We start from the raw sequence: 112,195 nt of genomic DNA on the forward strand, positions 1-112,195 counted from the left end.
CTCTTGTCGGAGCTGTACTCGTCCTCGTCCTTGGAGTCCCAGCTCTTGTCGGAGCTGTACTCGTCCTCGTCCTTGGAGTCCCAGCTCTTGTCGGAGCTGTACTCGTCCTCGTCCTTGGAGTCCCAGCTCTTGTCGGAGCCGTGCTCGTCCTTGGACTCCCAGTCCTTGTCGGAGCTGTGCTCGTCCTTGGAGTCGTAGCTCTTGTCGGAGCCGTGCTCGTCCTTGGACTCCCAGTCCTTCTTGTCTTCGTCCTTGGAGCTCCAGTCCTTCTCCTCGCGGCTGTCGTCCGCGTCCTGGCCGTGCTCCTCGCCCTTCCAGTCCTTGCTGCCCTCGTCCTCGTAGGCGTCGGCGGCAGCGCCGCCACCCTGGCCGCCGGGCTGCGACTTGTCCTTGTCGTCCTTGCCCTTGTCGTCCTTGCCGTTCTCGTCCTTGCCCTCGTGGTCCTTGCCGTTCTCGTCCTTGCCGTTCTCGTCCTTGCCCTCGTGGTCCTTGCCGTTCTCGTCCTTGCCGTTCTCGTCCTTGCCCTTGTCGTCCTTGCCGTTCTCGTCCTTGCCCTCGTCGTCCTTGCCGTTCTCGTGGTCGTAGGAGTCCTCCTCCTCGCCCCACTCGCGGTCCTCGCCCCGGTCTTCCTTGGCCGGCTCGAGCTTGACCTTGCCGGTGACCTTGGACCACACGAACGCGTGCTCCTGCCGATCCGGGCAGATCTCGAGGAGCTTGATCTCTTCGCCGGCCTTGACGACGTGCGGCTTGGCGTAGACCTTGCCGTCCTGGTCCCTGCCGTCGTCGTGGCCGTTGGCGTAGGCGATCCCCGGTGCGAACACCAGGAGCGACGCGCCGCCGAGCGCGGCGCCCGCAACGACCTTCCCGAGCATCTTCTTAGCCATGACCTGCGTCACTCCATCCCTGTTGTCCTGAGCCCGGCGACAACCGAGCTAAGACCGACGTTAGACCGTTTCATGACTTATGAAGTGAAAGATTCGCGTTTTGACCTTTGGTCCGGCAAGGGGTGAAGGGGTGCTACGCGGCTTTCGGGATGCGTCGCGTCATCTCCGGCACCGCGCCGCCTTGCGGGCGGTCCACGGCGTTCGGTATCCGTCGTGCCGGACCCAATCCGGCCATCCAGTAGCGCCGGCGGCGTCTCGGACGTGCCGCTCGGGCGAACTCGGGGGTATCGTCCGAAACGGCTCCGCAGGCGAGCCCCGCCGGCCCGCGACGCATCGAGCCATTGCCATGGAAGCGCTCCCATGCAAGAATCGGCACACGCGGTTCGGGGAGCCACGCCGCGCAGGCAGGCAGTCGAGGGCACCCGGTTCGCCGGGGCGACATCCCGCCGCCAATCGACCGGCCACCGTGCCGGTCATGCACCACCACCACCACCATCGCCCGTCCGGGTCGGGCGTCCCCGAAAAATCCCGTTGGCGCCGGCGGCCGTCCGTGCAGGACGCCCACCGGGCCGTCCCGCCGGGCCGTACGTGGGCCCGGTCTCGCCCAAGGAGATCAGTGGCATGAATATGTGGAGAAGGCTGTCCGGCCAACGCCGGGCGCTCGCGCTCGCCGGCGCGGGTGCCCTGGTCGCCGGTGGGTTGGTAACGATTCCGGTTACGGCGGCGCAGGCCGCGACGCAGTGCGAGATCGGCTACACGACGAACGACTGGTCCGGCGGCTTCACCGCGAGCATCACCATCAAGAACCTCGGTGACCCGGTCAACGGCTGGACGCTGGGTTGGACCTTCCCCAACTCCAGCCAGCGGGTGCAGCAGGGTTGGTCGGCCACGTTCAGTCAGTCCGGCAGCCAGGTGACCGCCCGGAGCATGTCCTACAACGGCACCCTGGCCGCCGGCGCTTCGGCGAACATCGGCTTCAACGGCGCCTGGAGCGGCAGCAACCCGAAGCCGACCTCGTTCACCCTCAACGGCGTGGTCTGCAACGGCGGTGTCACCCCGACCTCCGCGCCGCCGACCAGCGTGCCGCCGACGTCCACGCCGCCGACCAGCGCACCGCCCACCAGCGCACCGCCCACCAGCGCGCCGCCGACCAGCGCGCCCCCGACCAGCACGCCGCCGGGGCAGAAGGTGGACAACCCGTACGTCGGGGTGCCGGGTTACGTGAACCCGGAGTGGAAGGCCAAGGCGGACGCCGAGCCGGGCGGAAGCCGGGTCTCCAACAACCCCACCGCCGTCTGGCTGGACCGGATCGCCGCGATCAACGGCACCCCGGACAGCAGCTCCAACGGTGCCTTCGGCGTGCGTGACCACCTGGACGAGGCGCTGCGCCAGGGCGCTGGCTACATCCAGTTCGTCATCTACAACCTGCCCGGCCGGGACTGCTCCGCGCTCTCCTCCAACGGTGAGCTGGGCCCGGAGGAGCTGCCCAAGTACAAGGCCGAGTACATCGACCCGATCGCCGCGATCCAGGGTGAGTCGAAGTACCGCAACCTGCGGATCATCAACATCATCGAGATCGACTCGCTGCCGAACATCGTGACGAACACTTCCGGTCAGCCCGGCGGCACGGTCATGTGCGACACGGTCAAGGCCAATGGCGCGTACGTCAACGGTGTCGGCTACGCGCTGGCCAAGCTGGGTTCCCTCGGCAACGTCTACAACTACATCGACGCCGGCCACCACGGCTGGCTCGGCTGGGACTCCAACTTTGTCCCGACCTCCAACATCCTGAAGACCGCCGCGGTCGCCTCGGGCAGCACTGTCAACAACGTGCACGGGTTCATCACCAACACCGCGAACTACTCGGCGCTGCAGGAGCCGAACTTCAAGGTCACCGACAACGTCAACGGTCAGACGGTGCGGCAGTCCAAGTGGGTCGACTGGAACTTCTACGTCGACGAGCTGTCGTTCGCCCAGGCGTTCCGCAACCAGCTGGTCTCGGTCGGCTTCAACTCGAACATCGGCATGCTGATCGACACGTCCCGCAACGGTTGGGGCGGCTCCGCGCGGCCCACCGGGCCGGGCCCGATGACCAGCGTGGACGCCTACGTCAACGGTGGTCGCATCGACCGCCGGGCCCACCTCGGCAACTGGTGCAACCAGGCTGGCGCCGGTCTCGGTGAGCGGCCCCGGGCGAACCCGGCGGCGGGCATCGACGCGTACGTCTGGGTGAAGCCGCCGGGTGAGTCGGACGGCTCCAGCAAGGAGATCCCGAACAACGAGGGCAAGGGCTTCGACCGGATGTGCGACCCGACGTACGGCGGTAACGCCCGCAACGGCAACAACCCGTCCGGGGCACTGGGCGACGCACCGATCTCCGGTGCGTGGTTCTCCGCGCAGTTCCAGGAGCTCATGCGCAACGCGTACCCGGCGCTCTGACCGGATCGCGACCGAAACCACCCGCCGCCGGCAGTAGGTGAGGCACTGCCGGCGGCAGGTCCCCCGGGTCCCCGGCCCGACCGTCAAGGTCGGGTCGGGGACCCCCCTTCGTGTCCGATCAGGGCACGGTGCGCTCGATGGCCGCCCTACCCTGCTCAGCCAGATCGCGTCGGGCCTTGTCCAGGTTCTCCGGGGTGAGGTCCTGCCCGCGGGCCATCACCAGGTCCTCCGGCTCCCAGGGCTGCTCCGCGCCGGTGCGGATGTTGTCGCCGCCAGCCCCGGTGCCCGTCCCGGTCGCCCCGGTGCCGGCGCCGTACGGGTCGCCGATCAGCTCGTCGGTGTCCGGTGCGAGGTCGTCCGGCCGGCTGCGAGGCTCGGCGAACCCGGGAGTGTCCCGGTCGGGGCCGCCGCCGGTCCGAAACTGCGGGACGGTGGCGTCGTCGTCCACCGCCGAGGCGACCTCCGGGCTGTCCTCCAACGGCGGTTGCCGATCGCGATCGGTCATGGTGGTGCCTCCTGTGTCCGACACGTTGCCTGCTGCCCCTGGCGTACCCCCTCGTGCCGGGCTCATGCCGAAGGGTCGGGCTCAGGCCAACGGGTCGGGCTCAGGCCAACGGGTCGGGCTCAGGCCAACGGGTCGGGCTCAGGCCGACGGGTCGGGCTCAGCCCGACGGGTCTCGCTCGGGCCGACGGAGCAGCCGTCAGGTGCTGGGCTGCTTCTCGTTGGCGGCCGGCGGCTCCGCCGGGCGCCGCCACTGCCAGAGCAACATGAGCAGGCCGAAGACGAGCATCACCAACCCGGCCCACAGGTTGATCCGGACACCCTGGGCCTTGTCGATCTCGGCGGCGCTGTCGAAGATGCCGATCAACGTCACGATCACCCCGTACGCCACGAAGAGGCCACCGATCACCCGACGGATGTCGAACAGGCGGGCGGCGGCGGAGCGGCGCTGCTCCTCCTGCGACTCGTCGATCAGCGGGTCCTGTGCCGGCTGGCCGTCGTTGCTCATCTGCCGACTCCCCTTTCCTAGAAGACCGGGATGTAGAAGAGGGCGGCCAGCGCGACCGCGACCAGACCGAGCAGCACCGGCGAGCGGTACCAGACGGCGTCCCCGGCGAGCACGTCACCCTTGAGGTCGACGCCGCCCATGCCGTAGACCAGGCCGCGCAGCTCCTCGTCGCGCTTCGGCGCGGTGAGCGGGGTGATGATCGCGGCGACCACCACCGCCGTGACGAATGCGAGACCGGCGCCCCAGAAGCTCTCTTCCAGGTCGGAGTTGAAGTCGATCACGCCGCCCTTGTAGAGCAGGTAGAGGCTCAGCGACACCAGGGTGCCCAGCAGCAGCGACCAGAAGCCGGCGAGGGCGGTCATCCGCTTCCAGAACATGCCGATGATGAAGGTGGCGAACAGTGGCGCGTTGAAGACGGAGAAGAGCGCCTGGATGTAGTTCATGATGTTGCTGAACCCGGCCGCGATGAACGCCGTGCCGATGCCGACAACCACGGCGGCGACCGTCGCCCACCGACCGACCCGTACGTAGTAGTCGTCCGGCCGGTCCCGACGGATGTACGCCTGCCAGATGTCGTAGGTGAAGACGGTGTTGAAACCGCTCACGTTGGCCGCCATACCGGCCATGAACGAGGCCAGCAGGCCGGTGACCGCGACGCCGAGCACGCCGTTGGGGAGCAGGTCGCGCATCAGCAGCGGGATCGCGTTGTTGTACTGCAGGTCGCCGCTCTCCGCGCCCAGGCCCTTCACCGTCACCAGGGCCACCAGGCCGGGGATGATCGTGACCAGGGGGATGAACAGCTTCGGGTACGCGGCGATGATCGGCGTACGCCGGGCGGCGCTCATGTTCTTCGCGGACAGCGCCCGCTGCACCTCGGCGAAGTTCGTCGTCCAGTAGCCGAAGGACAACACGAAACCCAGGCCGAAGACGATGCCGATCCACTGCGCGCCCAGCGGGTTGGCGGTGCTGCCCGTGTCCTGCCAGGCGTGCAGGCCCGCCTCGCCGAGCTTGGAGTCGCGTACCGCGTCCATCAGGCCGTTCACCCCGCCGACCTTGACCAGGCCGATCACGGTGACCGGGATGAGGCCCGCCAGGATGACGAAGAACTGAAGCACCTCGTTGTAGATCGCGCCGGTCAGACCACCGATGGTGATGTACGCCAGGACGATCGCCGCGCCGACCACGATCGCGGTCCAGAGCGGCCAGCCGAGCAGTGCCTGCATCACCAGGGCCAGCGCGTAGAGGTTCACGCCGGCGATGAGCACCTGGGCCACGGCGAAGCTGAGCGCGTTGAGCAGGTGAGTGGGGCGGTTGAACCGCAGCCGCAGGTACTCGGGCACGCTGCGGACCTTGGAGCCGTAGTAGAAGGGCATCATCACGATGCCGAGGAAGACCATCGCCGGCACCGCGCCGATCCAGTAGTAGTGGACCGTCATGACGCCGTACTGGGCGCCGTTCGCGGCCATACCGATGATCTCCAGCGCGCCCAGGTTCGCCGAGACGAAGGCGAGCCCGGTCACCCAGGCCGGCAGGGACCGGCCGGAGAGGAAGAAGTCGACGCTGGTCCGGATCGCCCGGCGCGCGGCGATGCCGACCCCGAGGACGGTGACGAAGTACAGCGCCAGAATCAGGTAGTCCAGGCCGTTCATGTTGAGCCGAAGACCGTCGCCGTCCATCCCGTCACCCCTCGTCCCGACGTCTGCGCTGGTTGGTGCGCGCGCCCTATTACCCCGTCCGGACGTTTTCACGCCTCGACGCAGGTTGGGTGAGGTTCGGGCGGATTGGGGATGTCGCGCGCCTGCCGACCGGCTCGTCGACGGCGAGGCGTACCCATCGCACAGGGCGAGGGACGCCCCGGCCGACCGGCCGGAGCGCCCCTCGGTGGTGCGTCGTTCAGCGACCCAGTACGCGGTCCAGGAAGTCCCGGTAGTTGCGCACCGCCATCCGCAGTTGCTCGGTGTCGGCCGAGCCGGCGTCCTGCCACCCGCCCAACGTGTTCTTCTGAGCGGCCAGCGCCGACGAGAGAGCCTGGATGGCCTCTTCCACCAGCGACTGCGCCTCGCCGGCGGCCGCGTGCGGATCATCGACGAAACGCAGCTGCACGTCCCGCCAGCGGTCCCGGAAGCCCTGGGCGGTGTCGGTGTCCAGGAGGGTCGCCGGCTCGGCCGCGACGGTCGACCCGGCGGGCCGTGACGTCCCGGCGGCCCCCAACGACGTGCCGTCGCCCTCGGTGTCGACGGGCTCGCCGTCCGCGTCCGGATCGACCATCTCCGGCGCGGCGCTGCCGTAGCCGACGGCCACCGCGTCCGGGTCGGTGCCCGGGGCGGCGTCCCGGCGGTGCAACTCGGCCGTGGGGTCGGCCCGCAGGCCCTCACGCTCGCCGTCCTCGGCGCCGTCGCCCGGCTGGGCCGTCCGCTCGGCCCGGGCGTCCGGCTGATCCTGCGGGTTGGGGCTCGCGAGTGCCGAGGCCGCCACCGCGTCGGCCACCGTGGTGGCGCCGAACGCTGTGGGCAGTGGCCCCGGCTCGTGGAAACCGCCCTCGTCGGTGGAGCGGTCGTCCCGCCGGTGGCGCGGGTCGGTGTCGTCGGCGTGCTCGTCGGGAGCGGTCCACTCGTTCGAGGCGTCCCGCTCGTTCGGGGTGGTCTGGTCGTCAAAGGTGCCCCGGTCGTCCAGGGCGTCCTCGGGGACGTCCGAGCGGCCGGCCCGGTCGCCGCTGGGCGGTACCGGGACGGGCGCGGACCGGACGGCCTCCGGGTGGTCGTTGCTCACCTGCTGCTCTTCCTGGCGCATCGGTAGCCTCCTCAGCGGCTCGTGGAGTCGTGGTCCGGGTGGTTGCGCTGTTCGGGCGTACGGTGGCCGACCGGCTCCTCACCGAGCAGATCGGCGAAGAGTGACCGGTAGTGCACGACCGCCTGCCGCAGCTCCTCGGTGCTGGCCTCGCCCCGGGAGTTGCGCAGGTGGATGTCGTGCGCGTCGCGATAGTTGGTGAGTGTGCGAGCGTGCTCGACGGAGAGATGGGCGATCTGGTCGGAGAAGTCCCCGGTCGGGTAACCCTGCTCCTCGATGAGCCGGGTGACCAGAGTGTCGGCGTCGCCAACCGTTTCGCCGGGTGAGTCGATGAAGCGCACCTGGAGTTCCTCCCAGGCGGCGCTGTAGCGGGCCCGGGACTCCGGGCTGAGCGGGGTGAGCGTGAGCTCGGCGTGCCGGCGTTCCCGGTCGCGCAGTTCGCGCTCGGCGGCGGATCGGCTGTCCTGCTCCTCCACCACCCGGTCGTACTCCGGCCCGAACCGGTCGCGTAGCGCGCGACGGCGTCCGAGCGACCGGACGGCCACGGCCAGCACCGCGACGACCACGAGCACGACGAGCACGATGACGATTACCTGCGTGGGCGACATGGGCTCCTCCTTCGTCACCTGGTATTCCCTCCGCGCACTGTTCGCCAATCCCGATCCGGGGTACTTTCTGGCCGGCTTGGGTCCGGCAGCGGGGAAAGTGCTGTCCAGCGCCGCGGCCCGTCGACCTGTCCAGACCTGACCAGGTCCAGAAAACACGCCTGCCCAGGTCGACCGGGTGCGGATCCGCGGTGGCCCCACCAGACATCTCGGGGCGTCGATGTCGGCGCGACGGGCAGTAGTGCAACGGCCCCCGATTACGTATCCTGCCCAAGGCGCCCGCGCCGGGGTCCGGCGTCACGCCGGGCGCGCAGCCGGCCGACGCGTTGCCCGGCGGTGCCGGCACCCCTCCTGCCACCCCTGTACGGGCGAGGTCTGATGAGAACCCGCGACTGGCCGATCCGCTCGAAGCTGACCGCGTTGGTCGTCGTGCCGGTGACCGCGCTCCTGGCGCTGTGGATCTTCGCGACCACGCTGACCTTCGGTCCCGCCCTGGACCTGCTCTCCGCCCGCACCCTGCTGTACGACCTGGGTCGCCCCGGCGAGGTCGTGGTCACCGAGCTGCAACGGGAGCGCCGACTTTCGGTGGTGCAACTCGCGGGCACCACCCGGCTGCCCGTCCTGGCCGAGCAGCGGGCCCGCACCGACCGGGCCATCGCCGAGCTGCGCCGCCGCGTCGACGGGGAAGCCCTGCGCGACGCCGCGGACGATCCGCTGGAGGCCCGGATCGACCACCTGGTCACCGCCCTGGCGGCGCTGCCGGCCGGCCGGCAGTTCATCGACGACCGCGGTCTGGACCGCAGCGGTGCGATCGGCCTGTACAGCGGCATGGTCTCCGCGGCTTTCCAGGCGTTCTCCGCGATGGCGACCCTCAACGACCCGGACCTCAACCGGCAGGCACTGGCGCTCACCGCGTTGGGCCGCTCCCGGGAGTTGCTCGGCCAGAGCGACGCACTCCTGACCGGCGCGCTGAGCGCCGGACGGTTCGCCGAGGGGGAGCACACCCAACTCGTGCAGGCCATCGGCAACCAACGGTGGCTCACCGAGAGCGCTGTGGCCGACCTACCCGAGGCCGGGCGGGTCGCGTACCAACGATTGACCGAGGGCGAGGCGTTCACCCGGCTGCGCACGATGCAGGACGCGCTGCTCGCGGCCAACCGGTCCGGCCGACCGCCGGTCGACGCGGCGGCCTGGCAGACCAGCCATGACGCGGTGCAGCAGCAGTTGCGCGACTTCGAGCTGGCCGAGGCCGACGGTCTCACCGACCGCTCCGTGCCGATGGCGGTACGCATCCTGGCGCGGCTCGCCGCCGCCGGTGTGCTCGGGCTCGTCGCCGTGGTGGTCTCGGTGCTGGTGGCGCTGCGGCTCGGCCGCACGCTGGTGCATCGCCTCAGCGGCGTCCGCACCGCCGCGCTGGAGTTGGCCGAGCACCGCCTCCCGGACGTGGTGGCCCGGTTGCGCCGAGGCGAGCAGGTCGACGTCGCCCGGGAGGCACCGCCACTGGAGTACGGCCACGACGAGATCGGCGAGGTCGGCCGCGCCTTCACCGAGGTGCAGCGCACCGCCGTCCAGGCGGCCGTGGACGAGGTAGCCCTGCGTCGTGGACTCAACGAGGTCTTCCTCAACATCGCCCGCCGGAGTCAGAGCCTGGTGCACCGTCAGTTGCACCTGCTGGACCGGATGGAGCGCCGCGCCGAGGATCCGGACGAGCTGGCCGAGCTCTTCCAGGTCGACCACCTGGCGACCCGGCTCCGGCGGCACGCCGAGGACCTGGTCATTCTTGCCGGCTCCGCGCCCGGCCGGGGTTGGCGAAACCCGGTCGCGATGGTCGACCTGATCCGCGGCGCGATCTCCGAGGTCGAGGCGTACCACCGGGTGGACATCACCGCCGCGCAGCCCGTCGGCGTGCTGGGCCGGGCGGTCGGCGACGTCATCCACCTGCTCGCCGAGCTGGTCGAGAACGCCACCGCCTTCTCCCCGCCGGACACCCGGGTCACCGTCACCGGGGAACAGGTGGCCAACGGGTACGCCCTGGAGATCACCGACCAGGGGCTGGGCATGTCCGCCGCGGCCCTGGGGACCGCCAACACCCGGCTGGCCAGCTCCCCCGAGTTCGACCCGGCGCAGAGCGCTCGGCTCGGCCTGTTCGTCGTGGCCCGGCTGGCGGCCCGGCACGGCGTACAGGTGCGGTTGCGTCCCTCCGAGCAGGGCGGGGTGAGCGCGGTGGTGCTGATCCCCGCCGACCTGGTCACCGCCGAGCCGCCGGCCGGCCCCGACCCCGCCACGCTTCCCGCCGCGTCGGCCGACCCGGCCCGGCGGCTGGCCCGTACGGCTCGTCGGGGTGCCGTGCCCCGCACCCGCCCACCCACCGCGCCGCGCGCCGACGCCGCACCGTCCGCCCCACCCACCGGCGCACCGACTGCGGCCGGCGGGCCGGGCGACGCGGGGTCGGCGGCGGACGACGAGCTGGACGGTCTGCCCCGCCGGGTGCGACGTCGTACCCCCGCCGCCGGCCAACCCCGGTCGACAGTCACCGAAACCCCGGCGCCCCGGTCTCCCGAGGAGGTGCGCCGGGTGATGGCGGCCCTGCAGGCCGGCACGGCGCGTGGACGCGCCACCGTCACCACCCCGGCAGCGCCAACCGGTCCGGCCACCCCGACCGGCCCGGTGACACCCCCCGAACCCCCGACCGCGACTGAGAGGGACGCCTAGTGCGGCATTCGACGAAGCAGAGCGCCGGCCTGGACTGGTTGCTCGACGAGTTGGTGCAACGGGTGCCGGCGGCCCGGGAGGCGGTGGTGCTGTCCGCCGACGGTCTCCTGCTCGGCTGCTCGGCCGAGTTGGAGCGCTCCGACGCGGAGCATCTGTGTGCGCTCGCCGCGGGCTTCTCCAGCCTGGCGCGGGGCGCCAGCCGGCACGTGGACGGCGGCCCGGTCCGGCAGACGGTGGTGGAGATGGAGTCGGCGTACCTCTTCGTCACCGCCGCCGGGCAGGGCGCGTGCCTGGCGGTGGTGAGCGACGCCGCCGCGGACATCGGTTTGGTCGCGTACGAGATGGCGATGCTTGTCATCCGGGTGGGGGAGAGCCTCGCCGCACCGGCCCGATCGTCGGCGGGAGACGGTGATGCGGGCTGAGCCGCCCGGGCCGCAACACGAGTGGCTGGACGGCGAGGCCGGCCCGGTGGTGCGCCCGTACACCCTCACCAAAGGCCGGGTCCGCTCCGCCGGCGACGGCTTCGACCTGGTCGCGATCGTGCTTGCGGAGTCGGACGTCGACGACGCCGGCCATCCACACCTGCTCCCGGAGCATCGACGGCTGATCGCGTTGGCCCTCCGGCCGGTGTCGGTGGCCGAGTTGGCAGCCGAACTGGACCTCGCGGTCGGTGTGGTCCGGGTACTACTCGGTGATCTCCTGGCCGAGGGCCTGGTCGCGGTGCAGGAGCCGCCGGCCGCCGGAAAACTTCCCGACGACGACATCCTCAAGGCGGTGGTCAGTGGACTCCGTGCGCTATGACCATACGGGCACCAGCGCCACCATCCCGCTGGCACTGAAGATCCTCATCGCGGGCGGCTTCGGAGCTGGCAAGACGACACTGGTCAGTGCCCTGAGCGAGGTGCGCCCGTTGCAGACCGAGGAGGTGTTGACCGGCGCCGGGATCGGCACCGACGACGTCTCCGGAGTGGAGGGCAAGTCGACCACCACGGTGGCGATGGACTTCGGCCGGATCACCATCAACGACGACCTGCAGGTCTACCTGTTCGGCACCCCGGGCCAGGATCGGTTCTGGTTCCTGTGGGACGAGTTGGCCTTCGGCGCGCTCGGCGCGGTCGTGCTCGCCGACACCCGTCGGCTGGCCGACTGTTTCCCGTCCATCGACTACTTCGAGCAGCGTGGCATCCCGTTCGTGGTCGGCGTGAACTGCTTCGACGACTCCCGCAAATTCAACCTGGAGACCGTACGTCGGGCACTCGACCTGGACCCGGACGTGCCGATGGTGCTCTGCGACGCCCGCGACCGGCAGTCCGGAAAGATGGTGTTGATCTCTCTGGTCGAACATGTCGCCCGGCAGCGAGGGGAGCCGGTGCCGACGGCCTGAGATCCGGCCGGCAAAGCCGGTTAACCGGCGGTCGATGCGGGCAGCCTCTGGTTGGATCAGCGGAGGTCGCCGGCGGAGGAGTGGAACGTGAGTGCTCAGGGTGAGGTCGTCCACATCGGGGGTTACACCGCGCAGAGCGGTGGGCGGGGCAGCGGGATCATCGCCGCGCGCCGTGACCCGACGACCGGGGCGCTGACCCCGCTCGGCACGGTGGCGGTCACCCCGTCCCCCTCCTTCCTGGCGCGACACCCCACCGAGCCGGTGCTCTACGCGGTGAACGAGCTGGCGGCCGGGGAGATCAGCGCCTGGCGGGTCGGGCCGGACGGCGCGCTGGATCCGCTGGGCAGCCGGTCGACAGGCGGGGCCGAGCCCTGCCACCTGGCGGTGGTGCCCGACGGCGGCCACCTGGTGGCGGCCAACTACGGCAGCGGCAGCGTGGCGGTCATCGCGCTCGACCCGCAGGGGGTGCCCGGCGAGCGGACCGACCTGGTGGTGCACGAGGGGCACGGCCCCGACCCGGAGCGGCAGGACCACGCGCACGCCCACATGGTCTCGCCGGGGCCGGGCCAGGGGCCACTGCTCGCGGTGGATCTCGGCACTGACTCGGTCTACCGGTACGACCTGGACGCGGCGAGCGGTCGACTGGTGCCCCGTGCGCCCCGCACCCGCACGACGCCGGGCACCGGACCCCGGCACCTGGCCCGCCACCCGGACGGACGGCGTTGCTACGTCGTCGGTGAGCTGGACGCCTCCGTCACCGCGTACGAGCTGACCGACGACGGCGCGTTGCACAAGCGGGGTCGGGTCGAGGTGAGCGAGCGGCCCGGTCACGTGCAGCCCTCGGAGGTCGCGGTCAGCCCGGACGGACGGTTTCTCTACGTCGCCAACCGGGGGGTGGGGACCCTGTCGGCGTTCGCCCTGGCTGGGGAATTGCCGGAATTGGTGGCCGAAGTGGACACCGGTGGTGAGTGGCCCCGGCACTTCGCGCTGATCGGTGAGCACCTCTACGTCGCCGACGAACGGGCCGACATGGTGCGGGTCTTCCGGCGCGACGTCGAGACCGGCGTTCCGGAGGCGATCGGAGAGCCGGTGCCGGTGCCGAGCCCGACGTGTGTGCTGCCGTGAGGGCCGCCACAGGGACGTGCAGCCGGCGCTGATTCGACAACACCTCGGGGCCACTACGTCACGCTCTGTTGCTAAATGGTGATCAACTGTTTCTCCTCCGTAACTTTAGGCCGAACGGATGTGGCAGAGACGGCACCTTGTACGCAAGATGGTCACCGTGTCAGCAGGCCGCCATCGCATGCGTTCGAAACTCCACCTAGCAGCCGCCGCCGCGATGGCGGCGGTACTCGTCGTCACGACCGGCGCGTGGTTCGGCTATCGGGAGTTGATCCAGTCCAACTGCTCGGGAGAGATCCGACTCGCGGTGGCGGTCGCCTCCGAGCTCGCACCCGCGGTGGACGCCGCCGCGTCCCAGTGGGTCCAGGACGGCGCCGCGGTGGGTCCCACCTGCATCAAGGTCGACGTCTCCGCGTCCGACCCGGTCGACGTGGCGGCCGTGGTGGCGGCCAAACACGGTGCGGTCCTCGCCGGTGTGGGGCAGGCCAGCGGCACCGCCGTCAGCCCGGACGTCTGGGTGCCGGACTCCTCGACCTGGCTGTTGCGGTTGAAGAAGGACGCGACCGCGTTCGCGCCGACCAACGGCGCGTCCATCGCGCGCAGCCCCATCGTCGTCGCGATGCCCGAGCCGATCGCCCTCCGGCTGGGCTGGCCGGACAAGAAGTTCAACTGGACCGATCTGCTCAAGCAGATGAACAACACCAGCACACCGCTGCACACCGGGATCGTTGAGCCGACCCGCGACGCGGCCGGCCTGTCCGGCCTGCTCTCGCTGACCGCCGCCGCCAACGGCGCGGGCGAGGACGCCCAGCGCAGCACCGTCGGCGCGCTTCGCGCACTGGCCACCGGTCGATCCTCGCTGCGCAACGACCTGCTGGCCCGGTTCCCGACCTCGAACGACGCGACGACCATCGCGAGCGGTCTCGGCGCGGCGGCGTTGTCCGAAGAGGACGTGATCGCCTTCAACAGCAAGAAGCCACCGGTGCCGCTCGCCGCGCTCTACATGGAGCCGGCGCCGATGCCGCTGGACTACCCGTACGCGGTGCTGCCCGGCATCGAGCCGAGCAAGGCCTCGGCGGCCCGGGTGCTGTTCGAGCTGCTCACCAGCCCCTCCTTCCGTAACCGGCTCGCGGCCCAGTCGCTGCGCTCGCCGGACGGCAACTGGGGTGACGGCTTCACGGCCCCGCAGGGTGCCCCGAGCCCGTCCGGCGGCGCGCCGACCGCGCCGGCGAACGGCGGCACCGCCGCGGGTGGTCTGGACCCGGCCGCGATCCAGCGGGTCGTCTCGAGTTGGTCGATCGCCACCCAGCCCGGCCGGATGCTTGCCGTCATCGACGTCTCCGGCTCGATGAAGGACCCGGTGCCGTCCGCCAACAACCGGAGCCGGGAGGAGGTCACCGTCGACGCGGCCCTTCGCGGACTCGGCCTCTTCGACGACTCCTGGTCGATCGGCCTGTGGACCTTCTCCACCAAGCTGGTCGGCAACCGGGACTACCGGGAGTTGGTCGGCATCGGCCCGCTCTCTGGCCAACGTGCCCAGTTGGAGGGCGCGCTCGGCGGCATCAAACCCTCCGACGGCGACACCGGCCTCTACGACACCATGTTGGCCGCGTACCAGGCGGTGCAGGAAAACTGGCAACCCGGCCGGGTCAACTCGATCGTGCTGTTCACCGACGGCAAGAACGACGACGACAACGGCCTCAACCAGCAGCAGTTGCTCGCCAAGCTCAAGCAGGTCGCCGATCCGGACCGGCCGGTCCAGGTCATCATGATCGGCATCGGCGAGGGCGTCAGCAAGGCCGAGCTCGAGTCGATCACCAAGGTGACCGGTGGCGACGTCTTCGTCACCAAGGATCCGAGTGAGATCGGCAGCATCTTCCTCAGCGCCATCGCGCGTCGCCCGCCGGCACCGCGCTGAGCTGACGCACCGAGGTCGAGGGCCTGCCTACCGGATCCCCGGTAGGCAGGCCCTTTTTGGCCGCCAGGTTGAAGAAAAGTGACGGCAATACGTCCGAAGCAATCGGTAGTCATAGTTATCGAGGCAGGATGTCGACTGTTCCGGCATGGTCGGTCCGCCTCCGGTCCGACCCATTGGCCGGGGCCATCCTGAGCAGAGTGGGAGGGCCGGTGACCGCGGCGACACTGTTGACCCCCGCCACGTCGGCGGAGCCGAACGACAATCGCGCCGGGCTGGTGGCGCGCGCCGACGAGCGGTCCTACGTCCGGGTCATGGTGGTCCTGGACACCACCGTGCTCATCGTCGCGCTGTTCATCGGTTACGTCACCCGATTCGGTGACGGCGAGCCGACCGGCTCCGAGGTCCCGTACGTGCTGGTGACCCCCGGGTTGGTGCTGGCCTGGCTGATCTCGCTCAAGGCGCTCGGCTGCTACGACGACCGGGTGATCGGCTACGGGGCGGACGAGTACCGGCGGGTCAGCTCCGCGAGCCTGCGCCTGGCCGGCGCGATAGCCATCATCGGCTACATCACCGATCTCGGCGTGTCGCGGGGCTTCCTCGGCATCTCCTTCGCGGTGGGCACCGTCGGGCTGGAGGTGGCGCGGTTCGCCGCCCGTAAGCGCCTGCACCGCGCACGCTCGATGGGTGCCGGCTGGTCCCGTCGGGTGCTGGTGGTCGGCGACACCGCCCACGTGTTGGAGTTGGTGCACACGCTGCGCCGCGAGCCGTACGCCGGCTACCAGGTGGTCGGCGCGTGCATTCCGGACGCGCTGCTCGCGCCGGTGGCGCAGCGACTGGGCGACGTACCCGTGGTGGGGTCGTTCCGAGGCATCCCGGAGGCGGCCACCGCGATCGGCGCGGACACGGTCGCGGTCACCGCCTCCGGTGAGCTGACCGCGACCCGGCTGCGCCGCCTCGGCTGGCAGTTGGAGGGCACTGGCATCGACCTGGTCGTGGCACCCGCGCTGACCGACGTCGCCGGCCCGCGGATCCACACCCGCCCGGTTGCCGGCCTGCCGCTGATCCACGTCGAGGCACCGGAGTTCCGGGGTGCGCGCAAGCTGGTGAAGGGCCTCGTCGACCGCTCGGCCTCGTCGCTCGCGTTGGCGCTGTTGATGCCGCTGATCGCGGGCATCGCCCTGGCCATCAAACTGGACAGCCGGGGCCCGGTGCTCTTCCGGCAGGTCCGCGTCGGGCGGGGCGGGCAGGAGTTCGGCGTGTTCAAGTTCCGCACCATGGTGGTGAACGCCGACACGCTGCTCGCCGAGCTGACCGCGCGCAACGAGACCGACGGCCTGATGTTCAAGATGCGCCAGGACCCCCGGGTCACCCGTGTCGGCCGGTTGCTGCGCAAGTGGTCGCTGGACGAACTGCCGCAACTGGTGAACGTGTTGTTGGGTCAGATGAGCATGGTCGGCCCCCGGCCGCCGCTGCCCTCGGAGGTGGCCCGCTACGACGGCGACGTGGCCCGGCGGCTGCTGGTCAAGCCCGGCATGACCGGGCTGTGGCAGGTCAGCGGTCGCTCCGACCTGAGCTGGGAGGACGGCATCCGGCTCGATCTCTACTACGTGGAGAACTGGTCCCTCGCCGCCGACCTCACCATCCTCTGGAAGACCTTCGGTGCGGTCCTGAACGGCCGCGGAGCGTACTGACGACCGCCGGTCACGGTTGCGGGCCGGTCCAGTCCAGGCAGACGACCACCGCGTCGTCGACCAGGTCACCGGCCACGAAGGCGCGCAGGTCACCGATCAGGGACCGGACGGCGTCCAGTGGCTCCATCGGCCCGGTCCGCCGCAGGAACCGGTCCAGTGCCGTCTCGCCGTAGCGCACGTGCTGCCCGGTGGCCTCCACCACCCCGTCGCTGACCACGAAGACCCGGTCGCCGCGCTCCAGCGGGAACTTCTGCTCGTGGTAGTCGGTCTCCTCGAACATGCCGAGTGGGAACTGCGCCTCCAGGGGCTGCTCGGTGACCTCCCCGTCGCGCAGCAGGACCAGCCGGGGTGATCCGGCGTCGACCACCGTCATCATCCCGGACCGCAGGTCCAGCTCCATCAGCAACGCGGAGAGGTGCTGCTCGCCCCCGTACAGGTCGTAGAGGGCCCGGTCGGCGAGGGCGGCCTGGTCGGCCAGGCTCAGCCCGGCGCGACGCGCGTTGCGCAGCGCGTGGGTGGCCAACGAGGTGAGCAGGGAGGCGGCGACACCCTCACCGGTGCCGTTGATCGTGGACAACCAGAGTCGTTGCCCGTCGTCGGACCAGTCGAAGCTGTCGCCACGCACCGCGTACGCCGGCTCCAACTGCCCGGCCAGGCTGAACGAGGGACGGATCCGGCTGCGGCCGGGAAGCAGGTCCCACTGCATCTCGGCGGCCAGGGTGAGGCGCTGGGTCCGCCGCGCCGCCTGGTAGACGTCGGTGCCGGCGGAGACCGCCGCCACCTCGTGGGCGAGCGCGGTGGCGATGTCGGCCAGCTCGGCGAGGACCAACCGGTCGTCCGGGACGGGCGCGAGGCACAGCACCCCTCGACGCTCGCCACGCATGGTCACCGGGAACCAGGCGGTGCCGTCGGTCAGTATCGGCGACTGGTGGTCGAAGGTACGCCAGGCGGGATGCCCGGGATCCGTGATCGGGTCACCCTCGGTGAGCGGCAGTAGCTCCGCGAGTCGGTAGTCGACCTGGTACAGCTCGACGTCGGTGATTCCGTACGACCGGGTGAGCACCTCTCCGACACCGCCGACGAGCCGGTCCGCCGGTGTCTCATTCAGGGCACGCCGTGCCTGACTGACCGGTTCGCTCATCGTTGCTCCCTCGCGCAAAGCTCGATCACCAGTGGGTTCGGAGTAGTCTCGGGCCACCATGGCTGAACTGCACCGTCGGACGGACCCCGAGACGAGTATGGCTGCCGCGCTGGACGTGGCGGCCGCAGCCCTGCTCGGCATCTGGGAATCCGCCCGGGAGGGGACCACCGGCCGGGTGTCCGGCGCCCAGCTACGGGCGGTGATGGTGGTGGAGCAGCACGACGGGATCAACCTTCGCCGGTTGGCCACCCGGCTCGACATGCTGCTCAGCTCCGCCAGCCGCCTCTGCGACCGGCTGGTCGCCGCCGGCATGCTGGAGCGTGAGCCGGGCCGCTTCGACCGGCGGGAGATCTCGCTGCACCTCACTCCGGAGGGCCGTCGGCTCCTCGCCGAGCTTCGGGCCGACCGTCGGGCGCAGCTCGCCGCCGTACTGGCCGGGATGAGCCCCGCCGGCCGCGACGCGCTGCTCGACGGGATGCGGGAGTTCGACAAGGTCGCTCGCCAGCAGCAGCCGCAGATCACCGATCCGTCGGGTGACCCGACGGATCCGGGGTACTTGCCGCACGACCCGGACCGGCCCGCTGGGCACTCGGGAGACGTGTCGATCGACCAGGACCGGCAGACCCGCGCGGCCTGGGCGGACCCGTCGGGTGACCCGGAACGGTCGATCGGCGGCAACCGGGACCGGCCGGCCGGCGGACCGCCGGTGGCGCGGACCGCCTGATCACCCGCGAGCAGCAGGTCACCCGGGTCTCGGCGAGCCCGTCGAGCAGCGTTCAGCCGGAACGGCTCAGCCAGCCGGCGGGCTGGGCGACGATCCGGCGGGCCACCGAGCCGGCGGCGCCCACGGCGGCGGCCTCCGCGCCGAGCCGCGACGGCCGGACCGTGACCGGCGACCAGGCGGCGGTGAGCACCCGACTGGCGATCTCGGCGAGCACCGGCGGGCACAGCCAGGGTGCCAGCGCCGCGTACCCGCCACCGAGCACCACGGTGTCCAGGTCGAGCAGGTTGACGACACCGGCCACCGCGACACCGAGCGCCGTCCCGGCGTCGTGCAGCGCCCGTAGCGCGTCCGGGTCACCGGCCTCGGCCAGCTCGGCCAGCCGCGCTGTCGCGGTGTCGGCGGGGAGTTCCGTCCGGGCCAGCCCGGCGGCGGTCACGATCGCCTCCTGGCCGGCGTACTGCTCCAGGCAGCCCTGTCCGCCGCAGCGGCACGGACGGCCCTCGGGGTGCACCGGGAGATGCCCGATCTCACCGCTCCAGCCGCGAACGCCGCGGAACAGGGCGCCGTCGAGCACGATTCCGGCACCGATGCCCACCTCCCCGGAGATGTGCAGGAAGCTGGCCGGGCCGGGTGGCCGGGAGTGCAGCTCGCCGAGGGCCGCGAGGTTGGCCTCGTTGTCGACCACCAGCGCCGGGACGCCGGGCACCTGCTCGACGAGCGGAGGGTGCGCGGCGAGCAGCGCGGGCACCGGCACGTCGCGCCAGCCCAGGTTCGGCGCGAGCCGGACCAGCCCGTCGTCGTCCACCAGGCCGGGCACCGCGAGCGCGGCCCCGACCAGGGTGAGGCCCTCGCTGGCGGCGACGTCGCGGGCTGTCCCGGCTATCTCGACAAGCTGGGCGAGGGCGTCCGCCGGGGCCACCGGGCGCAGGTCGGCCCGGTGCACGGTGCGGTGCCGGACCTGTCCGGCGAGGTCCACCACGCAGACCGCCAGGTAGTCGACGTTGACCTCCAGGCCGAGCCCCGCCGGCCCCTGGTCGGCCAGCACGAGACCGCGGGCCGGGCGGCCGGCGCCGGCGCGGGGGGCCGGCTCCGACTCGCTGACCAACTGCCCGGCGAGCAGGTCCTCGACCACCGCGGACACCGTGGCTCGGGTCAGGCCGGTCGCGGTCGCCAGGTCGGCCCGGGACGGTGGTCGGTCGGCCGCGGCGATCCGGCCCAGGACCAGGGCGAGGTTGAGCTCGCGCAGACTGCCCTGACGGACTGCGCCGGCCGGGGCGTGGGTGAGGCTCACCCCTTGACAGTGCCATAGGCTGAGCAAATAATTCAATCGCTGAACAAATAGCGGACAACACCACCCCGGAGGATGCTCATGGCACCCCGTCCCACCCCCGCCGACAAGTTCTCCTTCGGGCTCTGGACCGTGGGCTGGCAGGCCCGCGACCCGTTCGGTGACGCGACCCGTCCCGAGCTCGACGCGGTCGAGGCGGTGCACCGGCTCGCCGAGCTGGGCGCGTACGGCATCACCTTCCACGACGACGACCTGATCCCGTTCGGCGTCGACGCCGCGACCCGGGACCAGCACATCGCCCGGTTCCGCAAGGCCCTCGACGAGACCGGCCTCGTGGTGCCCATGGTCACCACCAACCTCTTCACCCACCCGATCTTCAAGGACGGCGGCTTCACCAGCAACGACCGCGACGTCCGCCGGTACGCGCTGCGCAAGGTGCTGCGTCAGGTCGACCTGGCCGCCGAGCTGGGTGCCGGCACGTTCGTCATGTGGGGTGGCCGCGAGGGCTCCGAGTACGACCTCGCCAAGGACGTCCGCGCCGCCCTGGACCGCTACCGCGAGGCGGTGGACCTGCTCACCCAGTACTCCATCGACAAGGGCTACAACCTGCGGTTCGCCTTGGAGCCCAAGCCCAACGAGCCGCGCGGCGACATCCTGCTGCCGACCATCGGGCACGCGCTCGGCTTCATCTCCCAGCTGGCCCACCCGGAGCTGGTCGGCCTCAACCCCGAGGTCGGCCACGAGCAGATGGCCGGGCTCAACTACGCCCACGGCATCGCCCAGGCGCTCTGGCAGGGCAAGCTGTTCCACCTGGACCTCAACGGCCAGCGTGGCATCAAGTACGACCAGGACCTGGTCTTCGGCCACGGTGACCTGATGAACGCGTTCGCCCTGGTGGACCTCCTGGAGAACGGCGGCCCCAACGGCGGGCCGGCCTACGACGGGCCGCGCCACTTCGACTACAAGCCCTCCCGCACCGAGGACATGGACGGTGTCTGGGCCTCAGCGGCGGCCAACATGAGCACGTACCTGCTGCTCAAGGAGCGGGCCGCGGCGTTCCGCGCCGACCCCGAGGTGGTCGAGGCGCTCGCCGCCAGCAAGGTCGGCGACCTGAACACGCCGACCCTCAACGACGGCGAGGGCTACGAGGAGTTCCTGGCCGACCGGTCCGCGTTCGAGGACGTCGACGTCGACGCGGTGGCCGAGCGGGGCTTCGCCTTCGTCCGGCTCAACCAGCTCGCCGTCGAGCACCTGCTCGGCGCCCGCTGAGGCCCCGCCATGCCGTTGGTCGCAGGCGTCGACTCGTCCACCCAGTCCTGCAAGGTGGTCATCCGGGACGCGGAGACCGGGGCTCTGCTCCGGCAGGGCCGCGCACCGCACCCGGACGGCACCGAGGTCGACCCGGAAGCCTGGTGGCAGGCGCTGCGTAGCGCCGTCGACCAGGCCGGCGGGTTGGCCGACGTGGCGGCGATCTCCGTCGCCGGCCAGCAGCACGGCATGGTGTGTCTCGACGAGGACGGCCGGGTGGTCCGCCCGGCACTGTTGTGGAACGACACCCGATCCGCCGACGCCGCCGCCGACCTCGTCGAGGAGGCCGGCGGCGGCGCGGCCGGGCGTCGGTTCTGGGCCGAAGCCGCCGGCAGTGTCCCGGTGGCCAGCTTCACCATCACCAAACTGCGGTGGCTGGCCACCCACGAGCCGGAGGCGGCGGCCCGCGTGGCGGCCGTCTGCCTGCCGCACGACTGGCTGACGTGGCGGCTGGCCGGCGCCCCGGGGTTGGGTGCGCTGCGCACCGACCGCGGTGACGCCAGCGGCACCGGCTACTGGTCGCCGGCGACCGGCGACTACCGACCGGACCTGTTGGAACGGGGCTTCGGCCGGCAGTTGGTGCTGCCCGAGGTGCTCGGTCCGGCAGAGTCGGCCGGCAAGCTGGCCAACGAAATGGGTGGGTCGGGCGGCGCGCTGCTCGGCGCGGGCACCGGGGACAACGCCGCCGCCGCGTTCGGCGTCGGTGCCGGCCCCGGTGACGTGATCGTCTCGATCGGCACCTCCGGCACCGTGTTCAGCGTCGCCGACGTGCCGGCCGCCGACGAGAGCGGTGCCGTCGCCGGCTTCGCCGACGCGTCCGGTCGGTTCCTGCCGCTGGTCTGCACGCTCAACGCGGCCCGGGTGCTGGACGCCGCCGCCGCGATGCTCGGCGTCAGCCTGGACGAGCTGGCCGATCTGGCACTCTCCGCGCCAGCCGGCGCGGACGGGCTGGTCATGGTGCCCTACCTGGAGGGCGAGCGGACGCCGAACCGACCGCTCGCCACCGGTGCCGTGCACGGGCTGACCCTGCGCACGTCGACCCCCGCGCACCTGGCGCGGGCCGCCGTGGAGGGCATGCTCTGCGCGCTCGCCGACGGCCTGGACGCGTTGACCGCGCAGGGTGCCACCGTCCGCCGGGTCATCCTGGTCGGCGGCGGAGCCCGGTCGGCGGCGGTGCGTCGGATCGCCCCGCAGGTCTTCGGCTGCCCGGTCGTCGTCCCGCCGGCCGGGGAGTACGTCGCCGACGGCGCCGCCCGCCAGGCCGCCTGGGTCGCCCTGGGCGGCCCGACGCCACCGGTGTGGGCGGTCGAGGGCACCGAGGAGTACGCGGCCGAGCCGGTCCCCGCCGTGCGGGACCAGTACGCGGCGGCTCGCGGACTGGTCCTCGACCGGCGCTGACCGTCCGGATCGACGGGGTGGGTGCCGGGGCAGTCGACCGGCACCCACCCGCGTGACGGCCCCCTCCGCCGAGTCTGGTTGGCTGCCGGCATGACGGTGACCAGTGGCGGACCCGGCCGGGGGCGGGCACAGCCCGGCTCACGCCCGCCCGCTCGGGCCGGCGGCCCGGCCCACCGGTTGTACAGCGTCGTGGTGTTCGTGCTGCTCGCCTCCCTGGACAACGTCGCGATCGGGCTGGTACCGCCGCTCTACGGCCCGATCTCCGACGCGTTCGGCGTGTCGGGGCGGCTACTGGGTCTGGTCACCGCGGTCAGCTTCCTGGTCAGCGCGGTGGCCGCGGTCGGCTGGGCGTACGTCGGTGACCGGGCCAACCGCAAGCGGTTGCTCATGGTGGGCACGCTGCTCTGGGCGGCCGGCACCGGCGGCAGCGCGCTCGCCGGTGGGTACCTGACCTTCCTGGCCGCGCAGCTGGTCGCGGCCGTCGGCCTCGGCGCGGTCGGCTCGGTCGGCTTCTCCGTGGTCACCGATCTGATCTCACCGTCCCGGCGAGGGTTGGTGATGAGCTTCTGGGGCCTCTCCCAGGGGATCGGCACCCTCGCGGGCACGCTCGTCGGCGGCCTGCTCGGGGCAACCGACTGGCGACGACCCTTCCTGATCCTGACCGGCGTCGGCCTGGTCGCCACCCTGGCCTACCTCTTCACGTACGACGTCCGGCGCGGCCAGAGCGAGCCGGAGCTGGCCGACCGGCTGGACGCCGGCGTCGAGTACGACTACCGGATCAGTCGCGCCGACCTGCCGCGCATCCTGGCCCGACGGACCAATCGGTGGCTGATCCTCCAGGGGCTGACGGCGCAGGCCGCGTTCGGCTCGCTGGTCTGGCTGCCGGTGCTCTTCGCCGAACGGGCCGAGGCCCAGGGCTACTCGACGTCGACAGCCGTGGTGGTGGGCAGCGTCTTCGCCACGCTGTTCCAGCTCGGCGGGGTGTTCTCCATCGTGGGCGGCCTGATCGGCGACGCGGTGCAGCGGCGTACCCCTCGGGGTCGGGCGTTGGTCGCCGCGGTCGGCATCCTCGCCGCGCTGCCGTTCTACCTGGTGCTGTTCTTCGTCCCGGTGACCATCGACGTGCCGGACGGCGCCAGCGGCGGCGCGGTCGTGGGCGCGGTGCTGACCAGTGTGTTCACCGAGCCGTCGGTCGGGCTGAGCCTGCTCACCGCGATCGTGGCGCTCGCGTTGACCTCGGCCAACTCACCGAACTGGTTCGCGTTGATCGCCGACGTCAACCCGCCGGAGCACCGGGGCACGGTCTACAGCCTGGGCAACCTGGTCAACGGGGTCGGTCGCGCGGCCGGCAACGGGTTGGTCGGGGTGGCCTTCCAGGGGCTGCGGGTGGCCTTCCCTCCGCCGTTGAACTTCGCCGTCGGGCTGGCCGCGTTCCAGCTCTTCTTCATCCCCACCGGCGTCATGTACTGGCTCGCCTCGCGGACGTCGCCAGCGGACATCGACAACGTCCACAACCTCCTGCACACCCGAGCCAACCGCCTCTAACCCCACCCCACCCCGCCCCACCCCACCCCGCCCCACCCCACCCCACCCCACCCCACCCCGCCTCGCCTCGCCTCGCGATCTTGCACTTACTGTCCCGACATAAGCCGCGTTTCCACGCGTTTAGGCGACAGGAACTGCAAGATCGGCGTCGGGGTGTGGGGGTGTGGGGTGCGGGGGTGGGGTGTGGGGGTGGGGGGGTGGGGGCTCGCGGGGCGGTCCGACCGGCCCGCCCGCGAGCACCGCTCGGTGGGACGGACCGGTCGTCGCGAGATCAGCCGCGCAGCCAGACGGTCACGTCCGTGGGGACCGCGCCGTTGTCGTCCAGGGGTGCGCTGGCGGCGAGCACCTCGGCACCGGCCGGCACCGGCAACGACGCCGCACCGAAGTTGGTCAGCACGGTCAGCTCACCGTTGCGGAAGGTCAGCGCCTCGTCGCCGGAGGACACCCACTCCAGGGTGCCGCGACCCAGCCCGTGCTCGCGGCGCAGCCGCAGCGCCGTGCGGTACAGCTCGTACGTCGAGCCGGGAACGTCGCGCTGGCGGTCCAGCGCGTACTCCGCCCAGAGCGGCGGCTGCGGCAGCCAGCTCGCGTCGGTGGGGCCGAAGCCGTACGACGGGGCGTCGGCCTCCCACGGGATCGGCACCCGGCAACCGTCCCGGCCGCGCTGGGTGTGCCCACTGCGCGCCCAGGTCGGGTCCTGCCGGGCCTCGTCGGGCAGCGTGGTGTGCTCGGGCAGCCCCAGTTCCTCGCCCTGGTACAGGTACGCCGAGCCGGGCAGGGCGAGCATCAGCAGGGTGGCCGCCCGGGCCCGGCGCAGGCCGAGCGCGGCGTCCGGCTGCGGGTCGCCGATGCCGATGCCGTTGGGCCGTACGGTGCCGATCGGCAGGCCGAGCCGGGAGGCGTGCCGCACCACGTCGTGGTTGGACAGCACCCAGGTGGTCGGCGCGCCGACCGAGTCGGTCGCCTCCAGTGAGCGGGTGATCACCGCGTACTGGGCGGGTGCGGTCCACGCGGCGAGCAGATACTCGAAGTTGAACGCCTGGTGCATCTCGTCCGGGCGGACGTAGCGGGCCAGCCGCTCGGCCGGCTCCACCCACGCCTCCGCGACCAGCACCCGCTCACCGGGGTAGCTGTCCAGAACCTGGCGCCACTGCCGGTAGATCTCGTGCACGCCCTCCTGGTCCCACATCGGCGGGCGCGGCTTGTCGATCTCGTTGCCGGAGAGGATTTCCTGGGGCTCCTGCCAGTCGGCCAGGTCGGCCTGCTTGATCAGGCCGTGCGCCACGTCCACCCGGAAGCCGTCCACGCCGCGGTCCAGCCAGAACCGCAGCACGTCCAGGAACTCCGTGTGCACCTCCGGGTTGTCCCAGTTGAGGTCCGGCTGGCCCGTGTCGAACAGGTGCAGGTACCACTGGCCGGGCTGTCCGTCGGCGTCCACCGTCCGGGTCCAGGCGGGGCCACCGAAGACGCTCTGCCAGTCGTTCGGCGGCTGGTCGCCGGCCGGTCCGCGGCCGTCCCGGAAGATGTACCGGGACCGTTGCGGGCTGCCGGGCGCGGCGGGCAGCGCCGCCTGGAACCAGCGGTGCGCGGACGAGGTGTGGTTGGGGACCAGGTCGACGATCACCCGCAGGCTGCGGGACCGGGCCTCGGCGATCAGCGTGTCCGCGTCGGCGAGGGTGCCGAACAGCGGGTCGATGTCGCGGTAGTCGGCCACGTCGTAGCCGGCGTCGGCCTGCGGCGACGGGTAGAAGGGGGAGAGCCACACCGCGTCCACGCCCAGCTCGACCAGGTGGTCGAGGCGGGCGGTGATGCCGGGCAGGTCGCCGATCCCGTCGCCGTCCGAGTCGGCGAACGAGCGGGGGTAGATCTGGTAGATGGTCGCCTCGGTCCACCAGCCGGTGACCGGGTGACCGGAGGAGTTCTGCTGCGTCGGATCGGTGTTCAGGGTCTTCTCCCGTGTCGCGGTGTGTGGATTTCAGTGTGCCCGGGGTGGTGCGGTCGAGTCCCGGACGACCAACCGAGTGGGCAGGATCACCGGCGTGTCGCGGCCGGCGTTCCGTTGACTCACGATGGCGCCCGGAGGGCGCGCCCCGAGCGGGTCGAGCAGCATTTTGGCGGCGAGCCGTCCCTGTTCGGCGGCGGGCTGGGCGATGGTGCTGAGTCCCAGCACACCGGCCAGGTCGTGATCGTCGATGCCGATCACGCTGACGTCCTGCGGCACCCGCAGACCGGCGTCGCGCACCGCGGTCATCGCGCCCATCGCCATCTCGTCGCAGGCCGCGACGATCGCGGTCGGCGGTTCGCCACTGGCCAGCAACTCGGCGGTGGCCCGGTTGCCGCCGTCGATGGTGAAGGTGGACTCGACGTCCAGGCTCGGGTCGGGCCGCAGGCCGGCGGAGCGCAGCGCCGCCCGGTAGCCACGGCGTCGGTCGAGGTGGGTGGTGAAGGCCAACTCGTCGTCCGGGTCGCCGGAGATGTGCGCGATCCGGTGATGGCCGAGGTCGATCAGGTGCCGGGTCGCGGCCCGCGCGGCCGCGACGTCGTCGATCCGTACGCAGGGCCAGTTGGGCACCCGGCTGCCCGAACTGATGGTGACCCCGGGCAGTTCCAGAGTGGCCAGCGCGGTCAGGTCGGCCGGCCGCAGTGGCGTGGCGACGAGCATGATGGCGTCCACCCGCTTGTGCAGGTTGGCCGTGCGCAGGACCCGCTGGCGGACCTGCTCCCGCCCGCCCAGGTTGTAGAGCAGCAGGTCGTAGCCGGACTGGTGGAGGTACTCCTCGACCGCCTCGACGACGGTGCTGAAGAACCAGCGGGTGATTCGGGGGACCACCACCGCGACCGTGCCGGTCCGGCCACCGGCGAGCCGGGACGCGCTCGGTGAGACCGCGTAGTCGAGTTGCTCGGCGGCGGCGAGCACCCGGTGGCGGGTGGCGGCGGAGACCGTCGGTAGCCCGCGCAGGGCCCGCGAGACGGTGGCCGTGGACACACCGGCCAGCCGGGCCACATCATCGATCCTCGTCACGGTTCCCCCGCTCGGTGCCCGATGCGCCCGCCGCCGCCCGAGGGGTCAGGCGGCGGCGGGCAAGCGGGTCAGCCCTTGACGCTGCCGGCGAGCAGACCTCGCACGAAGAAGCGCTGCAGGGACAGGAAGACAATGAGCGGTACGACGATGGAGACGAACGCGCCGGCGGTGAGCCGCTGCCACTCGTTGCCCCGGGTCCCGGCCATCTCGGCGAGGCGGACGGTGAGCGGGGCGGTCTCGTTGCCGCCACCGGCGAAGATCAGCGCGACCAGTAGGTCGTTCCAGACCCAGAGGAACTGGAAGATGCCGAACGCCGCCAGCGCCGGGGTGATCAACGGCAGCACGATGCTGCGGAAGATCTTCGGGTGGGTGGCCCCGTCGACCCGGGCCGCCTCCATCAGGTCTCCGGGCAGCTGCGAGATGAAGTTGTGCAGCAGGAAGACGGCGAACGGGAGCGCGAAGCAGGTGTGGGCGAACCACACCTGGGCGAACTTCTGTTCGTCGACCAGGTCCCAGGCCGGCATCAGGGTGACGCCACCGAGGGTGACGCCGGTGGAGAAGAACTTCAGCAGTGGCACCAGGGCCATCTGCAACGGCACGATCTGCAACGCGAAGATCGCGATGTAGACCCAGTCCCGGCCGCGGAAGTTGATCCAGGCCAGCGCGTACGCGGCCAGGCACGCGAAGGCGAGGGGGAAGAGCACCGACGGGATGGTGATCGCCAGCGAGTTGATGAAGGAACCGGCGAGCTGTCCGGAGGACGACGACCGCCCGAACAGGACCTGCTGATAGTTCTCGAACGTGAACTGCGGGTTGGTGAAGGCCGTCCACCAGCCGGTGGTCTTGATCTCGTCCTCCGGTCGGAGGGAGGAGACGAGCAGGCCGAAGGTCGGGATGGTCCAGACCACCGCGATGATGACCGAGACGAGGGTCGCGGTGCGGCTGTTCAACCGCTTGCGGACCCGTCCGGCGGCGGTGGTCGGGGTGCCGTCGGTCTTCTGGGCGCCGGCGGCGACGGTGGGCGTTGCGGTGGTCATCTCAGCCCTCCCGCTGCTGACGGAGGTTGCGGATCTGGTAGATCACGACCGGGATGACCAGGATGAAGAGGAAGACGGCGAGCGCCGAGCCCTGCCCGTTCTGGCCGTACCGGAACGCCTGGTTGTACATCTCGCTGGCGATCACGCTGGTGTCGTAGTTGCCGTTTGTCGAGGTCCGGACGATGTCGAAGACCTTGAGCGTGGCGATCGTGAGCGTGACGACCACGACGATCAGCGCCGGCCGGATGCTCGGCATGGTGATCTGCCAGAACATCTGCCACGGGCTGACGCCGTCGAGCCGGGCGGCTTCCACGATGTCGCCGGGGATGGCCTTGATCGCGGCGGAGAGCACCACCATGGCGAAACCGGCCTGGATCCAGACCATGATGACGATCAGCAACAGCGTGTTCAGTGGTGATTCCAGCAACCACTGCTTCGGCTCACCGCCGAGGCTGACCACGATCTGGTTGAGCAGACCGATCTGGTCACCGTCACCCCGGTAGGCGTAGACGAACTTCCAGATGATGCTGGCGCCCACGAAGGAGATGGCCATCGGCAGGAAGATCAGTGACTTGGCCACCGCCTCGAACCGGGCCTTGTCCACGAGTACGGCGTAGAGCAGGCCGAACCCGGTCGCCACCAACGGGACCAGGAGCACCCAGACCAGGGTGTTGATCAGGACTCGGACGATCGAGTCGTCGGAGAACATCCAGCCGTAGTTGCGCAGACCCACCCAGTTGGTGCTGCCTCCGTCCATCAGGGAGAGCAGCGTGGTGCGAATGGCCGGCACGACCAGGCCGATGACGAGCAGCAGCAGCGTCGGCAGCAGGAAGAAGAACGCGAAGAGCCCCTCCCGCTGCTTGCGTCGGCGAGGCAGCGGACCCCCGCCCACGGAGGCGGCGACGAGCTGGGCCTCCCGCCGACGGGCGAACCAGGCCGGCACCACGTCGAGCAGCAGGAGCAGACCACCAACGACCACCACGAAGGCGACCAGCCCGTACATCAGCATGAGGAACTTCGGCTGCTGATCGGCGAAGTCGAACTTCATCAACCCTCCCTTCCGGGTCCACCTGGGCCGGTGGCCCGGCCCGCGAGCGCGGACCGGGCCACCGCCGGGATCACTTAGGCCAGCTGCTCTCGATGCCCTGGAGCACCGGGGCGGTCGGCTTGCCGTTCAGCCACTCGACCATGCCCTTCCAGAACGTCCCCGCGCCGACGGCGGCCGGCATCAGGTCGGATCCGTCGAAGCGGAAGGTGCCCGTCTTGTCCTGGAGGATCTGGACGGAGAGCTTGTCGATCGGGCTGGCCACGTTGGCGATGTCCAGCTTGTTGTTCGCCGTGACCCAGTTGCCGAGCTTCGCGCGGCTGTTCACGTACTCGGCGGAGACCAGGTAGGTCTGCACCGCCTGGACCTCGGGACGGTCGGCGTAGCCGACGACGAACTCGCCCGCGCCCAGCACCGGCTTGCCCTTGGCCGGGTCGATGGCCGGGAGGTAGAAGGCGAACGCGTCGCCGTCCTCGGCCACCTTGGTGCCCTCGGGGAACTGGTTGGCGTAGAACGACGCCTGTCGGTGCATCGCGCACTTGCCGGTGGTCACCGGCAGGCCCGCCTCCTGGAAGGCGGTGGTGGTGATGCTCTTGACGCCGCCGAAGCCGCCGTTCATGTACTTGTCGTTCTTGAGGATGCTGCCGGCGCGGTCAACCGCGTCGACGACCTTCGGGTCGTTGAACGGGATGGCGTGGGTGGTCCACTGGTCGTAGACCTCGGGGCCGCCCGTCCGCAGCAGCACGTCCTCGATCCAGTCGGTGGCCGGCCAGCCGGTGGCGTCACCGGACTCGACGCCTGCGCACCACGGCTTCATGCCGCTGGCGGCGATCTTGTCGCTCAGGGTGATGAGCTGGTCCCAGGTGGTCGGGACCTCCCAGCCTTTGTCCTTGAACGTCTTCGGCGAGTACCAGACGAAGGACTTCACGTTGGCGCCGAGCGGCACGCCGTAGAGCGTCCCGTTGACGGTGCCGTACTTCAGCCAGTCGGCCGGCATGTTCTGCTCGGCGAGGGCCTTGGTGTCGGCGCTCAGGTTCTTCAGCTTGCCGGCGTCCGCGAAGCGCTTCACCAGGCCCGGCTGGGGCACGAAGGCGATGTCGGGGGCGTTGCCGCCGTCGACCCGGACGGGGAGCTGCGCCTCGAACTCGCCGCTGCCCTCGTAGTCGATCTCAATGCCGGTGCACTTGGTGAAGTCCGACCACGAGCGCTCCAGCAGGTCGGCCTCGGCGTCACGGATGGACGCGTAGATCGAGACCTTCTTGCCGTCGTGGCCCTCGTACTTGTCGTATGCGGCGCACTCCGCGGAGCCCGCGTTGTTGCTCTTCTTGTCGTCGCCGGTACCGCAGGCGGTGGCGCTGAGCGCCAGCCCGAGTACGCCGGCGATCACGAAGGCCTGGCGTGGTCTGGTAAAGACCGCCATGCCGTCCTCCTTCCTAGCCGGCGCGGTCGTGCTGGTGACCCGTCGCCGGTCCGATTGGGCGTGCACACATGTAAGCGCTTGCATTCGCTCCGGTCCACCCCCTGTCAGACACGAGCGAGTAACAATCCGGAAACCTGCGGGCTGCCTGGTGGGCGCGCTGCCATCCCGAATCCTGGACTCTTTCGAAGATTGACGATATCTGTCAGGCTGGGCGCACTGGATCGAAGGTTTTCGACATAGGAGGAGCTGCATGCGCAAGCGGTGGATGAGCCTGCTGGTGACGGGTCTGCTCGTCGGGGGAGCACTGGTGCCGGCGAGCCCGGCGCTGGCCGCGCCAACCTTCAAGGTGCCTTTCCCGTGCGGTCAGTCCTGGTCCGGCCAGACCAGGTCGGATCACAGTCCGGCGTACGCCGTCGACTTCAACCGCACCAACGACAGTGGCGACCCGGTGGTGGCCAGCGCCCCGGGCACCGTCGACCGGGTGACCGACCTCGGCGGCACCAGCTACGGCAAATATGTCCGGATCAACCACGGTGGCGGTTACAGCACCTACTACGCCCACCTCACCGGCTTCAACGTCTCCGTCGGGCAGACCGTCGCCTACGGCAAGGTGCTCGGTTGGGTCGGCAGCACCGGCGGCTCGACCGGCCCCCACCTGCACTACGAGCAGCGCCTCAACGGCAGCGACATCCAGGTCCGCTTCAACGGCGGCCTCGGCCTCTACTGGGGCACCAAGACCTACACCAGCGACAACGGGTGCTCCTCGGGCAGTGGCAACGGCACGGTCGACACCAGCGGCACCCCGCTGACCGTCCGCTCCGGCCCTGGCACCGGGTACGCCTCGGTGGGCACCGTCGCCGACGGCGCCCGGGTGACCATCGCCTGCCAGACCAGCGGCACGACGGTCACCGGCACGTACGGCACCAGCTCGATCTGGGACCGCATCGGCTCCGGTAGGTACATCGCCGACGCGTACGTCTACACCGGCTCGGACGGTTACATCCCCGGCGTGCCCCGCTGCTGACCCGGGAACGGCCACGGTCCCCGGCGGGAGCCGCCGGGGACCGGTGGGGTCAGTTGTTGAGCTGCCAGATCGACAGGTTCAACGCGGCGGCGAAGGTGACCCAGGCCCAGTAGGGCAGCAGCAGCGCGGCCGCCAGCCGGGACACCCGGGCGAACAGCACCACGGTGAGCCCGATCGCCAGCCACATCACCACGATCTCGGCGAACGCCAGCCCGTACTGTCCCGCGCCGAAGAACAGCGGGGTCCAGATGGCGTTGAGCACCAGTTGCGCGGTCCACGCCCAGAGGGCGGTGGAGAAGCCAACCCGGCGCCACACCAGCCAGCCGGCCACGGCGATCAGCGCGTAGAGCAGCGACCAGACCGGGCCGAACAGCCAGGAGGGCGGCGCCCAGTCGGGCTGCCGCAGGCTCGCGTACTCGTCGGTGGTGCCCTGCACCCCCAGCCCGCCGATCGCGGCCGCGACGAACACGGCCGCGACGAACCCCACCAGGGCCCACCACGGTCGCCGTCCGGAGGTCCTCGATGCGCTCTGGGTTATCTCCATGGTCGAGATAATTTCCCAGCGGCGTCCGCTCAAACCGCCGACGGCGGCACGATCGCCCACAAAAAAGCGCCGGGATCGCCCCGGCCGGTGCTCCTGTCGGGAGGACGGAGCTCCGGTCGCGGCGACCCCGACGGGTCCCGGTTATGACGGCGTGCGAACGCTAATTGAAGATGCTGACACCACCCGGGCCGACCAACAGCCCGACAACGATGAGGACGATGCCCCACAGGATCTGCCGGCGGAACAGCGCGAGGATGCCGGCGACCACGAGTACGACTGCGAGAATCCAAAGAATCAGCTCCATGACCTCTGAATACCCGACTGACTGATCGTGGAAACCTGGTCGGTGTCAAGTTGATCGCCCACGTGGAACACGCTGTACGCCTGCTTGATCACCGGATGCGCGACGTTGCGTACGCGTACCCCACCGGGGGTCGTGCCGCGCTCGGTGCCGGCGTGCGCGTGCCCGTGCAGGGCCAGCGCCGTAGGTGCCGAGTCGATCGCCTGACCCAGCTGGTACGACCCGAGGAACGGGTAGATCTCCAGCGGTTCGCCGACGAGCGTGTCCGGCACCGGTGCGTAGTGGGTGAGCGCGACGAGCATGTCGCAGTCCAGCGAGCGCAGCGCGGCGCCGAGGCGGTCCGCGCTGTCGGTGGTGGTCCGCACGAAGGACTTCATCTCCGGCTCGCCGAAGTCACTCGCGCACCGCCCGGCGAACCCGCCGCCGAAGCCCTTGACCCCGGCGATGCCGAGCCGTCCGCCGGCGCAGTCCAACACCACGCCGTTGCCCTCCAGCACGGTGATGCCCGCGTCCTCGAGCACCTTGACCACCTGGGGTACCTGGTCACACTGGTGGTCGTGGTTGCCCAGCACGGTCACCACCGGCACGGCCAACCCACCGAACTCCTCCGCCACGCAGCGCGCCTCGGCCTCGGTGCCGTGCCGGGTCAGGTCCCCGGCCAGCAGCAGCACGTCGGCGCACTCCGGCAGCTCTTCCAACGCCGGTCGGAACCGTCCGACCACGTCCTCGTCCAGATGCACGTCACCCACCGCGGCGATCCGGATCACCATGGAACCCTCCCTCAGGGCAGTTGCTCGATCTCCGTGGGCGCCTGGGCGCGGATCACCCCGATGTCGCTGGCGATCGGTACGTCAGGAAAGCGTTCGGACACCCGGCGCAGGATCTCCGCCCGCCGGTGCGGACTCTCCACCTCGCCGTAGAGGACGAGGGCGCGTTCCCGTCGGACCACGGTGATCCCCTGTTCGGCGACGGCGGGGTCCTCGGCGAGTAGCCGCTGGATCTCCGCCTCGACGTACTCGTCGGGTGGTGGCCCGGCGCCGATGTCGCGATGATGGGTCACGATGTCCCCTCTCCTGGCTGGGTGCCGACCGCCGGCACCACCTCCAGCCGGTCCAGCAGCACCAGGAACGCCTCCGCGTACGGCGAGTGCTGCGTCTCCTTGCGTACCCGATCCCAGTCGATCTGCTCCCGCAATGACCGGGCCAGTGGCAGGCCGCGGGCGAAGTCGCAGTAGTGCTGGGAGAAGCTGAGCAGTTTGTGCACCATCAGCTGGGTGGCGGACAGCACCGGCATCTGGATCGCGTCCACCGGCCGGATGACCGTGTCGGCGAACGTCTCCTCGGTCACCGGCGTCTCGATCGGCCGGTGGATGAGGTCCACCATCCGGCCGTCGTCGAAGACCTTGACCAGCCAGTCCTCCGGTGGTCGCTGAGCGACGAAGCCGGTGGCCACCAGGGCCTCCAGGGCCTGTTCCACGTCGGCCTCCCGGATCAGGAAGTCGACGTCGTGCTCACTGGAGTGGCCCCCGTGGGCGTAGACGGCGAAGCTGCCGCCCAGGGCGAACGGGATCTCGGACTGCTTGAGCACGGCGGCGACCTTCTTGAGGGTGTGCACCAGACTCTCGTCTCCGCGCTCAGCCATCTGGATCTCCCGTCGTCTTGGTGTACCGGCGGTTTGGGTTTCAGACTCCCGTACCCGGCATTCCGGTCGGCCACACCTCCATGAGACGCGGTCGGGCGGCAACAGGGATGAAACATCACAAACCTCGCGGAGTCGATGCGCGGGTCGGATAATCTGTGGAGGGTGGCCAGATCATCGGGGATGCGACGCGGCGGGGCCCGGTTGCGCACCGTCGCCCTGATCGGCATCGACGGCTCGGGCAAGACCACCCAGGCGCACCGGTTGGCCGACGCACTGACGGCCGCCGGGCGCCCCGCCACCTACCGACGCAACGCCAGCGGACGCCGTTGGCTCGGCCGGCTCGCCCACCGGCTCGGACGGCCGGACGCCCAGCGGCTCGTCGGGCGCGACGGCGTGCTGGCGGTGGAGTCCGTGCTGCGCTGGCTCGCCATCGCCGTAGCCCTGGTCACCTGCCTGCTCACCGGCCGGACGGCGGTGATGGACCGCTACTCGGCCTGCCAGTACGCGAGCATCCGCGCGCATGGTGGGCACCGCTGGGAGCGGCTGGCCCGCGCCGGCTACCGACTGTTCCCGACCCCGCAGGTGACCTTTCTGCTCGCGGTCGACCCGGCGGAGGCGTACCGGCGCATCGAGGAGCGCGGCACCGACCACGAGACGATGGGCTGGCTGACCGCGGCGGACACCGCCTACCGAACCCTGCCCGAGTACCCGAGCTTCGTCCTGGTGGACGCGGGCCGGCCGGCCGAGGAGGTGACCGAGCAGATCCAGGCGCACCTGGGGACCTGGCTGCCGGCGTCCTCCGGGACGACGGAGGACGACGGCGACGCGTTGGTGGCTCAGGCCCGCCCGTAGACCGGCACTGTCGCTCCGCTGGTGGGTGCGGAGTCGGCCGACGCGAGGAACCGGATCACCGACGCGATCTCGGCCGGGGCCACCCAGCGGGAGTGGTCGGCGTCCGGCTGGGCGGCCCGGTTCGCCGGGGTGTCGATGACGCTTGGCAGCACGGTGTTGCAGCGCACGTTGCGGGACCGGTACTCCACCGCGACCGCGTTGGCGAGGGCGAGCACCGCCGCCTTGGCCGTCACGTAACCGGCGGCACCCGGGAACGGGGTGAGCGCCGCGCGGGCGGCGACGCAGACCACCGCGCCGCCGCCGGCCGCCACCAGGTGCGGCAATGCGGCTTGGGTGACCAGGTAGGTGGGCCGCAGGTTGACGGTGAGCATCCGCTCGAAGTCCGCGATCGGGGTCTCGTGCACCAGTCCGCCGCTGGCGTAGCCGCCGGCCAGGTTGACCACCGCCCGCAGCGGCGCGGCCGGCGCGTCGGCAGCGGCCTCGACCGCCCGCGCGGCCCCCTCCGGTTCGCTCAGGTCCGCGACCAGCCGGACCAGTTGGTCCGCTGCCGGGCCCGGGCCGGGCCGGGCGGTCCGCTCCGGTACGACCACCCGCCAACCCGCCTCGACGAACGAGGCCACCACGGCCCCGCCAAGCCCCCCGAACCCCCCAGTAACCAAAACGCTCCGCCCCGCCATAGAACCCACGCTAGTACCCCCCGGCCCCGCCCCGCCCGCCCCCGCCCTCGTCGATCAAGAGGTTGTTGCTGCGACACGCCGAGGTGTGGCCACAACCTCATGATCCGTTCTGCGGTGGGCAGATTAGTGGGGTTGTTCGGTGCATGGGGCGCATCATCGGCGGATGCGGATCCTCATTCTCGGTGGCACTCGATTCCTCGGTCGGGCTACGGCCCGGCTCGCCGTCGAGCGGGGGCACGAGGTGACCTGTGCGGCCCGGGGCGTGTCTGGCGCCGTACCGGCCGGGGTCCGTTTCGTGCCCGTGGACCGGGACGACCCCGAGGCGCTGGCACCGCTCGCCGACGCGGGTTTCGACGCCGTGGTCGACGTGACCCGCCAGATCAGTCACGCCCGGTACGCGCTGGCCGCGCTTGCCGATCGGGTCGGCCACTGGTCCTTCGTGTCGACGATCTCGGTGTACGCGGACAACACCATCCCGGGTCAGACCGCGTTGGACGCGCCAGTGCTGGCACCGGCCCCACCCGAGGTTGACGGCCCGGTCGGTCCGGACCACCGCTGGTACGGCGAGTCCAAGGTGAGCATCGAGCGGCTGGTCCGGGAGCGGGTGGGTGTGGACTGCTCGTTCATCTGCCGGGCGGGGCTGATCGTCGGCGCGGAGGACCCGAGCGACCGCTTCCCGTACTGGGTGCGGCGGCTGTCGGCCGGTGGAGAGGTGCTCGCGCCCGGTCGGCCGACCGACCGGGTGCAGTTCGTGGACGTCGCCGATCTGGCGGGCTGGCTGCTGCACGCCGCCGACACCGGTCTCGCCGGCACGTACGACGGTGCCGGGCCGGCGATGTCCCGCGCCGACCTGCTGCACGGGGTGGCCGCCGGGCTGGGTGTCGCCGATCCGGTCCTCACCTGGGTGGACCAGGAGTTCCTGCTGGCCCACGACGTCCGGGAGTGGTCGGGGGAGCGGGCTCTGCCGCTCTGGGCGCGGCTGCCGGAGTTTGGTGGTCTGATGGACCGGGACACCCGACCGGCGCTGGCTGCCGGGCTGGCGGTCCGTCCACTGTCGGACACTGTTCGGGCGACCGCGGCCTGGATGACAGCGGACCCCGCGGCCGTCCGGCAGGGGGGACTGGACCCGGCGGATGAGGCGGCGGTGCTGCGGGAGTGGCAGGCTGTGCGGGACCGGTGATTTAGCCGTCGGCCGTTTCCGTCGTAACGGCCAGTCATGGTTGACGCCTACGCCAGGTGAAAGTAAGTTTCATCCGTGGCGAAGAGTCCGAAGATTTCTGCGAGTCAGGAGCCCGGTGGGCTGATCGTCCACATCAGCGGGCTGCTGCCGTCGCTGTCGCCCGCCGAGCAGCGGGTGGCCCGACTTGTCGTCTCCGACCCGGCCGCCGCGGCCCGGCGGACCATCACCGACCTCGCCACCGCGGCGGAGACCTCGGAGGCGACAGTCATCCGGTTCTGCCGATCGGTCGGCATGGATGGTTACCCCCAGCTGCGGATCCGGCTCGCCGCCGAGGCCGCCCGCCGGATCGAGCCACCGGACGCCCGGGTGGTGGGCGGCGACATCCCGCCCGGCGCCGACCTCGCCCAGATCATCGCCACCATCGCGTTCAACGACGCCCGTGCGGTCGAGGAGACTGCCGAGCAACTCGACCCCGCCGTCTGTGAGCAGGTGGTCGAGGCGATCAACAGCGCCGGTCGGATCGACATCTACGGCGCCGGTGCCAGCGGGTTCGTCGCGTCGGACTTCCAGCAGAAGCTGCACCGCATCGGCCGGATCTCCTTCTACTTCCCCGACGTGCACACCGCGCTGACCTCGGCCGCGCTCCTCGGTCGGGGTGACGTGGCGATCGGCATCTCGCACAGCGGCACGACCTCCGACGTGATCGAGGTGCTGGAGCAGGCCCGTACGCGAGATGCCGTCACCGTGGCGCTCACCAACTTCCCGCGCTCGCCGATCACCGACGTGGCGGACTTCGTGTTGACCACTGCGGCCCGGGAGACCACCTACCGCTCCGGCGCGACGGCCAGCCGGCTTGCCCAGCTCACCGTCGTCGACTGCCTCTTCGTCGGGGTGGCCGCCCGCAACCGGGCTCGGGCCCGCAAGGCACTGGAGTCGACCGCCGAGGCGGTCCAGTCGCACCGGGTGGGTGCCAACCGGAGGCGGCCGTGACGGCCGGTGCGGTGCAACCGGACGCAGACCTGCCCGCACCACCCGCCCGCCCGACGGTCCGGGTGGGCGCACCCACCGAACGGCGTAACCCGCTGAGCGTCGACCTCGACCTGATGTCGACCCGGGACGTGCTCACCGTGATCAACGAGGCGGACCGGCGGGTGCCGGCCGCGGTCGCCGGGGTGCTCGACGAGATCGCCATCACCGTCGACCTGGCGGTCGAGGCGCTACGCGGCGGCCACCGGGTGCACTACTTCGGCGCCGGCACCTCCGGTCGGCTCGGCGTCCTCGACGCGGCCGAGCTGGCCCCCACCTTCAACTCGCCCCGGCACTGGTTCTGCGCCCACCTCGCCGGCGGTCCGGACGCCATGTGGCGGGCCGTGGAGGACGCCGAGGACGACGACCGGGGCGGCGCGGTCGAGGCGGCCAGTTGTGTACGCACCGGTGACCTGGTGGTGGGTCTGGCGGCGAGCGGACGCACCCCGTACGTGCTCGGGGCGCTCGCCGCGGCCCGTGCCAAGGGCGCCTCGACGGTGTTGCTCTGCGCCAATCCGGAGGCGGAGGCCGGCCGGTCGGTGGACGTGTTCATCGGGGTGGACACCGGACCCGAGGTGGTCACCGGGTCGACCCGGATGAAGGCGGGCACGGCGCAGAAGTTGGTGCTCAACACGTTCTCGACCGCCGTCATGGTGCGCCTGGGCCGGGTCTACTCGAACCTCATGATCGATATGGTGGCCACCAACGCGAAGCTCCGCGGCCGAATGATCTCGATTCTGGTCGAAGCCACCGGCTGCTCGGAGGAGGTTTGCCGGCAGGCGCTCGCCGATGCCGACGGTGACCTGAAGACGGCGCTGGTCTCCCTGGTCTCCGGTGCAGAGGTGGACGCCGCCCGGGCCGCGCTGGCCCGCTCCGCCGACCAGGTACGCGGGGCCCTCGCACTGCTCGCCCCGTAGCCGCACGCGCCCGGGAAGCGAACGGGGCTTCGGATTGTTCACTTGGCCGGGGGGTAATAACACCCCGAGGTGAACCGACCGGTCCTTCGACGCGTATCTGGCAGTGACCAGGATCGCAGCGTGGTGGTGACCCGGGTCGCTGTGCCCCCACGGCGGGCGGTGTTGCCATGGTGCGTAACCCGTGCGTGGTGCCCAGCGGCGAGCCATCCGACGGGATGCTGACAGCAAACGTGGACCGTGCTCTCAGCTACTACTCAGGCATTCGTGACACTTTCGACTCACCACACGGAATCCCCGGCACATCTCATCTGTTGTGTAGGTGTCAGCACCGATGGGCACAGCAGAAGTTACCAGGGGTTGACGGACGTGGGGAATGGCTAGGAACCGGGCAACCGGCGCGAGCGAGGGGACCGTGGGCAACGTGGACAAGAACATCGGCATGCGCACCGATCAGGTGGCCGAGGAGCGCGACCTGGTCGGCGTCTACCTGCACGAGATCTCCCGGACGCCACTGCTGGACGCCGCCCGGGAGGTCGACCTGTCCAAGGCGATCGAGGCCGGCCTCTACGCCGAGCACCTGCTCGGTGAGGAAGCCGTCCCCGCCGGTGTGGACCGGGCCGACCTGGAGTGGCTGGTCGTCGAGGGGGAGCGGGCGAAGGATCTCTTCATCCGCGCCAACCTCCGACTGGTCGTGTCGATCGCCCGCCGCTACGTGCGGTCGGGCATGCCCATGCTGGACCTGATCCAGGAGGGCAACACCGGCCTGGTCCGGGCGGTCGAGAAGTTCGACTACGAGCGTGGCTACAAGTTCTCCACCTACGCCACCTGGTGGATCCGTCAGGCGATCAGCCGGGCGATCGCTCAGCAGGAGCGCACCGTCCGGCTGCCGGTGCACCTCGTGGAGGACGTCAACCGGATGCGCAACGTGGCCCGGCAGTTGACCCGTGAGCTGGGCTCCGACCCGGAGCCGGAGCAGATCGCCGCCTCCCTCGGCGTCACCGTCGAGCGGGTCAACGAGCTGCGCCGCTGGTCGCAGGACACCGTCTCGCTGGACACCCCGGTCGGCGACGACGGCGACACCAGCCTCGGCGACCTGGTCGCCGACAGCGACGCGCCGTCGCCGGAGGACATCGTCCTCAGCGGCCTGGAGCGGCAGCGCATCGAGGGGCTGCTCAACCACCTCGACGACCGGTCCGCCGGCATCATGCGGGCCCGCTACGGGCTGGAGGACGGCCGGGAGCACTCGCTCACCGAGGTCGCGTCCCGGTTCTCGCTGTCCCGCGAGCGGATCCGGCAGTTGGAGATCCAGGCGCTCGGCCGGCTGCGTGAGCTGGCCCGGGCGGAGGGGCTGCAGGCAGCCTGACCTGGTGGTAACAACGGCGAACGGCCGGCGTCCGATAGGGGGACGCCGGCCGTTCGCCGTTGTCGGGTCAGCTAGCGAACCCGGCCGTAGCCCTGGATGGACATCATGTTCATGCCCCGTTTGAGCACGTTGCGGCCGGCGCTTGGCGCGTCGATCACCTGGCCGTCGCCGACGTAGAGGGCGACGTGCCCGAGCCCGCTGTAGAAGATCAGGTCACCCGGGCGTAGGTCGCCCCGCCCGATGTGCGCGACGGCACTCCACTGCATCCGGGTGTTGTGCGGCAGGGACTTTCCGGCCGCCCGCCAGGCCGCCGAGGTCAGCCCGGAACAGTCGTAGCCGTTCGGTCCGTCGGCTGCCCAGACGTAGGGCTTGCCGATCGCGCCGAACGCGTACCGCACGGCGGCGCCGGCGTCACCGGCCACCGCGGGCACGTTCTTGGCCTCGGCCGCCGCCGCCTTCGGCGCGGGACGCTCGGTGGCCGCCCCGTACGCCTGCCGACGCAGCTCGTACAGCTTGGCCAGGTCCTGCTCGATCTGCTTGCGGCCCGTCGCGAGCTGACGGGCCCGCGCTGCCTGCCGGGTCAGGGTGGCGTCCAGGCTGGCCTTCTCGTCCAGCAGTCGCCGCTGGTCGGCGGTGAAGCCGGAGATGCGCTCCTGCCGTTGGCGGGTCAGCTGGTCGAGCGTGCCCAGCCGGTCCAGCAGCGCGGCGGAGCCGCCGGGACGCAGCAGGGCGTCCGCGGTCCGCAGGCCGCCACTCTTGTACGCCGTGGAGGCAAGCTCGGCCACGTCGGCCCTGCTCTGCTCGACCTGCTGCTCCAGCGGGCCGATGCGGGTCTGTAATCGGGCCACCGTGGCCTCGTTGGCCTTGATTTCCTCACGCAGCTTGTTGTACGACTCCACGACCCGTTCCAACTCGGCCGAGGACGTCTCGATCCGGCGGGTCAGTTCGGCGGGGGACGGCTCGGCGTGCGCCACCGCCGGCGAGGCGATCAGCGCGGCCGACATGCCAGCCAGCGCCACGGTACGCAGCAGGTTTCTCAGGGATGACAAGAGCGGAAGGCCCCTCTCCCACGGCCGCCGGGGCTGCTGACGCCCTCGGCGACACCGGCCGGGGTCATCCGGGCGGACGGCACTGGGCCGGACCGGCGCAACCAACCTAACCCGGGACGGATGTCGCTCGCAGTTGAAGCAGGGGCGAAAGTTGGGCGAGTGGCGGCCCATGTTCCTGCGTGGGGTGGAGCTGCTGAGACCTGTGGGGGCGTGAAAAGGCCTGTTCGTCGCCGGCTGACAGATATGCGACTTTCGTCGTTCCGGGCGTATCCCGTCGGATCACTGGCCGCCATAACCGATAAAAACTGAAATGGATGCTGTTTCTCGGTGATGTCCCTCGCGGGGCTGGCTGTCGACAACCGGCACATGCGCAGGTCGGCTGGCGACGCACCAACACAATGGGGGCTGACGCCGGGAATCCCGTCGGCAGACAGCCGCAGCCGTCACCGCCGGTCACCTCGGTCAACCGTCCCCACGGGAGGAACCGTGAATCGTGAAGGCGGACGTGTGCGACCGCCGCGATCGGGGCCAGGCGGCCGGTCGACCCTGCTCTACGCGCGGCCCGGCATCATCGTGACCGCCGACCGGTTCTCCGTCGGCCGGACCAGTTACCGGGTCGCCGACCTGACCCAGCTGCGTACCACCCGGGGTCCGCACGACCGGATCGCCGTCCGGGCCGCCGTCATCACCGCCAGCATGCTCGGCGGCGTCGGGCTGCTGCTCGGTTTCACCGGCGGGCTGCACCGCCTGACCGCCGGTGCGTACCTCATCCTCGGTGCGGTGTTCCTGCTGCCCGCCGCGCTGGCCGTGGTCGGCGACCGCTGGCGCCCACCACCGCACGAGCTGTGGGGGTGGTACGGGGGAGCCGAGATGCTGCTCTTCAGCGCCGACGACGAGCGACAGTTCGGCCAGGTCACCCGGGCGCTGCTGCGCGCACGGGAAATGAACCGACTCGGCGGCTGGGTCGACCCGCTCGCCTCGGCCGAGCCGTGGCGGCCCAGCCGTTGAGCCGACGGACGCCGAGCGCGCGTCGGCCCCAACGGCCGCTCAGCGGGCGACCGGCTCCGGGGTACGGGTCTCCTGCGGTGCGGCCACCCAGGCGCTGACCCGGCGCTCGGCGTAGAAGGAGACGAACGGCACGGTGCCGGCCAACATCACCAGCAGCATCCGCTTCAGCGGCCAGTCGGCCCGACGGCTCAGGTCGAACGCCGCCACCAGGTAGATCATGTAGAGGAACCCGTGCGCGGGTCCCACCGTCTCCACCACGACCGCGTTGTCGAACACGTACTTCAGCGGCATGCCGATCACGACCAGCAGGATCAGCACGACACCCACGATCCAGGCGATCGCGCGGTAACGGGTAAGGGCAGCGCCCACCTTCGTCCGTCCTTCCGAGCCCGGCTCAGCCGGGATAGTCACCGGGTCGGGCGCCCGGATTGGCGCTCAACCATGACAGGTAGTGGTTGTAGGCGGCCAGGTCGGTGTCCTCGACGGCGTCGTCGCCGGACGGCCCCCGGGACACCCGCACCGGTCGGCGTACCACCGGTCGGGACCCGGTGGCGACCGTCGGCGCGGGCTCGGTGGCCGGCTCCGCCGAAGGCGCGTCGGTGTCGGTCGCCCGCCGACGGGCCAACTTCACCTCACGCCACCAGACGTAGACCACGAAGCCGGCGAAGATCGGCCACTCGACCGCGTACCCCCAGCTCAGGCTGTTGCCGGCGGTGGCCCGGCTGATCTGCCACCAGCCCAGCCCGAGGAAGCCCACGACCAGCACGACCATGGCCACGTGACGTGCGATCCACGCCGGGGTCCAGAGCCGCCTCATGGCATCGAGAGTACCGGGGGCGCCGCCGGTCTCCGACACGGTGTCGTAGTTGTCGCGTGGCCGGCATGGTTTGGCGACACCGCGCCTGGGCAATCGTCTAGACGCCAGCCCAAACGAGATCAAGGGGGGCGATGATGACCGGATCGGTACGTGAGGACGGCTTTGCGTCCAGCGGCAGCACGGACATGAGCCCGGAGCAGCGAGTGCCCGAGTGGGGTGGCGATGACCTCGCCGACCCGGCGGGCGCTCTCGACGGCGACCTGCCCGGCGTCGACCCGATGGAGCTGAGCGACGAGGATCTGCTCCGCGAGATGCACAGCCTGCACCGCACCCGCCTGGACACCCTGCGGCACGCGGCGGACTCCGCGCTCGCCAACCACCTGCGTCGCACCGCGGAGCTGGAGACCGAATACCTGGCGCGTCACCCGGGCCGGGAGGTCGACCCCAACCGTCTGCGGGACTCCTGATGGCGGCGCGCGCCGTGCGCGGGATGTCCGCGCCACCCGAGGTGGTCTTCAACACCGCCACCGACCCCAACCGCGCCGCCGCGTGGCTGCCGGAACCGCTGCGCGGCGGCGGTAACCCCACCGCGGAGATCAGCGGCGCGGAGTTGCGCGCCCGGTGGGGTGGCGCGGCCGACTGGTCCGCCGAGATCCGGGTGGAGTCGGCCGACTCCGGTGGCGCCCGGATCCAGCTCGATCTGGCCGACGGTACGGACGGCTCGGGTCCGGACCAGTTGGCCGACGAGGCGCTCACCAACCTGGCACGCGCGGTCGCCGACAACCTCCAGGCCGGCTGAGGCGGCCACGCGGAACGCCGCTCCCGCACCACCACGAGATAGTGAGGAGACCGGGTGAGCGACACTGGCCTGCGACAGAAGGCGGCGCGGCTGCGCCGGGCGTACGCGCCGCACGAACACCGGCCGCTCGGCGGCTACCTGGTGGCCATGGGTGCCTACGCCGGGGTGACCGGGGCGCTCGCCGGCCTGGTCAAAGCGACCGGGCGGCCGGTACCGGAGCGCCCCGCCCCGTCCGACGTGGTGTTGCTCTCCATCGCCACGCACAAGTTGAGCCGGCTGCTGTCCAAGGACGCGGTGACCAGCCCTCTGCGGGCGCCGTTCACCCAGTACGACCGTCCGATCGGCAGCGGCGAGGTGATGGAGCAGGTCCGCGACTCGGGCAGCCCGACCCGGCATGCCATCGGCGAGCTGCTGAGCTGCCCGTTCTGCCTGGCGGTCTGGGTGGCCACCGGGTTGACCGGTGGCCTGGTGCTCGCACCCCGGCTGACCCGGCTGGTGGCCACCGCGCTGACGGCGGTCGCCGCGTCGGACTTCCTCCAGATGGCGTACGCGACGGCCCAGCAGGCCGCCGAGGGTGGGCACCACGACGACGCCTGACCGAAGGCACGCGCAAAGGGGGGCCGGCTGGACGCCGGCCCCCCTTTGGTCGTACCTGTCTCAGCGCTCCATACCGGACCAGCCGTGCGGCGACTCCGGCTCGCGTTCGTCCTCGTCCGCCCCGGTGACGATGTCCCGGTCCACGGCGGTGCGGTCGTGCTCGTTGGCGAAGTCCGGCTCGGGCGTGGTGTCCCTGCCCTTCGGCGGTTGACCCAGCGCCGGCACCTTCTCGTCGTGGTCCTCGTGGTGCGTCATGTCGGTGTCCCTTCTGCGGTGGCCCCCAGCGGTGGAACCGCCCAGGTCGCTCAGCCGATGAAATCGCCAGGTCGCTCAGCCGATGAAATCGCCCAGATCGCTCAGCCGATGAAATCGCCAGGTCGCTCAGCCGATGGAACCGCCCAGCAGGTCGCTGGCCTCGTCCACCGAGTACTCGCCCTCGGGCAGCGCGTCGATGCGCGCGAGCAGATCCGGCGGAAGCTCGGCGGCCACCGCCTGGCGGTAGATCTCCGCCTGGGTGACCCGCTCCTGCGCCCGGTAGACGTCGTTCAGCAGGTCATCGAGGGCCCGGGTGTCCGGCTCGTCGGGCACGAATCCGTCGTCGGTCACCTCGATCAGCTACCCGGGGCGGAATCGGTCAAACGTCACGCCGGTGGTCCGACCCACGTCCCCTGGCGGCCCTGCCCCAGGGGACACATGCAGCGCCGCCCCCGGCCGTGTGGGCCGGGGGCGGCGCTGGTGTCGGTGTGCAGGTCGCCTCTCGGCGAGTGGCACTACGCGGCTCCAGCCGGACGGTATTCCGCGAAGGCTATTTAGGTGAGGCCCGGGGACACGTGACACACCGACACCCCAGTCAACGAGCCGGCCCCCACCCGTGTTCCGCGCGCCGCAGTGTCGGCGGTCACACCTTCGCCGGGAGGGTGGCCCGGCGGGCCTGCACCGCGGAGGCCAGGTGGTCGAGCACCTCGACGGTGTCGTCCCAGCCGAGGCAGGCGTCGGTGACCGACCGGCCGTACTCAAGCGTCCGGGTCGGGTCGAGGTCCTGCCGGCCGGGCAGCAGGAACGACTCCAGCATCACGCCGGTGATCCCGCGCTGGCCGGCGGCCAGCTGGGCGGCCACGTCGAAGGCGACCCGCGGCTGGTTGCGGTGGTCCTTGCCGCTGTTGGCGTGACTGGCGTCGATCACCAGCCGCTCCGGCAGTTCCGCGGCGCGGAGCAGGTCGAGCGCACCGGCGACCGACTCCGCGTCGTAGTTGGGTCGCCCGCCCCCACCGCGCAGCACCAGATGACCGTCGGTGTTGCCCCGGGTGTGCATGATCGCCGGAGTGCCGGAGAAGTCGATACCGGGGAAGACGTGCGGCACGCCGGCGGCGCGGATCGCGTCCACAGCGGTGCCGATGCTGCCGTCCGGGCGGTTCTTCATGCCGATCGGCATGGACAGACCCGAGGCGAGTTGGCGGTGCACCTGACTCTCCACGGTGCGGGCGCCGATCGCCCCCCAGCCCACCGTGTCCGCGATGTACTGCGGCGTGATCGGATCGAGGAACTCGCAGCCCACCGGCAGACCGACCCGCAGTACGTCGAGCAGCAGCGCTCGGGCCAGCCGTAGGCCGGTGTTGACGTCGCCGCTGCCGTCCAGGCCCGGGTCGTTGATCAGGCCCTTCCAACCGACGGTCGAGCGCGGCTTCTCGAAGTAGACCCGCATGACGATCAGCAGGTCGTCGGCGAGCCGGTCGGCTGCCGTACGCAGACGTCCCGCGTACTCGAGGGCGGCGGCCGGGTCATGCACCGAGCAGGGGCCGACCACCACCAGCAGGCGGTCGTCCTCGCGATCCAGCACGCGACCCACCGCGCGGCGACCGGTCAGCACGGCCGACGCGAGCGAGGCGTCCAGGGGCAACTCGTGGTGCAGCAGGGCGGGCGTGGTCAGCGGCACGACACGGTCGATCCGCTGATCGCTGACCCGATCGGTCTCCGGGGTGGTCACGGTGGGCATCCTTCCGCCGATCGTGCCCGGGGCCGGTGCCCGGGACGAGCCGGCTGCTCGTACGCAAAAGGGCAGGAACGACAGCTCCTGCCCAGCCGGCTCGGTCCGTGGTGACGTCAGTTCATGGTGAAGTCACCGGCGTGCCAGCCGGCTGCCTAAACCATCGATAGGAACGCGTCACGGGGGCAAGCGTACCCGACCGGACGGGAACCTCCGGCCCATCGTCCCAAGATGCGGGGCGTGGACCGCGTGCCAGAGGCGGGGTCGGGGTAACAGGGGAGCCATGACTGACGAGCAGAGCGATCAGGAGCGGGTGGAGTCCCGCGCCCACCACCTCCTGCCCGAGGAGATCGCCGCGGGCAGCGACGATCCGGAGGCGCAGGCCGAGGCCATCCTCGCCGAGTCGGACCTCCGGGAGGCGGACCAGAACGCGGCGCCCGACACGGTGCTGGAACGTCGTACCTCGGATCAGACAGTGGTCGCGGTCGAGCCGCCCGACTGAGCGGTGGCCCCACGCGCCCGGCGGGATCCCCGGTAGGTGTGCTCCCGCAGCCAGGCCAGCGGACCTGCCGCCCGCAGTTCGGGTGGCAGGTTCCGCACCGGGTCGAACGCGAGCGCGGCGTCCTCCTCGGCGCTGAGCGGGGCACCGATCCCGACCTGCCCCACCGGCCGCCACGACCCGACGGCGGACGCGACCGCGAGCACCAGGCGCGGTGTGTCCGTCCGGGTCGCGGCGGCCACCGTGCGCAGGCTGCTCCCGAGGTCCACGGAGTCGGGGTCGGCCAGCGTGGCCAGCCAGATCCGGCGCGGTCCCACGCGATAACCCACGATCGTGCTGTACGTCCCGGTGAAGCGCCGTCGGGGCAGCGGCAGGTTCCGCAGTAGCGGGGCCGCGCCGCTGGAGCTGACCAGCAGGTCGAACGGTCGACCGGTCGCACGGTGCAGGCGCAGCGCGACGCCCAGCACGTCCGGCCAGCCGCCGGGCGTGGGGGTTCCCTTGGAGAGCCGGACGGTGGCCCGATACCGCCCGGGCTCGTCCAGCAGGGCGACCCCGGTGGGTGGTCCGGGCGTACCCCAGATCACCAGTTCGCCGGCGAACGAGCGACCGGCCGGATGCAGCAGCCGGCCGTGGCGCAGCCGGCCGAGCGCGGCGCTGGCACGTTCGACGATGGCGGCGGACCGGGACGGGGGCGGGGTGACGGTCATGGCCCTCCGGTACCCCGCAGGGCCGTCTCGATGCCCGGGGCCGGCTCGCCGACCCACCGCACGTCACCTTTCCGCCCGCGAGATCGGATAGCGTCGGGGGATGCCCGACAGCGGTTATCCCTGGCCCATCGAGACGTCCCGACTGGACAACGGCCTACGCGTGGTGGTGAGCGAGGACCGCACCGCGCCCGCCGTGGCCGTCAACCTCTGGTACGACGTCGGTTCCCGACACGAGCCGAGCGGGCAGACCGGCTTCGCCCACCTCTTCGAACACCTGATGTTCGAGGGCTCGGTGAACGTGGCGAAGACCGAGCACATGAAGCTGATCCAGGGCTCCGGTGGCTCGCTCAACGCCACCACCAACCCGGACCGGACCAACTACTTCGAGACCGTCCCGGCCGAGCACCTGGAGTTGGCGCTCTGGCTGGAGGCCGACCGGATGGGCGGCCTGGTCCCCGCGCTCACCCAGGAGACGCTGGACAACCAGCGGGACGTGGTCAAGAACGAGCGCCGGCAGCGGTACGAGAACGTGCCGTACGGCGACGCCTGGCTGCGGTTGCTGCCGCTGCTCTACCCGGCGGGACACCCGTACCACCACGCGACGATCGGCTCGATGGCCGACCTGAACGCCGCCGACCTCGCCACCTTCCAGGCGTTCCACCAGACCTACTACGCCCCCAACAACGCAGTGCTCACCGTGGTCGGCGACGCCACCGCGTCCGACGTGTTCGCGCTCGCCGACATGTACTTCGGGGCGCTGCCGGCACGCGACGACATCCCGGCCGCCCCGGACGGCCGCAACGTCCCGGCGACCGGGCAGACGGCCATCGAGTCGGTCAGCGCCGACGTACCGGCGCCGCGGGTCTACCTCGCCCACCGCACCTACCCGTTCGGCAGCCCGGAGTACCACGTGGTCACCGTGCTCGCCACCGTCCTCGGCAGCGGGCGGGGCAGCCGGCTCTACCAGCGACTCGCCGACGGTGAGCGGATCGCTCAGCCGGACCTGGTCGGGGCGTACGGGGTGGATCTCGCGCACGCCCCGGCACCGCTGATCGCCACCGCCACCGCCCGCCCCGGGGTGAGCGCCGAGCGACTGGCCGAGGGGTTGGCCGAGGTCGTCGACGAGTTGGCGACCGTGCCGGTCACCGCCGCCGAGCTGGATCGGGCCAAGGCGATGCTCAGCACCGGGTGGTGGCGTCAGTTGTCCACGGTGGACGGTCGCGCGGACCTGCTCGGCCGGTACGCCACGCAGTTCGGTGACCCGGCCCGCGTCGCCGAGGCGTTGCCGGGTCTGCTCGCGGTCACCGCCGAGCAGATCGCCGAGGCCGCCGCCGAGGTGCTCGCCACCGACCGGGTGCTGCTGACCTACCTGCCCGAGGAGACCTCATGACGCTGATCGCCGACCGTCCCGGCCCGGGTGCCGCCCGCCCGTACCGGTTCCCGCAGGTGGTGCGCCGTACGGTGGCCGGTGGTCAGGTTGTCGCCGCGCACCTGCCGGGGCAGAACCTCGCCGTGGCCCTGCTGCTGCTCGACGTGGGCGCGGGCCAGGAGCCGGTTGGCAAGGAGGGCCTGTCCGGTGTGCTGGCCAAGGCACTGGAGGAGGGGACGGCGCAGCGGGACGCTGCCGCGTACGCGCTCGCCGTCGAAGGGCTGGGCACCTCGTTGTCGACCGGGCTGGACTGGGACTCGTTCCAGGCCAGCGTGGTGATCCCGGTGGACCGGCTCAGCGCCGCCGTGGAGTTGCTCGCCGAAGCGGTCCGGACGCCGAGGCTGGACCCCGCCGACGTGCGCCGGGTCCGGGACGACGAGGCGACCGCGCTGCGGATGGACTGGGCCAACCCCGGCCCCCGCGCCGACGCCGCGCTGCGCGGTGACCTGTTCGGCGCCCAGAACCGGTGGGGCCGGCCGATGTACGGCGACCCGGAGTCGGTCGCCGCCCTGGACGTAGAGGACGTCACCGTCTTCCACTCCGAGTGGTTCCTGCGTCCCGGCACCCTGATCGTCGCCGGCGACCTGGACCGGATCGACCTGGACGCGCTGGCCGCCGCGGCGTTCGCCGGCACCGGTGGCGGCCCGGCCGAGCGGGGTGGCCCGATCGAGGTGCCGCTGCACGCCGGACGGCGGATCATCCTGGTGGACCGGCCCGGCTCGGTGCAGTCCACGCTGCGGCTGGGTCACCCGTCGCCGCACCGGGCGCACCCCGACCACGTGCCGATGACCCTCGCCGGCACGGTCCTCGGTGGGGCGTTCACCTCCCGCCTCAACCACCTGCTCCGCGAGGTGCACGGCTACACCTACGGCGTTCGGGGTGACTTCGCCTCGTCCCGCCGCTTCGGTCGGTTCGGGGTCAGCTCCGGTGTGCAGACCGCGGTCACCGTGCCGGCCCTGATCGAGGCGGTGGGTGAGATCAGCCGTACCCAGGCCGGTGGGGTGACCGAGGACGAGCTGGCGGTGGCCCGGTCCTGGCGGGCCGGGCAGCTCTCGGTCGAGTTGCAGAGCCCGCGGGCGATCGCGTCCGCGCTGACCACGCTCGTGGTGCACGACCTGCCGGACGACTACCACGCCCGGCTGCGTGAGTCGCTGCTCACCGCGGACGTGGACCAGGTCTCCGCCGCGGCGGCCACCCACCTGCACCCGGACGCGCTGACCCTGGTCATCGAAGGTGACGCCGCAGTGATCCGTGACGACCTGGCCGCCGCATCCCTGGGCGACCTGCTCCCCTGAGGTCGACCCAAACGCCGTTGATCAAGAGGTTTGCGTCACCCGGAGCACGGTTTCTGACGCAAACTTCTTGATCAACAGCTGCGGGGGTGGTTCGTGTGATCCGGGACCCGGGGGGTGGGAAAGGGCTCCCGGGTTCGGGGGTGGTCTGGGTAGCCTCGCGGGCATGAGGATCGGCATTGTGGGGTCCACCGGCCAGGTCGGTGGCGTGATGCGGCAGGTGCTGGCGGAACGGAAGTTCCCGGCGGAGCAGGTGCGGTTGTTCGCCTCGGCGCGGTCGGCCGGGCGGACGCTGCCGTGGCGCGACGGCGAGGTGACCGTCGAGGACGCCGCGACCGCGGACTACTCCGGACTGGACATCGTGCTCTTCTCGGCCGGTAAGAGCACGGCCCGGGAGCTGGCGCCCCGGGTCGCCGAGGCCGGCGCCGTGGTGATCGACAACTCGTCGGCGTTCCGGATGGATCCGCAGGTGCCGCTGGTGGTCGCCGAGGTCAACCCGCACGCGGCCCTCGACCGCCCGAAGGGCATCATCGCCAACCCCAACTGCACCACGATGGCCGCGATGCCGATCCTGCGGCCGCTGCACGCCGAGGCTGGTCTGATCGGGCTGGTCGTCTCCACGTACCAGGCGGTCTCCGGCGCCGGACTGGCCGGCGTCGCCGAGCTGGACGAGCAGGTCCGCAAGGTGGCCGAACACGCCGCCGGGTTGGCCTTCGACGGGTCGGCCGTGGAGTTCCCCGCGCCGCGCTCGTTCAGCCAGCCGATTGCCTTCAACGTCCTCCCGCTGGCCGGTTCGATCGTCGACGACGGCTCGTTCGAGACCGACGAGGAGCAGAAGCTCCGCAACGAGAGCCGCAAGATCCTGGAGATCCCCGACCTGTTGGTCTCCGGCACCTGCGTCCGGGTGCCGGTCTTCACCGGGCACTCGCTCCAGATCAACGCCCGGTTCGCCCGGCCGCTCACCCCGCAGCGCGCCCACGAGCTGTTGGCCGACGCGCCCGGGGTGGCGCTGACCGACGTCCCGACGCCGTTGCGGGCCGCCGGCCAGGATCCGACGTACGTGGGCCGGATCCGCGCCGACGAGACCGTCGAGTACGGGCTGGCACTGTTCTGCTCCAACGACAACCTGCGCAAGGGCGCGGCGCTCAACGCGGTGCAGCTCGCCGAGCTGGTCGCCGCCGAGCGTCGCTGACCGCCGCGCTCACCCCGAGCCCTCGCCGACGACCGGCGGGGGCTCGGTCGCGTCCGGGCGACGCGGCACCGGTTCAGGCGTGCTCGGATGGGACCAAGCCGATCCCTGGAGGAAACCGTGCCGGACGACCGCAGCCAGCAGGCCTTGACCGACCTGATCTCCAGCCGTTCGATGGGCGTGCTGGCGACCATCAAGCGGGACGGGCGACCGCAGATGTCCACAGTGGTCTACTCCTTCGACCGGGACGCCGGCCTGATCCGGGTCTCGGTCACCGACGGCCGGGCCAAGACCGCGAACCTGCGTCGGGACCCGCGCGCCAGCTTCCACGTCGGCAGCGAGGACGGCTGGGCGTACGCGGTGATCGAGGGTCGCGCCGAGCTGACCGCGCCGGCCGCGGCGCCCGGAGACGAGACGGTCGAGGAGTTGGTGGCGCTCTACCGGGCACTGAGCGGCGAACACCCGGACTGGGACGAGTACCGCCAGGCCATGGTCGACGACGGACGGCTGGTGTTGCGGCTGCACGTGGCGCGCGTCTACGGGATGCCGCCCCGGGGCTGACGTCCGCCCGTCGTTCTGGGCTGTTGCGCTCCGTAGCTGTTGGTCAGCCTGGTTCGATCACGGTCACCCCGGGCCAGCGCCGCACCGGGCGGTGTCGGGCCAACCGCTGCCGAGACGCCGCCACGTCCACCCGCGCCGGGTTGTGCCGCCAGATCCCGCCCAGCAGATCCGCCAGACCGTACGGAGCGCAGACCTCCAGCCGATCGGTCGAGTCCAGGCGGACGGCCACCGCGGTCGCGTACTCCGGCCAGGTGGCGATCGCCTCGGCCACGCTGCGGTACGGGGTGATCGGGTCACCGCCGAACCTCGCCGCATACCAGGTGTGCACCGCCGCCTGGTTCCGTGCCTCCCATGGCGGCTGCGGCCACGCCCGCGTGAGAAGGGCGGTGGCCTCGTGGTCGTCGTCGCGGGTCAGCCTCGTCGGGTCGAAAAAGACCACGTCCACGTCCCGGACCGTCGTCGGGTCGAACCCGTCGCCGTAGCGCTCGCCCCAGACCAGGTCGCGCAGAGCGCCCGCCCCGATCCAGGCGTCCGGCAGCCCGGAGGCACGCACCACGCTCAGCGCCCGGGTCAGCCAACGGCTGCCGTCGACCAGGTCCCGCAGCTCCCCCTCGCCCGGCATCATCCGCCCACGATAGGCAGCGGACCCGAGGACTGCTGTCGCCCACGGGTGGGTGTCCGCCCGCCGACGGGTACAACGCGCTGCCGTGCCGACAACGCGGAACGGCAGGCAACGCGGGGAGTGGGATGGGCGCCGACACGACAGGCGAGCAGGCTCGCCCCGGCGGCCCGTCCCTGCGCGGGCAAACCTCCCGTCTGCTGTCGTTCAGCGATGGTGTCTTCGCCATCATCATCACGCTGCTGGTGCCCGGGCGAACAGGCGCGGGCCGCGGCCGGCGTGCGGGGGTACTCGCTGGCGATTCTCGTCGGATACCTGGTCAACCCGCTGTTCGCACGGGGGATCTTCCTGCTGCTACCGATCTTCTTCTCGCTGACCAGCAGCGGCCTGTACGAGTTGCGGCGCCTCCGGCGAATGCGGCACTCGCACCCGCGGCACCCGCACTCGCGCAGATAGCCACCGGCGGTGGGCGTTACCCCCTCCCGGGCGGCGGGTAGACGGGCCGTGCCGACACCGAGAGGGGAGCACCATGACAACGGTCGGAGAGTTCATGACGACCCGGTTGGTGACGATGGACGGCAACGAGACGCTCATCGCTGCCGCGCAGGAGATGCGCGACAGTGCGATCGGTGACGTGGTCGTGACCGACGGCGACAACGTGGTCGGCATCGTCACGGACCGGGACATCACGGTGCGTGGTGTCGCGGAGAACATGGATCCGGGCTCGACCCAACTGAGCCAGATCACCACCCGCGATGTGATCACCGTGAGTCAGTACGACGACGTGGTGGCCGCCGCGGACCTGATGCGCACGTACGCCGTACGCCGGCTTCCGGTGATCGACGACGGGCGCCTGGTCGGCCTGATCTCGATGGGTGACCTCGCGGTGGAGCGCGAACCGCAGTCGGTGCTCGCGGACATCAGCGCCGACGACCCGAACAACTGACCGTCCGCCGCGGACGCGCGCCGGCTCTCCCCTCCCGGGCGGGCCGGCGCTGCGCTGTCGGGACGCCGCCGCTCACCCGATCCGGGCGAGATTGACCGGAGGGCCCTCGGGGACCCGTGCCGGGACGTGCGACGCCGGCCGGCCGCGCGACGCGAGCGCGGCGCGGGAGCCCGGGCAACTGGGAGGAGTGGACTCGATGGTGGACGCGACCACGAGGTTCTTCGAGGACCTGGACCGGCGGGGGTACGAACCCCTGCTGGCGAAGACCTCCGGGACGCTGCGTATCGACCTGCACGAGGGGGCGCAGACCCGGCACTGGCTGCTGAGAATCGACCACGGCCGGGTCAACGTGAGCCAGGAGGACCGGGAAGCTGACACCGTCATCGGTGCGAGCCCCATCCTCTTCGACGACATCGCCGCGGGCCGCGAGCAGGGCCTCGCCGCGCTGTTGCGCGGGGACATGACGGTGACCGGTGACGCCCGGCTGGTGGTGCAGGTCGAGCGGATCTTCCCGAGTTCGCCGGACGCCCGGGGACCCCGCCGACGCTTCGCGGGGGAGGGGTACTGATGGGGCAGTCCAACACGGTTCGGATCCTGGACGGCAACACGTTCGTCGTCTGCCAGGACACCGGCGACATCGAGGCGACTCCGAGCGAGCCGACCGGGCTCTTCTCCATCGACACCCGGTTTCTGTCCACCTGGGTGCTGACCGTCAACGGTGAGCGGCTCAACTCGCTCTCCTACGACGATCTGCAGTACTTCGAGTCCCGGTTCTTCCTCGTCCCGGGGATGGCCACGCACTACATCGACGCGAAGCTGTCGATCATCCGCGAGCGCACGGTGGGCGGCAGTTTCTGCGAGCAACTCACCATCCTCAACCACGACGAGAAGCCTGTCGATCTGGAAGTCCGGATGGACGCGGCGTCGGACTTCGCCGACCTGTTCCAGGTCAAGGACGAGATCCTCAACAAGAAGGGCGAGATCTACACCGAGGCCGAGTCCGACCGGCTCCGGTTGGGCTATCGCCGGGGCAACTTCCGGCGGGAGACGGTCGTCTCCTCGTCCATGTCGGCCCGGTACGACAGCGAGGGTTTCGCGTACACGGTTCACCTGGAACCCAACGAGCAGTGGGAAACCTCGATCGACGTCCAGACGCACGCGGTCGGTCCTGGTGGCCGGGACCTGCGGTTCGGGCTGCGCGTGCACGGCAACGAGCGGCTCGCCCTCCAGCACGACCTGGAGCAGTGGATCGCCGACGCGCCGAAGGTCAACAGTCAGCATGGTCGGGTGGCCAGCACCTACCGGCGCAGTCTGATCGACCTGGCCGCGCTGCGCTTCTCTCCCCTGTCGTTGGGCGGTGCCACCCTGCCGGCCGCCGGCCTGCCCTGGTTCATGACCATGTTCGGTCGGGACAGCATCTTCACCTGCCTGCAGACGCTGCCGTTCACTCCGCAGTTGTCGAAGACGACGCTGCGCATCCTCGCCGCGTTGCAGGGCAGTCGGTTCGACGACTTCCGTGACGAGGACCCGGGGCGCATCCTGCACGAGATGCGCTACGGCGAGACAGCGGCCTTCGAGGAGCAGCCGCACTCGCCGTACTACGGCTCGGTGGACGCGACGCCGCTGTTCGTCGTGCTGCTCGACGAGTACGAGCGGTGGACCGGGGACGTCGCGCTGGTCAAGGAGTTGGAGCAGGAGGCCCGGGCGGCGCTGCGGTGGATCGACAACTACGCCGACCTGGTCGGCAACGGCTACATCTGGTACGAACGGCGCAACACCGACACCGGCCTGGAGAACCAGTGCTGGAAGGACTCCTGGGACTCCATCTCCTACTCTGACGGCACGCTGCCGCCGTTCCCGCGGGCCACCTGCGAGGTGCAGGGGTACGCGTACGACGCGAAGATCCGCGCGGCCCGGATGGCTCGCCAGTTCTGGGATGACCCGGAGTTCGCCGACCAGTTGGAGCGGGAGGCGGCAGCGCTGAAGGAGCGGTTCAACCGGGACTGGTGGGTGGCCGACGGCGAGTTCTACGCCCTGGCCCTGGACCCGGACGGCCGCCAGTGCGACATCCTCAGCTCCAACATCGGCCACCTGCTGTGGAGCGGGATCGTCGAACCCGAGCGGGCGGAGAAGATCGCCCACCATTTGGTGGGGCCTCGGCTCTTCTCCGGTTGGGGAGTGCGGACCCTCGCCGAGGGGGAGATCCGGTACAACCCCATCGGCTATCACAACGGCACGATCTGGCCGTTCGACAACTCGTTCATCGCCTGGGGTCTGCGCCGGTACGGCTTCGCCGAGGAGGCCGCTACCATCGCCAACGGGATCCTGGACGCGGCCACGTACTTCGACGGCCGGTTGCCGGAGGCGTTCGGCGGCTACCCGCGGAACCTCACCAAGTTCCCGGTGGAGTACCCAACCGCGTGCAGCCCGCAGGCCTGGTCGACAGGCACCCCGTTGCTGCTGCTGCGGACCATGCTCGGTCTGGAGCCGCACGACGGTCATCTGTCGGTCGAGCCACGACTGCCGGTGGGTATGGGCCGGATCGAGGTGCTGGACATTCCGGGTCGGTGGGGTCGGGTGGACGCGTTCGCCCGGGGCCGACTGGACCTGGACAAGCTCGCGGACTGATCGACCAACCCGTCGAGCCGGCGGCGGCGCGCGACCCGCGCCGCCGCCGGTCCGTCACCCAGGCTGGCAGGGTAGATTCTGCGGATGCCGGAGCTCGTGTACCCGCCCGTTATCGCCGCTGCCAAGACGATGTTCCGTCTTCTCGATCTGAAGATCACCATCGAGGGCGCCCACCACGTGCCCCGTACCGGCGGGGCGGTGCTGGCCGGCAACCACATCAGCTATCTCGACTTCATCTTCGCCGGTCTGGGCGCGAACGCGTCGGGTCGGCTGGTGCGGTTCATGGCCAAGAAGTCGGTCTTTTCGCACCGGATCTCCGGCCCGTTGATGCGCGGGATGCGGCACATCTCAGTGGACCGGGAGGCCGGCGCGGCCTCGTTCCGCGCCGCCGTCGCCGCCCTCAAGCGCGGCGAGATCGTCGGCGTCTTCCCGGAGGCGACGATCAGCCAGTCGTTCACCGTCAAGGAGTTGAAGAGCGGCACGGTGCGGATGGCCCGCTCGGCGAAGGTCCCGGTGTTGCCGGTCGCGTTGTGGGGGACCCAGCGGCTCTGGACCAAGGGCCGCCCGCGCACCCTCACCCGCCGGCACACGCCGATCACGATTCTGATCGGCGAGCCGATCAACCCGGCGGACTTCCCGGACCCGAACCTGCTGGCCACCGAACTGAACACCAGGCTCAGCGCGCTCGTCGAGCGGGCCCAGCGCGAATACCCGGACGCGCCGGCCGGCCCGGACGACACCTGGTGGCTGCCCGCGCACCTGGGCGGCAGCGCCCCCACGCCGGAGGAGGCCGCCGCCCTGGACGCGGCCGAGGAGCAGCAACGGGCGTCCAGCGTCTGACGTCACGGTGGCCGGGGCGGCGGTCCGGGCGCGACGAGGTCTGCCGGTGCGGACGCCGTCGGGTCACCGTGGGCAGCCGCCGCGTGGGCCGTCGGCGTCACCGATGCCCGGATGCCGCGCCGCCCGCGAGCCCGCCCCACGGCGCCGGTTCCGGCCCCGAGCGGTAGTAGTCGTCTCGGGAGTGGAACTCCACCGGCAGCGAACCGGGAAGCGTGATCCGGGTGTCCCCGGCGAGCAGGCTGGGGCCGGCACGCAGCAGCAGCACGTCACGTTCCTGGGCCGAGAGGTCGACCAGTTGGGGGCGGGTGAGCCGGAACTCGGCCACCGCCCGGCGGACCTGCTGAGCCAGCGCCGCCACCGCGGCGGACGGCCCGCCCAGGGCCAGGGCCGGTTGCTGAATGGTGCGCAGCGCGTCACAGACGACCAACAACTGCGTCGGCGCGTCCCGATCGGCGGCCAGCACCTCCAACCGGGACGGCCACTGCCAGCGGATCTGCCCGCTCATCAGGCCGTTGAGGCGCGCGGGTGGCCGTGCCCGGGGCGTGTCGTCGATGACCAGCGCCAGCTGCGCGCCGCTGCCCACCCAGCAGATCCGCTGGTCGGTGACGGTCACCGAGACCGGCGCGGGTAGTTGCCAGCGACGCCGTGCCTCGCTCGGCCCGAGCAGGTAGCCCGCGACCAGCAGTTGGTGCCGCCCGAGCACCCGTTCACCGGGCTCGGGACGCAGGTTGTAGCGGCGATCCAGTGCCGGCCCCACGTCGTCGTCCGGAGCGTCGAACCGGTGGGGACCGATGAAGAAGGGGGACGTGTCGGCGTGCATCGTCACGACCTTCCGGTCAGCTGGCTTGTGAATCAAGCCTGTCGGATCGGAGGGCCGCTGTCATGACGCCTGTTAGGGGGTCGTCCGGTCGTGCGTCGCGTGTGACCGGTAGATGCCGATCTCCTCCGGGCGAACGAGCCCGTCCTCGATCGCGCGGGCGAGTAGTGCCGCCTTTGTGGCGGCTGGCCGCCCCGCCCGGGTGTACTTGATCCGCGCCCGGTCGACGTACTGCTTCACGGTGTGCTCGCTGATCTGCATCCGGCGGGCCACCGATGCCTTCGACATCGACTGGAACCAGAGCAGCAGCGCCTCACGCTCCTTGTCGGACAGCATCGGCCGGTCCGGCCGCGGGTCGCCGACCATGGCCCCGGCCAGCGCGGGCGGCACGTACGGGCGGTCACTCGCGGCGGCCAGCACGGTCGCCACACAGTGTTCCCGGCCCTCGTGCTTGGCCAGGAACGCCACCGCCCCGGCATCCAGCGCGGCGAGCATGGTCGGCGGGTCGGTGTGCTCCGAGTAGACCACCACCCGCCTCCCGGCGGCGCTCAGCTCGGCCAACTTGTCCAGCGCCATCCGCCCGTGCAGCCGGAGGTCGAGCAGGACGACGTCGGCGTCCGGTGCCGTCCGCAGCACCTCGTCCGGGTCGTCCCCGGTGGCCAGTACGGTCAGCCGCGGCTCGGTGGCGAGCCAGGCACGGACCCCCTCGACCACGACCGGGTGATCGTCAACGATCGCCACCCCGATTGGCCGGTCACCGGTCACCGTCGCCACTGGGTCTGCGCCCATCTGATGCTTCCGTCCCGTTCGTAGAGGTGCTCCACCTGCCCGTCGTCGTGCTCCCCCGGGGGTGGGCCGGTGGCGTCGGGACCCTCCCGGTCCGGCGTGACCAGGCTGACCACCACCTCGTCCGGGCCGGAGACCACTGTCAGCCGGGCCCAGCCCCGAGCGTCGGCGAGAACGCCGGTGAGCGGGTCCGCCAGCCGACGGCGGATCTCCACCGGCAGCGGCGGTGGGGTGCCGATGGTGACCAGGTCGATCGGCAGGCCATTGCGTTCGGCGAGGTCGGCGGCCGCCCGCAACTCGTGCAGCAGCGGGTCGGGCACGTCGTCGGACTCGGCGATCAGTCGGCGCAGCCGGGCGGCGGCCAGTACGCAGCGCCGCTGCGCCTCCGGGTCGTCCGGGTCGGCCTGGCCAGCGGCCAACTCCCCGAGCACGCGCCCGGCTGCCGAGCTGACCAGGGCGAGCCGGTCCCGGCGTTCCCGAAGGCCCCGCTCGGCGGCATCGCGTTCCGCCGCCATCGCGTGGGCGGCAGCGGACACGGCCGCCCGCTCGCGAGCCAGGCTCACGATTGTCGCGCTGCCCACGAACACCGCCACCGGGAGGGAGAACGTGCCGTAGACGTACATCACGTAGCGGGCCACGTCGGTCGGCTCGGGGCCGTGCCCGAGCACCGCGAGCAGCGCGATGATCGCGTGTGTGCTCAGCAGCGCGACCAGCCCCACCACCCGCCGACCCCACAGCGCCAGCACGAAGAACCAGCCGAGGGTGCCCCACACCCAGTTGGCGGCGGTGAACAAGTGCTCCTCGCCGACCGCGGCGAAGACGGCCACATCGACGGCCAGCAGCAGCCCGGCCAGCAGCCCCGGCGGCAGCGGCGAGCCGCGCAGCAGTTGGACCCCGGCCACCGCGCCGGCCACCGCCACCAGCGCCCAGCCGCCGAGCACCACCGTCGGCGCGGTGAACTCCGTGCGGGCGGCCAACACCGCCGGCAGCCCGATCGCGACGTGCCAGGCCAGTGCGATGGCCACGGCGACGATCCGGGCGCCCCGGTCGGACGCGTGCGCCACCGCGGCCGGCGCGGCGAGCCCCGCCGTGGACGCCGGCTCCCGGGGGACGGGCACGCCGAGCCGATCCGGTGTCCCCGTCGCGACGGTGTGCGGCGCCGCGGCGCCGAGATCAGCCGACACCGGGCCACTCCAGTCGGATTCGGGTGCCGGCCCCGGGTGCCGATCGCACGTCGGCCCGCCCCCCGACCGTTGCCATCCGGCCGTGGATCGACTCGCGCAGCCCGTACCGGTGGGGTGGGACGGTGGCCGGGTCGAAGCCGGGACCGTCGTCGGCGACCTCGACCACGACGCCGACCGTGTGCCGGCTCAGCCGCAGCGTGACCCGCGCGCCCGGCGCGTGACGGACCACGTTGGACAGCGCCGCGTAGGCGCTCTCGCCGATCGCGTCGGCCACCCCGGCGGGCACCGCGCACGGCGTCAGGTCCAGCTGTGTCGACAGCTCGGGCAGTCGGCCCACCACCGCCCGCATCCGACCGTCGAGCGGCACCGGACCGTCGCCGGCCACCGGGCCGACGTCGGTGAGCGCGACGAGGGTACGCAGGTCGGCGTCGCACCGGTCGCGGAACGTGGTCGAGGACCCGGTCACCGCACCGAGTCCCACCATGGTGAGGGTGCCGAGCACCGTGTCGTGCAGGTCGCGGTTCTGCTGGCGTTCGGCCTCGCGGGCGGCCCGCGCGACAAGTGCCTGCCGGGTCAGCCGTTGATGCTCGACGAACGCGCGGTCGGCGCGACCGATGCGTCGGCGCATCACCGCCGCCATCATCGCCGTGCAGGCGGTCTGCACCAGCAGGGTGGTTGCGTGTGCCCGTGCCTCGGTGGCATTGCCGGCGGCCTGCGCGCCCGTCGCGTAGGTGACGGTGACGAGCAGCCCGGCCGGAATCGACCAGCGCGCCGGGGCGGTGGCCTGTGCGTTGATCACCGTGGTGCTGGCCAGCACGGCGATCCAACTGCCCTCGCCGGGCAACACCCCGGGTGCGACCAGCACGGGGATGAGGAGACAGACCAGCGCGGTGATCGTGACGTCAGCGGCGACCAGGCTCGGGGTGATTCCCTGGCGCATCGCGCGGTACGCGTACCAGACCGACCAGCCGGTGAGCGCTGCCACGCCGGGCAGCAGCACGGCGGGCTCAACCGACGGGGCCGGCACCGACAGGGCCACCGCCCCACCGATCACACCGCAGGTCAGACGCAGTATCGCCGGGATCGTGGTGAAGATGAGGACGAGCGCACCGCCGGCGGGATTGTCCAGCGTGGGCGGCACGGTGGGAGCGGCAACGGCCGGCATCGGGAGGTGTCCTTCCGACAACGACCCGTGTAGGGGTCCGCGCGGCAGAGATCGACATCGGAGAATAGCATGGGCGGTGTCGAGCGTAACCTAATGTGCGCGCGGTGTCGTTAATGTGTCACGGCGTGCTGCGCGGCTGCAGCAGGTCCCACCGATTGCCATAGAGATCGACGAAGACCGCCACCGAACCGTACGCCTCGTGCCGTGGCTCCTCCCGGAAACGCACCCCGGCTGCCACCATCCGGGCGTGGTCCCGCGCGAAGTCCTCGGTATAGAGAAACAGCCCGACCCGGCCGCCGGTCTGGTCGCCGACCCGCGCCCGCTGCTCGGCGGTGCTCGGCCGGGCCAGCAGCAACGCCGTCTCGCGGGCGCCCGCCGGGCGGACCACCACCCAGCGGGAATCGTCCGGTCGGGCGGTGTCCTCCACCAGCTCGAAACCGAGGTCGCCGACGTAGAAGTCGATCGCCTCGTCGTACTCCCTGACCAGCAGCGCGACAAGTCCCAGATGTGCCATCCGGTCATCATGCCGGCGGGCGTTTCCCCCCGGCCCGGTGGCGTCCCCGCCGGTCACCCGCGTCGCGCCCGACGGCCTGGCGCTCCGACGGCCTGGCGCTCCGACGGCCTGGCGCTCCGACGGCCTGGCGCCCCGACCCGCCTGGCCGGAACCGAGCGCGCCCGCCGTCCGTCTCATCCCCGGGTGGAGAGGTGGTGAGCCGGATGCGCTCGGGTCGAACGGCACTGGCGATGGCACTGCTCGGCGTGGCGCTGGGTGGTTGCGGCGGCACGACCATCGGACCGGGCGGGGCCGGCGAGCCCGGCCCGGCGCAGATCCTCGAGACGTGGACCTCCTGCGCCGAAGCGGCACCCCAGGCTGGCGCGATCATGGACGTGCCGAACACGGGGGTGCCGACACCCGCCGGGGTCGACCCGAGGATCGGGCGCATCGACCCCGCGTTCACCCCGGTCGCGGCCGTGCTCTGCGGCCGGGAACTGCGTCCGGGCCGAGGCGCAGGGCAGGAGCAGGTCGCCACCGAGCGGCGCGCCACGCAGCTCACGCCGCTGCTCACCGCACTGCGTCTGCCCAGCCAGAAATCCGACCGGGACACCGCCTGCAGCCTGGAAATGATCGTCCCACCGTGGTTGGCGCTGCTCGACGACCGGGGCCGCTGGCTGCGGCCGTACCTACCGACGGACACCTGCGGCAAGCCACGCGCGGAGGTGCGGACGGCACTAGCCGAACTGTCGACCACCACCGTGGACAGCCGCGTCGTCGAGCGGGTCGAAGACCCGGCCGCCGAGACCGCCGGATGCGCGCAGCGGTGGGCGGACCTGGTGTGGGTGGAGACCAGCAACGGCCGGCCCGGGCCGCCCGCGCCGGCCAGTTCGCCGGCCGCCGGGCCGCTGCGCCTCTGCGTCTACCAGGTGCCGCCGGCAGGGCGGGGCGGTGGCAAACCGGTGGGCGATCTCGTGTACGGCGGGCCGCTGCCGGCCGAACGCCAGGCGGGTGTGTTGCGGGCGCTGGCCAACCGCCGGGCGGTGGTCGAGTGCGCCACCCCCGCGTCCCGCTTCGCGGTGCTGCGTCCACTCGACGGCACCGCCGGCCCCGACCGGTACGTGGAACTCGACGGATGTCGGCGTTTCCTGGTCGCGGGGTCGACCGGTGGCGGACAGCTCGGCCAGGGCGACGAGGCGCTGGCCGCCCTGCTGAGGCCCGTCTGAGTCGGCCCTCCGGACCGGGCACAGGACCCCCGCCGGCCGCCCTCGGTCGGGTGCGTCACCAGGTGTCGGGGCGGTCCAGGTCGCGGGCCGGCCGATATCCGCCGAGGATCGCCAAGCCTTCCGACTCGCTGTAGCCGTCCCCCCAACCCTTGCGGAACGCCTCGACGGCACAGGGCTGCACGGTCATCTCCAGCACGTCGCTGCCCTGCCGGCGAGCCCGGTAGGGGCCGGCGACGAGATCCCCAGGCCGGGCCTTGTCGCCGCCGGGGGCGAGTTGCGCCCGGACCGTCAGCCAGCGACCGGCATCGTCACCGACCACGAGTGAGCCCTCGACGAAGTTGCCTCGCGTCGACTGACCGAGCGTGGCCGAGCATTCGAGTAGCCGTCCGCCGGGCGGCAGCGACTCCAGCCGGAACGGCACGACGCAGCGGTGGGCCGCGTCGAACCGGACCCGGCTCGCCGTGGCCGTCGCCTCGTCGCGGCTGGTGGCGTACGAGTCGAGTTGGGCCCAGAGCCCGTCGCCGGGTTGCCAGCGCACGAACCAGAGCTTCCGGTCGCCGGACGGATCGAACCAGGCGACCCCCGGGCGGTCGCCGATCCGCACGTCGGTGCGGGCCTGCGGCCGTCCAGCCGAGGACAGCGTCTGCGGTAGCTCGTCCAACGACGTCACGCTGCGCGCCAGCGCGAACCGGGCCTGACCGGTCGGCCCCCGAAACTCGACGCTCTCGGTGCCGCGCCCGGCGCGCCAGGTCGCGTACTCGGCGCCGTCGATGAGGGAGTCGGCCGAGAAGTGCACCACGCCCGGATCGACACCGACGTCCTCCGGGCGTGCGGTGGCGCCGGCCGGCCCAGACGCTTCCGGCAGTAGGAGCGCTGCGGCCGGCACGATCGGCTCGTCGGTGCCCCCGCCGATCGGCATCGCCACCACCACCGCGGTGAGAGCGACACACGCCGCTGCCACACCCCCGGCGACGAACCCGCGGTGCCGGCGTCGAAGCCGTCGACCCCGCTGACGGGCCTGTTCCACGATCGGTGTCGGGTCGATGTCGCCACCCGCACGCTGCTTGAGCGTCGCGGCGAGCTGCTGATCGAGGTCGCTGAGCATCAGAACCCTCCTGTCCGGGCGGGGATCGTGGCATCCTGCCGCTTCCGCAGCGCGGCCAGGGCACGCTTCGCGTGGGTGCGGACGGTGCCGGCCGAACACCCCATGATCTCGGCGATCATCACGTCGTCCAGATCCTCGTAATAGCGCAGCACGATCACGGTGCGCTGACGGGTCGGCAGCTCACGGACGAGCTGCCACAACGCGTCGCGTTCGGCGAGCGCGGCGGCCTCGTCGGCGGTGCCTGCCCGGTCCGTCACGGCGGCGACCGAGACCTCCCGGCTGCTGCGCCGACGCCACCACGAGTGGTGGGCGTTGACGAGCATCCGACGGACGTAGGCGTCCGGTCGGTCCGTCCGGGAGATGCGTCCCCACCGGGCGTACGCCATGGCGAGGACCTCCTGAACGAGGTCCTCGGCTCGATGCTCGTCATCGGTCAGCAGCCGGGCGAGCCGGATCAGCGCCGATGTGCGAGCGAACGCGTACTCCTCGAACGTCACGCCCTATTAACGCCGTAGGTGGGCCAGCCCGTAGACACCCGCCGGGTGTTTCTGGTCGGCTGCGCGGCGTCTGCCCGAGCCGCCGGCGTCGTGCTGAGCCGCACGGCCGACGGGGTTGCTCACGTCGACAGAGAAAATCTCTGTGCGAAGCGCTAGATATTCTTGCTGGGGTGCGCTAATGTTCCTGAGGTCGAAGACGGAGCAAGTAAAGACGCTGACGTGCCGCCCCACCCGAGGGCGAAGGAGCTGGGCCAGGAAGTTGTAGGGCCCGCTCGGGTTCTGTCGCAGTTGGTGTTACGCACGAGAAGTTGCGGGTGAGGCCGAGGCTCGTTCAGGGCTTCACCCGAGGTACGCAAGGGTTCGTCGTACGTGTCAGGGCCAAGGAAGTCGCGTGGGGCTCGGACACCGACGGACAGCACGAAGAATGGCAGAGAAATCAGAGGCAAGGGAGGGCATTACACCGTTGGATCGCCCGCAGCCAGCCGCAGTCGTGGGCTGGGCGCGGACACCGCAGTTTCCATCGAACGAGAGGTGGTCTCCGGTCACGCATATGCGATCCTCGCACCCGATGCCGTCGTTGACGGCCGGTGTGGACAAGACAAGCCGACGTTCTGTCGGCAGATGGTGTTCCTGACCCACAACCCTTGGGCCCCGGTGCTTTCGAGCACCGGGGCCCTCGTGATGGAGGTTCTATGACCCAATCGGACGACATGCTCGACGACGAGGACTACCCCGCCTACACCATGGGCCGTGCCGCCGAGATCCTCGGCTGCTCCCAGGACTTCCTCCGTCGGCTCGGCGACGCCAAACTGATCGACCCGCAGCGCTCAGGTGGCGGGCACCGCCGCTACTCCCGCTATCAGCTGCGCCTTGCCGCGCGAGCCCGGGAGATGTGCGACCAGGGCACCGACATCGTCTCGGCCTGCCGGATCATCATTCTTGAGGACCAACTCGAAGAGGCCCTTCGACGCAACGAGCGCTACCAGCAGGGCTGAACACCCCCACGCTGTGGCCTCCCGCACCTGTGACGCCGAGAGCCACACGGTCCCTCCCGCCAGGGCAGGGGCCGTTCGTCGTCTACGGGGGTGAGACCTCGTTGGCATCAGGACGACCGTCCGAGCCGTGGGCGTCCGCACCTCTCATCACTGCGGGGAAGGACACGACTCGGGGCGTACCGCTCGCCGTCGCCCGGAAGGTGTGCCTGAAAGTCCTCGGCGCGGCTCCCGAATTCCCGGTGGGCGTCGCCGTCGAAGTGGCCCCTGATGTCGATGGCACCCTCGAACCAGGTCAACGGAACAACGCTTCCATCGGCGCAGATGAACACATAGAGGGGCCGGCGGTCCTCGTCCGACCAGACCCATCCGCCCTGGGTGGGCGTTGGACTTGCGTTCCGCGTGGGAGAGCCATTCGCGCAGAGCGATCAGGTGCTCTTCACTCTCGTAGTACTCCGCAGCCCGGGTGACATGCAGTTCGTAACCATGTGCCCTCCACACAGTCGGCTCGCGTCCCGGCAAAGGACAGCCTCGGGCGGAGCGCAGCCTCGGGCCGACTCCCAGACGGAGGTACGTCGGTGTCGAAAGGCCGTGGCCTGATCATGGACGCAAGCACCGGCCAACGCCGTTGCGCGAGGCGGATTGACTCTTCGTCACCCGATCTTGCATCGCGATCTTGCACTTTCTGCCCCGACATTAGGGTGCATTCCGGCTTAGATCGGCGACAGAAAGTGCAAGATCGGCGCGATTCATCGCGGAGTTCCAGGTCCACTTGGAGGCGACACGTCGCCCGATCGACAGCTACGCCATGTGGGGCGTCGCCAACCAGATCATGGACGGCCGCTGTAGCGGCGATGCCTTCTGGTACTCCCAATCATGGCTCAGCGGCCAGGGGCAGCGCTGGTGGCATCACGCCGTCCAAGACCCCGACAACCTCGTGCCCTGGGCCACCGCACGTACTTCGACCCGGAACCAATCGATCAGCCCTGGGACAGCGACAGCCTCACCGAGATCGAACAACACCTGCCGCGACTCACGCGCCTGTTCCCCCGCCAGCAGTACGTGAAGCCCCGACCAGCGTTGAGTAGGCCAGAGTCATAGAGCCGGGTCTCCTCCTTCGACAGGGGTTACGCGACTGGCACTCCCTCCCCGTGGAAGCCGATCATCGATGCCGTCAAGCCGTCCTCTCGTCGTGACCACCTGGTGACCGTCGGTGCTCAGGCTGAAGGAATGCGACGGACGGGGTCACTGGGACTGATCGGCGCGTTGGTGCTGGCAGGGCTGACCGGCTGCAGCCCGGTCAAAGAGGGCGCGGTCGGGGTACGGCTGGACGCCGACGGGCGGCTGGTTGGGGTGTTCGACTGGTGCCGGGGCAAGAGGACTGACCGGATCACCCTCTATCTCGGCGAAGAAGACGGCAGGGTCACCGACAGGGTGATTCAGCTCGATTCCGATCCCGGCCGCAGCGCCCGCACCGCAGAGGAGGTTGTGCTGCTCGACCCGGCGGCCGGCTGGCAGACGAAGCTGGCACCACCCACCCTGGACGACGACCAGATCTACGACCTGCGCTCGTGGAACGAGGGCGGTGGGCCAGTGGAAGATTTCCCGTTCCGGATCAGCGAGATGCGCGGCCGGACCGGCTCCGCCGTGATCCTCACCAAGCGGTGGGAGGGCGAGGAGCACGGCGGCTACGTCACCACGTTCCATACGCTCGGGGGCTTTGCCCGCTATGCCAAGACGGTGTGCGACGGCTGAAGAGGCCGCACCTGCTCCGGTCGGCATCGTCGGGCGCGTGCAGGCCGTCCGCTTCCCGGCATCCCACCGGGCTCCACGCGCGTCACACGGCCCCTCCCGCCAGGGCAGGGGCCGTTCAGAGGCTGCTTCCTCGTCCTCACTGCGCAAGGTCGGGACGCACTCGAAAGGCCGCACCGGCCCACGTCGAGTCAGTACGACGCCACCTCATCGACCGGCTCGCCCGGAAGACCTCATCGCCATCGAACAGATCGCCCGGAGGCTGGAAGATCCCGAAGCCGGCGACGATCGCCCGCGACCGAAAGGCCCCTGACCTGCGGTGGAAAAGGGTGCGCCCGGCAGGATTCGAACCTGCGGCCTTGGGATTAGAAGTCCCCTGCTCTATCCGCTGAGCTACGGGCGCGTGTGGCGTGGATGTCGCGCCCAGAGGGTACCGCCGCCCTACTGCCCGGTGGCGAAAAGGGTGCCCGCGTCCACGTTGCCGAGCAGGGTCTCACGTCGATCGCGGGTCGGGCATTCGGGTTCCCGCGGACCGACCTGGCCCCGGACCGTACCTTTGGCTGGTGCTGCTGGATCCCGACGTCGAGAGCGACGTCGCCTACGAGCTGTGCCAGATCGTCGGTCGGGCCATCCTGCCGTTCCGGTCGGGCGCCGATGTCGGCACCGCGTTCTTCTTCCAGGATGGCGACGACCCGGTGGGGGAGTCGCTGCTGACGGCGGCCGACCTGGTCGGCACGCCGGGTGGTGAGCTGGGGTTGCGGGCGAGCGTCACCGAGCCGGCCGGGGTCGCCCCGGCCGCCGTTCCCGCGATCGAGATCGTGCCCGGCTGGTCCCGCTTCCCGGGCGACGGCGTCGCGGTGCTGCCGACCGCGGGTCTGCACCGGTACGCCGGGGACGGCGGCTGGCGCTGGCGCGTCCAGCCGGTGCCCGCGGGGATCGCCGCCGGGCCCGAGGTGGTCGCCCGCCTCACCGCCGACGCCGGTTCCGCTTTCGTGCTGGCCCACGGTGTACGCGAGGACGGGTCGCGTCCGCTGGAGGTCGCGATCGAGCGGGTGGTCCGAGACGGGGACGCCGTACGGATCATCACCGAGCTGCCGAAGGGGTACGTGGGCGCTCCGGTCTTCGTCGTCCAGCTCGACGCCACGGGGGAGTTGTCGCCGTACTGCCTGGGCCTGGTGTTGCCTGGCATCGGCGCGCATCCGGTGGCGACCTTCGACCGGATCCGTGCGGTCCTCCCGGCGACGCCCGGCGACGCCTGACCCACGCCCCGCTCGAGCGACCACGGCTGAGCTGCGAGCCGCGTCGTCCTCCGGACCGGTCAGCCGGCTGTCGCCGCGCCTGCCGCTTCGGGGGCGGTGGGGCCGGCGGCGAGGAACGCCTCGGCCCAGCGGCCGACCTCGTCGAAGACCTTCTTGCGGACGGCCGGACCGGAGAGCGTGAGGTCGTGCAGCCCGCCGTCGAAGCGGGCCACTGTGACGTGGCGACCGAGGCGGGGCGCATAGCGGACCATGTGCTCGACGTCCAGAACGGCGTCGGCCAGGGTCGCGTTGTCGTGCCACCGGGTGCCCCGGAAGGAGCGGGTCGAGCAGGCCAGCAGCACCGGCACCGGGATGTCCAGACCGGCGCGCAGCCGGCGCTGGCCGGTGCGGATCGCGTTCAGCCAGCCGGCGCGGACCGGAAATCCGGCCAGCGGCTTCCACGCCAGGTCATAGGTCCACTCGCCGCGGTGGTCGGAGTGGAGGCTCTCGCCGTACACGGTGCCCAGCCCGAACGGCAGGATGCGGTGCGGCGCCCTGCGGCCCAGTTGGGAGACGGCGGCCGCGAGGGGTCGGCGCACCGCCCAGGGGGCGTTCAGGTCGAAGAAGGGGCTGTTGAGGACCAGGCCGTCGACGGTGCCGGTGTCGCGGCGGGCGTCCGCCCAGAGCGAGAGGATCAGACCACCGGTGGAGTGGCCCATCGCCAGCAGGGTGTCGTGCCCGTCGTCGTTGCGGATGATCTCGGCGGCGGCGTCCAGCTCGGGGTAGTAGTCGCTGATGTCGCGGCAGAAGTTCGGGGTCTGGCCCGGGAGCAGGCTGCGCCCGTATTTGCGCAGGTCGAGCGCGTAGAAGTCCCAGCCGCGCTCGGCGAAGAAGTCGGCCAGGTGGGTCTGGAAGAAGTAGTCGACGAACCCGTGCACGTAGAGGACGGCCCGCCCGCTGGGCCGCTCGGCCCGGCGCCGGACCAGGGTCGCGACGACCGGTCCTTCGTCGTCGGTGCCCAGGTCGATCGTCTGCCGCTCGTACGGCGGTCCCAACACGTCCGGTTCCACGAACGCGACGCTACGCCGCCAACCTACCGAACGGTAGCCCTCGACCCGTGCTCCCGCGATCTTGCACTGACCGGGAATACGACAGTGCAAGATCGCGGAGCGGGTGAGGTCAGGCAGTCTCCGTGTCGGCGCGCTCGGGGCCCTGCTCGTCGGTGGGGTCCAGCTCGCCCTGGGGCTGCGGGATGTCGCGCAGGTGCTTGTTGTGCCGGGGCTCCTGGCGGGTCTTGGCGTCGTTGAGCCGGCGGCGCAGGTCGTCGCGGACGTCGTTGAGCGCGGCGTGCAGGTCCTCCTCGGCGGAGGTGGTGACGATCTTCTGTCGGCCAGCGATCCAGCACTCCAGGGTGACCTTCTGGCCACGTGCCTCCCGGTCCTTCACCGACACCTCCAGCTCGGTGGCATCGGCGTGGAAGCTGGCCAGCCGAGCGTCGAGCGTGGCGAACTGCTCGGCGATCCAGTTGCGGTCGCCCTGCGAGAACCCGGTGCCCACCCGCAGGCACTCGGCGACGGTGGCCGGGTTCGCCGCGGCGCTCATCGCCGTGCCTCGGAAGCGATCACGGAGCCGATTCTGGTGATCATCATGAAGCTGACCTCTCGTCGACGTGAAGCTGTCGGTGGTGCGTTGATCAAGTGCTTACCCCAAGTGGTTGGTCTCGGAAACCGCCGACGCCCGGGTGGCCGGGTCGGCCGCACCACGGTGGCCGGGTCGGCCGTACCACATCAGGGCGTGATCAGGGCTTTGTCCACAGGTCGGTTCGTCGTCCACAGGTTCGGGTTGGGCGCTGGTGCGGCTCGCCCGCAGCGCCCAGGCTCGGTGTCGAGTCGACTCGCGTTCGCAGGCCCCGATCCCCCTGGAGGGACGATGTTCGACACCTACGTAACAATTGTCGGAAACGTGCTGACTGCCCCCGAATGGCGACGCACCAGCCAGAGCAACACACTGGTGGCCAACTTCAAGGTCGCCTCCACCGCCCGCCGACTCGACCGCGACAGCGGCAGGTGGGTCGACGGCAATTCGCTGCGCGTACGTGTCAACTGCTGGCGCAAGCTCGCCGAAGGCGTGGCGGCCTCCGTGATGGTTGGCGATCCGGTGGTGGTCTGCGGGCGGCTCTACACCCGGGACTGGACTGACGACGCCGGCAACCACCGCGCCGTCTACGAGTTGGAGGCAGTTGCCGTCGGCCACGACCTGTCCCGCGGTCGAGCCCGATTCCTGCGCAACCGACCGAGCATGACCACCAGCACCGTGGAGGACGCCGAGGCCGAGAGCCGGGTGCACGGCGAGCCCACCGAGCCGGTGCCGGCCGGGCACGAGCCCATACTCCCCGACGACCGCCCGCTGGATGACGACTTCGAGCTGCCCGACTACGCCGCGCTGCGAACCAGTCCGTATATCGACGACCCGATGGACGCCGATGGTCCTCCGACCGACGATTCCTCCTCGTCCGGCCAGCTCGCCTCGTCCGGCGGTGTTACCCCGACCAGCGGGCAGATCGGGCAGGGCACCGTCCCGGCGGGTCTCGACGGCGAGTCGGGGATCCCACCCGAGGCGAATGACAACGGCGGCGACCACGACCCGTACGACGAGTTGGGGCCGGTGCCGGACGAGGGGCAGCCGGAGCCGCCGCCGGCCGGCCGCGGGCGGCGTGGTCGGGGAAGGATCCCGCAGCCGGCCTGACCGATCGGTTTGGGGCGCGCGGCGGTTCGAGGATCACGGATCGGGGCGGCAGCCGGGCGATACGAGATCCGGTGCATTTCGCCGTCGCTGCGGCAGGACGGTCTACGTGGCCTGACACGACGGCGGCGGGGTGGCGGCGCGACCAGCGTCGTCACCCCGCGTGACGGCGGCGGAGGGGTCAGTGGCGGATCGTCGGCTGCGGTCCGCCAGCAGGCGCTGGCCGCCTGGGAGCGCCGTGGGTCGGGCCGGTTTCCGGGACGCTCGTCTAGGCTGGCCGGCCTGGGAGGTGGTGCACGTGCGACGGACCGCGCCGGTGGCGAACGCGGTGGGGTTGCTGGCCGGGTACGCGCTGGACAGGCTGCTCGGTGATCCGCGCCGGTGGCACCCGGTGGCGGGCTTCGGGCAGGCCGCGAGTGCGTTGGAGCGCCGCCTCTACCGCCCGGATCGGATGGCGGGCACCGCGTTCACCGCGCTGGCCGTGGGCGGGCCGGTGCTGCTCGGGGCGGTCGCCGCCGCGGCTACCCGCCACCGGCCGGTGACCCGGGCGGCGCTGGTGGCCGCCGGCACCTGGACCGTGCTGGGTGGTCGCACGCTTCGCCACGAAGCCACCACCATGGGTCGGACGCTGCGTGACGGTGATCTGCCCGCCGCCCGGCGACGCCTCGGCCACCTCTGTGGGCGGGACCCGTCGACGTTGGGCGAGTCGGAGTTGGCCCGCGCCACCGTCGAGTCGGTCGCCGAGAACACCTCCGACGCGGTTGTCGCCCCTCTGGTCTGGGGCGCGGTCGCCGGCCTGCCCGGCCTGCTGGGCTACCGGGCGGCAAACACCCTCGACGCGATGGTCGGGCACCGGTCGGCGCGCTACGCCCGATTCGGCACGCCGGCCGCGCGGTTGGACGATGTCCTCAACCTGGTGCCGTCGAGGCTGACCGGGCTGCTCACCATCGCGGTCGCGCCGGTCGCCCACGGGGATCGGCAACGGGCCTGGCGGGTATGGCGGCGTGACCGCAACGATCATCCGAGCCCCAACGCCGGCCAGTGCGAGGCGGCGATGGCCGGCGCGCTCGGCGTCCGCCTCGGTGGTCGCAACGTCTACTTCGGGCGCTCCGAGGTGCGGCCGTTCCTCGGCGACGGCCCCCGCCCGGAGGCGCGCCACCTCAAGCGGGCCGCCCGGATCTCCGGCTCGGTCGGGCTGGCCGCGGTCGGGCTGGCCGCCGCGTACCCGGTGACCTTCGGCCGGCTGGTCGGCGTCGTGAGTCGGCGCGGGTTGTCCGCCGTGACCGGAGGGCGCGGGTTGTCCGCCGTGACCGGAGGGCGCGGGTTGTCCGCCGTGACCGGAGGGCGCGGGTTTTCTGCGGTGACCGGAGGGCGCGGGTTGGGCGCCCTGGTCGGTGGGCTCGGTCCCGTCGCCGCAAGCGGTGGGCGCAGGCTGGTTGGCGCAGGCGGTGGGCGCAGGCTGGTTGGCGCCGGCGGGCGCGGGCTGCGAGCCGTCGGAGCGGGGAGGGGGCGGTGAGCGGCGGGCTGCTGGTCGCCGGCACGACCTCCGACGCCGGCAAGAGCGTGCTCACCGCCGGCATCTGTCGTTGGCTGCACCGGCAGGGCGTGAAGGTGGCGCCGTACAAGGCACAGAACATGTCGAACAACTCGGCGGTGGTCGTCGGGCCGGACGGACGCGGCGGCGAGATCGGACGGGCCCAGGCCATGCAGGCCGCTGCCTGTGGCCTCGCCCCCGACCTGCGGTTCAACCCGGTCCTGCTCAAGCCGGGCAGCGACCTGGCCAGTCAGGTGGTCCTGCTCGGCGAGGCGGTCGACACGATCACCGCCGGCACGTTCCGGCACCTGCGTCCCCGGCTCGCCGAGACCGCGTACGCCGCACTCGCTGAGCTGCGCGAGGCGTACGACGTGGTGATCTGCGAGGGCGCCGGCAGCCCCGCGGAGATCAACCTACGGGCCGGTGACTACGTCAACATGGGGCTGGCCCGGCACGCCAACCTGCCCACCATCGTGGTGGGCGACATCGACCGTGGCGGCGTCTTCGCCTCGATGTTCGGCACCGTGGCCCTCCTGGATTCGGCGGACCAGGCACTGATCGCCGGCTTCGTAATCAACAAGTTCCGGGGTGACCGAGGGCTGCTCCAGCCAGGGCTGGACATGCTGCGTCACGTCACGGGTCGGCCCACGTACGGAGTGCTGCCCTGGGCACTGGACCTGTGGCTCGATGCGGAAGACTCCCTCGCCTACGGCCGGGTGCTCGGCCGCCCGGCGGCCCCGCACGGCACCGAGTGGTTGGACGTGGCTGTCGTTCGGCTACCCCGGATCAGCAACGCGACCGACGTGGAGGCCCTGGCCACCGAACCGGGCGTTCGCGTACGTCTCACCATCGAGCCGGCCGAGTTGGCCGCCGCCGACCTGGTCGTCCTGCCTGGCTCCAAGTCCACCGTCGCCGACCTGGCCTGGCTGCGCGAGACGGGTCTCGCCGACGCGGTGGTCACCCACGTGGCGGCCGGTAAGCCACTGCTCGGCCTCTGCGGCGGCTTTCAGATGCTCGGCCGCGCCATCCACGACACGGTGGAGAGCCGGCGGGGCAGCGTACCGGGGCTCGGCCTGCTGCCCATCGAGATCACCTTCGATCCCCGCAAGACCGTCCGACAGTCGGTGGGCACCGCCCATGGCGACCTCGCGGTGCGTGGTTACGAGATCCACCACGGATACATTTCGCACACCGACCCCACCCTGGCCCCGTTGCTGACCGGCGACGACGGTGTCGGCGAGGGAGCCGTGCTCGGCGCGGTGCACGGCACGCACTGGCACGGGGCGTTCGAGTCCGACGGGTTCCGCAGGTGGTTCCTCACCGAGGCGGCTCGCCTGGCCGGGCGCAGCGGATTCCGGGTCGCGCCGACGACCAGCTTCGCCGCCGCCCGGGAGCGTTCACTCGACCTGCTCGGCGACCTGGTCGAGGAGCACCTGGACACCGTTGCCCTCTGGCGCCTCATCGAAGCCGGCCCACCCGCCGGCCTACCCTTCATTCCACCCGGCCCGCCACCGTCCTGACCCCGTCCTATACGGAGTGACGGAAACCGGGCCGTGCCCGGGGCGTTCGCGGCGCCCTCGCGAGTCACCGCCTCCCCATGATCGTGCACGATCCTGGTCGTCAACGCCGTTGCGTTAGTCGGAACGACTGATCGTCACCCGAGCCTGCGTCGCGATCTTGCACTTTCTGCCCTAACATTAGGGCGCATTCCCGCTTAAATCGGCGACAGAAAGTGCAAGATCGGCGCGATTCTCCTGCTTGGCGTGGCCTGATCTACAAGCCCCGACAGTCAGCGGCGGGTTGACCCGTCGGCTACCGCTCTAGCGCAACGGCGTTGTCCTGGTTGTAGTGGCCTCGCGGGCGATGGGAGGGGCCTGGTTTCGGGATCGAGCGCGATCCTGATCTGGGCGTCGGCAGCGCGCCGGCGGGGCGGTGGGATTCAGGGGCGGATGTCGGCTGGCCGGTCGGTCGTGGGCAGACCGGCGGCGAGCCAGGCGTCCACGCCGCCGATCATGTCGGTCGCCCGGCGTAGACCGAGGGTCTGCAGGCTGGCGGCGGCGAGGCTGGAGCTGTAGCCCTGCCGGCACACCAGCACGATCTCCCGGTCGTAGCCGGTGGCTTCGGGGATCCGCCAGGCGCTGGCCGGATCGAGCCGCCATTCCAGCACGGTCCGGTCGATGACGACCGCACCCGGCAGGTCGCCCTGTTCGCGGCGTTGCAGGTCGGTGCGGGTGTCGACCAGCAGCGCGCCGCCGCGGACCGCCTCGACGGTCTGCTGCGGAGTCAGTCGGTGCAGCCCGGCGCGGGCCTGTTCGAGTAGGGCGTCGATGCCGGGGCTCATCACGTCTCGGAGCACCACCCGATCATGCCGATTTGGTAGCGCCCCGGGCGGCGAACGGGTCGTCCGTCACCCATCACCGCCCCAATTCCCCCGGACGTGACGGCGCTTGCCCGGGGTGGTCAGCCGGACGTGTCGGAATGGCCCACGTCGACTGCTGTTGCAGCGTGATCCACTCGACGTCAGGGATGTCGCGGCTTCCCGCGATCGGGATACCGCGACATCAGTGATCTGGAGTCGATCATCCGCTGTCGCGGCGGCATACTTCGGTCATGCAGCAGGCGAGGCTGTGCTGAGCCCCGACACCGGCCGGCCGGTGTCGGGCCGCAAAGCCCTGAACACGGCAGGACCCCCGACCGGCAAGGCCGGTAACGCCGACGAGTTGGGGGCCGCCGACCGGGCCGGTAACGCCGACGAGTTGGAGGACGCCGACCGGGCCGGTAACGCCGACGAGTTGGGGGACGCCGGCAAGGCCGGGCCTGCCAACGAACTGGAGGCCGCCGACAAGGCCGGGGACCGGCCGGGCGTGGTGGTTGTCGAGGCGTACGCCGAGTTGGCTCGTCGGGTGCTCGCGGGCCCGGCGCGGTTGGGGCGGACCCGGCTCGTCGCGGTCGACGGGCCGAGCGGCGCGGGTAAGAGCCGGTTTGCCGCGCACCTCGCGGATGCCCTGGCGGTGCGGCTCGGCGGTGCTCGCCCGCCCGTCGTACACACCGACGACCTGTTGGACGGTTGGGACGACCAGGTCACCTTCTGGCCCCGGCTCGACGAGGAGGTGCTCGCGCCGCTGCGCGAAGGAAAACCTGGTGCCTACCGGCGCTACAGCTGGGTGCGGCAGCGCTTCCTGGCCCGGCCGGTGCCGGTGCCGGTGGCGCCGGTGCTGGTGGTGGAGGGGGTCACCGCTGCCCGCGCGGTGGTCCGGCCGGAGGTGACCCTGGCGGTGTTCGTCACCGCGCCCGCGTCGGTGCGGCTGGCCCGCGCGGTCGCTCGGGACGGGTCGGAGATCCTGCCCGAGCTGCGTCGCTGGCACGCCGGGGAGCGGGCGCACTTCGCCGCCGACGGCACGGCCGACCGCGCCGACCTGCTCGTGGATGGCGCGCCGACGCTGCCGTACGACGCGGACCGCTACTACGCGCGCATCCGTTGAGCGGGCAGTGGACGAGCGGCACCGCCTCCGGCACGATGCGACATGCACGACGCGACCAGCACGACGTCAGAAGGACGACGCGAGCAGCACGACGCGAGCAGCACGACGCGAGCAGCACGACGCGAGCACGACGACGCCAGAAGCACCACGCGAGAGCGCTCAGGGCGCGCGGCGAACGGGGGACTCATCATGTCGGCAACGGACCTGCCCGCGCGGCGCCGGACCACGCTCACCGGGATCAGCTCGCGGGCCTGGGAGCATCCGGCCGACCGGGGGGCCCTTGTCGCCCTGCGGGAGCTGCGCGGTTTCGACGACGTGGTGCGGTCGTTCTTCGGCATGTGGAACGAGCGCGGGTTCCGGCTCTCCATGCTGGCCTCCGGCATCCGGGTCGACCACCGGCAGTACCCGGCGGTGTGGCAGCGCTACACCGAGGCCGCGGCGGCGCTCGACGTGGCCGAGCTGCCCGAGCTGTACGTGACCCAGTCGCCCTGGTTGGGTGCCGAGGCGGTCGGGCTGGAGCGGCCGTTCATCGTGCTGAACTCCGCCTGCGTGCAGCAGCTCGACGAGGACGAGCTGCGCTGTCTGCTCGGCCACGAGTTGGGGCACGTGGGCAGCGGGCACGCGGTCTACAAGACCATGCTCATGATCCTCACTCGGTGGGCGGCCAACCTGAGCTGGTTGCCGGTCGGCGCGATCGCGCTGCGGGCGATCATCGCCGCGATGCTGGAGTGGTGGCGCAAGGCGGAGCTGTCCGCCGACCGGGCCGGTCTGCTCGCCGGGCAGGACCCGGCCGCCGCGCTGCGGCTGCTGATGAAGCTCGCCGGCGGCGGTGACCTGTCCCAGATCGACACGACCGCGTTCCTGGAGCAGGCCGCCGAGTACGCCGGGGGCGGGGACCTGCGCGACAGCCTGCACAAGATCCGGATGACGGCGTGGAGCACCCATCCCGCGCCGGTGGCACGGGCGGCGCAACTGCGCCAGTGGATCGACTCCGGGGCGTACGGGCGGGTGCTGGGCGGGGACTATCCGCGCCGCGACGAGGACAGCTCGACGAGCGTCTCCGAGGAGATCAAGGCGGCTGCCGACTCGTACCGGGAGGAGTTCAGCCGCTCCACCGACCCGCTGGTCGGGCTGCTGCGCCGGTTCGGCGACGGCGCGAGCGACGTCGGCGAGTGGGTCGGCGGCACCGCCGGTCGGGCCCGCTCGTGGGTGGATGCCGCCACCGAGGCGGCGGGCCGCGCGCAGCGCGCCGGTCGGGCCGCCCCGGGCGCCGGCCCGGCGGACGGCGGTGACGGTACGGGCTCCGCCGGCACGCCCCGGTAAGGCCGGCATACGATTCCGGTCATGACCTCACCGATCATGTCCGAGTCCGAGGTGCGGGCCGCCGTCGAGCGGGAGATGCCCGGCGTCCGTGCCGACCTGGAACGCCTCGTCCGCATCCCCGGCATCGCCTTCGAGGGTTTCGACCATTCCCACGTGGAACGCTCCGCCGAGGCGGTCGCCGAGTTGCTGCGCGGCTGCGGCCTGGACGTCGACATCGTGCGTTCCGGTGGCCAGCCGGCGGTGATCGGTCGTCGAGCCGCCCCGCCCGGCGCGCCGACCGTTCTGCTCTACGCCCACCACGACGTGCAGCCGGTCGGCGACCGGTCGCTGTGGGAGTCCGACCCGTTCGAGCCGGTGGAGCGGAACGGCCGGCTCTACGCCCGGGGCGCGGCCGACGACAAGGCCGGCGTCATGGCGCACGTGGCGGCACTGCGGGCGTACGGGGAGGCGCTGCCGGTCGGCGTGGTGCTCTTCATCGAGGGTGAGGAGGAGTACGGCTCCGACTCGCTGGAGCGGCTGCTCGCCGAGCACCGCGACCAGATCACCTCGGATGTCATCGTGATCGCCGACTCCAGCAACTGGGACGTGGGCGTACCGGCGTTGACCACCTCGCTGCGCGGCGTCGTCAACTGTTTCGTCGAGGTGCGCACGCTGGACCACGCGGTGCACAGCGGCATGTTCGGCGGCGCCGTCCCGGACGCGCTCACCGCGCTGGTCCGGCTGCTGGCGAGCCTGCACGACGACGCCGGTGACGTGGTGGTGGACGGGCTGGTCAGCCGTGCGGGGGCCACCGTCGACTACCCGGAGGACCGGTTCCGCGCCGAGGCCGGCCTGGCCGAGGGCGTGCAGTTCGTCGGCACCGGACAGCTCACCGACCGGCTCTGGACCAAGCCCGCCGTGGCGGTGCTCGGCATCGACGCGCCGGCCACCGGCGAGGCGCCGAACGCCCTGGTGCCGGCCGCCAAGGCGAAGCTCAACGTCCGCCTCGCGCCGGGGGACGACCCGAAGCGGGCGTACGCGGCGGTGCGCGCCCACCTGGAAAAGCACGCCCCGTGGGGCGCCCAGGTGACCGTCAGCCTGGAGCACGACGGCAACCCGTGCGTGATCGACGCGTCCGGGCCGATGTTCGACGCCGCCCGCGCGGCGTTCCGGGCCGCCTGGGACGGCACCGACCCGGTGGACATCGGCATCGGCGGTTCGATCCCGTTCATCGCCACGTTCCAGGAGATGTTCCCGAACGCGGCGATCCTGGTGACCGGTGTGGAGGATCCACACGCCCGCGCGCACGGCCCGAACGAGAGTCTGCACCTGGGGGAGTTCGCCCGGGTCTGCCTCGCCGAGGCGCTGCTGCTGGGCAAGGTGGCCGCAGCGGGGAGGTAGGTGTCGGAACGGCAACTTCCGGTCTGATCTGGGATTTTACGGCGTGTCGGATGGTCGGATGTTATAGCCTTTCGTACATGAGTACGAACGAGGTGATGGCCCGGTTGGGGGCCGCCGTCAGCGCATTGGGAGATGTCGACGTCTCCGCGTGGTCCGAGGACACGCTCAACGAACAGCTCGGTGAGCTCTCCGCCGCCCTGGTCGCCCTCGACTCGGTGCTCTCCCGGGTCGCTGGCGAGGTCCGTGCGCGGGGGTTGCGCATCGAGGAGCCCGTGTCCGCCTAGCCGCCTGTTTCCTGCGGCCTGGACGGCCTGCCGCAGGCCCCGAACCGTCGTCCGCGCAGGTGGGCGGCACCCCGCCGACACCGCCCGGGCACGGCAATGCCCGGGCGGTGTCGGAGGTGACTGGCAGGATGGGCGGCGTGCGTTTCCTCGATCTGGCAGCGACGTCCGCGGCCGTCGGCGCCACCAGCGGCCGACGGGCCAAGGTGGAGCTGCTCGCTGACGCGTTGCGCCGGCTCGACCCGGCCGAGGTCGAGCCCGGTGCCGGCTACCTCTCGGGTGAGCTGCGCCAACGGCAGACCGGGGTGGGCTATGCGAGCCTTCGTGACCTGCCGCCACCGGCTGCCGAGCCGACGCTGACCGTGGCCGCCGTCGACGCGGCCATCGAGCAGATCGCCGCGGTGCACGGCACCGGTTCACAGACTCGGCGTCGAGCGCTGCTCGGTGCCCTCTACGCGGCGGCGACGGCCGACGAGCAGCGTCTGCTCACCGGTCTGTTCAGTGGCGAGTTGCGGCAGGGCGCCCAGGCCGGTCTTCTCGCCGACGCGGTGGCGCGGGCCGCCGACGTGCCGGTGGCCGCGGTCCGTCGGGCGCTGCTGCTCGCCGGTGACCTGCGTGCCGTGGCGGTGGCCGCGCTGGCCGGAGGAGCTGCCGAACTGGCCGGCTTCGGCCTTCGGGTCGGCCGACCGTTGGCGCCGATGCTCGCGCAGAGCGCCCCCTCGGTCGACGAGGCGCTCGCCGCGACGGGCACGCCGGCGGTGGTCGACGTGAAGCTCGACGGCATCCGCATCCAGGTGCACCGCTCCGGCGCGGACATCGCCGTCTTCACCCGCAGCCTCGACGAGATCACCGCCCGGGTGCCCGAGGTGGTCGCCGCGGTCCGGTCCCTGCCGGGGCGGGAGTTGGTGCTCGACGGGGAGGCGATCGGCCTCGACGAGACCGGGCGACCACTGCCGTTCCAGCAGACGTCGAGCCGGGCCGCCCGCCGCACCACCCCGAGCACCACCGGGCGCACACCTGTCGCCCCGGCGGTGCTCGCGGCCGCCGCCAGCACGGGCGCGACGGTGCTCACTCCGTACTTCTTCGACCTGCTGCACCTCGATGGTCAAGATCTGATCGACCTGCCCGGCCGCGAACGGTGGGCCGCCCTCGCCGGTGCGGTGGATTCGTCGCTGCTGGTCGGGCGGATGGAGGTCGACGGCCCGGAGCAGGCCGCCGCCGCGTTCGCCGCCGCGCTCGACGCCGGGCAGGAGGGCGTGGTGGTCAAGGCGCCGGATGCCCCCTACGACGCCGGCCGGCGCGGTGCCGCCTGGGTCAAGGTCAAGCCCCGGCACACCCTCGACCTGGTGGTGCTCGCCGTCGAGTGGGGCAGCGGGCGGCGCAAGGGCTGGCTGTCCAACCTGCATCTGGGTGCGCGCGACCCGCAGACGGCTGGCTTCGTCATGCTCGGCAAGACGTTCAAGGGGCTCACCGACGAGTTGCTGCGCTGGCAGACCGAGCGTTTCCTCGACCTCGCCGTGGAGCGCGGCGACTGGGTGGTGCGGGTCCGCCCCGAGCAGGTGGTGGAAATCGCCTTCGACGGGGTGCAGACCAGCTCGCGCTATCCCGGGGGGATGGCGCTGCGGTTCGCCCGGGTCGTGCGGTACCGCGACGACAAGTCCGCCGCCGAGGCGGACACCATCGACGCGGTCCGCGCCATCCACACCGGCCGTCCCGTCGGCTGACCAGCCCGGGTCACCTTCCGGACAACGACCTCGCGTAGTTCACCTGGTTGTTGATGTGCGCCACCTGAGCCTGATCGGCGACCGGAATCCGGGCCACGTACTGCTGCGCGCCGTTGGTGACCGTCACCTGCACCGTGCCGTGGTGCCGGGTCTCCTTGACCAGCAGGAACAGCAGACTCAAGACGAACAGGCAGAAGAACCCGACGATGGCGCAGACCAGCGCCCAGGTCGCCACCTTCTCCTCGCGCTGCCAGTAGTCGGCCACGTGCCAGGTGGCACCGGCCAACGGCAGCACTCCGGTGGGCGTGCGGATGACCGGTGGGCAAACCGCGATCTCGGCGATCTGCACCGCGACCACCTCCGGCCCGCCGAACGCGAGCGCTGCCGGGTGCGCCGACACCGGCGACGGAGGGTACGGCCCGGCCGCCGGCCACGCCCCGCCGGGCGGCGTCGAGTGCTGCGCGGGCGGGCCGGAGAACGGCGTCGCGGGTGGCGACGAGAACGGTGTCGGCTGCGCCGGATACGGCGGTGCCGGAGGCGGTGTGGCCTGCGGCGGCACCCTCGGGAAGGGTGTCGTCGGCGGGGTGGTCGGCAGCTGCGTGGTCGACGACGCGGCGGTCCACGGATCGATCGGCGGTTGCGGTTGGGTCACCGGCTCCGGCTGTGCGGCCGTGGGATCCGAACTCACCGAGACCTCCAACACGGGATCGTCACGTGGCGCAGGCTACCGGCTGTCCTGTCGTCCCGCATGCCCCCGAGTGTCTGTTTGGGACGCCGACGCCGACGCCGACGCCGGGCCTCGGTCAGGCGGTCGCGCTCGGCGTCGGCTCGGCGGCGCGGTCCACCGGGGCCGCGGTGACACCGATCCCGGCGGCGCGGCGGGCCTCCCGGCGAGCCACCCAGCCGTAGCCGAACAGGGACATCACCGCGAAGAGCCACCACTGCACGACGTAGCCGAAGTTCTGCCAGTTGTTGGCGTGCCCGACGGGCACCGCCTTGAACACCGGATCGGCCGCCGGGGTCTGCTCGTCGAGCAGCAGGTACGCGCCGTAGACGGGGTAGGGCAGCTGGCCAGCGAGTCGCGACACACCGATCCGGCGGATCTCCAGTCGCCCGTCGCGCCGCGCCACCGCGCCGGCGCCGCTCTCGGTCTCGTGCACCCGACCGACCACCGTCACATCGCCGGTCGGCACGGCGGGCACCGACGGCTGCGCGGTCGCCCCACCCGGCGCCGGCGGGATCCAACCCCGATCCACGAGCAGCGCCGTGCCGTCCGTGAGCACCAGCGGGGTGAGCACCTCGAAGCCGACCCGGCTGTCCACCGTCCGGCCACGGACCAGCACGGTGTTCGTCGGGTCGTACCGGCCGGTGACGGTGACGCGGCTCCAGACCCTGTCCTCGGCCGGCGCGGGGCCGACCGTCCCCGCGCCGCCGGTGGGGGCACGCAGGGCGTCGGTGAGCGGCGTCGGGGTCATCCGCTGGCCCGCGTCGATCCGCTCGTTGACCTCGGTACGCCCCCGGTAGCGGTCCAGCTGCCAGTTGCCGAGGAACACCATCACGGCGGCGGCGACCAGGGTCAGCGCGAGAGCGCCCAGCCAGCGTGGGCTCAGCAGGAACCGGTACACAGCATGAGGCTACCCGTATGACCGGCGCCACTGACCTGGACCGGGCCGGCACCGCGCCGCCGGCCCCGGTTGGCGGTGCTCGCCCCGACAACGGGGCGGGTATCGTCACGCCGACGGATCGGCCGCGGTCGTCCCCGTCGCGTACCCGCCGCCGCTCGCGAGGAGTCGATGATGACCGTCGTGCCGCGCCTGGTGCTCAGCGCGCCGTCCTCCGGGCACGGTAAGAACGCGCTGGCGATCGGGCTGCTCGCCGCCCTGGCTGAGCGTGGGGTCGACGTCGCCGGGTTCAAGCTCGGGCCGGACCACGTCGACGCCGCGTACCTCGGTCTGGCCGCCGGTCGGCCAGGTCGGGTGATCGATCCCCGGCTGGTCGGCACCGACCGGCTCGCACCGCTGGTGGCGCACGGCGCGGCCGGTGCCGGGCTCGCCGTGGTGCAGGGCAGCATGGGGCTGTACGACGCGGTCGGTGGCCGCCCCGAGCAGGAGTCCACCGCCGCCGCGGCAGCCGCGCTGCGCAGCCCGGTGGTGCTCGTTGTCGACGTGGCCGCGATGGGTCAGTCGGTGGCGGCCCTGGTGCACGGTTTCCGCTCGTACGACGAGCAGTTGTGGCTCGGTGGGGTGATCCTCAACCGGGTGGCGTCGTCGCGGCACGAGGGGATGCTGCGCGAGGCGCTGGACGACGTGGGGGTGCCGGTCTACGGCGCGCTACGTCGCCAGGACCTGCCGGCGGTGCTGCCGTCGCGGCGGCACGGGGTGGCGCCGGTGGTCGACGGGTCGGCCGACGCCGTCCGTGCGGTCAGCCGGCTGGGCGAGGCCGTCGCCGCCACGGTGGATCTGGAACGGCTTCTCGGGCTGGCCCGCTCGGCCCCGCCGCTGCCGGCACCGGCGTGGTCTCCCGAGGAGGCCCTCGGCGCGTTCCCGCCCCCGGCGAACCGGCCGCTGGTGGCGGTTGCCGGTGGGCCGGGCGGCAGCTTCAGCCACCCGGAGACCACTGAACTGTTGCGGGCCGCCGGCGCGGAGGTCGTCGTCGTCGACCCGCTGCGCGACGAGGCGCTGCCGGTCGGCACCCGCGCGCTTGTCGTCGGCGGCGCGTTGCCCGAGGCGTACGCCGAGCAGTTGTCGGCCAACCGGCGGCTCTGCATCGCCGTGGCCGAGTTGGCGCGGACCGGCCGTCCGGTGATCGCCGAGGGCGCCGGGCTGCTCTGGCTGGCCCGCGAGCTGGACGGGCTGCCGATGTGTGGGGTCCTCGACGCGGTCGGTGTCAGTCGGGACGGCCTGGTGGCCGGCTACCGGGAGGCGACCGCCCAGACCGACAGCGTGGTCGCCGCCCACGGCACGGTGCTTGTCGGCCACAAGGCGCACCGGGCGGTGCTCACCCCCCGTGCTGGTCAGCGCCCGGCGTGGAGCTGGGAGGGCGGCACGCCGGAGGGCTTCGTCTGGCGCAACGTGCACGCCTCGCAGCTCACCCTGCACTGGGCCGGTCATCCGGCCACGGCCGCCCGGTTGGCCGCCGCCGCGGCGGCCGACCCGACGGCCGAGGTGGTGCCCGTGGAGTCCGGCGGGGTGCCGGCCTGACTTCTCCGGTGGCGGTGCGCCGCCGCCGTCGGGTCAGCCGACGATCGCGTCCGACGGTGGGGTGAACTGGCGGGTCGGCGTGCCCTTCAGGCCGTCGCGGAGGGTTTCCGAGACCGCCTTGATCGGGATCTGGGACTGCCCGTCACCCACGGCGTTGAACGGATTGTCCGGGTCGGAGATGAAGCTCGCCGCGGCCAGCTCCGGGGTGTAGCCGACGAACCAGGCGGACCGGGTGCTGTCGGTCGTACCGGTCTTGCCGGCCACCGGGCGTCCGACCGTGCCCCGCACGCTGTCGGCGGTGGACCAGCCGCCGCAGCTACCGCGCGCCGGGGTGTCTCCGGTTGGGCAGCGGGCGGCGTCGGTGGCCGCCCGGGCGGCGTCCGCGCTGACCACCTGCCGGCAGCGTGGCTTGGCCACCTCCCGGTGGAGGCCACCCGGCGTGGCGTACGTGGCGGGTGTGCCGTCCCGGTTCATGATCGCCTGAACCGGGATCGCCTCGCAGTAGCGGCCGTCGGCGGCGATTGCGGCGTAGGCGTTCGCCATCTCCAGCGGGGTGGCGTCGGAGACGCCCAGGGTGAACGCGCCCCACTTCTTCGCCTTCTCCGGGGACGCGTGGTCCCGGTCGACGTCGGTGCGCCACCGCAGCCCGAGCTGCTCGGCCAACCGGACCGCCCGGTCCGCACCGACCTTCTCCTCCAGCCACACGAAGTACGTGTTCACCGATTTGCCGAAGCCGGACCACATGGTCTGCTGGCCGGTCATGGCGCCGCTGGCGTTGGAGGGCGCCCAGCCGTCGTAGACGGGCGACCGGTAGCGGTGCGGGGCGTTGAACGAGGTGGAGAGCGTCATCCCCGAGTCCAGCGCGGCCAGCATCGGGAACATCTTGAACGTCGACCCGGCCTGGTAGCCCGCCAGGTCACCGCCGCCCAGCAGTGGCGCCACCGTGTTCGGGTAGTTGGCCTTCACCTTCGGCCCGGCCTCGGGGTTGGAACTCTGCGGGTTCTCGCTGAGATCCAGCGAGTACGTCCGGTTCACCGCCATCGCCTTCACCCGGCCGGTGCCTGGCTCGGAGACCACGATCCCGTTGGCGAACGGGCTGCCGGTGGCCTCCAAGCTGCCGACGTTCTTCTCCGCCGCCGCCTGGATCTTCGGGTCGAGGCTGAGCACGATCCGGTAGCCGCCGCGGCGCAACTTGTCCATTCGTTCCAGCGGGTTGGCGCCGAAGGCGGGCTGCGCGCTCCACCAGTTCTTCAGGTAGTCGCAGGCGAAGCCCCAGCTGTTGTACTTCTCCGCCACCGCCGCGCAGTCGTGCGGCGGGGTGGTCAGCTTCAGCCGGATCGGCTCTGCCTTCGCGGCGGCGGCTGAGTCGGGGGAGAGGTAACCGAGCTGGCTCATCCGGTCCAGCACGTAGTCCCGCCGCCCGGTGGCCTCCTTCTGGTCGGAGTCGGCCGGGTCGTACTCGGACGGGGACTTGACCAGCCCGGCGAGGGTGGCGGCCTCCACCGGGGTGAGGTCCTTCGGGGTCTTGGAGAAGAAGATCTCGCTGGCCGCGTAGATGCCGTACGCCCGGTGCCCGAAGTACGCCGAGTTGAGGTAGCGCTCCATGATCTGTTCCTTGCTCAACTCCTTCTCCAGGTCCATCGCCATCCGCATTTCCTTGACCTTGCGCAGGCTGGTCTGCTGGGTGGCTTCCTGGACCTCCTTGGGCGTGGTCGCGCTGTCCCGCAGGGCCATCCGGACGTACTGCATGGTCAGGGTCGACGCACCCTGGGAGCCGCCGGAGCGGGCGTTGGACACGAAGGCGCGGGCCACGCCCTTCGGGTCGACACCGTGGTGCTGGTAGAAGCGCGAGTCCTCGGCGGCGATGATCGCCTGCTGGATGTTCGGCGACATGTCCGACAGCTTGGTGTACTGCCGGTACTCCTCGTAGAACATGGTCAGCACGGTCTTGCCGTCCGGGGCGTAGACGTAGGAGGTCTCGGCGGGCAGGGCGGTGGTCAGCACTCTGGTCTTCTGCTCCACGGCGTGCGCGGTGGCCTTCGCGCCGAGCCCGGTGAGGGCGACGAGCGGGTACGCGGCGGCGGCGATCACGATTCCGGCGATCAGTCCGGCGCGGAGAAGAGGAACGAGTCGACCAGCGGCAGCAAGGGGTCGGTTACTCACATGGCCAAGTTATGACATTTCCGATTCGTACCTGAGAAGAACTCTTAAACCGGCGAGTGGTGACGCGGCTTACTGTCCCACCGGCCACCTTCCCGGCAGGATCGCGGGCATGTCTGATCAGCCGAGTGGGGTGGCCGCCACCGCCGGGTTCGAGCCGGACCTCGCGCACCACGGCGACGCGGAGGTCGGCGACGGGCTGATCGACCTCGCCGTCAACGTCCGGCAGGCACCGGCCCCCGCCTGGTTGGCCGGGCCGATCGCCAAGACCCTGACCGAGTTGGCCCACTATCCGGACCCGCTGCCGGCCCGGGCGGCGGTCGCGGCCCGACACCGCCGTCACCCGAACGAGGTGCTGCTCACCGCCGGCGCCGCCGAGGGCTTCGTGCTGATCGCCCAGGCGTTGCGCGGGGTGCGCCGGCCGGTGGTGGTGCACCCCCAGTTCACCGAGCCGGAGGCGGCGCTGCGGGCCGCCGGACACCCGGTCGAGCGGGTGCTGCTGGACGCCGCCGACGACTTCCGGCTCGACCCGTCCCGGGTGCCCGCCGACGCCGACCTGGTGATGATCGGCAACCCCACGAACCCGACGTCGGTGCTGCACCCCGCGCGGACGGTGGCCGCACTGGCCCGCCCCGGCCGGGTGCTGGTGGTCGACGAGGCGTTCGCCGACACCACCACCGCCCCCGGGCACCCCGGCGAACCGGAGTCGCTGGCCGAGCGGCGGGACCTGCCCGGCCTGCTCGTCCTGCGCAGCCTCACCAAGACGTGGGGCCTGGCCGGCCTCCGGATCGGCTACCTGCTCGGGGCTCCGGAGCTGCTCGCCCGGCTGGCCTCCGTCCAGCCGCTCTGGGCCGTCTCCACCCCCGCGCTGGCCGCCGCCGCAGCCTGCGCCACCGACGTCGCGGTTCAGGCCGAGCGCGCGATCGCCGCCGACCTCGCCGCCGACCGCGACCACCTGGTCGCCCGCCTCGCCGACCTGCCCGGTGTACGCGTCGCCGGCCGCCCGGCCAGCGCGTTCGTCCTGCTGCACCTGCCGGGCGCGACAGCGATCCGGGCCGCCCTGCGTGAGCGCGGCTGGGCGGTGCGCCGGGGCGACACCTTCCCCGGCCTCGGCCCAGACTGGCTGCGGGTGGCGGTACGTGACCGATACACCAGCGACGCGTTCGTCGACGTGCTGCGCGAGACCATGGAGGCATGATGCTGGAGACCACGATCGCGGCGATCCGCCCGGCGGACGACGCGGCCATGGCCGCCGCCCGCGAGCTGCACGGCCGGCTGACCAAGCCGGCGGGCTCGCTGGGCGCCCTGGAAGAGCTGTCGGTACGCCTCGCCGGCCTGGCCGGGGCCTGCCCGCCACCGCTGCCCAAGCGGGCCGCGGTAGCGATCTTCGCGGGCGACCACGGAGTGCACGCCCAGGGGGTGAGCCCCTGGCCGCAGGAGGTCACCGGCCAGATGATCGGCAACTTCCTGGCCGGCGGGGCGGTGGTCAACGCGTTCGCCCGGCAGGCCGGCGCGTCGGTCACCGTGGTCGACGTCGGAGTGGCCACCCCGCTGCCCGCCGGACCGCCCGCCGCCGCCTCCGTGCTCGACCCGGCGGTGCCTCGGCTGGTTGTCGCGTCGGTCCGCCGGGGCACCCGCGATCTGACGGTGACCGCCGCACTCACCCGGGACGAGGCGCTGGCGGCGGTGCGGACCGGCATCCGGATCGCCGACGAACTGATCGACTCCGGAGCCGACATCCTGCTCACCGGCGACATGGGCATCGGCAACACCACCCCGGCCGCCACGCTGATCGCCGCGTTCACCGGCGCCGACCCGCTCGACGCCACCGGGCGGGGCACCGGCATCGACGACCCGACCTACGCGCACAAGGTTGCCGTGGTGCGCGCCGCCCTGACCCGGCACGCGCCCGACCCGACCGACCCGCTGGGTGTGCTGGCCGCCGTCGGTGGCCTGGAGCACGCCGCGCTGGCCGGGCTGATCCTGGGTGCCGCCGCCCGCCGTACGCCGGTGCTGCTGGACGGCGTGATCGCGGTCTCGGCCGCACTGGCCGCCGCAGCGTTCGCCCCGGACGCGGTCTGCGCCATGGTCGCCGGGCACCGCTCGGCCGAGCCGGGTGCGACCGCGGCGCTGCGACACCTCGGCCTCGACCCGCTGATCGACCTGGGGTTGCGCCTCGGCGAGGGCACCGGCGCGCTGCTGGCGTTGCCCGTGGTCACCGGCGCGGTCCGGGTGCTGCACGAGGTGGCCACCTTCGACGCCGCCGGGGTGGCCGAGAAGTGACAAGGCGCAGCTTGCGAGCCGTTCGCCTCGGAGGTGTGGTGTGACCTCCAATCCGTACCCCCTCGGTTTGCGGCTCGACGGGCGGCGGGTGGTCGTGGTGGGTGGCGGCGCGGTCGCCACCCGGCGGGTGCCCGCGCTGCTGGACGCCGGTGCGGACGTCCTGCTGGTGGCTCCGGAGCTGACCCCGGCGCTGAGCGCCCGCGTCGACGCGGGTCGGCTGCACTGGGTGCCGCGCCGGTTCCTTCCCGAGGACCTGGATGGCGCGTGGTTGGTCCAGGTGGCGATCGACGACCCGATGGCGGCCGCTTCGGTGAGCGCCGTCGCCGCCGAGCGGCGGATCTTCTGCGTCCGGGCCGACGACCGGACCGCCGCCACCGCCTGGACGCCGGCGGTGACCCGGCACGGCCCGGTCACCGTGGCGGTGCTCGGCGGTGGTGACCCCCGACGGGCGATGACCGTCCGCGACGCGATCCGCGACCTCCTCGCCGTCCGCCTGGCACCGGACGGAATCGCTCCGACGCAGAGCCGGCCCGCCGGTGCCGCCGGTGCCGCCGGTGCCGCCGGTGCGACCGTAGCGGCCGGGGCGGCCGGCGGGCGGCAGGTCGGGCGGGTGGCGCTGGTCGGGGCGGGGCCGGGGGACCCGGAGCTGATCACCGTGAAGGGTTGGCGGCTACTCACCGAGGCCGACGTGGTGGTCGCCGACCGGCTCGTGCCCGGCCTGCTCCTCGACGAGCTGCGCCCGGACGTCGAGCTGGTGGACGCCTCGAAGATCCCCTACGGACCGTCCCGGGCACAGGAGGAGATCAACCAGATCCTGGTCGACCGCGCGTTGGCTGGTGCGTTCGTGGTGCGGCTCAAGGGCGGTGACCCGTACGTCTTCGGCCGGGGCGGCGAGGAGCTGCTGGCGTGCGCGAAGGCCGGGGTACCGGTGAGCGTGGTGCCCGGGGTGACCAGCTCGATCGCCGCTCCCTCCGCGGCCGGGATCCCGGTGACCCATCGCGGGGTGGCGCACGAGTTCACAGTGGTCTCCGGGCACGTGGCACCCGACTCACCGGCCTCGCTGGTGCGCTGGGACGCCCTGGCCGGGCTGCGCGGCACCCTGGTCATCCTGATGGGGCTGAAGAACCTGGCGGCCATCAGCGAGACCCTGATCGCCCACGGTCGGCCGCCGCAGACGCCGGCCGCCGTGGTGCAGGAAGGTACGACGGGTGCCCAGCGGGTGCTGCGATCCACGCTCGGCGAGGTGGCCACCGACGCGCTCGCCGCCGATGTGCGGCCGCCGGCCGTCGTCGTGCTGGGTGATGTGGTGGGGGCCCTCGACGCCTGAGGAGACGCACACGGTGGGTTGGGCCGGTATGGCCTGGCTGAGGTGCCACGGCAGAGGACCAGGTGGTTCCCTCTGCGCCCTTTGCTCTGCTTCAACCCGCGCAACACTTCGACGCCAACTCTGCTGCGTGGACTGAAGCAGAGCAAAGGTGTTCTGCGGTGGTCGATCTGGCGGTCGGCGCGGCTCTGACCGTCGTCGCTGTTGGTCGATCCGACGCGAGGGCGGGGTTGTCGGTGGCGGTGGACACAGCCTGACCACCACCGGTGGGCCGGGAGGAAGGCGGCGTACTCGGTCGAGCCGGCCGAGACCCGGCAGCGCCGGGACCGTCGACAGTTCGACAACCGCCTGGCCAGTGCGGCATCGCCGAGCTGATCCCGGCCCACCAGCGGCACCGCCGGGACAGCGCTCGCCGGCTGTGGGAACCGCCGACAGGCGACCACCCCGGCAGGGCTTCGCTGGCAGGTCGATCGGGTCGAGCAGGCCGCCCCCGCGGTCGCGGCCCTCCGTCGTGGCGCGTTGCCGAGGCGCTGACCACGGCCGGGGTGGCAACCGGCCCTGCCGTACCCGCAGTGACCGACGGGGCCGGAGCAGGTTCGCTCCGGCCCCGCCGTCGTACGAGCGATCGACTACTGCTTGAGCATGTTGTCCAGCAGCAGGGCACAGCGGATCAGTCCGAGGTGGCTGTACGCCTGCGGGTGGTTGCCCAGTCCACGTTCGGCGAGCGGGTCGTACTGCTCGGGGAGCAGCCCGGTCGGGCCGGCGGTGAGCACCATCTGTGCAAACAGCTCCTCGGCGTCGGTGCGGCGGCCGGTGCGCAGGTACGCCTCGATCAGCCACGCCGTGCAGATGTGGAAGCCGCCCTCCCGGCCGGGCAGGCCGTCGTCCCAGTGGTAGCGGTAGACGACCGGGCCGCTGCGCAGGTCCGCCTCGATACGCAGGACGGTGGACAGGAAGCGCGGGTCGTCACCCGGGAGCAGGCCGGAGAGCCCGATCCAGAGTGACGAGGCGTCCATGTCCTCGTCCCCGTACGCGACGCTGTACGCCTCGACGTCGGAGTGCCAACCCTGCTCCAGGACGTTGGCGCCGATCCGGTCGCGCAGGTCCTTCCACTCCGGCCGGTCCTCGCCGCCGTGCTCGCGCATCACGTGCAGCGCCCGGTCGACGGTCATCCAGCACATCACCTTGGAGAAGACGTGGTGCCGTGGTGGCAGCCGCGCCTCCCAGATGCCGTGGTCAGGCTCGTGCCAACGGCGACGGACCGCCTCGACCATGTTTTCCAGGACCCGCCACTCGTCCTCGCGGACCGAACCGCGAGCGTCGGCGACCGCCGCGATCAGGTCGGCGATCGGGCCGAAGACGTCGAGTTGGAGCTGGTGGTTGGCGAGGTTGCCGACCCGGACCGGCCGGGAGCCGGCGTACCCGGGCAGCGTGTCGATGACCGCTTCGGCACCCAGCTCGTAACCGTCGATGGTGTAGAGCGGGTGCAGTCGCTCCGGGTGACCGCCGGTGCGCTCGATGCAGCCGTCCACCCAGCGCAGCAGCGCCTCGGCCTCCTGGACGGAGCCCAGGTCGACGAGTGCGCGGGCGGTCAGCGCGGCGTCGCGCAGCCAGCAGTAGCGGTAGTCCCAGTTGCGGACGCCGCCCAACTCCTCGGGGAGCGAGGTGGTCGCCGCGGCCAGGATCGAGCCGGTGGCCTCGTGGCAGAGCCCGCGCAGGGTGAGGGCGCTGCGCGCGACCAGGTCACGGGCGGTGGACGGCAGCCGGAGTGAGGCCACCCAGTCCTTCCACGGCTGCTCGGCCGCGGCCTGCCGCTCGTGGATCGGCACCCGGTGGTGTTCCAGGCTGTGCGTGCCGAAGCGCAACTCCAGCACGACCTGCCCACCGGCGGCGGAGAGGTCGACGATCGCCTTGGCGGTCTCGTACCCGCCGTCGTTGCCGACCTCCCACTCCACGCCGGGGGCGTAGAGCGCGACCGGTTCGTTGGAGCCGAGCACCAGCAGGCCGTCGCCGAGCGGCTGCAACTGCACGGCGACCTGACCGAACTCCGGCCTCGGCGCGAACTCCACCCGGGCCTTGCCACTGCCGGTGAGCACCCGGATCAGGATCGAGTCGCCGGTGATGACCGCCGGGCTGTCGTCCGGAGTGGTTTCCCGGGCCGGCTTGTCGAGCCAGTCGGTGACGGTGAGCCCGGACCAGCGGGTCTCCACGGTCATCGTGCCGGAGCGGTAGCGCTGACCCAGCGGGATGCCGCCGCGTTCCGGGGCGACGCTGAAGTGACCGGCCGGGCTGCCACCGACCAGGTCGGCGAAGATCGCCGCCGAGTCCGGCTTGGGGTGGCAGAGCCAGCTGACCTTGGCCTCGGGGGTGAGCAGAGCGACAGTACGACCGTTGGCCAGCATGGAGTGCCGCTCGATCGGCACGGCCCGCTCGCCGAACAGCCAGTGTCGACGGGTCTCCAGCAGCAGCGCCAGCGCGCGGGCGGCCTCCAGCGGGTCGGCGACCCGGTAGCCGGCCTTGGTGTCCCCGGAGCCGATCTTGATGCCGAGGTCGGGACCGTGCAGGTGGCCGAACGCGTTCTCGTCGGTGACGTCGTCGCCGATGAACAGCACCGCGCTGGAGGCGAGCTGGGTCCGCAGTTGGTCGAGTGCGGTGCCCTTGTGGGTGGCCACGACGGAGAGCTCGATGACCTCCTTGCCCTGGGTCACGGTGACGCCGTCGAAGGTCGCCGGGCCGTTGCGGACCGCCTCGATGGCGGCGGCGGCGACCTCCGGGTCGACCCCCCGGGTGTGCACGGCGACGCTTGCCGGCTTGCGCTCCAGCCGGATGCCCGGGTGCGCGGAGGCGATGTCGCGCAGCGCGTTGCGTACCTGCTGGCGCACCGCGACCAGCTCGGGGGAGAGCCGCTCGACGAAGCCGATGTCGAACTCGGAGCCGTGGCTGCCGACGAGGTGCACCTCGCTGGGCAGCCGGGACAGCGCGGCCAGATCGCGCAGCGCCCGGCCGGAGACGACCGCCACGGTCGTCTGCGGCAGCGCGGCGAGCGCGCGGACCGCGGCCACCGACTCGGGCAGTGGTACGGCGGTGCTGGGGTCCTCCACGATCGGCGCAAGTGTGCCGTCGTAGTCGCAGGCGACCAGGAGTTGGGGGACCCGGGCGATCCGGCCGATGGCGGAGCGCAGCTCGGGGTCCATCACCCCGGTGGCCGTGGCCGCTCCATCGTTGACGGTCGTGTTCACTCGGCCTCCGCCTCGGGAACTCCGAGTTCGGAGAGGAAAGACTTGGCCCAGTGGCCCACGTCATGGGTACGCAGGTGACGTTGCATTGTCCGCATCCGGCGGCGTGCCTCGGTTTTCTCCACGTGCACTGCCCGGAGCAGGGCGTCCTTGACCGCGTCCGGGTCGTGCGGGTTACACAGAAATGCCTGACGCAGCTCCGTTGCGGCGCCGGCGAATTCACTGAGCACGAGCGCGCCACCCTGCTCGGCGCGCGACGCCACGTACTCCTTGGCCACCAGGTTCATGCCGTCGCGTAGCGGTGTCACCATCATCACGTCGGCGGCAACGTACATCGCGGCGAGTTCACTGCGACTGTACGACTGATGCAGGTAATGCACGGCCGGCACGCCGACCCGGCCGAATTCACCATTAATCCGGCCAACCTCGCGTTCGACCTTGACCCGAAGTGCCTGGTAGTGCTCGACTCGCTCGCGGCTGGGCGTGGCCACCTGCACCATAACCGCGTCGGGAACTGTCAACTTTCCGTCAGCAAGTAGTTCGCGGAAGGCCTTGAGCCGCAACTCGATGCCCTTGGTGTAATCGAGCCGGTCCACGCCCAGGATTATCGTCTTCGGATCGCCCAACTCGGCTCGGATCTGCTTGGCCCGCGCCTGGATCGCCGGGTCGGCGGCCATCCGCTCCATTTCCTGGGTATCGATCGAGATGGGGAAGGCGCCCGCCTTCACCTGCCGACCGTCGACCTGGATCATCTGCCCCTCGTAGCGCAGCCCGAGCAGGTGCCGGGCCAGCCGGACGAAGTTCTGCGCGGCCAACCGCTGTTGGAAGCCGACCAGGTCGGCGCCGAGCAGGCCGCGCAGGATCTCGGTGCGGAACGGCATCTGCATGAACAGCTCGATCGGCGGGAACGGGATGTGCAGGAAGAACCCGATCCGCAGGTCCGGGCGCAGCTCGCGGAGCATCGCCGGAACCAACTGAAGCTGGTAGTCCTGCACCCAGACCGTCGCGCCCTCGGCCGCCACGTCCGCGGCGGCCTCCGCGAACCGGGCGTTGACCAGCCGGTACGCCTCCCGCCAGCGGCGCTTGTAGGCAGGTGTCTCGACCGCGTCGTGGTAGAGCGGCCAGATCGTCGCGTTGGACTGGCCCTCGTAGTAGCGCTCCAGCTCTTCGGCGCTGAGCGGAACCGGGTGCAGCCGGATCCCCTCCAGGTCGAACGGCTCGGGGGCGGCACCGGTGCCACCGGCCCAGCCGACCCAGGTGCCCTGGTGTTCGGCGAGCACGGGGTGCAGCGCGGTGACCAGCCCGCCAGGGCTGCGTCGCCACTGTCGGCCCTCGGGAGTGCTCACCTCGTCGACCGGCAGACGGTTCGCCACTACGACAAAGGAGCTACGGACGGTCACGATCGGCCACCTCCGGGTACTGACGGGTCCACCGCGATGAGCGTACTGAGCGTAGCTGCGGCGTCTTGTGCCCCGTGCCGGAGTCTCCTACCCGCCTCGTACGCGCCGAAATCCCCAGGGTGATCTTGTCGACAGCCTGTCGGTCAGAGGTCGATGATCGGCCATTCCTTCGGCAGCACCTCGCCGAGCAGCTCCCGCCGATTCGTCATGATCGGAACGAGGGGGCGCGACGCAGCCTCCATGGCGAGCTGGGCGAGATCCATGCGATCGTTCATCCGGCGAGACCAGCCACCGAGGACGGCGCACATGTCGGCTTCGACTGGTGTGACCCGGATGTTCGGCAGCGCCGAGAGTAGTTCTAGCAGTTCCCACTGCTCGGGAGTCGCCTGCTGGTGTGCCCGCGCAAGGCAGAGCGCCGGCACGAGTACGTCAAGAGCGTGGTCGGCGACTTCGGCGATCCGGTGCCCCACCTCCTGAGTCGTCGCAGAATATGCGAGCAGTGCAGTTGTGTCGAGCGCGAGGCCGAAGGTCGTCACCGGCGGACCCGTGCACGGGCCGCTTCGACCTCTGCCTGCAGTTGAGCGGCCTGGGCGCGCAGTTCGGGGGTGATGGTGGCCTTGACCTGCTCCATTTCGGCATGCGCCCGCGCCAAGCCTTCATCGGTCAGCTTGAAGCCAACGCTTCGGAGGATCTCTCGGGTCTTTTCCCCGGCGACCCGACTCCGCAGGGAGTCCGCCACAAAGGCGGACACGTTGGGTTCCCGTGCGAGTCTTTCCGCAAGATCGTCGGGTAGGCTGATGGTGATCTTCTTGGTCATACCAAAACCGTAATTTGCCTTACCGGTCCTGGCAAGGAGGCGCGCCCGCGTACTCCTGGGGCGGGGTGATGTGGGCGAGGCGCGGCGTACCTGTCAGGATTGACGATGGCGTGCGCGCGGCCGGCTCCCGGCCGGCGGCGGCGGGCGGATCTCTCGGCCCGCGCCGCGCCGCCGATCAGCGACAGCAACCGACGGAGGTAGCCCGCACCGTGGCCCAGTACATCTACGTCCTGGAAAAGGCCCGCAAGGCGCACGGCGACAAGGTCGTGCTCGACAACGTGACGTTGAGCTTCCTGCCGGGAGCCAAGATCGGTGTCCTCGGTCCGAACGGCGCCGGTAAGTCCAGCCTCCTCAAGATCATGGCAGGCCTGGACAAGCCGAGCAACGGCGAGGCCCGGCTCATGCCCGGCTACACCGTCGGCATGCTCGCCCAGGAGCCCCCGCTCAACGAGGCCAAGACCGTGCTGGGCAACGTCGAGGAGGCGGTTGCCGAGACCAAGGCCAAGCTGGAGCGCTTCAACAAGATCGCCGAGCAGATGGCGACCGACTACTCCGACGAGCTGATGGAGGAGATGGGCAAGCTCCAGGAGGAGCTGGACCACCTCGACGCCTGGGACGTCGACTCCAAGCTCGAACTGGCCATGGACGCGCTGCGCTGCCCGCCGCCGGACGCCGACGTGACCCAGCTCTCCGGTGGTGAGCGCCGCCGCGTAGCGCTCTGCAAGCTGCTGCTGGAAGCGCCGGACCTGCTGCTGCTCGACGAGCCCACCAACCACCTGGACGCGGAGAGCGTCTCCTGGCTGGAGCAGCACCTGGCCAAGTACGCCGGCACCGTCATGGCGATCACCCACGACCGGTACTTCCTGGACAAGGTGGCCGGCTGGATCCTGGAGCTGGACCGCGGCCGGGCTATCGGCTACGAGGGCAACTACTCCACCTACCTGGAGAAGAAGGCCGCCCGGCTGGCCGTCGAGGGTCGCCGCGACGCCAAGATGAAGAAGCGCCTCACCGAGGAGCTGGAGTGGGTCCGCTCCAACGCCAAGGCCCGGCAGACCAAGTCCAAGGCCCGTCTGGACCGGTACGACGAGATGGCCAACGAGGCGGAGAAGACCCGCAAGCTCGACTTCGAAGAGATCCAGATCCCGCCGGGCCCGCGGCTGGGCAGCACGGTCATCGAGGCGGCGCAACTCACCAAGGGCTTCGGCGACCGGGTGCTCATCGACGACCTGTCGTTCTCGCTGCCGCGCAACGGCATCGTCGGCATCATCGGCCCCAACGGCGTCGGCAAGACCACGCTCTTCAAGACCATCGTCGGGCTGGAGCAGCCGACCGAGGGCAAGGTGCGCGTCGGCGAGACGGTCTCGCTGTCGTACGTCGACCAGAACCGCGAGGGCCTCAACGGCGACAAGACCGTCTGGGAGGTCGTCTCCGACGGGCTGGACTACCTGATGGTGGGCAAGGTCGAGATGCCGTCGCGGGCGTACATCGCCGCGTTCGGCTTCAAGGGACCGGACCAGCAGAAGCCGACGAAGGTGCTCTCCGGCGGCGAGCGCAACCGGCTCAACCTGGCGCTGACCCTGAAGATCGGCGGCAACGTCATCCTGCTCGACGAGCCGACGAACGACCTGGACGTGGAGACGCTGTCCAGCCTGGAGAACGCGCTGCTGGAGTTCCCCGGCTGCGCCGTGGTCATCTCGCACGACCGGATGTTCCTGGACCGCGTCGCCACGCACATCCTGGCCTGGGAGGGCGACGACCAGGACCCAGCCAAGTGGTTCTGGTTCGAGGGCAACTTCGAGGCGTACGAGAAGAACAAGATCGACCGCCTCGGCGCGGAGGCTGCCCGGCCACACCGGGTGACCTACCGCAAGCTGACCCGCGACTGATCGGCCGAGAAGGTGTCTGACCGGTTCGTCTACCACTGCACGCTGCGCTGGTCCGACCTGGACGCGTACGGCCACATCAACAACTCGCGCTTCCTCACCCTGTACGAGGAGGCGCGGGTGGCGTTGATGTTCGCCGGCGGCCGGGCCTGGGGGGTCGGCTCGTTCGCCGACGGGGTGGTGATCCGTCGGCACGAGGTCGACTACCTACGCCCGGTCGACTACGCGCTGGGTCGGGCCACCGCGGAGGCCGCGCCCACCGTCCGCATCGAGCTGTGGGTGGAGGAGATCCGGGCCTCCCGGTTCACCGTCGCCTACGAGCTGTACGACGGTGAGGTGCTGGCCAGCCGGGCGCGCTCGGTGCTGGTGCCGTTCGACCTGACCCGCCAGGTGCCCCGCCGGATCACCACCGAGGAGCGGGACTTCCTGCTCACCTACGCACCGCAGGGCGGCCTGGTGTGAACGGGTCGGGCACGGGCCGGGCGGCGGCCACCCCGACACACGGTGTGGCCGGGGTAGCCGACGCGGGTGCTTTCCTGGCCCGGCTGGTCCGGCTGGATCAGGCCGCGCCGGTCCGGTTGCGACCGGCCGGTGTGCCCGGTCGGATCGCCCTCTGGGCCCGTCTGCCGTGGCAGGTTCTGGTGGTCCGGACGGTGGCTGCTGAGCTGGCCGACGGCAGCGTCGAGGACGTCACTCTGGCCGGCGCGGAGCTGCTCGCCGAGCTGGAACGCGGTGGTACGTCCCGGCCGGTCCGCCGGGACGCGCAGTGGCGGTGGCCGCTGCCCCCGGCGCACAGCCGGACGGTGGAGGCGCTGCCCGTTGCCGAGCTGCGGCGGATCGCGGACGCCGCGGCGGGCACGCTGCGCACGGCGAGCGAGCAGGGCGTGGCCGGCCGCGCGGTGGGCCAGCGAGCGCTGCGGGACGCGCTGCTCGACCACGTGGCGGTGCTGGTCACGCCGGAGGGGCCGCCCGCCGCGCCGGTCGAGGTGTCGCAGCGGCTGGTGCAGGGGGTGGTCCGGATGGGCTTCCTCGGCCCCGCCGACGGTCCGGCCACGGGCCACGACGAGGCGGCCGTCCAGGTCCGGGTGGTGGGACGGTGGGTTGGCCTGGCGGGACCATACGGAGCGGCATGGTTGCAGACAGCCACGGATCTTGCGGTGAAACCCCTCGGTCCTCCTCCGAACGGGTGACCCCTGCTCATTCTTCTGGGCCAGGGCGGTCGTTGGGGGGGTGCTTCAACTCGGCTGTCCGGGTACCGTCCATGCTCGGATCCAACGCACCGTAGGCGACTGGATCCGCTGGGGAGTGAGGTGCGCGAGCGATGCCGTGGTGGTCATGGCGCCCCGGTCCCGCCGACGGCGGCGATCCGGAAACCCGAAGCGGGATCACAGTGGAGAGCGCGGTCCGGGTCGGACCGCCCAATCCTCGCCAACCGGGAGACGACTGCCCGGCCAACGAGCGGCCAGTGCTGACCGAGATGCTGGCCACCGTCGAGCCGGTGAGTCTGCGCCGCGTCTGCGAGGCACTCGACCTGCTCGACGTGCGCTACCTGGCCGACGGCGACGGCAACCTGCTGGCCATGTGGGAGCGGCACGCCGTGCTGGTGACCCTCGAAGGGCCGGAGGACGAGATCCTGGTCATGCGGGCACGCCCGCACGCCACGGTCCCACCGGACTGGGCCGACCGGGCCTATCGGGTGGTCAACGAGTGGAACCACACCCGTCGGTTCTGCAAGGCGTACATCGGCGACCCGACGGAGCGCGGGCAGCTGCCGATCTACGCCGAGCTTCAGGTGCCGCTCGGCGCTGGGACCCACGACGCGCTGCTGGTCGAGATGCTCGACTGCGGCGCGGCGGTCGCCACCAGCTTCGTGGACTGGCTCCACGACGAGGGCGCGCTGCTCTGACGCTGCCTCGGCCCGGCGGTCAGCCGCCGACGGCCGGGTCCTCCTCGGCGTTGACCATGAAGTACGCGGCCCGCTCCAGGTAGTCCCAGAGTGTGCTAGCGATCTCCGGTTCGAGGTCGAGCCGGTCCACGGCGCGGCGCATGTTCCGTAGCCAGGCGTCCCGTTCGGCCGCGCCGATCCGGAACGGCGCGTGCCGCATCCGCAGCCGCGGGTGACCACGCTGGGCGGAGTACGTGTTCGGTCCACCCCAGTACTGCATCAGGAACAGGGTCATCCGATCCGCGGCCGGCCCCAGGTCCCCCTCCGGGTACATGGGCCGCAGCAGCGGATCGTTGGCGATGCCGGCATAGAACTCGTCGACCAGCTTGCGGAAGGTGGGCTCGCCGCCGACCGCTTCGAAGAGGGTCGTCGAAGCACCGGGACGCTCGGATTCACCTGCGGGGTTCACCGTTCCATCCTGCCAGGTGCAGCGAGTGCCAGACGGACCCGCGCACCGTGCGTCGGATCACGCCGGGCCGATGCCCCGCGTCCGGCCCGCTCCGGGTCCGGGCGGGCCGGGTCAGGTGACCGCGTGCCGGCGGTGGCCGTCACCGGTACGCGGCTCGGCAGGGCCGGCCGCCGTGTCGCCGGTGGCGGGGTCGTCCGGGTGGTCGGGCGGCTCGGCGTTGGCCGCCGTGGCTGCCGTGATCGCGTCGCTGAACGCCTGCCGATCCGGCCAGCGCAGCGCGGCCACCGCCATCAGCACCACGCCGGCCGTGCTCCACAGCCCCACCACCAGGGGGATGTTGTCGAAGCGGTCCGCGATCAAACCGGTGACCAGCACCGCGAAGCCCTGGATGACCTGGACGCCGGTCGCCATCACTCCGAAGGCGCGGGCCCGGAAGCCGTTGGGCAGTGCTTGGACGAAGAGCCCGTTGGCCATCGGCAGCATGCCGGCGACCGCGAACCCGCAGAGAGCGGCGAGCAGAGCCACCGTCAGCGCGGGCGGATCGAACAACGTCGGCACCAGCGCCAGTGGGGCGAGCACCGCGAGCGGCCGCATCAGCTTCAGCCGGCGTGCCGGCCCGAAGAGGCGGCTCACCAGCAACCCGCCGAGGATGAAACCGGCCGGGCTGGCCACCATGATCACCGCTTGGGCGGTGCTCGCGTTCAGGTCGCCGCCGCCCTCCTCGTTGGCCCAGCCGACGGCCAGCCCCTCGGGAAGGATCGAGAAGAGCATCGCGCTGAACACCAGCACCGCGATCGCCCGCAGCACCGGTGTGCCGAACACGATGGTGAAGCCCTGACGGGTCTCCTGCAGCAGGTGGCTGCGCTGCGCCGGGTTCGGCACCGCCGGCCGCTCTCGCACGCCGAGGCGGACCAGCAGCGCCGAGGCGCCGAACGTGGCCGCGTTGAACAGCAACGCGACCTGCGGGTTGTAGGAGGCGGCGGCGGAGCCGAGCACGTACCCGACGATCTGCGCCGCCTGGCCCACGCTGGCGTTCAGCGACAGCCCCACCACCAGCCGGTCCCCGGCGAGCATCTGCGGCATCAGCGCGGACTTCGCCGCCTGGCTCGGTGGGTTGGCCAGCGTGGCGGCGAAGATGAGCACCAGCACCGCCTGGTACGGCAGTTGCGGGATGGCGATGATCAGCATCAACGCCATCCGGATGAGGTCACACGCCACCATCACCCGCCGGTACGGGTATCGCTCCGCGAGTGCGGCGAGCACCGGACCGCCGAGCAGCCAGGGCAGGAAACTGACCGCGAAGGCAGCCGCGGAGAGCCCAACCGACTCGGTCTTCTGATAGACGAGCAGGGTGACTGCGGCCTTCGCCACGTAATCGCCGACCCAGGACAGAGCGCTTGCCATGAACACGGCGCGGAACTCGTGCTGGGCGAACACTTCGCGAAAAGTGGCTGGGCCTTCCGCGGAAGGTCGCTCGTCGGGCACCGTCGCCTCCATCGGCCTCCGGGTCGACCGCTCGTGGCAGCCCGTCGGAAGCGCTCGTCAGATCACGGATCAGCGAGGTTGTGATCACGCTTTGGCGGGAACGCGTGCTCCGGATTCTGCCCGATCGTCTGACAACTATCTAGGTCGAACGGATCGTTCGTCGCTTCCCCGACTGAACGAACGGACGATACCTGAGGGGCCGGGCGGCTCGCGACCCCTGAATTCGAGGACAATGGCGGGTGGGTCAGGTGGCACCACCCTGGCCTGTCTCACCGTCGGGCAGTGGGCGGGGGGGCAGCCCGGGAAAGATGCGGGCCGCCGCTATCTGTGCGGTGATCCCCGAGTTCTCCAGCGCCTCCGCCAGCCGCCGACGCAGCTCCCGGCCCACCGCGAACTGCCCGTCCGCTGTCGTCTTCACCACCGTCCGGATGACCGCACCGTCCACCGTCACCTGCTCGACACCCAACACCTCCGGCGCCTCGACGATCTCCGGTGACAGCTCCGGGTCCACGGCCATCGAGGCGGCCGCGGTCCGCAGGACGGCGGTGGCCTCCTCGGTGCTGTTGAACCCGATCGGCAGGTCCACCACCACGAGCGCCCAGCCCTGGCTCTTGTTGCCCACCCGGATGATCTCGCCGTTGCGGATGTACCAGAGCACGCCGCGGCCGTCGCGCACAGTGGTCACCCGGAGCCCGACCGCCTCGACCACGCCCATCGCCTCGCCCAGGTCGACGTTGTCACCCACGCCGTACTGATCCTCGATCAGCATGAACAGGCCGGCGATCAGGTCCTTGACCAGGCTCTGCGCGCCGAAGCCCAGTGCGACGCCGGCGATCCCCGCGCTGGCCAGCAGCGGGGCCAGGTCGAAGCTGAACTCACGCAGGATCATCAGCAGCGCGATGCCGAAGACGAACGCGGTGGTCAGGCTGCGCAACACCGAGCCGATCGCCTCGGCCCGCTGCCGTCGCCGCTCGGGTACGAACTCGGTCGGGTCGACCGCCGCGCTGGGCACCCGCTCGCGCAGCGGCCGCAGCATCGTCGGCACCGCGCCGTCGGTCGTCGTACGGACCAACCGGTTGATCGTGCGGTGCACCGCCCAGCGGGCCACCATCGCCAGCGCCAGGATCAGCAGCACCCGCAGCGGTTTGAGCAGGATCCAGTAACTGCCCTCGGCGAACCAGGCCGACTTGGTCAGCTCGTACAGGAATTGGCAGGAGGAACTGCCCTGACAGTTCACCGACCCGGCGGTGGACAGGGCAAGGGGCATCACGCTTGCGGCACTCACCCTGTCTTCGTACCGCAAGGAGCCCGAGCGGCCACCGCCGACCCACCGGCCGGGTGACCTGCCGCCGAGGGCAGGGCCGGATCGGGGCGAACCGGCCATCGTGACAGGTGCGGGAGAGAGCTTCGTACCCGACCCCGGATTAGTACGTGCAATCCGGGGTCCGATCAGGGACTATTGGCGCAACGGACGTCGGTGATCGGCCGGCGTCGACCGTGTGGGTGGTCATGCCCGGACCTCGGTCGACGGCGGTACGCAGCAGCCGCTGAACCGGGAGGGTGATCGCGATGCCTGACATACGACCCACGGTGGGCTCCGGCGCGTTGGTCCTCAACGCCACCTACGAGCCGCTGTGTGTCGTGTCGGTGCGCCGTGCCGCGATCCTCGTTCTCTCCGCCAAGGCAGTCTGCGTCGCCGACGGCGATGGCATCCTGCACAGCGCCCGCGACGCGCTCCCGGTGCCGTCCGTGGTCCGGCTGACCCGCTTCGTCCGCGTGCCGTACCGGACGCACGTCGGGTTGTCCCGGCGGGCGATCTTCGCCCGGGACGGGTGGCGGTGCGCCTACTGTCGGGGTCCGGCCGAGACCATCGACCACGTCTTTCCCCGCAGCCGGGGTGGCCGGCACGCCTGGGAGAACGTGGTCGCCGCGTGTGCCCGGTGCAACCACACCAAGGGCGACAAGACGCCGGCGGAGATGGGGTGGCGGTTGCACGCGCTGCCCGCGGCACCGAAGGGCACCGCCTGGCGGGTGCTCGGGCACCGCGCCCCCGACCCGCGCTGGGCCGACTGGCTGGATCTGCGGGAGCCCGAAGCCGCCGCCTGATTTCGAACGGCGCGGTCAGGCCCCGGGCCGCGGGTGGGTTGCCCGGCGCGCGGCGCGCTCGTGGCGGTCGGCTGCTCGGCCGTGAGCGATCGCGATCAGCCGGTCGATTTCGGGCAACATCTGCGGACCGGGCATGACGATGCTGCCGAAGCCGTGCAGCGCGTAACCCGGGTGCGGCACGAGGGTGTCCAGCCGGGCGAAGTCGAAGGTGTGCCGGTGGTCCTCGAATGCCCCGGGTGGGAAACCGAACAGCCTCTCGAACTCGACTCGACCCAGGTCCAGGTTGAGGCGGAAGACACCGGGACGGTCAAGCTGCGAGGCCTCGTCGAAGCCGAGGACGTCGTGCTCGACGATTGTGGCGAACGGCTGGCGGCGGTCCGGGCCGAAATAGAAGAACCGATCGCCCCAGGCCCCCTCGGGTGACCCGTTCTCCTCGCTCGCCACGAGCTGGTCGACGTCGGGCAGAGCGAGAATTCGATCCGCGAGCATGGCCGCGTCGACACCTGTCGGGATGTGCAGGACCGCATCGGCGTGTTCGATGGTGGCCTGGTCCAGGGGGAAGTAGCGGTAGTCGTGCGCTCTCTGCTCGGCCGGTCCTATCTCGGACGTGTGGACGTACCCGGGATGGTTGGTCGTCTGCTGGAGCCCGCCCTCGTAGGTCGACGGGCCGGGTGCTCCGATGCCCAGCGTGGGACTCGCGCCGAGGCTGCCGACGATCAGCGCGTACTGATCCTTCAGCAGCGATGCGATGATCGCGCCGGCGCCGGCCCACGACACCTCGGTTCCGGCCATCGTCATCGTGCTCTGGTGGCGCTGGAGGTGCGTGTTGTGCGCGAAGACCAGTGTGGGCCCACGGTGTGCCTCGGTCGTCCGGATCGCGAGTAGGTTCTCGGCCATCAGCGCGTCCCGGACCCCGGCCAGGCGAGCGAAGCGTTCCTCCTGCGCCAGTGGTGCGGCCGCCGCGGCGTGGTAGCGCAGCACCGCGACCGCGGACGTGGCGTGTACGAATGCCGCCTGCCAGCCCTCGGGCCGCCGGGGTGCCTGTAGGTACAACTCGGTCAGGAGGTCGTCGGCGATCACCCGCAGCCGCTGGGCGTTGGTCGAGCGCCCGATCGACCTGCCCGGCTCCCAGATCGCGGCCGTATCGCTCCACTGAGCCTCGTCCCCGATCAGGTCGTCGATCTCCGCTGACCGGTCGAGGTCGAGGAAGTCACAGACCTGGGTCAGGTAGCGCCGTGGGCTCGGAGCGCCCTCGATCTCCAACGGGGCGTCGAAGCCGTGGAACGTGAGGCGTTCGGCGGCTGGCCGTCCGGCATTCCACTCGCGCATCCGCAGCAGCAGGTCACGGTTGGCCGGAGCGGCGCCAAACCCGTGGCTGAATCCTTCGGCCAGTGCACGGTCGAGCGGCACGGCAGCGCCACCTCGCACGAACTCGTCGGCGATCAGCCCCGCCGCCCGGTCGCTTTCCAGCGCGATCGACCGGTAGCCATGCTCGGTCAACGACAGGAAAGCCTCGTTGCGGATCTGCAGAAAGGCGGACTCACCGTGCGTCGGCTCGCCGAGCGCGAGCAGGGTCGGGGATCCAGCAAGCAGGTCGAGAAGGTTCGTCACTCCATCAACCGTATCGTTGAACCAGCGGTTGAGGCTTACGAGCAATGGAGTGCGGTGACAGCCACAAAACCCTCAAACCCCGGGGTACGTCGACCAGTCGACCTCGCGCGCGTACACGGACTGTCTGCGCAGGCCGTGCGCAACTACGAACGAGATGGGGTCCTGCCGCCGGCCGAGCGCACCTCGAACGGCTACCGCCGGTTCACTAAGGTGCACGCCAAGGCGCTGAACGCCTACCTCGCGCTGATCGCGGGCCACGGCTACGCGGCCAGCGGCGAGATCATGCGTGCCGTCAACCGGGGCGAGATCGACACGGCATTGCGCACGATCGACCACAGTCACGCCCTGCTGCAGCGCGACCGAGAGACACTGGACGCGGTCGAGACAGCGGTTGTGACCCTCACCGAGACGATGCCACAACCGCAGAGCCGCAAAGCCGTGCCGATCAGCGTGCTGGCACACCGGCTCGGTGTGCGACCCGCCACGCTGCGAAAGTGGGAGCGGGCCGGGATTCTCCGGCCGGTGCGCGATCCCGCGACCGGCTACCGCGTCTACTCAGCCGACGACGTCCGCGACGCCGAACTCTGCCACCTGCTGCGCCGCGGCGGGTACCGGCTCGACCACATCGCCGACGTGCTGCGTCGAGTGCGCGACGCCGGCGGAGCCGGGCCGCTCGCCGCTTCGCTGGGCAAGTGGCGGCAACGGCTCACCGAGCGCGGCCAGGCCATGCTCACCGGGGCCGCCCGGCTTGCCGAATACCTCGACGCCGAAACCAGCGCCACCCTGCCACCGCCCAGGTGCTGACTGGCTCAACCACCTCCACGCGCCCGGACCAGTGAGGCGAAGACCACCACGTTGTCCGAGTAGCCGGTCTCGCCGCCGACCCACTGGCCACCGCAGGTGATCAATCTAAGGCTCGGGTGGCTGAAGTCGCCGTACACCTCGTCCACCGGCAGTTGGCCCTTGTCGAACTTCTCCACCGAGTTCACCTCGAAGACCGCCACCCTGCGGTCGGTGCGGGTGACCTCGATCTGGTCGCCGTCGCGCAGTTCACGGAGTTGGTGGAAGACCGCCGGCCCGCTCGTGGTGTCGACGTGTCCGACGATCACCGCCGGACCGTACTGGCCGGGGGTCGGCCCCTGGTCGTACCAACCGGCCTCCTGGGCGCGGGCCGCGTCCGGCACCGCGATGGTGCCGTCCGGGGCGATGCCCACGTCGTGTACGGGCGCCCGCACGTCGATCTTCCCGATGGCGAGGCTGGTCGGTCGGCTGGCCGGCAGCACCGGGAACTTCTTCGGCGGCGGCCGGAATCCGGCGCTGAGCCGGTCCGGTAGCAGGCTCATCCCGGTCACCTGTTCGACGCCGAGCATCGCGACGATCAGCACCATCACCGCGGCGATGGCCAGCACCGGCAGCCCTGGTCCCGTAGCGAAACGGGGCCGGAACGACCGCGATCCGGCCGGGCGGCGTGGAGGCAGCGAGGTGGCGGCCGGATCCGGGGTGGCGAGACTGGCCGACCCGGCCTGGCCGGCGACCCGACCCAGCCGGCCGTAGGCGCGGGCCACCAGCCGGCCGGAGGCGCGCAGCAGCGGGCCGGCCTGGAAGCGGGCGCGGCGGTCCGGCCGCGCGCGCGCGGATCTGCGGGTCATGGGTCACCCGGCTCAGGAGCCGGCTCCGGCCCGACGTCGGCCGCCCGCCATCCCGAGCGCGACAGCGGTGCCGACAAGCGCCACGCCGCCGAGCACCAGCAACGAGCCGGTGCCGCGGCCGCCGGCCGTCCCGCCGCCCCCGGTCGCCGGTCCCTTGCTGGGGGAGGCCATGTTCAGCACGGTCAGCGTGGTCGAGGCCGTCTGGCCGTTCTCGCAGCGCAGGTCGACCGGGTAGTCGCCGGCCGGCTTGTCGCGGATGATGGTGGCCTGCGCGGTTAGGAAACCCTTGTCCGGTTTGAGCGTCACGTGCCCGAACGCGTCGGAGTGCACGCTGGACTGGCGGTTGTTGTTGGCGTTGTCGCAGCCCGCCTTGATGTTGACCCGGCTACCGGCCTGGGCGCTGTTCGGCATCACCTCGACGAAAACGTTCTCGCCGGCGTGTGCCGGTGCGACCGACATCAGGACGAACGCACCGACCAGCGCTACCAGCGTCAGTGCGGACGAGAGCGCGCGGTCGATCGTGCGGATTCCCTGCATGATTTCCCCCCAACCGGCGACGACCGCCGGAACCTCCGCCCCTCATTCCGCGTCCGCGCCGAAGGCGGCACTCCGGACGGAGGAAGGGCGTCCCCTGGGCACGGCGCTGCTTTCCCGCTGGCTCGGGGCCAAACCCGGGTCAGCCGCGGCGGGGGGAGGGCAGGGCGGTGATCGGTCGCCAGTCGAGCGGGGAGGAAAGCACCATCGTGCTCGACGGCTGGCCGTACGGGGCGAGCCGGTCGATGACCGCCTCGAAGTCGCCGATCGAGCCGGCGGCCACCTTGAGCATGCTGCACGCGTCGCCGGTGATCCGGTGGATCTCCAGGATCTCCGGCCAGCCGGCCACCGCCGGGTCGTGCAGGATGCAGCGCGCGCCGTAGCAGGACATCCGGATCAGCGCGACCACGGTACGGCCGGCCCGGGTCAGGTCGACATGGGCGTGGTAGCCGGTGACGACCCCGGCCTCCTCCAGCCGGCGAACCCGCTCCGCGACGGCCGGTGGAGACAGGTGCACCCGCCGGGACAGTTCGCTGAAGGAGAGCCGCGCGTCGGCCTGCAACTCGCGCAGCAGCGCCCAGTCCATGTCGTCCACGCTCAGACCTTACTTTCGTGAACCGAATTCGCCTACTTGCCTTCGGTTCGTCAAGACAACGCGGCGAGAGCCGTTGATCCGGCATTCCGCAGGCCGATCCGACCGCGAGATCATGACGTCGACAGGTCCGGGGGAGGGAGACGACTGGTGGATCAGACGGAGCGGCGGGCGCCGAACCGCCCCGCCTCGGTGCGGCCGGTGACCCCGCGACAGCGGGCCGCCCGTGCCGCGCGCAACGGCGGGGAGCCGACCCTGGAGTTCGCCGACCTGGTGCCCTACGACGCGTACGTGCGGGCCAGCGCCCTGCACCAGTTGCAGCAGCCCCTCAGCGACGACCCCGGCGAGATGTCCTTCCTGATGGTCAGCCAGATCATGGAGCTGTACTTCGGGCTGACCTGCCACGAGCTACGGGAGACCCAGCGACTGCTGCGCGCCGACCGGGTCTGGGACGCGCTGGCCCCGCTGCGCCGCGCCACCCTGCACCTGGAGGGACTCAACGCCGCCTGGCAGGGGCTGCGCTGGATGACGCCTGCCGACTTCAACAGGTTCCGCAACCTGCTCGGCGAGGGCTCCGGCTTCCAGTCGGCGATGTACCGCCACCTGGAATTCCTGCTCGGCCTGCGCGATCCGGCGCTGATCAGGCCCTTCCGTCGGCAGACCGAGGTGCACGCCGCGCTGAGCGCCGAGCTGGTCATCCCGAGCCTCTGGGACGACGTGGTCGCGCTGCTCGCCCGGCGTGGCTTCGACCTCCCCGCCGACCTACTCGACCGCGATGTCGCGGTGGAGCACGATCCGCAGCCGTCGGTCGAGGCAGCCTGGGTACGGATCTACGCCGACACCGGTCCGGACAACCAGCTGCGCCTGCTCGGCGAGGCGCTCAGCGGCGTCGCCGAGGAGTTCGGCGACTGGCGCTGGAACCATGTCAAGGCGGTGCAGCGGACGATGGGCGCCAAGGTCGGCAGCGGCGGCTCCGCCGGTCTGGCGTGGTTGCAGCGCAGCATGTCCCGGGTGGTCTTCCCGGAGCTGTGGTCGGCCCGTACCGCGATGTGACCGGAGAGCGAGACATGCACACCCCTGAAACCGAGCCGCTGCGCCTCGCCGGAGGCGAGGCCGTAGCACGCCGCCTCGCCGGAGGCGAGGCCGTAGCACGCCGCCTCGCCGGAGGCGAGGCCGTAGCACGCCGCCTCGCCGGAGGCGAGGCCGTAGCACGCCGTCGCGACGAGGCCGACCCGGGCCACCGGCACCTGTTTCACGTGCCGCCGGCCGACGGCGGCGACCACCCCGAGTCGGCGTACCTGGCCGGCAACTCGCTCGGCCTGCAACCCCGGGCCACCCGCGACGAACTGCTGGCCGATCTGGACGCCTGGGGCCGGCTCGGCGTGGAGGGGCACCTGGAGGCGGAGCGCGCCTGGCTGCCGTACCACGAGCTGTTGACCGCACCGGCCGCCCGACTGGTCGGCGGCCGACCAGTGGAGACCGTGGTGATGAACTCGCTCACGGTCAACCTGCACCTGCTGATGGTGAGTTTCTACCGCCCGGCCGGCGTCCGCACCCGCGTCGTCATCGAGGACGCCGCGTTTCCCTCGGACAGCTACGCGGTGCGCAGCCAGGCCCGCTTCCACGGCCTGGACCCGGACGACACGGTGGTCCGGTTGCGCCCGCGCCCCGGCGAGGACGCGCTGCGCACCGAGGACGTGACCGCCTACCTGGCCGCCGAGGGCGACCGGGTGGCGCTGGTGCTGCTCGGCGGCGTCAACTACCTGACCGGTGAGCTGCTGGACATCCCGGCGATCACGACCGCCGGCCGGGCCGCCGGCGCGGTGGTCGGCTGGGACCTGGCCCACGCGGTCGGCAACGTGCCGCTGGCCCTGCACGACTGGGACGTCGACTTCGCGGCCTGGTGCTCCTACAAGTACCTGAACTCCGGCCCGGGTGCCCTGGCCGGCGTCTTCGTGCACGAGCGGCACCTCGGCGACGAGAGCCTGCCCCGCTTCGAGGGCTGGTGGAGCACCGCGGCGGCCACCCGGTTCGAGATGACCCCGGTGTCCCGGCCGCCGGCCACCGTGGAGGCCTGGCAGATCTCCAACCCACCGATCTTCGCGATGGGTCCGGTGCGTACCTCGCTGGAGCTGTTCGACGCGGTCGGGATGACCGCGCTGCGCGCCCGGAGCCTTCGCCTCACCGGCTGGCTGGAGACACTGCTCGACGAGGTCGTCGCCGACCGGCCGCTGCGCGTGATCACCCCGCGCGACCCGGCCCGGCGGGGCAGCCAACTCTCGGTCCGCATCGGTGCCGGCAGCGCCGCCGAGCTGACCAAACGCCTGCGGTACGAGCACGGCGTCATCGCCGACGCCCGGGAGCCGGACGTCGTCCGGTTCGCCCCGGTGCCGCTCTACTCGACGTACCACGACTGTTGGCGGGCCGCGGCCGCGCTGGCGGCGATGGTGGGGGAGGTCAACCCGTGACCGCTCGGCGCGACGAGATCGCCGTCATCGGTGCCGGGCTGGCCGGCTGCCTGGCCGCCTGCTTCCTGGCCCGGCGCGGCTACCCGGTGGCTCTCTACGAGCGCCGCTCCGACCCGCGGACCGGTACGGCCGAGCGCGGTCGCTCGATCAACCTGGCGCTCTCCGAGCGCGGGCTGGACGCGTTGCGCCGGATCGGGCTGGCCGAGCAGGTGCTGACCGACGCGCTGCCGATGCGCGGCCGGATGATCCACCCGGTCGAGGGTGAGCAGCAGTTCCAGTCGTACAGCGCGGCCGGGGACCGGGCGATCAACTCGATCAGCCGGGGCGCGCTGAACAACGCTCTGCTGGACGAGGCCGTCGCGCTGCCCGGGGTGCGGGTCGTCTTCGACCACCGGCTGGTCGCGCTCGACCCGATCGACGGAACCCTGAGCTTCGACACCCCGCAGGGCACGGTCGCCGCGAAGGCGTCGGTCGTGCTGGGCGCCGACGGCGCCGGCTCCGCGGTACGCGGGCAACTGCTCAGCCACGGGCTGCTGAACGAGAGCGTGGACTTCCTCGACTACGGCTACAAGGAGCTGACGATCCCGCCGCTGGGCGGGGACTTCGCGCTCGATCCGGACGCGCTGCACATCTGGCCGCGCGGCACCTCGATGATGATCGCGCTGCCCAACCCGGACCGCTCCTTCACCTGCACGCTGTTCTGGCCCAACGAGGGCGACGGGAGCTTCGCGGCGCTGGACAGTCCGGCGGCGATCGAGGAGCACTTCGCCACGCACTACCCGGACGTCATCGGATTGGCGCCGAACCTGGTCGACGACTACCAGCACAACCCGGTGGGCGTGCTCGGCACGGTGCGCTGCGCCCCGTGGCAGGTCTTCGGCAAGGTGGGACTGCTCGGTGACGCGGCGCACGCGATCGTGCCGTTCTACGGTCAGGGCGCCAACTGCGCGTTCGAGGACGTGGTCGAGTTGGACCGCTGCCTAAACGAGTGCGCCGACGACTGGTTGGCGGCGCTGCCGCTGTTCCAGCGACGCCGCCAGGAGAACGCCGAGGCCATCGCCACGATGGCGCTCACCAACTTCGTGGAGATGCGGGACAGGGTGGCCTCCCCGGTCTTCCAGCTCCGCCGCAGGATCGAGCACGCTCTGGAACGGGCCCTGCCCGGCCGGTACGTTTCCCAGTACGAGCTGGTGTCCTTCTCCACCACCCCGTACGCGGAGGTGCGCCGCCGGGTGCGCCGGCAGCATCGGGTGCTCGGCGCGGTCGTCGGCGGGGCCGCGTTGCTGCTGCTCGGCGCGACACTCGGTCGAGGGAGGCGCGAATGACCGCCAACTGGGACGCACGACTGATGGCCGGCCACCCGCCGGCCGGGCCGCAGAGGTTGCGCAACTTCGTCGGCGGCGAGTTCGTCGACGGCGGGTCGACGTTCGCCAAGGCCAGCCCGGTGACCGGGGAGCCGGTCTTCGAGGTGGACGAGGCGTCGCGGTCCACGGTGGACGACGCGGTGGCCGCCGCCCGCGCGGCGCTGCGCGGGCCGTGGGGTCGGATGGGCGAACGGGAACGCGCCGAGGTGCTGCGCCGGGTCGCCGACGAGTTGGAGCGCCGCTTCGACGATCTGGTCACCGCCGAGGTCGCCGACACCGGCAAGTCCATCGCCCAGGCCCGCACGCTTGACATTCCGCGCGGCGCGGCGAACTTCCGGGCGTTCGCGGAGATCGTGGCGACCGCGCCCACCGAGTCGTTCACCACGGTCACCCCGACCGGTGGCCGGGCGCTCAACTACGCGCTGCGCAAGCCGGTCGGCGTGGTCGCGGTCATCGTGCCGTGGAACCTGCCGCTGCTGCTGCTCACCTGGAAGGTCGCCCCGGCGCTGGCCTGTGGCAACGCCGTGGTGGTCAAGCCCAGCGAGGAGACGCCCGCCTCGGCGACGGTGCTCGCCGAGGTGATGGCCGCCGCGGGCGTACCGGCCGGAGTGTTCAACCTGGTACACGGCTTCGGACCGGACTCGGCCGGCGAGTTCCTCACCCGCCATCCGGGCGTGGACGCCATCACCTTCACCGGCGAGTCGGCCACCGGCGGCGCGATCATGCGGTCCGCTGCCGACGGCGTGAAGGCGGTCAGCTTCGAGCTGGGCGGCAAGAACGCCGGCCTGGTCTTCGCCGACGCCGACCTGGACGCCGCGGTGGCCGGCTCGGTGCGGTCCAGCTTCACCAACGGCGGGCAGGTGTGCCTCTGCACCGAACGCATCTACGTGCAGCGCCCGGTCTTCGAGGAGTTCACCGCCCGGCTGGCGAAGCGGGCCGGCGAGCTGGCGTACGGGTGGCCGACCGACGAGGCCACGGCCACCATGCCGCTGATCTCCCACCAGCACCGGGCGAAGGTGCTCGGCGCGTACGAGCTGGC

The 112,195-nt window shown here is 71.4% G+C and carries 109 protein-coding genes, 1 tRNA gene and 1 pseudogene (1 of these 111 cut by a window edge); 59 read left to right on the plus strand and 52 right to left on the minus strand.

Translation table 11 applies throughout. From position 1 onward, the window contains the following. On the minus strand, nt 1-884 hold an 884-nt coding region (locus ACFYPM_RS28090), incomplete at its 3' end, for a hypothetical protein (protein WP_387203052.1). A gap of 621 nt (nt 885-1,505) precedes the next feature. Here ACFYPM_RS28090 and ACFYPM_RS28095 point away from each other — a divergent pair. After that, entirely contained in the window at nt 1,506-3,323 is a 1,818-nt protein-coding gene (locus ACFYPM_RS28095) for a glycoside hydrolase family 6 protein (protein WP_387203055.1), read from the plus strand. 118 nt (nt 3,324-3,441) lie between these two features. Here ACFYPM_RS28095 and ACFYPM_RS28100 read toward each other — a convergent pair whose 3' ends face one another. The 5 genes from ACFYPM_RS28100 to ACFYPM_RS28120 form a co-directional block, all read right to left on the minus strand. Next, nucleotides 3,442-3,828, minus strand: coding sequence for a hypothetical protein (locus tag ACFYPM_RS28100; RefSeq protein WP_357246242.1), 387 nt, complete (start codon nt 3,826-3,828; stop codon nt 3,442-3,444). Between the two features lie 196 nt (nt 3,829-4,024). After that, nucleotides 4,025-4,333: a hypothetical protein gene (locus ACFYPM_RS28105; RefSeq protein ID WP_387203058.1), complete on the minus strand. Its 309-nt coding sequence runs from the start codon at nt 4,331-4,333 to the stop codon at nt 4,025-4,027. 17 nt (nt 4,334-4,350) lie between these two features. Continuing rightward, on the minus strand, nt 4,351-6,009 hold the full coding sequence (locus ACFYPM_RS28110) for a sodium:solute symporter family protein (RefSeq protein ID WP_387203061.1): 1,659 nt from the start codon (nt 6,007-6,009) through the stop codon (nt 4,351-4,353). A 217-nt stretch (nt 6,010-6,226) separates the two neighbouring features. Next, nucleotides 6,227-7,123 (minus strand): hypothetical protein, encoded by an 897-nt coding sequence (locus ACFYPM_RS28115; protein WP_387203064.1) that lies wholly within the window; start codon nt 7,121-7,123, stop codon nt 6,227-6,229. A gap of 11 nt (nt 7,124-7,134) precedes the next feature. Beyond that, the gene (locus ACFYPM_RS28120) at nt 7,135-7,728 is read right to left on the minus strand and encodes a hypothetical protein (RefSeq protein ID WP_387203067.1); all 594 of its coding nucleotides are present in this window, start codon (nt 7,726-7,728) and stop codon (nt 7,135-7,137) included. A gap of 375 nt (nt 7,729-8,103) precedes the next feature. Between ACFYPM_RS28120 and ACFYPM_RS28125 the strand changes: the two genes are divergently transcribed. The 7 genes from ACFYPM_RS28125 to ACFYPM_RS28155 all read left to right on the plus strand — a co-directional run bounded on the left by ACFYPM_RS28125 (nt 8,104) and on the right by ACFYPM_RS28155 (nt 16,552). Next, nucleotides 8,104-10,437, plus strand: coding sequence for a nitrate- and nitrite sensing domain-containing protein (locus ACFYPM_RS28125; RefSeq protein WP_387203070.1), 2,334 nt, complete (start codon nt 8,104-8,106; stop codon nt 10,435-10,437). Next, nucleotides 10,437-10,859, plus strand: a complete 423-nt coding sequence (locus tag ACFYPM_RS28130; RefSeq protein WP_357246228.1) for a roadblock/LC7 domain-containing protein — start codon at nt 10,437-10,439, stop codon at nt 10,857-10,859. Before ACFYPM_RS28125 ends, ACFYPM_RS28130 begins: the two co-directional genes overlap by 1 nt. Then, nucleotides 10,849-11,238, plus strand: a complete 390-nt coding sequence (locus ACFYPM_RS28135; RefSeq protein WP_387203074.1) for a DUF742 domain-containing protein — start codon at nt 10,849-10,851, stop codon at nt 11,236-11,238. The genes ACFYPM_RS28130 and ACFYPM_RS28135 overlap by 11 nt, the downstream gene beginning before the upstream one ends. Next, entirely contained in the window at nt 11,219-11,821 is a 603-nt protein-coding gene (locus ACFYPM_RS28140; RefSeq protein WP_387203077.1) for an ATP/GTP-binding protein, read from the plus strand. Before ACFYPM_RS28135 ends, ACFYPM_RS28140 begins: the two co-directional genes overlap by 20 nt. An 87-nt stretch (nt 11,822-11,908) precedes the next feature. Then, complete coding sequence (locus ACFYPM_RS28145) at nt 11,909-12,946, plus strand: lactonase family protein (RefSeq protein WP_387203080.1); 1,038 nt, start codon at nt 11,909-11,911, stop codon at nt 12,944-12,946. Nucleotides 12,947-13,103: 157 nt separating this feature from the next. Beyond that, complete coding sequence (locus ACFYPM_RS28150) at nt 13,104-14,861, plus strand: substrate-binding domain-containing protein (RefSeq protein WP_387203083.1); 1,758 nt, start codon at nt 13,104-13,106, stop codon at nt 14,859-14,861. Between the two features lie 209 nt (nt 14,862-15,070). Beyond that, on the plus strand, nt 15,071-16,552 hold the full coding sequence (locus tag ACFYPM_RS28155; protein ID WP_387203086.1) for a sugar transferase: 1,482 nt from the start codon (nt 15,071-15,073) through the stop codon (nt 16,550-16,552). A 10-nt stretch (nt 16,553-16,562) separates the two neighbouring features. Here the strand turns inward: ACFYPM_RS28155 and ACFYPM_RS28160 are convergent, their stop codons facing one another. Next, nucleotides 16,563-17,693, minus strand: coding sequence for a PP2C family protein-serine/threonine phosphatase (locus ACFYPM_RS28160; protein WP_387203089.1), 1,131 nt, complete (start codon nt 17,691-17,693; stop codon nt 16,563-16,565). A 58-nt stretch (nt 17,694-17,751) separates the two neighbouring features. Here ACFYPM_RS28160 and ACFYPM_RS28165 point away from each other — a divergent pair, with 58 nt between their 5' ends. Further along, entirely contained in the window at nt 17,752-18,417 is a 666-nt protein-coding gene (locus tag ACFYPM_RS28165; RefSeq protein WP_387203092.1) for a MarR family winged helix-turn-helix transcriptional regulator, read from the plus strand. Nucleotides 18,418-18,469: 52 nt separating this feature from the next. Here the strand turns inward: ACFYPM_RS28165 and ACFYPM_RS28170 are convergent, their stop codons facing one another. Continuing rightward, entirely contained in the window at nt 18,470-19,708 is a 1,239-nt protein-coding gene (locus ACFYPM_RS28170) for an ROK family protein (RefSeq protein WP_387203095.1), read from the minus strand. A gap of 78 nt (nt 19,709-19,786) precedes the next feature. Between ACFYPM_RS28170 and xylA the strand changes: the two genes are divergently transcribed. From xylA to ACFYPM_RS28185, 3 genes are all read left to right on the plus strand, one after another. Continuing rightward, the gene (xylA, locus tag ACFYPM_RS28175; RefSeq protein ID WP_387203098.1) at nt 19,787-20,974 is read left to right on the plus strand and encodes a xylose isomerase; all 1,188 of its coding nucleotides are present in this window, start codon (nt 19,787-19,789) and stop codon (nt 20,972-20,974) included. Nucleotides 20,975-20,983: 9 nt separating this feature from the next. Further along, complete coding sequence (xylB, locus tag ACFYPM_RS28180; RefSeq protein ID WP_387203101.1) at nt 20,984-22,411, plus strand: xylulokinase; 1,428 nt, start codon at nt 20,984-20,986, stop codon at nt 22,409-22,411. A gap of 90 nt (nt 22,412-22,501) precedes the next feature. Then, nucleotides 22,502-23,956, plus strand: coding sequence for an MFS transporter (locus tag ACFYPM_RS28185; RefSeq protein ID WP_387203104.1), 1,455 nt, complete (start codon nt 22,502-22,504; stop codon nt 23,954-23,956). 271 nt (nt 23,957-24,227) lie between these two features. Here ACFYPM_RS28185 and ACFYPM_RS28190 read toward each other — a convergent pair whose 3' ends face one another. From ACFYPM_RS28190 to ACFYPM_RS28210, 5 genes are all read right to left on the minus strand, one after another. Then, nucleotides 24,228-25,901 carry a glycoside hydrolase family 13 protein gene (locus tag ACFYPM_RS28190; protein WP_387203374.1) on the minus strand — a complete coding sequence of 558 codons (1,674 nt, stop codon included), beginning with the start codon at nt 25,899-25,901 and terminating at the stop codon, nt 24,228-24,230. A gap of 30 nt (nt 25,902-25,931) precedes the next feature. Beyond that, nucleotides 25,932-26,978 (minus strand): LacI family DNA-binding transcriptional regulator, encoded by a 1,047-nt coding sequence (locus ACFYPM_RS28195; protein ID WP_387203107.1) that lies wholly within the window; start codon nt 26,976-26,978, stop codon nt 25,932-25,934. A gap of 68 nt (nt 26,979-27,046) precedes the next feature. Further along, on the minus strand, nt 27,047-28,015 hold the full coding sequence (locus ACFYPM_RS28200) for a carbohydrate ABC transporter permease (RefSeq protein ID WP_387203110.1): 969 nt from the start codon (nt 28,013-28,015) through the stop codon (nt 27,047-27,049). Between the two features lies 1 nt (nt 28,016). Continuing rightward, entirely contained in the window at nt 28,017-29,063 is a 1,047-nt protein-coding gene (locus ACFYPM_RS28205; protein WP_387203113.1) for a carbohydrate ABC transporter permease, read from the minus strand. A gap of 70 nt (nt 29,064-29,133) precedes the next feature. Further along, nucleotides 29,134-30,480 carry an ABC transporter substrate-binding protein gene (locus tag ACFYPM_RS28210; RefSeq protein ID WP_387203116.1) on the minus strand — a complete coding sequence of 449 codons (1,347 nt, stop codon included), beginning with the start codon at nt 30,478-30,480 and terminating at the stop codon, nt 29,134-29,136. Nucleotides 30,481-30,730: 250 nt separating this feature from the next. Between ACFYPM_RS28210 and ACFYPM_RS28215 the strand changes: the two genes are divergently transcribed. Further along, nucleotides 30,731-31,504: a peptidoglycan DD-metalloendopeptidase family protein gene (locus ACFYPM_RS28215; RefSeq protein WP_387203119.1), complete on the plus strand. Its 774-nt coding sequence runs from the start codon at nt 30,731-30,733 to the stop codon at nt 31,502-31,504. Between the two features lie 49 nt (nt 31,505-31,553). On the opposite strand, the gene ACFYPM_RS28220 is transcribed toward ACFYPM_RS28215, so the two are convergent. The 5 genes from ACFYPM_RS28220 to ACFYPM_RS28240 form a co-directional block, all read right to left on the minus strand. Further along, nucleotides 31,554-32,048: a TspO/MBR family protein gene (locus tag ACFYPM_RS28220; protein ID WP_387203122.1), complete on the minus strand. Its 495-nt coding sequence runs from the start codon at nt 32,046-32,048 to the stop codon at nt 31,554-31,556. 160 nt (nt 32,049-32,208) lie between these two features. Continuing rightward, nucleotides 32,209-32,352 (minus strand): GPGG-motif small membrane protein, encoded by a 144-nt coding sequence (locus ACFYPM_RS28225; RefSeq protein ID WP_007464364.1) that lies wholly within the window; start codon nt 32,350-32,352, stop codon nt 32,209-32,211. After that, nucleotides 32,343-33,119: a metallophosphoesterase gene (locus ACFYPM_RS28230; RefSeq protein WP_357254750.1), complete on the minus strand. Its 777-nt coding sequence runs from the start codon at nt 33,117-33,119 to the stop codon at nt 32,343-32,345. Before ACFYPM_RS28230 ends, ACFYPM_RS28225 begins: the two co-directional genes overlap by 10 nt. Nucleotides 33,120-33,130: 11 nt before the next feature. Continuing rightward, nucleotides 33,131-33,409 (minus strand): hypothetical protein, encoded by a 279-nt coding sequence (locus ACFYPM_RS28235; protein ID WP_357254748.1) that lies wholly within the window; start codon nt 33,407-33,409, stop codon nt 33,131-33,133. Next, nucleotides 33,406-33,990: a nucleotidyltransferase gene (locus ACFYPM_RS28240; RefSeq protein ID WP_357373711.1), complete on the minus strand. Its 585-nt coding sequence runs from the start codon at nt 33,988-33,990 to the stop codon at nt 33,406-33,408. Before ACFYPM_RS28240 ends, ACFYPM_RS28235 begins: the two co-directional genes overlap by 4 nt. Before the next feature lie 180 nt (nt 33,991-34,170). Between ACFYPM_RS28240 and ACFYPM_RS28245 the strand changes: the two genes are divergently transcribed. Then, complete coding sequence (locus tag ACFYPM_RS28245) at nt 34,171-34,842, plus strand: thymidylate kinase (RefSeq protein ID WP_387203377.1); 672 nt, start codon at nt 34,171-34,173, stop codon at nt 34,840-34,842. On the opposite strand, the gene ACFYPM_RS28250 is transcribed toward ACFYPM_RS28245, so the two are convergent. Continuing rightward, on the minus strand, nt 34,827-35,519 hold the full coding sequence (locus ACFYPM_RS28250; protein ID WP_387203128.1) for an SDR family NAD(P)-dependent oxidoreductase: 693 nt from the start codon (nt 35,517-35,519) through the stop codon (nt 34,827-34,829). The two genes, ACFYPM_RS28245 and ACFYPM_RS28250, sit on opposite strands and share 16 nt — an antisense overlap. 163 nt (nt 35,520-35,682) lie before the next feature. On the opposite strand from ACFYPM_RS28250, the gene ACFYPM_RS28255 reads away from it, so the two are divergent. The 4 genes from ACFYPM_RS28255 (at nt 35,683) to ACFYPM_RS28270 (ending at nt 40,005) form a co-directional block, all read left to right on the plus strand. After that, complete coding sequence (locus ACFYPM_RS28255) at nt 35,683-36,699, plus strand: NAD-dependent epimerase/dehydratase family protein (RefSeq protein ID WP_387203131.1); 1,017 nt, start codon at nt 35,683-35,685, stop codon at nt 36,697-36,699. 75 nt (nt 36,700-36,774) lie between these two features. Then, on the plus strand, nt 36,775-37,689 hold the full coding sequence (locus tag ACFYPM_RS28260) for a MurR/RpiR family transcriptional regulator (RefSeq protein WP_387203134.1): 915 nt from the start codon (nt 36,775-36,777) through the stop codon (nt 37,687-37,689). Beyond that, nucleotides 37,686-38,642: an N-acetylmuramic acid 6-phosphate etherase gene (gene murQ, locus ACFYPM_RS28265; RefSeq protein ID WP_387203137.1), complete on the plus strand. Its 957-nt coding sequence runs from the start codon at nt 37,686-37,688 to the stop codon at nt 38,640-38,642. Before ACFYPM_RS28260 ends, murQ begins: the two co-directional genes overlap by 4 nt. A gap of 373 nt (nt 38,643-39,015) precedes the next feature. Then, the gene (locus ACFYPM_RS28270; protein WP_357254735.1) at nt 39,016-40,005 is read left to right on the plus strand and encodes a sigma-70 family RNA polymerase sigma factor; all 990 of its coding nucleotides are present in this window, start codon (nt 39,016-39,018) and stop codon (nt 40,003-40,005) included. A gap of 71 nt (nt 40,006-40,076) precedes the next feature. Here the strand turns inward: ACFYPM_RS28270 and ACFYPM_RS28275 are convergent, their stop codons facing one another. Continuing rightward, the gene (locus ACFYPM_RS28275) at nt 40,077-41,054 is read right to left on the minus strand and encodes an NlpC/P60 family protein (RefSeq protein ID WP_387203141.1); all 978 of its coding nucleotides are present in this window, start codon (nt 41,052-41,054) and stop codon (nt 40,077-40,079) included. Nucleotides 41,055-41,561: 507 nt separating this feature from the next. On the opposite strand from ACFYPM_RS28275, the gene ACFYPM_RS28280 reads away from it, so the two are divergent. Then, entirely contained in the window at nt 41,562-42,062 is a 501-nt protein-coding gene (locus tag ACFYPM_RS28280; RefSeq protein ID WP_387203144.1) for a DUF6232 family protein, read from the plus strand. A gap of 39 nt (nt 42,063-42,101) precedes the next feature. Here ACFYPM_RS28280 and ACFYPM_RS28285 read toward each other — a convergent pair whose 3' ends face one another. Beyond that, a complete protein-coding gene (locus ACFYPM_RS28285; protein ID WP_357254729.1) occupies nt 42,102-42,431 on the minus strand; it encodes a DUF3817 domain-containing protein in 330 nt (109 codons plus the stop codon). 25 nt (nt 42,432-42,456) lie between these two features. Continuing rightward, nucleotides 42,457-42,879 carry a hypothetical protein gene (locus tag ACFYPM_RS28290; RefSeq protein ID WP_387203147.1) on the minus strand — a complete coding sequence of 141 codons (423 nt, stop codon included), beginning with the start codon at nt 42,877-42,879 and terminating at the stop codon, nt 42,457-42,459. A gap of 131 nt (nt 42,880-43,010) precedes the next feature. On the opposite strand from ACFYPM_RS28290, the gene ACFYPM_RS28295 reads away from it, so the two are divergent. Genes ACFYPM_RS28295 through ACFYPM_RS28305 form a run of 3 tightly spaced genes read left to right on the plus strand, consistent with a single transcriptional unit; the run spans nt 43,011 to nt 44,275 of the window. Further along, nucleotides 43,011-43,346 (plus strand): DUF6158 family protein, encoded by a 336-nt coding sequence (locus ACFYPM_RS28295; RefSeq protein WP_387203150.1) that lies wholly within the window; start codon nt 43,011-43,013, stop codon nt 43,344-43,346. Further along, nucleotides 43,346-43,678, plus strand: a complete 333-nt coding sequence (locus tag ACFYPM_RS28300) for a hypothetical protein (protein ID WP_387203153.1) — start codon at nt 43,346-43,348, stop codon at nt 43,676-43,678. Before ACFYPM_RS28295 ends, ACFYPM_RS28300 begins: the two co-directional genes overlap by 1 nt. 54 nt (nt 43,679-43,732) lie before the next feature. Continuing rightward, complete coding sequence (locus tag ACFYPM_RS28305; RefSeq protein ID WP_387203156.1) at nt 43,733-44,275, plus strand: DUF1360 domain-containing protein; 543 nt, start codon at nt 43,733-43,735, stop codon at nt 44,273-44,275. 60 nt (nt 44,276-44,335) lie between these two features. On the opposite strand, the gene ACFYPM_RS28310 is transcribed toward ACFYPM_RS28305, so the two are convergent. The 3 genes from ACFYPM_RS28310 to ACFYPM_RS28320 form a co-directional block, all read right to left on the minus strand. Further along, the gene (locus ACFYPM_RS28310) at nt 44,336-44,530 is read right to left on the minus strand and encodes a hypothetical protein (protein WP_357254720.1); all 195 of its coding nucleotides are present in this window, start codon (nt 44,528-44,530) and stop codon (nt 44,336-44,338) included. Between the two features lie 126 nt (nt 44,531-44,656). Next, a complete protein-coding gene (locus tag ACFYPM_RS28315) occupies nt 44,657-44,881 on the minus strand; it encodes a hypothetical protein (RefSeq protein ID WP_387203159.1) in 225 nt (74 codons plus the stop codon). Nucleotides 44,882-45,173: 292 nt separating this feature from the next. Beyond that, a complete protein-coding gene (locus ACFYPM_RS28320; RefSeq protein ID WP_387203162.1) occupies nt 45,174-46,268 on the minus strand; it encodes a 3-deoxy-7-phosphoheptulonate synthase in 1,095 nt (364 codons plus the stop codon). A 274-nt stretch (nt 46,269-46,542) separates the two neighbouring features. On the opposite strand from ACFYPM_RS28320, the gene ACFYPM_RS28325 reads away from it, so the two are divergent. Further along, nucleotides 46,543-46,761, plus strand: a complete 219-nt coding sequence (locus ACFYPM_RS28325) for a hypothetical protein (RefSeq protein WP_357254715.1) — start codon at nt 46,543-46,545, stop codon at nt 46,759-46,761. On the opposite strand, the gene ACFYPM_RS28330 is transcribed toward ACFYPM_RS28325, so the two are convergent. After that, nucleotides 46,728-47,465, minus strand: coding sequence for a phosphodiesterase (locus tag ACFYPM_RS28330; protein ID WP_387203166.1), 738 nt, complete (start codon nt 47,463-47,465; stop codon nt 46,728-46,730). The genes ACFYPM_RS28325 and ACFYPM_RS28330 overlap by 34 nt on opposite strands. Nucleotides 47,466-47,565: 100 nt before the next feature. Between ACFYPM_RS28330 and ACFYPM_RS28335 the strand changes: the two genes are divergently transcribed. The 4 genes from ACFYPM_RS28335 (at nt 47,566) to ACFYPM_RS28350 (ending at nt 51,936) form a co-directional block, all read left to right on the plus strand. Then, on the plus strand, nt 47,566-48,855 hold the full coding sequence (locus ACFYPM_RS28335) for a M16 family metallopeptidase (RefSeq protein WP_387203169.1): 1,290 nt from the start codon (nt 47,566-47,568) through the stop codon (nt 48,853-48,855). After that, on the plus strand, nt 48,852-50,189 hold the full coding sequence (locus ACFYPM_RS28340; protein WP_387203172.1) for a M16 family metallopeptidase: 1,338 nt from the start codon (nt 48,852-48,854) through the stop codon (nt 50,187-50,189). The genes ACFYPM_RS28335 and ACFYPM_RS28340 overlap by 4 nt, the downstream gene beginning before the upstream one ends. A 163-nt stretch (nt 50,190-50,352) precedes the next feature. Next, a complete protein-coding gene (locus ACFYPM_RS28345; RefSeq protein ID WP_387203175.1) occupies nt 50,353-51,378 on the plus strand; it encodes an aspartate-semialdehyde dehydrogenase in 1,026 nt (341 codons plus the stop codon). A gap of 87 nt (nt 51,379-51,465) precedes the next feature. Then, complete coding sequence (locus ACFYPM_RS28350) at nt 51,466-51,936, plus strand: PPOX class F420-dependent oxidoreductase (protein WP_387203178.1); 471 nt, start codon at nt 51,466-51,468, stop codon at nt 51,934-51,936. Between the two features lie 43 nt (nt 51,937-51,979). On the opposite strand, the gene ACFYPM_RS28355 is transcribed toward ACFYPM_RS28350, so the two are convergent. Next, nucleotides 51,980-52,561, minus strand: coding sequence for a nucleotidyltransferase family protein (locus tag ACFYPM_RS28355; protein ID WP_387203181.1), 582 nt, complete (start codon nt 52,559-52,561; stop codon nt 51,980-51,982). Nucleotides 52,562-52,768: 207 nt separating this feature from the next. On the opposite strand from ACFYPM_RS28355, the gene ACFYPM_RS28360 reads away from it, so the two are divergent. From ACFYPM_RS28360 to ACFYPM_RS28380, 5 genes are all read left to right on the plus strand, one after another. Next, a complete protein-coding gene (locus ACFYPM_RS28360) occupies nt 52,769-53,011 on the plus strand; it encodes a hypothetical protein (protein WP_387203184.1) in 243 nt (80 codons plus the stop codon). Between the two features lie 73 nt (nt 53,012-53,084). Next, nucleotides 53,085-53,501 carry a CBS domain-containing protein gene (locus ACFYPM_RS28365; RefSeq protein WP_387203187.1) on the plus strand — a complete coding sequence of 139 codons (417 nt, stop codon included), beginning with the start codon at nt 53,085-53,087 and terminating at the stop codon, nt 53,499-53,501. Between the two features lie 196 nt (nt 53,502-53,697). After that, entirely contained in the window at nt 53,698-54,069 is a 372-nt protein-coding gene (locus ACFYPM_RS28370) for an SCP2 sterol-binding domain-containing protein (protein WP_387203190.1), read from the plus strand. Further along, nucleotides 54,069-56,129, plus strand: coding sequence for a glycogen debranching N-terminal domain-containing protein (locus ACFYPM_RS28375; RefSeq protein ID WP_387203193.1), 2,061 nt, complete (start codon nt 54,069-54,071; stop codon nt 56,127-56,129). Before ACFYPM_RS28370 ends, ACFYPM_RS28375 begins: the two co-directional genes overlap by 1 nt. Nucleotides 56,130-56,213: 84 nt before the next feature. Further along, a complete protein-coding gene (locus ACFYPM_RS28380) occupies nt 56,214-56,969 on the plus strand; it encodes a lysophospholipid acyltransferase family protein (RefSeq protein WP_387203196.1) in 756 nt (251 codons plus the stop codon). A gap of 97 nt (nt 56,970-57,066) precedes the next feature. Here ACFYPM_RS28380 and ACFYPM_RS28385 read toward each other — a convergent pair whose 3' ends face one another. The 5 genes from ACFYPM_RS28385 to ACFYPM_RS28405 all read right to left on the minus strand — a co-directional run bounded on the left by ACFYPM_RS28385 (nt 57,067) and on the right by ACFYPM_RS28405 (nt 61,435). Further along, the gene (locus tag ACFYPM_RS28385) at nt 57,067-57,789 is read right to left on the minus strand and encodes a hypothetical protein (protein WP_387203199.1); all 723 of its coding nucleotides are present in this window, start codon (nt 57,787-57,789) and stop codon (nt 57,067-57,069) included. A 72-nt stretch (nt 57,790-57,861) separates the two neighbouring features. Next, nucleotides 57,862-58,575: a response regulator gene (locus tag ACFYPM_RS28390; RefSeq protein ID WP_387203202.1), complete on the minus strand. Its 714-nt coding sequence runs from the start codon at nt 58,573-58,575 to the stop codon at nt 57,862-57,864. Continuing rightward, a complete protein-coding gene (locus ACFYPM_RS28395; protein WP_387203205.1) occupies nt 58,548-59,756 on the minus strand; it encodes a hypothetical protein in 1,209 nt (402 codons plus the stop codon). The genes ACFYPM_RS28390 and ACFYPM_RS28395 overlap by 28 nt, the downstream gene beginning before the upstream one ends. After that, nucleotides 59,746-60,921: a sensor histidine kinase gene (locus ACFYPM_RS28400; protein ID WP_387203208.1), complete on the minus strand. Its 1,176-nt coding sequence runs from the start codon at nt 60,919-60,921 to the stop codon at nt 59,746-59,748. Before ACFYPM_RS28400 ends, ACFYPM_RS28395 begins: the two co-directional genes overlap by 11 nt. Nucleotides 60,922-61,039: 118 nt before the next feature. After that, complete coding sequence (locus ACFYPM_RS28405) at nt 61,040-61,435, minus strand: VOC family protein (RefSeq protein WP_387203211.1); 396 nt, start codon at nt 61,433-61,435, stop codon at nt 61,040-61,042. 194 nt (nt 61,436-61,629) lie between these two features. Between ACFYPM_RS28405 and ACFYPM_RS28410 the strand changes: the two genes are divergently transcribed. Further along, nucleotides 61,630-62,640, plus strand: a complete 1,011-nt coding sequence (locus ACFYPM_RS28410; protein ID WP_387203214.1) for a hypothetical protein — start codon at nt 61,630-61,632, stop codon at nt 62,638-62,640. A 55-nt stretch (nt 62,641-62,695) separates the two neighbouring features. On the opposite strand, the gene ACFYPM_RS28415 is transcribed toward ACFYPM_RS28410, so the two are convergent. Together ACFYPM_RS28415 and ACFYPM_RS28420 are read right to left on the minus strand one after the other, a co-directional pair. Next, on the minus strand, nt 62,696-63,745 hold the full coding sequence (locus ACFYPM_RS28415; RefSeq protein ID WP_387203217.1) for a hypothetical protein: 1,050 nt from the start codon (nt 63,743-63,745) through the stop codon (nt 62,696-62,698). Next, nucleotides 63,745-64,242, minus strand: a complete 498-nt coding sequence (locus tag ACFYPM_RS28420) for a SigE family RNA polymerase sigma factor (RefSeq protein ID WP_387203220.1) — start codon at nt 64,240-64,242, stop codon at nt 63,745-63,747. The genes ACFYPM_RS28415 and ACFYPM_RS28420 overlap by 1 nt, the downstream gene beginning before the upstream one ends. 692 nt (nt 64,243-64,934) lie before the next feature. On the opposite strand from ACFYPM_RS28420, the gene ACFYPM_RS28425 reads away from it, so the two are divergent. The 3 genes from ACFYPM_RS28425 to ACFYPM_RS28435 all read left to right on the plus strand — a co-directional run bounded on the left by ACFYPM_RS28425 (nt 64,935) and on the right by ACFYPM_RS28435 (nt 66,989). Next, entirely contained in the window at nt 64,935-65,237 is a 303-nt protein-coding gene (locus ACFYPM_RS28425) for a MerR family transcriptional regulator (protein WP_387203223.1), read from the plus strand. Nucleotides 65,238-65,985: 748 nt separating this feature from the next. Further along, complete coding sequence (locus tag ACFYPM_RS28430) at nt 65,986-66,300, plus strand: DUF4240 domain-containing protein (protein ID WP_387203380.1); 315 nt, start codon at nt 65,986-65,988, stop codon at nt 66,298-66,300. 164 nt (nt 66,301-66,464) lie between these two features. Next, complete coding sequence (locus tag ACFYPM_RS28435; RefSeq protein ID WP_387203383.1) at nt 66,465-66,989, plus strand: hypothetical protein; 525 nt, start codon at nt 66,465-66,467, stop codon at nt 66,987-66,989. 327 nt (nt 66,990-67,316) lie between these two features. Here the strand turns inward: ACFYPM_RS28435 and ACFYPM_RS28440 are convergent. Beyond that, nucleotides 67,317-67,389, minus strand: a tRNA-Arg gene (locus ACFYPM_RS28440). A 160-nt stretch (nt 67,390-67,549) separates the two neighbouring features. Between ACFYPM_RS28440 and ACFYPM_RS28445 the strand changes: the two genes are divergently transcribed. Further along, nucleotides 67,550-68,245, plus strand: coding sequence for a hypothetical protein (locus tag ACFYPM_RS28445; RefSeq protein WP_387203226.1), 696 nt, complete (start codon nt 67,550-67,552; stop codon nt 68,243-68,245). Nucleotides 68,246-68,304: 59 nt separating this feature from the next. Here the strand turns inward: ACFYPM_RS28445 and ACFYPM_RS28450 are convergent, their stop codons facing one another. Continuing rightward, nucleotides 68,305-69,294: an alpha/beta hydrolase gene (locus tag ACFYPM_RS28450; RefSeq protein ID WP_387203229.1), complete on the minus strand. Its 990-nt coding sequence runs from the start codon at nt 69,292-69,294 to the stop codon at nt 68,305-68,307. 109 nt (nt 69,295-69,403) lie between these two features. Then, nucleotides 69,404-69,826 carry an HPF/RaiA family ribosome-associated protein gene (locus ACFYPM_RS28455; RefSeq protein ID WP_387203232.1) on the minus strand — a complete coding sequence of 141 codons (423 nt, stop codon included), beginning with the start codon at nt 69,824-69,826 and terminating at the stop codon, nt 69,404-69,406. A 327-nt stretch (nt 69,827-70,153) separates the two neighbouring features. Between ACFYPM_RS28455 and ACFYPM_RS28460 the strand changes: the two genes are divergently transcribed. The 3 genes and pseudogenes from ACFYPM_RS28460 to ACFYPM_RS28470 all read left to right on the plus strand — a co-directional run bounded on the left by ACFYPM_RS28460 (nt 70,154) and on the right by ACFYPM_RS28470 (nt 74,020). Next, nucleotides 70,154-70,969 carry a single-stranded DNA-binding protein gene (locus tag ACFYPM_RS28460; protein WP_387203235.1) on the plus strand — a complete coding sequence of 272 codons (816 nt, stop codon included), beginning with the start codon at nt 70,154-70,156 and terminating at the stop codon, nt 70,967-70,969. 295 nt (nt 70,970-71,264) lie between these two features. Further along, nucleotides 71,265-72,254: pseudogene (locus tag ACFYPM_RS28465) on the plus strand (cobalamin biosynthesis protein); the annotation flags it as partial. A 224-nt stretch (nt 72,255-72,478) separates the two neighbouring features. Beyond that, nucleotides 72,479-74,020 carry a cobyric acid synthase gene (locus tag ACFYPM_RS28470; protein WP_387203238.1) on the plus strand — a complete coding sequence of 514 codons (1,542 nt, stop codon included), beginning with the start codon at nt 72,479-72,481 and terminating at the stop codon, nt 74,018-74,020. A gap of 419 nt (nt 74,021-74,439) precedes the next feature. Here the strand turns inward: ACFYPM_RS28470 and ACFYPM_RS28475 are convergent, their stop codons facing one another. Continuing rightward, nucleotides 74,440-74,841 (minus strand): rhodanese-like domain-containing protein, encoded by a 402-nt coding sequence (locus tag ACFYPM_RS28475; protein ID WP_088949799.1) that lies wholly within the window; start codon nt 74,839-74,841, stop codon nt 74,440-74,442. A gap of 379 nt (nt 74,842-75,220) precedes the next feature. Here ACFYPM_RS28475 and ACFYPM_RS28480 point away from each other — a divergent pair, with 379 nt between their 5' ends. From ACFYPM_RS28480 to ACFYPM_RS28500, 5 genes are all read left to right on the plus strand, one after another. Further along, on the plus strand, nt 75,221-75,982 hold the full coding sequence (locus tag ACFYPM_RS28480; RefSeq protein WP_387203386.1) for a hypothetical protein: 762 nt from the start codon (nt 75,221-75,223) through the stop codon (nt 75,980-75,982). A 189-nt stretch (nt 75,983-76,171) separates the two neighbouring features. After that, complete coding sequence (locus tag ACFYPM_RS28485; RefSeq protein WP_387203241.1) at nt 76,172-77,305, plus strand: M48 family metallopeptidase; 1,134 nt, start codon at nt 76,172-76,174, stop codon at nt 77,303-77,305. Between the two features lie 36 nt (nt 77,306-77,341). Further along, a complete protein-coding gene (locus tag ACFYPM_RS28490) occupies nt 77,342-78,685 on the plus strand; it encodes a dipeptidase (RefSeq protein WP_387203389.1) in 1,344 nt (447 codons plus the stop codon). 77 nt (nt 78,686-78,762) lie between these two features. Next, a complete protein-coding gene (locus tag ACFYPM_RS28495; protein ID WP_030333429.1) occupies nt 78,763-78,969 on the plus strand; it encodes a hypothetical protein in 207 nt (68 codons plus the stop codon). A gap of 128 nt (nt 78,970-79,097) precedes the next feature. Next, on the plus strand, nt 79,098-80,690 hold the full coding sequence (locus ACFYPM_RS28500; protein ID WP_387203244.1) for an ATP-dependent DNA ligase: 1,593 nt from the start codon (nt 79,098-79,100) through the stop codon (nt 80,688-80,690). Nucleotides 80,691-80,700: 10 nt separating this feature from the next. On the opposite strand, the gene ACFYPM_RS28505 is transcribed toward ACFYPM_RS28500, so the two are convergent. Together ACFYPM_RS28505 and ACFYPM_RS28510 are read right to left on the minus strand one after the other, a co-directional pair. Then, nucleotides 80,701-81,378: a hypothetical protein gene (locus ACFYPM_RS28505; protein ID WP_387203247.1), complete on the minus strand. Its 678-nt coding sequence runs from the start codon at nt 81,376-81,378 to the stop codon at nt 80,701-80,703. 115 nt (nt 81,379-81,493) lie between these two features. Beyond that, nucleotides 81,494-82,315: an SURF1 family protein gene (locus ACFYPM_RS28510; RefSeq protein WP_387203250.1), complete on the minus strand. Its 822-nt coding sequence runs from the start codon at nt 82,313-82,315 to the stop codon at nt 81,494-81,496. A 171-nt stretch (nt 82,316-82,486) separates the two neighbouring features. On the opposite strand from ACFYPM_RS28510, the gene ACFYPM_RS28515 reads away from it, so the two are divergent. Then, complete coding sequence (locus ACFYPM_RS28515) at nt 82,487-83,890, plus strand: cobyrinate a,c-diamide synthase (RefSeq protein ID WP_387203253.1); 1,404 nt, start codon at nt 82,487-82,489, stop codon at nt 83,888-83,890. A 33-nt stretch (nt 83,891-83,923) separates the two neighbouring features. Here the strand turns inward: ACFYPM_RS28515 and ACFYPM_RS28520 are convergent, their stop codons facing one another. Beyond that, entirely contained in the window at nt 83,924-86,053 is a 2,130-nt protein-coding gene (locus ACFYPM_RS28520; RefSeq protein ID WP_387203256.1) for a transglycosylase domain-containing protein, read from the minus strand. 109 nt (nt 86,054-86,162) lie between these two features. Between ACFYPM_RS28520 and cobC the strand changes: the two genes are divergently transcribed. From cobC to cobA, 3 genes are read left to right on the plus strand one after another with little or no spacing between them, the layout of a single operon-like run. Further along, nucleotides 86,163-87,248: an Rv2231c family pyridoxal phosphate-dependent protein CobC gene (gene cobC / locus ACFYPM_RS28525; protein ID WP_387203259.1), complete on the plus strand. Its 1,086-nt coding sequence runs from the start codon at nt 86,163-86,165 to the stop codon at nt 87,246-87,248. Continuing rightward, the gene (cobT, locus tag ACFYPM_RS28530; RefSeq protein ID WP_387203392.1) at nt 87,248-88,333 is read left to right on the plus strand and encodes a nicotinate-nucleotide--dimethylbenzimidazole phosphoribosyltransferase; all 1,086 of its coding nucleotides are present in this window, start codon (nt 87,248-87,250) and stop codon (nt 88,331-88,333) included. Before cobC ends, cobT begins: the two co-directional genes overlap by 1 nt. A gap of 40 nt (nt 88,334-88,373) precedes the next feature. Beyond that, nucleotides 88,374-89,660, plus strand: a complete 1,287-nt coding sequence (gene cobA / locus ACFYPM_RS28535; protein WP_387203262.1) for a uroporphyrinogen-III C-methyltransferase — start codon at nt 88,374-88,376, stop codon at nt 89,658-89,660. A 626-nt stretch (nt 89,661-90,286) separates the two neighbouring features. Here cobA and otsB read toward each other — a convergent pair. The 4 genes from otsB to ACFYPM_RS28555 all read right to left on the minus strand — a co-directional run bounded on the left by otsB (nt 90,287) and on the right by ACFYPM_RS28555 (nt 95,110). Beyond that, the gene (otsB, locus tag ACFYPM_RS28540; protein ID WP_387203395.1) at nt 90,287-92,851 is read right to left on the minus strand and encodes a trehalose-phosphatase; all 2,565 of its coding nucleotides are present in this window, start codon (nt 92,849-92,851) and stop codon (nt 90,287-90,289) included. 41 nt (nt 92,852-92,892) lie between these two features. Next, nucleotides 92,893-94,293 carry a trehalose-6-phosphate synthase gene (locus ACFYPM_RS28545; protein WP_387203266.1) on the minus strand — a complete coding sequence of 467 codons (1,401 nt, stop codon included), beginning with the start codon at nt 94,291-94,293 and terminating at the stop codon, nt 92,893-92,895. Nucleotides 94,294-94,436: 143 nt separating this feature from the next. After that, nucleotides 94,437-94,829, minus strand: a complete 393-nt coding sequence (locus tag ACFYPM_RS28550; protein WP_387203269.1) for a hypothetical protein — start codon at nt 94,827-94,829, stop codon at nt 94,437-94,439. Continuing rightward, the gene (locus ACFYPM_RS28555; protein ID WP_387203272.1) at nt 94,826-95,110 is read right to left on the minus strand and encodes a hypothetical protein; all 285 of its coding nucleotides are present in this window, start codon (nt 95,108-95,110) and stop codon (nt 94,826-94,828) included. Before ACFYPM_RS28555 ends, ACFYPM_RS28550 begins: the two co-directional genes overlap by 4 nt. A 209-nt stretch (nt 95,111-95,319) precedes the next feature. On the opposite strand from ACFYPM_RS28555, the gene ettA reads away from it, so the two are divergent. The 4 genes from ettA to ACFYPM_RS28575 all read left to right on the plus strand — a co-directional run bounded on the left by ettA (nt 95,320) and on the right by ACFYPM_RS28575 (nt 98,899). Further along, nucleotides 95,320-96,996, plus strand: coding sequence for an energy-dependent translational throttle protein EttA (gene ettA, locus ACFYPM_RS28560; RefSeq protein WP_387203275.1), 1,677 nt, complete (start codon nt 95,320-95,322; stop codon nt 96,994-96,996). Between the two features lie 12 nt (nt 96,997-97,008). Next, a complete protein-coding gene (locus ACFYPM_RS28565) occupies nt 97,009-97,455 on the plus strand; it encodes a thioesterase family protein (protein ID WP_357373477.1) in 447 nt (148 codons plus the stop codon). Continuing rightward, on the plus strand, nt 97,452-98,183 hold the full coding sequence (locus ACFYPM_RS28570; protein WP_387203278.1) for a hypothetical protein: 732 nt from the start codon (nt 97,452-97,454) through the stop codon (nt 98,181-98,183). The genes ACFYPM_RS28565 and ACFYPM_RS28570 overlap by 4 nt, the downstream gene beginning before the upstream one ends. A gap of 131 nt (nt 98,184-98,314) precedes the next feature. Next, the gene (locus ACFYPM_RS28575; protein ID WP_387203281.1) at nt 98,315-98,899 is read left to right on the plus strand and encodes a YbjN domain-containing protein; all 585 of its coding nucleotides are present in this window, start codon (nt 98,315-98,317) and stop codon (nt 98,897-98,899) included. A gap of 19 nt (nt 98,900-98,918) precedes the next feature. On the opposite strand, the gene ACFYPM_RS28580 is transcribed toward ACFYPM_RS28575, so the two are convergent. From ACFYPM_RS28580 to ACFYPM_RS28590, 3 genes are all read right to left on the minus strand, one after another. Then, a complete protein-coding gene (locus ACFYPM_RS28580; RefSeq protein WP_387203284.1) occupies nt 98,919-99,347 on the minus strand; it encodes a globin in 429 nt (142 codons plus the stop codon). 111 nt (nt 99,348-99,458) lie between these two features. Next, complete coding sequence (locus ACFYPM_RS28585; protein WP_387203286.1) at nt 99,459-100,844, minus strand: MFS transporter; 1,386 nt, start codon at nt 100,842-100,844, stop codon at nt 99,459-99,461. 232 nt (nt 100,845-101,076) lie between these two features. Further along, the gene (locus tag ACFYPM_RS28590) at nt 101,077-102,099 is read right to left on the minus strand and encodes a mechanosensitive ion channel family protein (RefSeq protein WP_387203398.1); all 1,023 of its coding nucleotides are present in this window, start codon (nt 102,097-102,099) and stop codon (nt 101,077-101,079) included. A 302-nt stretch (nt 102,100-102,401) separates the two neighbouring features. Between ACFYPM_RS28590 and ACFYPM_RS28595 the strand changes: the two genes are divergently transcribed. Next, complete coding sequence (locus ACFYPM_RS28595; protein ID WP_030333470.1) at nt 102,402-102,938, plus strand: HNH endonuclease; 537 nt, start codon at nt 102,402-102,404, stop codon at nt 102,936-102,938. A gap of 15 nt (nt 102,939-102,953) precedes the next feature. Here the strand turns inward: ACFYPM_RS28595 and ACFYPM_RS28600 are convergent, their stop codons facing one another. Then, nucleotides 102,954-104,549 (minus strand): DUF6194 family protein, encoded by a 1,596-nt coding sequence (locus ACFYPM_RS28600; RefSeq protein WP_387203289.1) that lies wholly within the window; start codon nt 104,547-104,549, stop codon nt 102,954-102,956. Nucleotides 104,550-104,603: 54 nt separating this feature from the next. On the opposite strand from ACFYPM_RS28600, the gene ACFYPM_RS28605 reads away from it, so the two are divergent. Next, entirely contained in the window at nt 104,604-105,353 is a 750-nt protein-coding gene (locus tag ACFYPM_RS28605) for a MerR family transcriptional regulator (protein WP_387203401.1), read from the plus strand. 5 nt (nt 105,354-105,358) lie between these two features. Here the strand turns inward: ACFYPM_RS28605 and ACFYPM_RS28610 are convergent, their stop codons facing one another. From ACFYPM_RS28610 to ACFYPM_RS28620, 3 genes are all read right to left on the minus strand, one after another. Next, nucleotides 105,359-106,135, minus strand: a complete 777-nt coding sequence (locus tag ACFYPM_RS28610) for a class F sortase (protein ID WP_387203404.1) — start codon at nt 106,133-106,135, stop codon at nt 105,359-105,361. A 75-nt stretch (nt 106,136-106,210) separates the two neighbouring features. Then, nucleotides 106,211-106,687 carry a hypothetical protein gene (locus ACFYPM_RS28615; RefSeq protein ID WP_387203407.1) on the minus strand — a complete coding sequence of 159 codons (477 nt, stop codon included), beginning with the start codon at nt 106,685-106,687 and terminating at the stop codon, nt 106,211-106,213. Nucleotides 106,688-106,874: 187 nt separating this feature from the next. Next, complete coding sequence (locus tag ACFYPM_RS28620; RefSeq protein ID WP_357373455.1) at nt 106,875-107,327, minus strand: Lrp/AsnC family transcriptional regulator; 453 nt, start codon at nt 107,325-107,327, stop codon at nt 106,875-106,877. A gap of 147 nt (nt 107,328-107,474) precedes the next feature. On the opposite strand from ACFYPM_RS28620, the gene ACFYPM_RS28625 reads away from it, so the two are divergent. The 4 genes in view from ACFYPM_RS28625 to ACFYPM_RS28640 are tightly spaced (at most 23 nt apart) and all read left to right on the plus strand, a layout consistent with a single transcriptional unit that may run on beyond the window. Next, nucleotides 107,475-108,377, plus strand: coding sequence for a tryptophan 2,3-dioxygenase (locus tag ACFYPM_RS28625; protein ID WP_387203292.1), 903 nt, complete (start codon nt 107,475-107,477; stop codon nt 108,375-108,377). A gap of 14 nt (nt 108,378-108,391) precedes the next feature. Next, nucleotides 108,392-109,792: a kynureninase gene (kynU, locus tag ACFYPM_RS28630; protein WP_387203295.1), complete on the plus strand. Its 1,401-nt coding sequence runs from the start codon at nt 108,392-108,394 to the stop codon at nt 109,790-109,792. Further along, the gene (locus ACFYPM_RS28635; RefSeq protein ID WP_387203298.1) at nt 109,789-111,117 is read left to right on the plus strand and encodes an FAD-dependent oxidoreductase; all 1,329 of its coding nucleotides are present in this window, start codon (nt 109,789-109,791) and stop codon (nt 111,115-111,117) included. Before kynU ends, ACFYPM_RS28635 begins: the two co-directional genes overlap by 4 nt. Before the next feature lie 23 nt (nt 111,118-111,140). After that, on the plus strand, nt 111,141-112,195 hold the 5' portion of the coding sequence (locus ACFYPM_RS28640) for a 2-hydroxymuconic semialdehyde dehydrogenase (protein WP_387203410.1). The gene runs 427 nt beyond the window's last position; 1,055 of the gene's 1,482 nt are visible here — the first part of the coding sequence; its start codon is at nt 111,141-111,143; its stop codon lies off the right edge, out of view.

Origin of the sequence: Micromonospora sp. NPDC005203, from assembly GCF_042872705.1 — a bacterium.
Lineage (GTDB): Bacteria > Actinomycetota > Actinomycetes > Mycobacteriales > Micromonosporaceae > Micromonospora.

Excerpts from the sequence above, each read along its gene's own strand:
- ACFYPM_RS28325 (WP_357254715.1), top strand. The coding sequence starts at position 46,543 with ATGACTGACGAGCAGAGCGATCAGGAGCGGGTGGAGTCCCGCGCCCAC.
- ACFYPM_RS28330 (WP_387203166.1), bottom strand. The coding sequence starts at position 47,465 with ATGACCGTCACCCCGCCCCCGTCCCGGTCCGCCGCCATCGTCGAACGT.
- ACFYPM_RS28125 (WP_387203070.1), top strand. The coding sequence starts at position 8,104 with ATGAGAACCCGCGACTGGCCGATCCGCTCGAAGCTGACCGCGTTGGTC.
- ACFYPM_RS28240 (WP_357373711.1), bottom strand. The coding sequence starts at position 33,990 with ATGGCTGAGCGCGGAGACGAGAGTCTGGTGCACACCCTCAAGAAGGTC.
- ACFYPM_RS28515 (WP_387203253.1), top strand. The coding sequence starts at position 82,487 with ATGACCGTCGTGCCGCGCCTGGTGCTCAGCGCGCCGTCCTCCGGGCAC.
- ACFYPM_RS28205 (WP_387203113.1), bottom strand. The coding sequence starts at position 29,063 with ATGAAGTTCGACTTCGCCGATCAGCAGCCGAAGTTCCTCATGCTGATG.
- ACFYPM_RS28210 (WP_387203116.1), bottom strand. The coding sequence starts at position 30,480 with ATGGCGGTCTTTACCAGACCACGCCAGGCCTTCGTGATCGCCGGCGTA.
- otsB (WP_387203395.1), bottom strand. The coding sequence starts at position 92,851 with ATGGACCCCGAGCTGCGCTCCGCCATCGGCCGGATCGCCCGGGTCCCC.
- ACFYPM_RS28225 (WP_007464364.1), bottom strand. The coding sequence starts at position 32,352 with ATGGAGCTGATTCTTTGGATTCTCGCAGTCGTACTCGTGGTCGCCGGC.
- ACFYPM_RS28355 (WP_387203181.1), bottom strand. The coding sequence starts at position 52,561 with ATGATGCCGGGCGAGGGGGAGCTGCGGGACCTGGTCGACGGCAGCCGT.
- ACFYPM_RS28405 (WP_387203211.1), bottom strand. The coding sequence starts at position 61,435 with ATGGCACATCTGGGACTTGTCGCGCTGCTGGTCAGGGAGTACGACGAG.
- ACFYPM_RS28335 (WP_387203169.1), top strand. The coding sequence starts at position 47,566 with ATGCCCGACAGCGGTTATCCCTGGCCCATCGAGACGTCCCGACTGGAC.
- kynU (WP_387203295.1), top strand. The coding sequence starts at position 108,392 with ATGCACACCCCTGAAACCGAGCCGCTGCGCCTCGCCGGAGGCGAGGCC.
- ACFYPM_RS28115 (WP_387203064.1), bottom strand. The coding sequence starts at position 7,123 with ATGCGCCAGGAAGAGCAGCAGGTGAGCAACGACCACCCGGAGGCCGTC.
- ACFYPM_RS28415 (WP_387203217.1), bottom strand. The coding sequence starts at position 63,745 with ATGCTCAGCGACCTCGATCAGCAGCTCGCCGCGACGCTCAAGCAGCGT.
- ACFYPM_RS28310 (WP_357254720.1), bottom strand. The coding sequence starts at position 44,530 with ATGACGCACCACGAGGACCACGACGAGAAGGTGCCGGCGCTGGGTCAA.
- ACFYPM_RS28460 (WP_387203235.1), top strand. The coding sequence starts at position 70,154 with ATGTTCGACACCTACGTAACAATTGTCGGAAACGTGCTGACTGCCCCC.
- ACFYPM_RS28350 (WP_387203178.1), top strand. The coding sequence starts at position 51,466 with ATGGGACCAAGCCGATCCCTGGAGGAAACCGTGCCGGACGACCGCAGC.
- xylB (WP_387203101.1), top strand. The coding sequence starts at position 20,984 with ATGCCGTTGGTCGCAGGCGTCGACTCGTCCACCCAGTCCTGCAAGGTG.
- ACFYPM_RS28230 (WP_357254750.1), bottom strand. The coding sequence starts at position 33,119 with ATGGTGATCCGGATCGCCGCGGTGGGTGACGTGCATCTGGACGAGGAC.
- ACFYPM_RS28485 (WP_387203241.1), top strand. The coding sequence starts at position 76,172 with ATGTCGGCAACGGACCTGCCCGCGCGGCGCCGGACCACGCTCACCGGG.
- ACFYPM_RS28360 (WP_387203184.1), top strand. The coding sequence starts at position 52,769 with ATGGTGTCTTCGCCATCATCATCACGCTGCTGGTGCCCGGGCGAACAG.
- ACFYPM_RS28095 (WP_387203055.1), top strand. The coding sequence starts at position 1,506 with ATGAATATGTGGAGAAGGCTGTCCGGCCAACGCCGGGCGCTCGCGCTC.
- ACFYPM_RS28365 (WP_387203187.1), top strand. The coding sequence starts at position 53,085 with ATGACAACGGTCGGAGAGTTCATGACGACCCGGTTGGTGACGATGGAC.
- ACFYPM_RS28160 (WP_387203089.1), bottom strand. The coding sequence starts at position 17,693 with ATGAGCGAACCGGTCAGTCAGGCACGGCGTGCCCTGAATGAGACACCG.
- ACFYPM_RS28245 (WP_387203377.1), top strand. The coding sequence starts at position 34,171 with ATGCGACGCGGCGGGGCCCGGTTGCGCACCGTCGCCCTGATCGGCATC.
- ACFYPM_RS28295 (WP_387203150.1), top strand. The coding sequence starts at position 43,011 with ATGATGACCGGATCGGTACGTGAGGACGGCTTTGCGTCCAGCGGCAGC.
- ACFYPM_RS28290 (WP_387203147.1), bottom strand. The coding sequence starts at position 42,879 with ATGAGGCGGCTCTGGACCCCGGCGTGGATCGCACGTCACGTGGCCATG.
- ACFYPM_RS28475 (WP_088949799.1), bottom strand. The coding sequence starts at position 74,841 with ATGAGCCCCGGCATCGACGCCCTACTCGAACAGGCCCGCGCCGGGCTG.
- ACFYPM_RS28345 (WP_387203175.1), top strand. The coding sequence starts at position 50,353 with ATGAGGATCGGCATTGTGGGGTCCACCGGCCAGGTCGGTGGCGTGATG.
- ACFYPM_RS28300 (WP_387203153.1), top strand. The coding sequence starts at position 43,346 with ATGGCGGCGCGCGCCGTGCGCGGGATGTCCGCGCCACCCGAGGTGGTC.
- cobT (WP_387203392.1), top strand. The coding sequence starts at position 87,248 with ATGCTGGAGACCACGATCGCGGCGATCCGCCCGGCGGACGACGCGGCC.
- ACFYPM_RS28595 (WP_030333470.1), top strand. The coding sequence starts at position 102,402 with ATGCCTGACATACGACCCACGGTGGGCTCCGGCGCGTTGGTCCTCAAC.
- ACFYPM_RS28250 (WP_387203128.1), bottom strand. The coding sequence starts at position 35,519 with ATGGCGGGGCGGAGCGTTTTGGTTACTGGGGGGTTCGGGGGGCTTGGC.
- ACFYPM_RS28500 (WP_387203244.1), top strand. The coding sequence starts at position 79,098 with ATGGGCGGCGTGCGTTTCCTCGATCTGGCAGCGACGTCCGCGGCCGTC.
- ACFYPM_RS28370 (WP_387203190.1), top strand. The coding sequence starts at position 53,698 with ATGGTGGACGCGACCACGAGGTTCTTCGAGGACCTGGACCGGCGGGGG.
- ACFYPM_RS28340 (WP_387203172.1), top strand. The coding sequence starts at position 48,852 with ATGACGCTGATCGCCGACCGTCCCGGCCCGGGTGCCGCCCGCCCGTAC.
- ACFYPM_RS28490 (WP_387203389.1), top strand. The coding sequence starts at position 77,342 with ATGTCCGAGTCCGAGGTGCGGGCCGCCGTCGAGCGGGAGATGCCCGGC.
- cobC (WP_387203259.1), top strand. The coding sequence starts at position 86,163 with ATGTCTGATCAGCCGAGTGGGGTGGCCGCCACCGCCGGGTTCGAGCCG.
- ACFYPM_RS28100 (WP_357246242.1), bottom strand. The coding sequence starts at position 3,828 with ATGACCGATCGCGATCGGCAACCGCCGTTGGAGGACAGCCCGGAGGTC.
- ACFYPM_RS28435 (WP_387203383.1), top strand. The coding sequence starts at position 66,465 with ATGCGACGGACGGGGTCACTGGGACTGATCGGCGCGTTGGTGCTGGCA.
- ACFYPM_RS28105 (WP_387203058.1), bottom strand. The coding sequence starts at position 4,333 with ATGAGCAACGACGGCCAGCCGGCACAGGACCCGCTGATCGACGAGTCG.
- ACFYPM_RS28390 (WP_387203202.1), bottom strand. The coding sequence starts at position 58,575 with ATGGGCGCAGACCCAGTGGCGACGGTGACCGGTGACCGGCCAATCGGG.
- ACFYPM_RS28270 (WP_357254735.1), top strand. The coding sequence starts at position 39,016 with ATGGCTAGGAACCGGGCAACCGGCGCGAGCGAGGGGACCGTGGGCAAC.
- ACFYPM_RS28220 (WP_387203122.1), bottom strand. The coding sequence starts at position 32,048 with ATGGAGATAACCCAGAGCGCATCGAGGACCTCCGGACGGCGACCGTGG.
- ACFYPM_RS28575 (WP_387203281.1), top strand. The coding sequence starts at position 98,315 with ATGCCGTGGTGGTCATGGCGCCCCGGTCCCGCCGACGGCGGCGATCCG.
- ACFYPM_RS28400 (WP_387203208.1), bottom strand. The coding sequence starts at position 60,921 with ATGCCGGCCGTTGCCGCTCCCACCGTGCCGCCCACGCTGGACAATCCC.
- ACFYPM_RS28495 (WP_030333429.1), top strand. The coding sequence starts at position 78,763 with ATGAGTACGAACGAGGTGATGGCCCGGTTGGGGGCCGCCGTCAGCGCA.
- ACFYPM_RS28385 (WP_387203199.1), bottom strand. The coding sequence starts at position 57,789 with ATGCACGCCGACACGTCCCCCTTCTTCATCGGTCCCCACCGGTTCGAC.
- ACFYPM_RS28120 (WP_387203067.1), bottom strand. The coding sequence starts at position 7,728 with ATGTCGCCCACGCAGGTAATCGTCATCGTGCTCGTCGTGCTCGTGGTC.
- ACFYPM_RS28585 (WP_387203286.1), bottom strand. The coding sequence starts at position 100,844 with ATGGAGGCGACGGTGCCCGACGAGCGACCTTCCGCGGAAGGCCCAGCC.
- ACFYPM_RS28200 (WP_387203110.1), bottom strand. The coding sequence starts at position 28,015 with ATGACCACCGCAACGCCCACCGTCGCCGCCGGCGCCCAGAAGACCGAC.
- ACFYPM_RS28110 (WP_387203061.1), bottom strand. The coding sequence starts at position 6,009 with ATGGACGGCGACGGTCTTCGGCTCAACATGAACGGCCTGGACTACCTG.
- ACFYPM_RS28135 (WP_387203074.1), top strand. The coding sequence starts at position 10,849 with ATGCGGGCTGAGCCGCCCGGGCCGCAACACGAGTGGCTGGACGGCGAG.
- ACFYPM_RS28590 (WP_387203398.1), bottom strand. The coding sequence starts at position 102,099 with ATGCCCCTTGCCCTGTCCACCGCCGGGTCGGTGAACTGTCAGGGCAGT.
- ACFYPM_RS28320 (WP_387203162.1), bottom strand. The coding sequence starts at position 46,268 with ATGCCCACCGTGACCACCCCGGAGACCGATCGGGTCAGCGATCAGCGG.
- ACFYPM_RS28215 (WP_387203119.1), top strand. The coding sequence starts at position 30,731 with ATGCGCAAGCGGTGGATGAGCCTGCTGGTGACGGGTCTGCTCGTCGGG.
- ACFYPM_RS28555 (WP_387203272.1), bottom strand. The coding sequence starts at position 95,110 with ATGACCAAGAAGATCACCATCAGCCTACCCGACGATCTTGCGGAAAGA.
- ACFYPM_RS28425 (WP_387203223.1), top strand. The coding sequence starts at position 64,935 with ATGACCCAATCGGACGACATGCTCGACGACGAGGACTACCCCGCCTAC.
- ACFYPM_RS28380 (WP_387203196.1), top strand. The coding sequence starts at position 56,214 with ATGCCGGAGCTCGTGTACCCGCCCGTTATCGCCGCTGCCAAGACGATG.
- ACFYPM_RS28455 (WP_387203232.1), bottom strand. The coding sequence starts at position 69,826 with ATGAGCGCCGCGGCGAACCCGGCCACCGTCGCCGAGTGCCTGCGGGTG.
- ACFYPM_RS28255 (WP_387203131.1), top strand. The coding sequence starts at position 35,683 with ATGCGGATCCTCATTCTCGGTGGCACTCGATTCCTCGGTCGGGCTACG.
- ACFYPM_RS28165 (WP_387203092.1), top strand. The coding sequence starts at position 17,752 with ATGGCTGAACTGCACCGTCGGACGGACCCCGAGACGAGTATGGCTGCC.
- ACFYPM_RS28185 (WP_387203104.1), top strand. The coding sequence starts at position 22,502 with ATGACGGTGACCAGTGGCGGACCCGGCCGGGGGCGGGCACAGCCCGGC.
- xylA (WP_387203098.1), top strand. The coding sequence starts at position 19,787 with ATGGCACCCCGTCCCACCCCCGCCGACAAGTTCTCCTTCGGGCTCTGG.
- ACFYPM_RS28375 (WP_387203193.1), top strand. The coding sequence starts at position 54,069 with ATGGGGCAGTCCAACACGGTTCGGATCCTGGACGGCAACACGTTCGTC.